The sequence below is a fragment of the Streptomyces sp. NBC_00669 genome (assembly GCF_036226785.1).
In the GTDB taxonomy this organism is placed as follows: Bacteria; Actinomycetota; Actinomycetes; order Streptomycetales; family Streptomycetaceae; genus Actinacidiphila.
In genome coordinates this window covers 2,531,661-2,647,003 of record NZ_CP109018.1, presented here as the reverse complement: position 1 = coordinate 2,647,003, position 115,343 = coordinate 2,531,661, and the positions used below count along the sequence as shown (strand labels likewise).

General features: G+C 72.1%; 96 protein-coding genes and 1 riboswitch (2 of these 97 cut by a window edge). Of the genes, 66 read left to right on the top strand and 30 right to left on the bottom strand.

Annotated features, from left to right (window positions below; genetic code table 11):
* Positions 1-186, bottom strand: the 5' portion of a protein-coding gene (locus OG896_RS10560) for a helix-turn-helix transcriptional regulator (RefSeq protein ID WP_329364441.1). The gene continues 1,536 nt to the left of window position 1, outside the view; 186 of the gene's 1,722 nt are visible here — the first part of the coding sequence; the start codon lies at positions 184-186; the stop codon falls past the left edge of the window.
* Positions 187-397: 211 nt separating this feature from the next.
* Between OG896_RS10560 and OG896_RS10555 the strand changes: the two genes are divergently transcribed.
* On the top strand, positions 398-1,321 hold the full coding sequence (locus OG896_RS10555; RefSeq protein ID WP_329364440.1) for an NADP-dependent oxidoreductase: 924 nt from the start codon (positions 398-400) through the stop codon (positions 1,319-1,321).
* Between the two features lie 148 nt (positions 1,322-1,469).
* On the opposite strand, the gene OG896_RS10550 is transcribed toward OG896_RS10555, so the two are convergent.
* Together OG896_RS10550 and OG896_RS10545 are read right to left on the bottom strand one after the other, a co-directional pair.
* On the bottom strand, positions 1,470-2,489 hold the full coding sequence (locus OG896_RS10550) for a glycoside hydrolase family 16 protein (RefSeq protein WP_329364438.1): 1,020 nt from the start codon (positions 2,487-2,489) through the stop codon (positions 1,470-1,472).
* 431 nt (positions 2,490-2,920) lie between these two features.
* Positions 2,921-3,898, bottom strand: coding sequence for a phosphotransferase family protein (locus OG896_RS10545; protein ID WP_329364436.1), 978 nt, complete (start codon positions 3,896-3,898; stop codon positions 2,921-2,923).
* Between the two features lie 168 nt (positions 3,899-4,066).
* Between OG896_RS10545 and OG896_RS10540 the strand changes: the two genes are divergently transcribed.
* Positions 4,067-4,735 carry a class I SAM-dependent DNA methyltransferase gene (locus OG896_RS10540; RefSeq protein ID WP_329364434.1) on the top strand — a complete coding sequence of 223 codons (669 nt, stop codon included), beginning with the start codon at positions 4,067-4,069 and terminating at the stop codon, positions 4,733-4,735.
* A 324-nt stretch (positions 4,736-5,059) separates the two neighbouring features.
* Here the strand turns inward: OG896_RS10540 and OG896_RS10535 are convergent, their stop codons facing one another.
* Complete coding sequence (locus OG896_RS10535) at positions 5,060-5,473, bottom strand: cytidine deaminase family protein (protein ID WP_329364432.1); 414 nt, start codon at positions 5,471-5,473, stop codon at positions 5,060-5,062.
* Positions 5,474-5,642: 169 nt separating this feature from the next.
* On the opposite strand from OG896_RS10535, the gene OG896_RS10530 reads away from it, so the two are divergent.
* The gene (locus tag OG896_RS10530) at positions 5,643-5,990 is read left to right on the top strand and encodes a VOC family protein (protein WP_329364430.1); all 348 of its coding nucleotides are present in this window, start codon (positions 5,643-5,645) and stop codon (positions 5,988-5,990) included.
* Positions 5,991-6,150: 160 nt separating this feature from the next.
* On the opposite strand, the gene OG896_RS10525 is transcribed toward OG896_RS10530, so the two are convergent.
* Positions 6,151-8,577: an endonuclease/exonuclease/phosphatase family protein gene (locus tag OG896_RS10525; protein WP_443057241.1), complete on the bottom strand. Its 2,427-nt coding sequence runs from the start codon at positions 8,575-8,577 to the stop codon at positions 6,151-6,153.
* Positions 8,578-9,421: 844 nt separating this feature from the next.
* Entirely contained in the window at positions 9,422-10,126 is a 705-nt protein-coding gene (locus tag OG896_RS10520; RefSeq protein WP_329364428.1) for a TetR/AcrR family transcriptional regulator, read from the bottom strand.
* A gap of 192 nt (positions 10,127-10,318) precedes the next feature.
* Here OG896_RS10520 and OG896_RS10515 point away from each other — a divergent pair, with 192 nt between their 5' ends.
* The gene (locus OG896_RS10515; RefSeq protein ID WP_329364426.1) at positions 10,319-11,743 is read left to right on the top strand and encodes an MFS transporter; all 1,425 of its coding nucleotides are present in this window, start codon (positions 10,319-10,321) and stop codon (positions 11,741-11,743) included.
* Positions 11,744-11,856: 113 nt separating this feature from the next.
* Here the strand turns inward: OG896_RS10515 and cutA are convergent, their stop codons facing one another.
* The 3 genes from cutA to OG896_RS10500 form a co-directional block, all read right to left on the bottom strand.
* On the bottom strand, positions 11,857-12,180 hold the full coding sequence (gene cutA, locus OG896_RS10510; RefSeq protein ID WP_329364424.1) for a divalent-cation tolerance protein CutA: 324 nt from the start codon (positions 12,178-12,180) through the stop codon (positions 11,857-11,859).
* 75 nt (positions 12,181-12,255) lie between these two features.
* Positions 12,256-14,406, bottom strand: a complete 2,151-nt coding sequence (locus OG896_RS10505) for a family 16 glycoside hydrolase (RefSeq protein WP_329364422.1) — start codon at positions 14,404-14,406, stop codon at positions 12,256-12,258.
* Positions 14,407-14,809: 403 nt separating this feature from the next.
* A complete protein-coding gene (locus OG896_RS10500; RefSeq protein WP_328469754.1) occupies positions 14,810-15,076 on the bottom strand; it encodes a helix-turn-helix domain-containing protein in 267 nt (88 codons plus the stop codon).
* A 57-nt stretch (positions 15,077-15,133) separates the two neighbouring features.
* Between OG896_RS10500 and map the strand changes: the two genes are divergently transcribed.
* The 8 genes from map to OG896_RS10460 all read left to right on the top strand — a co-directional run bounded on the left by map (position 15,134) and on the right by OG896_RS10460 (position 22,520).
* Positions 15,134-15,901, top strand: a complete 768-nt coding sequence (gene map / locus OG896_RS10495; protein ID WP_329364419.1) for a type I methionyl aminopeptidase — start codon at positions 15,134-15,136, stop codon at positions 15,899-15,901.
* Between the two features lie 203 nt (positions 15,902-16,104).
* A complete protein-coding gene (locus tag OG896_RS10490) occupies positions 16,105-16,713 on the top strand; it encodes a TlpA family protein disulfide reductase (protein WP_329364417.1) in 609 nt (202 codons plus the stop codon).
* Between the two features lie 263 nt (positions 16,714-16,976).
* Positions 16,977-18,563, top strand: a complete 1,587-nt coding sequence (locus OG896_RS10485) for a pyridoxal phosphate-dependent decarboxylase family protein (protein ID WP_329364415.1) — start codon at positions 16,977-16,979, stop codon at positions 18,561-18,563.
* Positions 18,557-20,116, top strand: a complete 1,560-nt coding sequence (locus OG896_RS10480; protein WP_329364413.1) for a hypothetical protein — start codon at positions 18,557-18,559, stop codon at positions 20,114-20,116. Before OG896_RS10485 ends, OG896_RS10480 begins: the two co-directional genes overlap by 7 nt.
* 8 nt (positions 20,117-20,124) lie before the next feature.
* On the top strand, positions 20,125-20,547 hold the full coding sequence (locus tag OG896_RS10475) for a hypothetical protein (protein ID WP_329364411.1): 423 nt from the start codon (positions 20,125-20,127) through the stop codon (positions 20,545-20,547).
* A gap of 89 nt (positions 20,548-20,636) precedes the next feature.
* The gene (locus OG896_RS10470) at positions 20,637-21,422 is read left to right on the top strand and encodes a hypothetical protein (protein WP_329364410.1); all 786 of its coding nucleotides are present in this window, start codon (positions 20,637-20,639) and stop codon (positions 21,420-21,422) included.
* Positions 21,419-21,889, top strand: coding sequence for a hypothetical protein (locus tag OG896_RS10465; RefSeq protein WP_329364408.1), 471 nt, complete (start codon positions 21,419-21,421; stop codon positions 21,887-21,889). The genes OG896_RS10470 and OG896_RS10465 overlap by 4 nt, the downstream gene beginning before the upstream one ends.
* Positions 21,890-21,899: 10 nt before the next feature.
* The gene (locus tag OG896_RS10460) at positions 21,900-22,520 is read left to right on the top strand and encodes a hypothetical protein (protein ID WP_329364406.1); all 621 of its coding nucleotides are present in this window, start codon (positions 21,900-21,902) and stop codon (positions 22,518-22,520) included.
* A gap of 46 nt (positions 22,521-22,566) precedes the next feature.
* Here OG896_RS10460 and OG896_RS10455 read toward each other — a convergent pair whose 3' ends face one another.
* The 4 genes from OG896_RS10455 to OG896_RS10440 all read right to left on the bottom strand — a co-directional run bounded on the left by OG896_RS10455 (position 22,567) and on the right by OG896_RS10440 (position 26,957).
* Positions 22,567-23,421, bottom strand: coding sequence for a GNAT family N-acetyltransferase (locus OG896_RS10455; protein WP_329364404.1), 855 nt, complete (start codon positions 23,419-23,421; stop codon positions 22,567-22,569).
* Positions 23,422-23,573: 152 nt separating this feature from the next.
* Entirely contained in the window at positions 23,574-25,025 is a 1,452-nt protein-coding gene (locus tag OG896_RS10450) for an amino acid permease (RefSeq protein ID WP_328474546.1), read from the bottom strand.
* 136 nt (positions 25,026-25,161) lie between these two features.
* A complete protein-coding gene (locus OG896_RS10445; RefSeq protein ID WP_329373875.1) occupies positions 25,162-26,088 on the bottom strand; it encodes a hypothetical protein in 927 nt (308 codons plus the stop codon).
* Positions 26,089-26,513: 425 nt separating this feature from the next.
* Entirely contained in the window at positions 26,514-26,957 is a 444-nt protein-coding gene (locus tag OG896_RS10440) for a lamin tail domain-containing protein (RefSeq protein ID WP_329364402.1), read from the bottom strand.
* 240 nt (positions 26,958-27,197) lie between these two features.
* Here OG896_RS10440 and OG896_RS10435 point away from each other — a divergent pair, with 240 nt between their 5' ends.
* The 3 genes from OG896_RS10435 (at position 27,198) to OG896_RS10425 (ending at position 30,242) form a co-directional block, all read left to right on the top strand.
* Positions 27,198-28,055 (top strand): ABC transporter ATP-binding protein, encoded by an 858-nt coding sequence (locus tag OG896_RS10435; protein ID WP_329364400.1) that lies wholly within the window; start codon positions 27,198-27,200, stop codon positions 28,053-28,055.
* Between the two features lie 242 nt (positions 28,056-28,297).
* Positions 28,298-29,056, top strand: a complete 759-nt coding sequence (locus OG896_RS10430; RefSeq protein WP_329373873.1) for an ABC transporter permease — start codon at positions 28,298-28,300, stop codon at positions 29,054-29,056.
* A 562-nt stretch (positions 29,057-29,618) separates the two neighbouring features.
* Entirely contained in the window at positions 29,619-30,242 is a 624-nt protein-coding gene (locus OG896_RS10425) for a hypothetical protein (protein ID WP_329364398.1), read from the top strand.
* A 108-nt stretch (positions 30,243-30,350) separates the two neighbouring features.
* On the opposite strand, the gene OG896_RS10420 is transcribed toward OG896_RS10425, so the two are convergent.
* Both OG896_RS10420 and OG896_RS10415 read right to left on the bottom strand, forming a co-directional pair.
* Positions 30,351-31,367, bottom strand: a complete 1,017-nt coding sequence (locus OG896_RS10420; protein WP_402446918.1) for a glycoside hydrolase family 19 protein — start codon at positions 31,365-31,367, stop codon at positions 30,351-30,353.
* Between the two features lie 233 nt (positions 31,368-31,600).
* On the bottom strand, positions 31,601-32,038 hold the full coding sequence (locus OG896_RS10415; protein WP_329364394.1) for an Lrp/AsnC family transcriptional regulator: 438 nt from the start codon (positions 32,036-32,038) through the stop codon (positions 31,601-31,603).
* A 184-nt stretch (positions 32,039-32,222) separates the two neighbouring features.
* Between OG896_RS10415 and OG896_RS10410 the strand changes: the two genes are divergently transcribed.
* From OG896_RS10410 to OG896_RS10400, 3 genes are all read left to right on the top strand, one after another.
* Positions 32,223-33,203, top strand: a complete 981-nt coding sequence (locus OG896_RS10410) for an aldo/keto reductase (protein ID WP_329364392.1) — start codon at positions 32,223-32,225, stop codon at positions 33,201-33,203.
* Entirely contained in the window at positions 33,200-33,994 is a 795-nt protein-coding gene (locus OG896_RS10405) for an EamA family transporter (RefSeq protein ID WP_329364391.1), read from the top strand. Before OG896_RS10410 ends, OG896_RS10405 begins: the two co-directional genes overlap by 4 nt.
* Positions 33,995-34,087: 93 nt before the next feature.
* Positions 34,088-34,645 carry a 2'-5' RNA ligase family protein gene (locus tag OG896_RS10400; RefSeq protein WP_329364389.1) on the top strand — a complete coding sequence of 186 codons (558 nt, stop codon included), beginning with the start codon at positions 34,088-34,090 and terminating at the stop codon, positions 34,643-34,645.
* On the opposite strand, the gene OG896_RS10395 is transcribed toward OG896_RS10400, so the two are convergent.
* Positions 34,629-36,194 carry a helix-turn-helix domain-containing protein gene (locus OG896_RS10395; protein WP_443056993.1) on the bottom strand — a complete coding sequence of 522 codons (1,566 nt, stop codon included), beginning with the start codon at positions 36,192-36,194 and terminating at the stop codon, positions 34,629-34,631. The genes OG896_RS10400 and OG896_RS10395 overlap by 17 nt on opposite strands.
* 176 nt (positions 36,195-36,370) lie before the next feature.
* Here OG896_RS10395 and OG896_RS10390 point away from each other — a divergent pair, with 176 nt between their 5' ends.
* Positions 36,371-37,132, top strand: coding sequence for a DUF4232 domain-containing protein (locus tag OG896_RS10390; RefSeq protein WP_329364385.1), 762 nt, complete (start codon positions 36,371-36,373; stop codon positions 37,130-37,132).
* A 217-nt stretch (positions 37,133-37,349) separates the two neighbouring features.
* Positions 37,350-38,912, top strand: coding sequence for an FG-GAP and VCBS repeat-containing protein (locus OG896_RS10385; protein WP_329364383.1), 1,563 nt, complete (start codon positions 37,350-37,352; stop codon positions 38,910-38,912).
* Between the two features lie 168 nt (positions 38,913-39,080).
* Here OG896_RS10385 and OG896_RS10380 read toward each other — a convergent pair whose 3' ends face one another.
* Positions 39,081-39,551, bottom strand: coding sequence for a MarR family winged helix-turn-helix transcriptional regulator (locus OG896_RS10380; RefSeq protein ID WP_329364381.1), 471 nt, complete (start codon positions 39,549-39,551; stop codon positions 39,081-39,083).
* Positions 39,552-39,659: 108 nt separating this feature from the next.
* On the opposite strand from OG896_RS10380, the gene OG896_RS10375 reads away from it, so the two are divergent.
* Positions 39,660-40,643, top strand: coding sequence for an amidohydrolase family protein (locus tag OG896_RS10375; RefSeq protein ID WP_329364379.1), 984 nt, complete (start codon positions 39,660-39,662; stop codon positions 40,641-40,643).
* A 393-nt stretch (positions 40,644-41,036) separates the two neighbouring features.
* On the opposite strand, the gene OG896_RS10370 is transcribed toward OG896_RS10375, so the two are convergent.
* Entirely contained in the window at positions 41,037-41,774 is a 738-nt protein-coding gene (locus OG896_RS10370) for a dienelactone hydrolase family protein (protein ID WP_329364377.1), read from the bottom strand.
* 269 nt (positions 41,775-42,043) lie between these two features.
* On the opposite strand from OG896_RS10370, the gene OG896_RS10365 reads away from it, so the two are divergent.
* Together OG896_RS10365 and OG896_RS10360 are read left to right on the top strand one after the other, a co-directional pair.
* The gene (locus OG896_RS10365; protein WP_329364375.1) at positions 42,044-42,493 is read left to right on the top strand and encodes a hypothetical protein; all 450 of its coding nucleotides are present in this window, start codon (positions 42,044-42,046) and stop codon (positions 42,491-42,493) included.
* A 121-nt stretch (positions 42,494-42,614) separates the two neighbouring features.
* Positions 42,615-43,442, top strand: a complete 828-nt coding sequence (locus tag OG896_RS10360; RefSeq protein ID WP_329364373.1) for a lipase family protein — start codon at positions 42,615-42,617, stop codon at positions 43,440-43,442.
* Positions 43,443-43,642: 200 nt separating this feature from the next.
* Here OG896_RS10360 and OG896_RS10355 read toward each other — a convergent pair whose 3' ends face one another.
* Complete coding sequence (locus OG896_RS10355) at positions 43,643-44,977, bottom strand: MFS transporter (protein WP_329364371.1); 1,335 nt, start codon at positions 44,975-44,977, stop codon at positions 43,643-43,645.
* A gap of 56 nt (positions 44,978-45,033) precedes the next feature.
* Here OG896_RS10355 and OG896_RS10350 point away from each other — a divergent pair, with 56 nt between their 5' ends.
* On the top strand, positions 45,034-46,032 hold the full coding sequence (locus OG896_RS10350) for an ArsR/SmtB family transcription factor (RefSeq protein ID WP_329364369.1): 999 nt from the start codon (positions 45,034-45,036) through the stop codon (positions 46,030-46,032).
* Positions 46,033-46,215: 183 nt separating this feature from the next.
* Here OG896_RS10350 and OG896_RS10345 read toward each other — a convergent pair whose 3' ends face one another.
* From OG896_RS10345 to gcvT, 4 genes are all read right to left on the bottom strand, one after another.
* Positions 46,216-47,601 (bottom strand): L-serine ammonia-lyase, encoded by a 1,386-nt coding sequence (locus tag OG896_RS10345; protein WP_329364367.1) that lies wholly within the window; start codon positions 47,599-47,601, stop codon positions 46,216-46,218.
* Between the two features lie 200 nt (positions 47,602-47,801).
* Positions 47,802-49,076 (bottom strand): serine hydroxymethyltransferase, encoded by a 1,275-nt coding sequence (glyA, locus tag OG896_RS10340; protein WP_329364365.1) that lies wholly within the window; start codon positions 49,074-49,076, stop codon positions 47,802-47,804.
* An 11-nt stretch (positions 49,077-49,087) separates the two neighbouring features.
* Positions 49,088-49,468 (bottom strand): glycine cleavage system protein GcvH, encoded by a 381-nt coding sequence (gcvH, locus tag OG896_RS10335; RefSeq protein ID WP_329364363.1) that lies wholly within the window; start codon positions 49,466-49,468, stop codon positions 49,088-49,090.
* A 163-nt stretch (positions 49,469-49,631) separates the two neighbouring features.
* Entirely contained in the window at positions 49,632-50,747 is a 1,116-nt protein-coding gene (gcvT, locus tag OG896_RS10330; RefSeq protein WP_328469806.1) for a glycine cleavage system aminomethyltransferase GcvT, read from the bottom strand.
* Between the two features lie 190 nt (positions 50,748-50,937).
* Positions 50,938-51,056, bottom strand: a riboswitch (glycine riboswitch).
* 133 nt (positions 51,057-51,189) lie between these two features.
* Between gcvT and OG896_RS10325 the strand changes: the two genes are divergently transcribed.
* Both OG896_RS10325 and OG896_RS10320 read left to right on the top strand, forming a co-directional pair.
* On the top strand, positions 51,190-51,960 hold the full coding sequence (locus tag OG896_RS10325; protein WP_329364361.1) for an enhanced serine sensitivity protein SseB: 771 nt from the start codon (positions 51,190-51,192) through the stop codon (positions 51,958-51,960).
* A 310-nt stretch (positions 51,961-52,270) separates the two neighbouring features.
* A complete protein-coding gene (locus OG896_RS10320) occupies positions 52,271-52,999 on the top strand; it encodes an enhanced serine sensitivity protein SseB C-terminal domain-containing protein (RefSeq protein ID WP_329364359.1) in 729 nt (242 codons plus the stop codon).
* Positions 53,000-53,086: 87 nt separating this feature from the next.
* Here the strand turns inward: OG896_RS10320 and OG896_RS10315 are convergent, their stop codons facing one another.
* The gene (locus OG896_RS10315; protein ID WP_329364357.1) at positions 53,087-54,616 is read right to left on the bottom strand and encodes a DUF885 family protein; all 1,530 of its coding nucleotides are present in this window, start codon (positions 54,614-54,616) and stop codon (positions 53,087-53,089) included.
* A gap of 324 nt (positions 54,617-54,940) precedes the next feature.
* On the opposite strand from OG896_RS10315, the gene OG896_RS10310 reads away from it, so the two are divergent.
* From OG896_RS10310 to OG896_RS10270, 9 genes are all read left to right on the top strand, one after another.
* Positions 54,941-55,939: an ABC transporter permease gene (locus OG896_RS10310; protein ID WP_328469812.1), complete on the top strand. Its 999-nt coding sequence runs from the start codon at positions 54,941-54,943 to the stop codon at positions 55,937-55,939.
* Between the two features lie 103 nt (positions 55,940-56,042).
* On the top strand, positions 56,043-57,785 hold the full coding sequence (locus tag OG896_RS10305) for an ABC transporter substrate-binding protein (protein WP_329364354.1): 1,743 nt from the start codon (positions 56,043-56,045) through the stop codon (positions 57,783-57,785).
* 97 nt (positions 57,786-57,882) lie between these two features.
* The gene (locus OG896_RS10300; RefSeq protein ID WP_328469816.1) at positions 57,883-58,896 is read left to right on the top strand and encodes an ABC transporter permease; all 1,014 of its coding nucleotides are present in this window, start codon (positions 57,883-57,885) and stop codon (positions 58,894-58,896) included.
* Positions 58,893-59,963, top strand: a complete 1,071-nt coding sequence (locus OG896_RS10295) for an ABC transporter ATP-binding protein (RefSeq protein WP_329364352.1) — start codon at positions 58,893-58,895, stop codon at positions 59,961-59,963. The genes OG896_RS10300 and OG896_RS10295 overlap by 4 nt, the downstream gene beginning before the upstream one ends.
* Positions 59,960-61,225: an ABC transporter ATP-binding protein gene (locus OG896_RS10290; RefSeq protein WP_443056991.1), complete on the top strand. Its 1,266-nt coding sequence runs from the start codon at positions 59,960-59,962 to the stop codon at positions 61,223-61,225. Before OG896_RS10295 ends, OG896_RS10290 begins: the two co-directional genes overlap by 4 nt.
* A gap of 48 nt (positions 61,226-61,273) precedes the next feature.
* The gene (locus OG896_RS10285) at positions 61,274-62,071 is read left to right on the top strand and encodes an amino acid ABC transporter ATP-binding protein (RefSeq protein ID WP_329364350.1); all 798 of its coding nucleotides are present in this window, start codon (positions 61,274-61,276) and stop codon (positions 62,069-62,071) included.
* A gap of 42 nt (positions 62,072-62,113) precedes the next feature.
* The gene (locus OG896_RS10280) at positions 62,114-63,178 is read left to right on the top strand and encodes a glutamate ABC transporter substrate-binding protein (protein WP_329364349.1); all 1,065 of its coding nucleotides are present in this window, start codon (positions 62,114-62,116) and stop codon (positions 63,176-63,178) included.
* A 9-nt stretch (positions 63,179-63,187) separates the two neighbouring features.
* Positions 63,188-63,832, top strand: a complete 645-nt coding sequence (locus OG896_RS10275) for an amino acid ABC transporter permease (protein WP_328469824.1) — start codon at positions 63,188-63,190, stop codon at positions 63,830-63,832.
* The gene (locus OG896_RS10270) at positions 63,829-64,719 is read left to right on the top strand and encodes an amino acid ABC transporter permease (protein ID WP_329364347.1); all 891 of its coding nucleotides are present in this window, start codon (positions 63,829-63,831) and stop codon (positions 64,717-64,719) included. The genes OG896_RS10275 and OG896_RS10270 overlap by 4 nt, the downstream gene beginning before the upstream one ends.
* A gap of 28 nt (positions 64,720-64,747) precedes the next feature.
* Here the strand turns inward: OG896_RS10270 and OG896_RS10265 are convergent, their stop codons facing one another.
* The 3 genes from OG896_RS10265 to OG896_RS10255 form a co-directional block, all read right to left on the bottom strand.
* Entirely contained in the window at positions 64,748-65,920 is a 1,173-nt protein-coding gene (locus OG896_RS10265) for a cysteine desulfurase family protein (RefSeq protein ID WP_329364345.1), read from the bottom strand.
* Positions 65,921-66,193: 273 nt separating this feature from the next.
* Positions 66,194-67,054 carry a thioesterase family protein gene (locus tag OG896_RS10260; RefSeq protein WP_329364343.1) on the bottom strand — a complete coding sequence of 287 codons (861 nt, stop codon included), beginning with the start codon at positions 67,052-67,054 and terminating at the stop codon, positions 66,194-66,196.
* A gap of 211 nt (positions 67,055-67,265) precedes the next feature.
* Positions 67,266-68,165 (bottom strand): SDR family NAD(P)-dependent oxidoreductase, encoded by a 900-nt coding sequence (locus OG896_RS10255; protein WP_329364341.1) that lies wholly within the window; start codon positions 68,163-68,165, stop codon positions 67,266-67,268.
* Positions 68,166-68,237: 72 nt separating this feature from the next.
* Here OG896_RS10255 and OG896_RS10250 point away from each other — a divergent pair, with 72 nt between their 5' ends.
* The 14 genes from OG896_RS10250 (at position 68,238) to OG896_RS10185 (ending at position 87,455) form a co-directional block, all read left to right on the top strand.
* The gene (locus OG896_RS10250; protein ID WP_329364339.1) at positions 68,238-68,723 is read left to right on the top strand and encodes a MarR family winged helix-turn-helix transcriptional regulator; all 486 of its coding nucleotides are present in this window, start codon (positions 68,238-68,240) and stop codon (positions 68,721-68,723) included.
* A gap of 88 nt (positions 68,724-68,811) precedes the next feature.
* Positions 68,812-70,008 carry a tRNA 2-thiouridine(34) synthase MnmA gene (gene mnmA / locus OG896_RS10245; protein WP_329364337.1) on the top strand — a complete coding sequence of 399 codons (1,197 nt, stop codon included), beginning with the start codon at positions 68,812-68,814 and terminating at the stop codon, positions 70,006-70,008.
* Positions 70,009-70,220: 212 nt separating this feature from the next.
* Complete coding sequence (locus OG896_RS10240; RefSeq protein ID WP_328474556.1) at positions 70,221-70,745, top strand: TIGR00730 family Rossman fold protein; 525 nt, start codon at positions 70,221-70,223, stop codon at positions 70,743-70,745.
* Positions 70,742-71,431 (top strand): SDR family oxidoreductase, encoded by a 690-nt coding sequence (locus OG896_RS10235; protein ID WP_329364335.1) that lies wholly within the window; start codon positions 70,742-70,744, stop codon positions 71,429-71,431. The genes OG896_RS10240 and OG896_RS10235 overlap by 4 nt, the downstream gene beginning before the upstream one ends.
* A 137-nt stretch (positions 71,432-71,568) precedes the next feature.
* Entirely contained in the window at positions 71,569-72,606 is a 1,038-nt protein-coding gene (locus tag OG896_RS10230; protein WP_329364333.1) for a methionine synthase, read from the top strand.
* 48 nt (positions 72,607-72,654) lie between these two features.
* Complete coding sequence (gene ligA / locus OG896_RS10225; RefSeq protein WP_329364331.1) at positions 72,655-74,979, top strand: NAD-dependent DNA ligase LigA; 2,325 nt, start codon at positions 72,655-72,657, stop codon at positions 74,977-74,979.
* A gap of 234 nt (positions 74,980-75,213) precedes the next feature.
* On the top strand, positions 75,214-77,346 hold the full coding sequence (locus OG896_RS10220; protein ID WP_329364330.1) for a putative bifunctional diguanylate cyclase/phosphodiesterase: 2,133 nt from the start codon (positions 75,214-75,216) through the stop codon (positions 77,344-77,346).
* A 288-nt stretch (positions 77,347-77,634) separates the two neighbouring features.
* Positions 77,635-77,931, top strand: a complete 297-nt coding sequence (gene gatC / locus OG896_RS10215) for an Asp-tRNA(Asn)/Glu-tRNA(Gln) amidotransferase subunit GatC (RefSeq protein WP_202236395.1) — start codon at positions 77,635-77,637, stop codon at positions 77,929-77,931.
* Between the two features lie 4 nt (positions 77,932-77,935).
* Positions 77,936-79,429 (top strand): Asp-tRNA(Asn)/Glu-tRNA(Gln) amidotransferase subunit GatA, encoded by a 1,494-nt coding sequence (gene gatA, locus OG896_RS10210; RefSeq protein WP_329364326.1) that lies wholly within the window; start codon positions 77,936-77,938, stop codon positions 79,427-79,429.
* Positions 79,426-79,713 (top strand): hypothetical protein, encoded by a 288-nt coding sequence (locus tag OG896_RS10205; protein ID WP_329364324.1) that lies wholly within the window; start codon positions 79,426-79,428, stop codon positions 79,711-79,713. Before gatA ends, OG896_RS10205 begins: the two co-directional genes overlap by 4 nt.
* A 30-nt stretch (positions 79,714-79,743) precedes the next feature.
* A complete protein-coding gene (gene gatB / locus OG896_RS10200; RefSeq protein ID WP_329364322.1) occupies positions 79,744-81,246 on the top strand; it encodes an Asp-tRNA(Asn)/Glu-tRNA(Gln) amidotransferase subunit GatB in 1,503 nt (500 codons plus the stop codon).
* Positions 81,247-81,462: 216 nt separating this feature from the next.
* The gene (locus OG896_RS10195) at positions 81,463-83,799 is read left to right on the top strand and encodes an MMPL family transporter (protein WP_329364320.1); all 2,337 of its coding nucleotides are present in this window, start codon (positions 81,463-81,465) and stop codon (positions 83,797-83,799) included.
* Between the two features lie 306 nt (positions 83,800-84,105).
* Complete coding sequence (locus tag OG896_RS10190) at positions 84,106-84,384, top strand: hypothetical protein (protein WP_329364318.1); 279 nt, start codon at positions 84,106-84,108, stop codon at positions 84,382-84,384.
* Between the two features lie 92 nt (positions 84,385-84,476).
* Positions 84,477-87,455: a helix-turn-helix transcriptional regulator gene (locus OG896_RS10185; RefSeq protein WP_443056989.1), complete on the top strand. Its 2,979-nt coding sequence runs from the start codon at positions 84,477-84,479 to the stop codon at positions 87,453-87,455.
* A gap of 129 nt (positions 87,456-87,584) precedes the next feature.
* On the opposite strand, the gene OG896_RS10180 is transcribed toward OG896_RS10185, so the two are convergent.
* Entirely contained in the window at positions 87,585-88,802 is a 1,218-nt protein-coding gene (locus OG896_RS10180; RefSeq protein WP_443056987.1) for a PQQ-dependent sugar dehydrogenase, read from the bottom strand.
* Between the two features lie 754 nt (positions 88,803-89,556).
* On the bottom strand, positions 89,557-90,594 hold the full coding sequence (locus OG896_RS10175; protein WP_329364314.1) for an aldo/keto reductase: 1,038 nt from the start codon (positions 90,592-90,594) through the stop codon (positions 89,557-89,559).
* Between the two features lie 111 nt (positions 90,595-90,705).
* Here OG896_RS10175 and OG896_RS10170 point away from each other — a divergent pair, with 111 nt between their 5' ends.
* From OG896_RS10170 to OG896_RS10140, 7 genes are all read left to right on the top strand, one after another.
* On the top strand, positions 90,706-91,626 hold the full coding sequence (locus tag OG896_RS10170; RefSeq protein ID WP_328474560.1) for a 2-hydroxyacid dehydrogenase: 921 nt from the start codon (positions 90,706-90,708) through the stop codon (positions 91,624-91,626).
* A 286-nt stretch (positions 91,627-91,912) separates the two neighbouring features.
* Positions 91,913-95,041, top strand: a complete 3,129-nt coding sequence (locus tag OG896_RS10165) for a putative bifunctional diguanylate cyclase/phosphodiesterase (protein ID WP_329364312.1) — start codon at positions 91,913-91,915, stop codon at positions 95,039-95,041.
* A 239-nt stretch (positions 95,042-95,280) separates the two neighbouring features.
* Positions 95,281-97,149, top strand: coding sequence for an acetolactate synthase large subunit (locus OG896_RS10160; RefSeq protein ID WP_329364309.1), 1,869 nt, complete (start codon positions 95,281-95,283; stop codon positions 97,147-97,149).
* Positions 97,150-97,273: 124 nt separating this feature from the next.
* Positions 97,274-97,801: an acetolactate synthase small subunit gene (gene ilvN, locus OG896_RS10155; RefSeq protein WP_328469867.1), complete on the top strand. Its 528-nt coding sequence runs from the start codon at positions 97,274-97,276 to the stop codon at positions 97,799-97,801.
* A 125-nt stretch (positions 97,802-97,926) separates the two neighbouring features.
* Positions 97,927-98,925, top strand: a complete 999-nt coding sequence (gene ilvC / locus OG896_RS10150; protein ID WP_329364307.1) for a ketol-acid reductoisomerase — start codon at positions 97,927-97,929, stop codon at positions 98,923-98,925.
* A gap of 466 nt (positions 98,926-99,391) precedes the next feature.
* Complete coding sequence (gene serA / locus OG896_RS10145; RefSeq protein WP_328469871.1) at positions 99,392-100,984, top strand: phosphoglycerate dehydrogenase; 1,593 nt, start codon at positions 99,392-99,394, stop codon at positions 100,982-100,984.
* 148 nt (positions 100,985-101,132) lie between these two features.
* Positions 101,133-101,720 (top strand): Uma2 family endonuclease, encoded by a 588-nt coding sequence (locus OG896_RS10140; protein ID WP_329373865.1) that lies wholly within the window; start codon positions 101,133-101,135, stop codon positions 101,718-101,720.
* Between the two features lie 30 nt (positions 101,721-101,750).
* Here the strand turns inward: OG896_RS10140 and OG896_RS10135 are convergent, their stop codons facing one another.
* Complete coding sequence (locus OG896_RS10135) at positions 101,751-103,082, bottom strand: PucR family transcriptional regulator (protein ID WP_329364305.1); 1,332 nt, start codon at positions 103,080-103,082, stop codon at positions 101,751-101,753.
* A gap of 189 nt (positions 103,083-103,271) precedes the next feature.
* Between OG896_RS10135 and OG896_RS10130 the strand changes: the two genes are divergently transcribed.
* The 10 genes from OG896_RS10130 to OG896_RS10085 form a co-directional block, all read left to right on the top strand.
* A complete protein-coding gene (locus OG896_RS10130) occupies positions 103,272-104,201 on the top strand; it encodes a proline dehydrogenase family protein (protein WP_329364303.1) in 930 nt (309 codons plus the stop codon).
* Between the two features lie 26 nt (positions 104,202-104,227).
* On the top strand, positions 104,228-105,877 hold the full coding sequence (gene pruA, locus OG896_RS10125) for an L-glutamate gamma-semialdehyde dehydrogenase (RefSeq protein WP_329364301.1): 1,650 nt from the start codon (positions 104,228-104,230) through the stop codon (positions 105,875-105,877).
* 596 nt (positions 105,878-106,473) lie between these two features.
* The gene (locus OG896_RS10120; RefSeq protein WP_328469879.1) at positions 106,474-107,517 is read left to right on the top strand and encodes a 3-isopropylmalate dehydrogenase; all 1,044 of its coding nucleotides are present in this window, start codon (positions 106,474-106,476) and stop codon (positions 107,515-107,517) included.
* 137 nt (positions 107,518-107,654) lie between these two features.
* Positions 107,655-108,743, top strand: a complete 1,089-nt coding sequence (locus OG896_RS10115) for a branched-chain amino acid aminotransferase (RefSeq protein WP_329364299.1) — start codon at positions 107,655-107,657, stop codon at positions 108,741-108,743.
* Between the two features lie 370 nt (positions 108,744-109,113).
* The gene (cimA, locus tag OG896_RS10110) at positions 109,114-110,724 is read left to right on the top strand and encodes a citramalate synthase (RefSeq protein WP_329364297.1); all 1,611 of its coding nucleotides are present in this window, start codon (positions 109,114-109,116) and stop codon (positions 110,722-110,724) included.
* A 125-nt stretch (positions 110,725-110,849) separates the two neighbouring features.
* Complete coding sequence (locus OG896_RS10105) at positions 110,850-111,347, top strand: GNAT family N-acetyltransferase (protein ID WP_329364295.1); 498 nt, start codon at positions 110,850-110,852, stop codon at positions 111,345-111,347.
* Between the two features lie 65 nt (positions 111,348-111,412).
* Complete coding sequence (locus OG896_RS10100; protein ID WP_329364293.1) at positions 111,413-112,489, top strand: HpcH/HpaI aldolase/citrate lyase family protein; 1,077 nt, start codon at positions 111,413-111,415, stop codon at positions 112,487-112,489.
* The gene (locus tag OG896_RS10095) at positions 112,486-113,397 is read left to right on the top strand and encodes an HpcH/HpaI aldolase/citrate lyase family protein (RefSeq protein WP_329364291.1); all 912 of its coding nucleotides are present in this window, start codon (positions 112,486-112,488) and stop codon (positions 113,395-113,397) included. The genes OG896_RS10100 and OG896_RS10095 overlap by 4 nt, the downstream gene beginning before the upstream one ends.
* 169 nt (positions 113,398-113,566) lie before the next feature.
* Complete coding sequence (locus tag OG896_RS10090; protein ID WP_329364290.1) at positions 113,567-115,150, top strand: acyl-CoA carboxylase subunit beta; 1,584 nt, start codon at positions 113,567-113,569, stop codon at positions 115,148-115,150.
* A 122-nt stretch (positions 115,151-115,272) separates the two neighbouring features.
* Positions 115,273-115,343, top strand: the start of a protein-coding gene (locus OG896_RS10085; protein WP_329373864.1) for an acyl-CoA carboxylase epsilon subunit. The gene runs 142 nt beyond the window's last position; only the first 71 of its 213 coding nucleotides appear in the window; its start codon is at positions 115,273-115,275; the stop codon falls past the right edge of the window.

Here is a 115,343-nt window from a genome sequence, read left to right as displayed (position 1 = left end):
GGCGTCCCCGGCGAACTGCGTCGGCGTGAACGTGCACACGCTGGTCAGCCGGGCCAGTGCCACATGCGGGACGACGTCCGCCAGCGCCTCCGACATCCGGTCCATGGTGTCGGGCAGCGGCGCCGACATCACCGAGTGCGCCCGGGCCAGCGCGTCCTGGACACGTTTCCCACCATGCGTCTGCATGCATTCCACGGTACGGCCTCGGCCGACCGGGCGAACTGGCCTTTCGGCCAGGCGGAACCCTCCCAAGAGACGGGTGGATCGGCGCGGTGGCGAGCGATGCTGGAGGACGGCGGTGAACGGGCGGCGCACCAGGCGCCGTTCCCCGATCACCGTGCACCGACCGATCAGCTGAACACGCAAGCCATCGAGACACCCAGGAGCGGGACACGCCATGACCAAGGCCATCGCCTTCACCGAGTTCGGCACCCCTGACGTGCTGCACACCCTTGACGTCGACCTGCCCGAGCCGGGCGCCGGGCAGGTGCGGATCGCCGTGCGCGCCGCGGGCGTCAACCCGGTCGACAGCAAGATCCGTTCCGGCGCCATGCAGCAGGTCTTCCCGACCTCCTTCCCGCACGTGCCCGGCGTCGAGGCGTCCGGTGTGGTCGAGGCGGTCGGCCCCGGCGTCACCGGGTTCGCCGTCGGCGACGAGGTCTTCGGCCAGACCGTCACCGGTTCGTACGCCGAACAGGCACTCGCGCCCGCCGACCGCCTGGCACCGAAGCCGGACAGCCTCGACTGGGCCGCCGCCGCGGCGCTCCCGGTCGCCACCGAGACCACCTACCGCGCGCTGGAGCCGCTCGCCCTGCGGCCCGGCGAGACGCTGCTCGTGCACGGCGCCGCCGGCGGGGTCGGCACCGTCGCCGTCCAGTTCGCGGTCGCGCGCGGCGTGAAGGTGATCGGCACCGCGAGCGACGCCAACCACGAGCGCCTGCGCGCGCTCGGCGCCGTACCGGTCCGCTACGGCGACGGACTCGTCGAGCGGGTACGGGCCCTCGCTCCCGACGGGGTCGACGCCGCGTTCGACCTCTCCGGTCAGCCGCAGGCGCTCGCGGACTCCGTCGAACTGACCGGCGGCAGCGAACGCGTCATCACCGTCGCCAACGCCGTGGCCGCGAAGGAGACCGGGATCGCGTTCTCCGGCGGCGGCGAATCCGACCGCAGCCGGCCCGCCTTCGAGGAGGCCCTCGCCCTGCTCGCCGCCGGAAAGCTCCACCTCGCCGTGCATCGCGCCTATCCGCTCGCCGAGGCGGCCGACGCGCAGCGGGAGAGCGAGACGGGCCACGCGACCGGGAAGATCGTCCTGACCGTGTGAGGACCTGAGCACGGCACGCCGGGCCGCCTCGCCGTACGGCGGTCCGGGGTGCATGGACGCGGCGGGTGGGCCGGACGTGGAGTCCGGCCCACCCGCCGTTCATGGGGTGCCGCGGTGCGTGGAGTGGTGCGGTGCGACGCTCGAGCGGCTACGGCGCCTTGTTGTAGACCGCGACGTAGTCGACGTTCATCTGACCGCCGGAGACCGTCGAGGAGTTGGGGCCGCCGCCGAACGCGTCGGGGAAGCCGCCGCCCATCGCCAGGTCGTAGATGATGAAGAACGGGTGGTCCACGGCGTTCGCCCACGTGGTGGCGTCCACCTGCGTGGAGTTGACGGTGAAGTAGTTCTGCCCGTCCAGGTACCAGCGGATCTGCTCGGGTGACACCGAGCGGTCGATCTGCACCGCGTACGTGTGGTAGCCGGTCTGGCAGCCGGAACAGGCCTGCTCGCCGGAGCCGATGCCGGTCGACTCGTTGCACGGGCCGCCCGGGTTGGTGCCGCAGTGCAGCGTGCCGAACACCGAGCTGCGGGCGTTGATGTCCTCCAGGATGTCCACCTCGCCCGAGGTCGGCCAGGTGGTGCCGCTGCGCAGCGTCGAGCCGAGCATCCAGAACGCGGGCCAGTAGCCCGCGCCGTTGGCCGTGGTCAGGTCCGGCTGCTGGATCGAGGACTGCATCATCACCACGCCGCCGGCGGGCGCGCCGAAGCTGTCGCTCTGCGTCTCGATCCGGCCCGACGTCCAGCCCGAGCCCGGGTCCGACCCGTCGTGCAGTGCCTTCAGCACCAGGTGGCCGTTGCCGTCCTCGTAGACGTTCGAGGTGCTGTTGGTCATCGTCTCGATCTCACCGGTGCCGAAGCTGCTGCCCGGACCGGTGTCGTACTTCCAATCCGACGACGGCACACCGGTGTTCGCGGCGCCGTTGAAGTCGTCGCTCCAGGTGGTGGTGAAGCCGGCAGGCGGCGCGGGCACGTCGTTCGGTGCGACGGTGGCCGCGGTCGGGGCGGCCGCGCTTCCGGTGCCCGTGGCCGCGGTCATCCCGGCCAGGCTCAGCGCGGCCACGGCCAGCGCGGTCAGCGCCAACCGTCCCTTCGGCCTGCGGGTGCGCCGCGCCGCGCGGCCTGGCCCGCCCTGCGCCTTTTCCTGCTCTGGTACCTGTCCGCTGGACATGCGATCTCCTGTCCCGATCGGAATCTGTGGGGGGTTGCGCCCGTGGGCGCGCAAGTGCCATGAGCGAGCGCTGAGTTCACGACGCGCATACGGCTGCCATGCATCTCTCCTGCCCGGGTGGGGTCCGTGTACAGGGTCGCTACGCCCGTGAGAGCGCTCTCTCGGTCAGACAGTGGTCTAGTGCCCCGCTTCCTGGGAGTCAACCCGCCCCACACAAACCCTGCGCAACTCCTGTCCCACAGTGATCCGTTCGGCGGGGGCGTGGGAGGGCGCGCGGAGGTGCTCGGGGTGTGCGGGGGCGTAACGCGGGCCGGTAGGTGGTCCGTTGGGGATGCCGGTCGCCGTACCCGACTGGTGCGGTGGCGCGTTGCCGGTGGTGGGTTGCCGGTGGTGGGTTGCGGGCGGCGCGTGGTGGGCGGTGGGTGGCGCGCTCAGATCCGCCCGGAGGACGGGAGCGCGCGGTAGTGCGCGAGGCGGTCGTCGGTCCACGCGGTGTGGCGCGTGCGGAGCTCTGCCGGGGTGAGGTCGGTGCGCCCGAGATCCTGGTAGTTCGGGTACCAAGTCTCCACGGAGTGAAGCGAGTTGGTGAGGGCGAACAGGTCCCACAGCACCATGGCGGGCAGGTCCTGGCCGGCTGCCTCCTCGTACGCGGCCAGGAACGTCTCGGCCGCGGCCGGGCCGTGCAGCAGGACGAGGTCGAGCCTGCACCAGCTCACGTCGAAGCCGCGCGGTGCCAGCGAGGCGCCGGACCAGTCGATGACGCCGGTGAGCCGGTCCCCCTGCCACAGGACGTTGCCCGACCAGTAGTCGTAGTGCGTCAGGACCGGTGCTTCCTCGGTGAGGCGGTGGCCGTGGGAGGCCAGGATCGCCGAGGCAGGAGCGGGAGCGGGAGCGGGAGCGGGAGCGGTGCCGGTGCCCGGGTCGGAGGAGGCGGCGGCATGGGCGGAGGCGGCGTCCTTGATGGTCGCCATTCCGTCGCGCAGTCCGGTGAGCTCGTGGAGCGGGACCTCGTGGAGCCGGGCCAGGGTGCGGCCCAGTTGGACCGCCGCCACCTCGGGGGACGCCGGTGTGATGTCCGAGCGGCCCGGGAGACGGGTGATCAAGGTCGCGGGCTCGCCGAACCGCTCTCCTTCGGGGTCGGCGCCGAGCAGCCGAGGCGCCCAGCCGCCCAGCCCGTCGAGCGCCGCCAGGACGACGGCCGCCCGAGCGGCGGCGCGGTCGCCGGGCGGGTAGCGGTGCAGGATCATCTCGTGCGCCGGGTCCACGGTCTCCAGCAGGTGCGTGGCGGCGTGGGTGCCCCCGAGCAGTCGCCGTACGGTACGCGCGGAGGCTTCGGGTCCGGCGACTTCCGCCGCCCAGGTGAGCGCGGCGGCAGGCGGCTGGGAGTCGATCACGGGGTCAGTGTGCATGGCCGCAGTCCGCGGGGCCACCGGTTTCCGCGCCGTGGCGGCCGTGGTGGCCGTGGCCGCCGTTGCCGTTGCGCCCGATGGGGTGCGGGCGCGGCGGATTCCGCGTTCCCCGTGCACCGATCGCCTGTTGTCCTGCCGTCCCCAGGGCCGTCGTCCTATGGTGGGCCGATGCGTGCACACTCCGTTGACCGCCCGGCCGACCTCGACAAGGTTCGCGAGTCCTATGACCGGGTGGCGGACAACTACGTTCACATGGTGGCGACGACGGGGCTCGGCGACATCCGCCTCCAGCCCTGGCTCAAGGCGACCATGGACGCCTTCGCCGACACCGTGAGCGACGTCGGCCCGGTACTCGACGTCGGTTGCGGACCCGGAACGGTGACCGCCTACCTCGTCGAGCGCGGCCTGGACGCGTCCGGCGTCGATCTCTCGCCCCGCATGATCGAGAACGCCCGCCGGCTGCACCCGGAGTGCCGCTTCGACGTCGCCTCCGCCACCGAACTCGACCTCGCGGAAGGGTCCCTCGGCGGCGTGCTCGGATGGTGGTCGCTGTTCAACCTCCCGCGCGACGTCCTTCCGCAGGTGCTCGCCATGTTCGCGCGCGCCCTGAAGCCCGGCGGGCACTTCATCACCGCGACCCACGTCGGCGACGAGGACGCGGTGCGCACCGAGGCATACGGCGGCGTGTCCGTTCGGTGGACCACGCACAAGTGGCGGCCGGAAGAACTCGTGGACCTGATCGAACGGGCCGGCCTGAGCCTCGTCGCCGAACTCCGGCTCCCCGCCGACGAGCAGGTCGGCCCCGGGGTGGTCGTCGTCGCCAAACGCCCCGCCTGAGCCCGGGCGGCGGGAGAGGGGCATCACCCGGTGGACGTCAGGGAGCCGGTCGTACGGGTGCGGCGGGGGTGCGGCTGAGGGTCGGCGGGCGGCTCGGGTCGGTGAGGGTCTCGTACGGGGGCCGGCCGTCGAGCTGTTCGGTGGCCGGGGTGGCCGGGGTGGACGGGTCCCAGCCGCGGGCCGTGGCCTCGTCCGGGAAGGCCCGGGCCGCGCCGGGTTCGCGCAGGGTCAGCCAGGGGCCGCCCGCGGTGGCGATGGCGCCGGAGGGGGCGCAGTGGTCGGGGCTTCTTGTCGTCGCGCGCCATCGGTGGAGGGCAACCCCCGTCAGTCGGCGTCGAGTTGGTGGTCGGCCCAGACGTAGCTCTCGGGGAGCAGCGCGGTGATCGGGACGGCGCGGAGCTGGTCGCCGGCGCCGACGATGACGGTCAGGGCGGGGAAGTAGTCGAGGAGGACCTGGCGGCAGCGGCCGCACGGGGGCACGACGCCGCGCTCGCGGTCGCCCACGGCGACGATGGTGACCAGGTCGTCGATGCCCTGGGTGGCGGCTGTGCCGAGTGCGACCAGTTCCGCGCAGGGGCCGCCGGTGAAGTGGTAGACGTTCACCGCGGTGACGACGCGGCCGTCCCGCGCGCGGGCCGCGGCCGCCATGGTGTGGTTGTCGCCCCGGCAGGCCGTGGCCGCGACATCGGCCGCCGCCCGGATCAGTTCGTGGTCGACGCGATCGGTCGGTGTGGTCATCTGGTCCGCTTTCGTACGGTGCCGGGGGACGCGCCGGGGGACGCCGGTGCGGCGACCAGTCTGCCCTGTCGACGCGTCCGAGCGCGCCGGTGAACGTGCGTCGGTCAGCGCGCCGTAGTACTCCTGGAGGCACGCAAACACGTCCGTCCGTCCGTACTTGGAGTCGTCGATGACCGTTCGCCGGGTCGTGCCCAACATCCAGTCCGAAGCCGCGGGGGAGAGCCGGGAGTTCTACGGGCTGCTGGGCTTCGAGGAGGTCATGAACCACGGCTGGATCATGACGCTCGCCTCCCCGTCCAGCCCGGCCGCGCAGATCAGCATCATGAGCGAGGACAGGACCGCGCCCGTCCCCCCTGACCTGAGCGTCGAGGTGAGCGACGTGGACGCGGCCTACGCGCTCATGCGGGAGAGCGGCGCCGAGATCGTCCACCCGCTGCAGGACGAGGAGTGGGGCGTGCGGCGCTTCTTCGTCCGCGACCCCAGCGGACGGGTGGTCAACGTGCTGGGCCACCGCTGAGGTTCGCCGCGCGGGCGGCGGGCGGCGGGTACGGCAGTCGCGCGGCGGGTGGCCAACAGACGGCGGCGGCCACTTCCGACCGCCGCCACCCGTCAACAGGCCCCGCCCCTGACGGGCGTTGCCCGCGGCGTGCTGCGTGCTAGGCGTTACGCCGTACGCGTTACGGCTTGAGGCGGATGACCTGCGGGTCGTGGTCACTCGTCTGGTCGGCGAACTCGGAGTTGATGTGGACCACGTCGTAGTCCACGTGCTTGCCGAGGTTCGGGCTGACCAGGATGTGGTCGAGCACCTGGGAGTTGCCCTCGTAGACGTAGGAGTAACGCTCCGCGACCGGGAGGGTGTTGACCAGGTCGGTCAGCGCCTTGCCGTTGCCGGTGAGGGCGTACACCGCGGGCGAGAACTGGTAGTCGTTGAGGTCGCCGAGGGCGACGACGTCGGCCTTCGGGTCGGCGGCCTCCAACTGCTCCACGAAGTCGTGCTCGAGGATCGCCTGGCGCACCCGCTGCACCTCGGAGCTGCGCACCGGCGGCTGGAAGCGGCTGTCGACGCCCTGGTCGCCGCCCTTGCTGTCGAAGTGGTTCGCGATCACGAACAGCTTCTTGCCGCGGAAGGTGAACTCGCCCGCGAGCGGCTTGCGGCTGCTGTTCCACGCGGGGTCGTTCGGCGCGATCCGGCCGGGGGAGGCGGTGAGTTCGGTCTTGTCGCCCTTGCCGGTGATGCCGACCGCGGTGGTCGAGTCGCCGCCGGCGTGGTCGACGAAGCCGACCCGGGCCGGGTTGAAGAGGAACACCTGGCGGATGTTGCCGCCGGGCTCGCCGCCGTCCTTGTCGTTGACCGGGTCGATGCCGCGCCACTGGTAGTGCGGGCCGCCGGCCGCGGCGATCGCGGCGGTGAGCTTCGTCAGCGTCTGGTCGGCGGCCACCACGCCGTCGTCCTTCGCGCCGTCGTTGTCCTGGATCTCCTCGAGCGCCACCACGTCGGGCGAACGCAGGTTGGTGACCAGGCCCTTGGCCAGCGCGTCGAACTTCGACTGCGGGTTGTCGGGCGCCAGGTTCTCCACGTTGTACGTGGCGACGGTGGCCTGGTCCGACGACGCCTTCGCGGTGACCTCGGGCTTGATGCCGCCGCTCTTGACGGTGCCGAGGGTGCGCGCCTGGAGCGCGTACGTGCCGCCGAACTGGTTGTAGTCCAGCGGGCCGGTGGTGGTGCCCTTCAGCGTGTCGCCGACGTTCGCGGTCGGGAACGCGGAGGTGGAGGTCGGGATGAGCGACTGCACCATCAGCCGGCCGGAGTTGGGGTCGTCGTAGCCCTTGTAGAGGGTGCCGCCGCGCTTGGTCGGGTTCTGCTTCGGCTTCACCGTGACCCACAGCTCGGAGTACGGGTCGGTGGCGCCGACCACCCGGCTGTCGCCGATCTGGACGTTCATCCCTTCGAGGGAAGCGTACAAATCGAGCGCGTATTCGGACGGGCGCAGGGGGAAGCTCTCGATGGAACCGCCGCCCGCGCTGGGCGCGAAGGAGTCGGGCACCTTCTTGTCGTCGAGGACCACGGGGGCGGGCACCGGGTTGCCGCTGGAGATCTTGCTCACCGTGGGCTTGGTGATCTCCGTGACGGCCTGGCCTCCGGCGGTGGTTCCGCCCGGGTAGTAGTCCGAGACCGTACCGGCGACGGAGACGCTGTCGCCGACCGAGATCGTGGGAGTGGAGCTGGTGTAGACGTAGATTCCCTCGCTGGTGCGCGGGTCGTTGTCCGGGTGCGGGTCCTGGAACCAGAAGCCCTGCGACGAACCGTAGGCGCGCACGCCGGTGACGATGCCGGTCGCGCCGCTGATCGCCTTGCCCTCGTACGGCGACACCCGGGTGTCGCCCTGGATGTCGTGGATCTTCACCGTGGCCGGCGGTGACGTCGGCGGCGTGGTGGGCGGGGTGGTGGGCGGCGAGGTCGGGCCGCTGCCGCCGGTGCCCGCGGCGTTCTGCGGGGTCGGGTCGCCCGCGGTGAAGTCGGCCGCGTTGTCGTCGGTGTCGGTCAGCGTGGCATTGCGCGCCACCGACGCGGTGTTGCTCGCGCCGGCGGCCGGGCCGCTGCCCTCGTGCACCACGGCCGTGCCGTATCCGACCAGGTCCTTGACCCGGGAGTCCGCGGCGCAGTCCGCCGCCGTCACGCAGGTCAGCGGGTCGGCGCCCTGCACCAGGGCGATGGTGCCGGACGTGCCGGACATCGCGATGTTCCCGGTCGCGTCCGGCGCCGGCAGCGCGGTGCTGCCGCCGGTGCCGGCGGCCTCGCCGACCAGGTAGCGGCCGCCCGCGGCCAGCGACCCGGTCAGCGGGGTGGCCTGCCACTTGGAGGTCGCGGTCGGCGCGCCCGACAGGTACTGGATGCTGTAGTCGCTCAGATCCAGCGTGGCGGCACCGGAGTTGGCCAGCTCGACGAAGTCGTTGGTGTACGTGGCACCGGCGTTGCCGCCACCGCCGTACACCTCGGCGATCACGGCGTCGGCGGACGGCGTGGCGAAAGCGGAGTGGACGCCGATGCCCGCCAGGACGACGGCGCCGGCTATGCCGAACGGCAGGACCCGCTTGCGCAGCAGGGCCGAGCGCGGCGGGTGCGTGGCGGACGCGGCCTGCGCGGAAGGCGCGGCCTGCCCGGGCGTACCGGGTCTCGCGGGGCGCGAGGCGCCCTCAGGGGAGTGCGACACCGGAGGGGATCTCCTTTGTGCGGTGGGCGATTTACGGTGCCGCGGGCGCTACCGCCCCCGGGGAGGGAGGAGGAGACACGCGCGAACGCGCTCAAGATACGCGCGTAGATCTGGCCGCAGAAGGTACTTGGAGTTAATTCTCCGTGCCTGTCGCCGTGGGCCCGCTCACGGTGGGCGACGGACGCGGGGTCAGGAGGGGTGGGTGTCGCCGTCCGGGGCGCGCGGGGGGTGCGCGTTCCCGTCCGGGGTCCGGGGTCCGGGGCCTGCCGGAGCCGGCGTCCTTCGCCTCGGCTTCGAGGCGTTCGGCGGCCCACCGCGCCCACTTCGCGGTGGCGGCGGACAGGCGTACCCCCGGTTCCGCCACGTACGCGCCGAACCCGGAGCTGCCGGGGGCGGTCGCCAGGTCGCGCAACCGGCCGCTCTCCTCGGTCCGTTGGCGGTGGCACCGCTCCTCCGCCCGGGTCGGGCCGGCGGCGTCCTCCGGGGCGGGGGTGGACAACAGGAAGGCGCGGAGAGCGACTTCGCCGCGTACGGTGCGGCTCGGCTCGACCCCGGTCGGCCACGCCCGCGGTTCCGCCCGGCCGGCCTCGGTGACGTGGTAGCACCTGCGGCCCCACCGGCTCCCGGATCGGACCCCGGGACCGGGAGCCCGGACCGGACCTCGCCGGCGTGGACGCCGGGCCGTAGGAGAGCCGGCGCGGTCGGGGTCGGGGTCGGGTCGCGGTCGGGGTCGGGGCTATCCCGCCACCGGCTGCGACCCGCTCCGCAGGCCGCGCAGGCCGGTGACGATCAGCTCGATCCCGCGGCGGTAGTACAACTCGGCGCTCGCGCAATCGGCGAGCGGGCCGGCCGCGGCCACCACGTGCGGATAGCGGCGCGGCGAGAGGGAGTTCAGGTGGGCCCGCTTGGCGCGGACCGCGGCCTCCTGCTCCTCCGCGTCGCCCGAGGCGTGCCCGGGCTCGCCGATCACCAGGGTGATCAGTGACGCCAGGACGTGGCAGGAGCTGTCCGCGCCCCGCTGGACGTCCATCCCGGCGGAGCCGAGCTGGGCGAGCACCCGCTCGGTGATGTCCAGGCCCGGCTCGCTCCCGGTGATCCGGGTGAGCAGCAGCACGGCGGCGTTCGGATGCGGCACCAGCGCCTTGACCACGGCGGTCAGCACGCCCTCCAGCTGCTCGTACCAGGGCCGGTCGTCCGGCTCGGGCATCTCGACCGAGGCGAGCAGGCTCTCGGCGACCGCGTCGAGCAGGCCCTCCTTGTCCGGGAAGTGCCGGTAGAGCGCCATCGGTGTCACGTCGTGCTGCTGGGCGACCCGCCGGATCGTGACGGCGCCCAGGCCCTCCGTGTCGGTCAGGGACAAGGCCGTCGCGATCAGCTCGTCGCGGTTGAGTCGCTTCTGCGCGGCCATCTCTCGCCTTCCGATCAGCTCGGTTGTGTACATCGTACGCAGGGTCCGTACCCGTCGATCCCGCGCGCGGTCCGCGCCCGGCCACGGCGCCAGAGCACGTCACTAGGTATACGTCGTACACGTCTCATGTATGGTGACTCCGTAAGCATACGTCGTACACATTCGGCGTACCTGCTCCTTCCGGCCTGCCCGGATCTGCTCCCACCAGCTACCTGCGGAGACGCCATGCGACGCAGTCCCTGGGCCACGCTCACCGTGCTGGCCCTCGCTCAGTTCATCGTGGTGCTCGATGTGACGATCGTGAACGTCGCGCTCCCCGACATCCAGTCCGACCTCGGCTTCAGCACCGACGGCCTGCAATGGGTGATCAGCGGCTACACCCTCCTGTTCGGCGGATTCCTGTTGCTCGGCGGCCGCGCGGCCGACCTGCTGGGCGCCCGCCGGATCTTCGTCGCCGGGCTCGTCCTGTTCGGCGTGACCTCGCTGGCCGGCGGCCTGGCCGGCTCGCCCGGGCTGCTCGTCGCCGCCCGCGCGGTCCAGGGGCTGGGTGGCGCGATGCTCTCGCCGGCCGCGCTGTCCATCCTCACCGTCACCTTCGAGCACGGCCGCCGCCGCAACATCGCGATGGGCATCTGGGGCGGCCTGGCCGGACTCGGCGGCACCCTCGGGGTCGTCGCGGGCGGCGTGCTGGTGGACTCGTTCAGCTGGCGCTGGGTCTTCATCGTCAACGTGCCGATCGTGGTCGGCCTGGTGATCGCCGCGCCGCTGTTCGTACGGCACTTCCCGCGGCGCGCCGGTGCGCGCTCGTTCGACCTGCCGGGCGCGCTGCTCGGCACCGGCGGGCTGCTCGCGGTCGTCTACGGCGTGGTGCGCGCCGAGCCGGTCGGCTGGTCCTCGTTCGAGGTGATCGGCTGCCTGGTCGCAGGCGTCGCCATGCTCGCGGGCTTCCTGGTGGTCGAGTCCCGCGCGGCGGCGCCGCTCGTGCCGCTGCGGCTGCTGCGCTCCCGCGCGTTGAGCACGGCCGGCGGCGCGCTCGCGCTCAACGGGGCCGGCTTCCTGTCGATGTTCTTCCTCACCGCGATCTTCCTCCAGCAGGTCAGGCACGGCAGCGCGCTGCACGCGGGGGTCGAGTTCCTGCCGATGGGCGGCACCGCGATCTTCGGCGCGGTCGCGGCCACCCCGCTGGTCACCCGGTTCGGCACCCGCCCGGTGCAGATCGGTGGCGCGATGATGAGCACGGTGGGGCTGCTGCTGCTCACCGCGGCCGGCGCCGACGGGTCGTACGCCGGCCAACTCCTGCCCGGCCTGCTGCTGTTCGGCGCGGGCATCACGTCCGTGGCGGTACCCTCGCAGATCGCCGCGGTCGCCAACGTCTCCGCGCACGAGGCCGGCGCCGCCTCCGGTGTCGTCACCGCCTTCAACCAGGTCGGCGGCGCACTCGGGCTCGCCGTCGTCACCACGCTGTCCACCTCGAAGACCACCTCCGACCTCGCGCACGGCAGTTCCCAGTCCGACGCGCTGGTGGCCGGGTTCCACCGCGGACTGCTGGTCGCGGCCGCCTTCATGGTGGTGGCGATCGCGGTCACCGCGCTGTCGCCGCGGCTGGCGCCCAGCGCCGAGCAGATCGCCGAGGAGCCGGTGGCGGCGTAACGCCCGCAGGGACGCCTGCCCGTAGGCCCATCCGCCCGCCCGCCGGCCCGCCCGTACCTCCCGATCGATCGCGGGAGCGTACGGGCGGGCCGGCGGGCGGTGGCGGTGGCCGGTCAGCCCGCGGCCGTCTCCGCGTCGAGCCAGGCCAGGTACGGCGCGCTGCCGCGCTCGATCGGCACCGCGATGATCTCCGGAGTGTCGTACGTGTGGGCGGACTCGAGCAGTGCTTCGAGCGTGTCGTACCGCTCGGCCGGGGTCTTGAGGAGCACCCGCCACTCCTGCTCGGCCCGGACCTCGCCCTCCCACCAGTAGACGGAGCGGATCGGCCCGTCGATCTGCGCGCAGGCCGCGGCGCGGGCCTCGACCGCCACCCGTGCCAGCTGCTCGGCGCGTTCGGCGCTGTCGGTCGTGGTCTGCACGGTGACGTACCCGGACACGGGGCCTCCACAGGTCGGTTGGGCCGAGCGTAACGGCCCTCTCAACCGGTCGGCCCCGGTCAGCCGGTCAGCCGGTCACGTCGTGAGCGTCGCCACCGCGACCGCGTATCCGCCCAGCGGGTAGGAGTCGGCGCTGCTCCACTCGCCGCGGATCTCGCCGCCGGCCGACTTCTGGTCCACCACCCTGACGTGGGCGCCGCGCAGCCCGTCGATCGTGACGGTGACCGGCGCGTTGGTCTTGTTGACCAGCAGCACCTTGCGGCGGCCCCTGTCGACGAGCGCGAGGGCGTACACGTCGCCGGAGGGCTGGTCGGGGAGTTCGATCAGCCGGCTGCCGGGCCGGATCTCGTCGAGGATCAACTCCAGCACGCGATAACGCGCGTTGGGCCCGCCGGTCGTCCAGTCCAGCATCGACACCGACGGGTACTGGCTCGGGTAGCCCATCAACTGGCTCTCGCCCACGATGTCGATGCCCATCAGCGCGAGCCGGGCGAAGACGTAGGCGTAGAGCCCGCCGGAGAAGTTCCAGTACGCGTCGGGGATCGGCGCCGGGTCGGACTGGGTGGCAGAGTCGGGCAGGATCGTGCCCAACTCGTCGACAGTGGTGCGGACATCGGGTGCCAGCGAGGTACGGATCTGCTCGACCTGGGCGACGGTCGCGAGGAACCCGTCCGCCTGCGCGAAGCCGTCCGGCCCGTAGTCGTCCGCGGTGTCGGCGGAGTTGGGCACGGCGTAGAAGTGGTAGCTGATCAGGTCGAGCGGGACGCCCGGCCGGTGGTTGGCCCGGTCCAGGAAGTAGCGGTAGAAGTCGAAGCCGGCGGAGTTGCCGAGCGCCAGCGCGACGAACTTGGTGCGCGGTGACACCTCGTGGATCGCGGTGACGATCGCGTCGTACAGCTCCGTGTACTCCTGCGGGGTCATCGCGTGCTCGAAGTCGACCTCGTTGAGCACTTCCCAGTACGGCAGTTGGTAGTGGTACGGCGACCGGTGGAAGGCGCCGTACTCGTCGGTGAAGCCGCCGGCGGTGTACCAGGAGACCAGCCGCCGGTAGTAGTCGGCGACGACCGAGACCGGCACGGCCAGGCGCTGCCCCTGCGAGTAGCCGAAGTCCGGCGTGTCCGGGTCGTCCGGGTAGGCGACGGGCGCCGCCCAGCGGGACAGGTCGCCGGAGAAGTCGTCGGAGAGCAGCGTCGTCCCGTCGGCCGACGTCACGACGACGTTGTCGAAGTCGGCCGACTCCGAACCGTGTTCGCGGAACCCGACCGTTCCGGCGGCGAAGGTGTCGTCCTGCACGGTCAGCACGTCCGTGCCGTCCACGCTGACGGTCAGGGTGGAGCCGGCGGCGGTGGTGCGCACCTGGTAGGTCCGGCCGTCCTCGACCGCGAACGGCAGCGCGGTGGCCCGGACGGGGCCCGACTGGCCGTCCTTGAAGGGCACGAAGACGAGGTAGCCGCTCTGCGCCGGGGCGCTGTACGGGTAGTTCGACAGCAGGAACCCGTAGCCGTTGCCGGGGTCCCGCATCCGGACCGTCCAGCCCGCCTGCGCGTAGTCGGACCCGTCCTGCACGCCGGTCGCCCGCGGGGTGACGTCGACGGCGAAGGTGTAGTCGGTCCAGTCCGTGCCGCTCGCGGCGATGCCGATGTCGCCGCCGACCACGTGCAGCGCACCGTCCTCCAGCGTCCACGGCGTGGGCTGCCACATCCACTCCGGGATGGTGCTGAAGTTGAGGATCGTCGATCTGCCGCGGGTGGCCTTCTCGAAGTCCTCGACGAGCGGGTCGATGAGCGAGAAGTCCCAGCTGGTACGGCCGTCGGCCGGCGGTTCCAGCTCGGCCACCCCGAGCTTCGGGTAGGGGAACCACGGCACGAAGCGCACGTAGTCGGTGTCGAGGTTGCGCAGCGCGCGGTAGACGCTGTCGTGGATCGGCGACTCCCGGCGGATCTTGGGGTTCACCACGACCTGGAGCGTCGGCGTGGTCTTCGACACACGGCCGGCGGCGTGCCAGTCGATCGGCAGCGGCGCGGCGGCTCCCGCGGCGCCCTCGGCGTGTGCGGCGGTCGCGGGCAGCAGCGGGGCGGCCGCGGCGGCGGCACCGGCGGCGCCCAGGGACTTGAGCACCGTGCGGCGGGCGGGCGCCGCCGGGTTGCCCGCCGGGCGGGCCGGATCGGTCGGGCGGGTCGGATCGGTCGGATGGGTCGGATGGGTCGGATCGGTCGGGCGGTCCATGTCGGCTCCTGTCGCATCAGGTCATGAACATGACAGTTCCGCCCGAAGGGCGCCGGGCGCCTCGCGTCTCGAACGGTCGCGCACGGGAGGGGTGCGCGGCTCCCACGATAGGTGTGAAACGATTCATAATGGCGGAACGACGCGAGACTATGTGCTGTGCCGCGCGAGCGTCCAGGGTCCGGCGCCCCATATCTGTGCCAACGGTGGTGGGGGAGGCGGCGGTTGGAGGCGGGCTGCGCGGACGGGTCGGGCCGGCCGGTCCAGGGGTGGCGGGCCGCGGGGTGAAACGTTTGCATGGAGGCCGGGTGCGCGGGCCGGCTCGGGTTCGCCGCGGTGGTGGCGTCGGACGGGTTCCCGGGTGCGGGGCGCCGGGTGCTGGAGACCGGGTGTCGGGCGCCGGGTGCTAGGCGGTCAGGGCTTCGGGCTCCGGTGGGCTGCACTCGGCGGCCAGGCGGTCGGCGGACAGGCCGAGGGCGTTGGCGAGGGCGGTGATCGTGAAGAAGGCCGGGGTGGGGGCGCGGCCGGTCTCGATCTTGCGCAGCGTCTCCGCGGAGATGCCGGCCGCGGCCGCGACGGCGGTCATGCTCCGGTCGCCGCGGGCTGCGCGGAGCAAGGCGCCGAGGCGTTCGCCACGGGCCCGCTCCTCGGGGGTCAGGGGATTGCGCACCATGGACGTGATACTAATACCGGGATAGTTATCCGGTATGAGAATGGGGAGGCGCGTTCCATGGTCGAGATCAAGACGGACGCGGCATTGGACGCGATGCGCGAGGCCGGGCGGGTGGTGGCCGACGCGCTCGGCGCCACGCGGTCGGCCGCGGCGGTCGGCGTATCGCTCACCGAGCTGGACGAGGTGGCCCGCGCGGTGCTGGCCGAAGCGGGCGCGGGCTCGCCGTTCCTCGGGTACCGGCCGTCGTTCGCGTCCGTGCCGTTCCCCGCGGTGATCTGCGCCTCGGTCAACGACGCCGTGGCGCACGGCATCCCGGACGGCTACCGGCTGCGCGACGGCGACCTGGTCAGCATCGACTGCGGCGCCGAACTGGACGGCTGGACCGGCGACGCCGCGATCAGCTTCATCGTCGGCACGCCCCGCCCCGAGGACGTCGCGCTGATCGACGCCACCCAGCGCGCGCTCGACGCGGGGATCGCCGCCGCGGTGGCCGGCAACCGGATCGGCGACATCTCGTACGCGGTGGGCGAGGTGGCCGACGCGGCCGGCTGCGGCATGCCCCCGGACTTCGGCGGGCACGGCATCGGGCGGCGGATGCACGAGGACCCGCACGTGCCCGGGCGCGGCCGCCCCGGCCGCGGCTTCCCGCTGCGGCACGGCCTCACGCTGGCGATCGAGCCGATGCTGATGTCCGGCGGGCGCAACGCCTACTTCACCGCCGACGACGGATGGACCCTGCGCACCACCGACGGCAGCCGTGCCGCGCACATCGAACACACCGTCGCCGTCACCCCGTCCGGCCCGCGGGTGCTGACGCTGCCGTGACCGCCCTGCCGCACGCTGCGTCGCGTGGTGGGGCCACGCGGAGCGCGTGCGTGCGGATCAGGCGCCGACCCGAACCCGGCGCAGGCGAGGGCGAGTTCGAACCCGGCGCGGGCGAGGGCGAGTTCGAACCCGGCCCGGGCGAAGGCGAGTTCGAACCCGGCCCGGATGAAGGGGAGTTCGGACCCTGTGCGAGGCTGGGCGGCGTGATCCGGATTCCCCGTCGGGAAGCGCCGCGCCGGCCGGGCCGGGTGCGGTGGAGCCGTACCCCGCGAACGCTGCTCGTCGCGTCGGCCGTTGCCCCGTTGCTCGCCGCGTGCGGGGGCGGCGGCGGTTCCACGTCGGCCGGCACCGACGACCTCGCGCCGATCGCCGCCACCCGGCGCGTGGCGGCGCCCGACCTGGCGGGCAGCACGCTGAGCGGCGGCCGCGACAGCCTCGCCGCGTACAAGGGCCACGTGGTGGTGATCAACATCTGGTCCAGCAACTGCGGTCCCTGCCGCGCGGAAGCGCCCGGGCTGGCCGCGGTCGCCGCGTCCACCCGCGCGCAGGGTGTGCGGTTCCTCGGTATCGACACCCGCGACTACTCGCGGACGAACGGCGCGGCCTTCGCGAAGCGGTTTGCCCTGCCCTACCCGAGCCTGTTCGACCCGTCCGGGCGGGAGGTGCTGAAGTTCCCCAGGAACAGCGTCAATCCGCAGAGCGTGCCGGCCACCGTCGTGATCGACGCGCAAGGCAGGATCGCGGCCCGCGCGTTGCACATCCTCGGCGAGGCGGACCTGCGGCGGATGCTCCGGCCGTTCCTCCCCGCGTAGCCGTTCCTCCCCGCGTAGGCCTCCCTCGCCACGCAGCCGTCGTCGGGCGCCGTGCCTACGGTGTCCGGACTGCCGCGGTCGCCGTGGTCCGCGTCCCCATCCACCCCCTCGCGGGCGTCCGTTTCGCACACCCGCGCGCAACTGCGCCCGGATTGGGCCGTACGGGCGAATCTCGCACCCTATGTGAGTGAAGCGCGTAGACGTCCACGGAACGGCGTTGCCATCCTCCGAGCAGCAGGACGCTGTATCGAGGGGGACCACGCATGGCAGAGCCCCATGCGGCCGCGGTAGGGGCCGCGGGTCGCATTCCGTCGCAGCAGTCGGAGCCGTACGCCGAGCCGTACACCGAGTCGCGCGACGCGGACGAGCCTGCCCAAGGCCCACCGGAGGCAGCCGCGTTCGGTCCCGCGCACTTCCGTACGGCCGCCGAGCGCACCCTCGGACAGCTGGCCCGGCACATCGGCGACCACTCCGTGCGCGGTCTCGAACTGACCGACCCGCGGGTGCTGGCCAAGACCGCGCGCTCGCTGATGACGCGGGAGCGCGAGCGGGTCGCCGGCTTCGACGGGGACCGGCTGGCCGCGATCGTCGACCTCTACCTGGAGACCGGCATCCAGGTGCACTCGCCGGGTGCGATGGGCCGGCAGTTCACCGGCTCGGTGCCGCTCGCGGCCGTCGTGGAGTTCGCCGGATCGGTGGCCAACCAGCCCTCGTCGTTCTACGAGGCCGCCCAACTGCCCAAAGTGGCCGAGCAGATCATGGCCGCCGAGCTCAACGCGTACATCGGCTGGGACCCCGGGCGGTTCTGCATGACCACCACGTCGGGCGGTTCGCTGGCCAACCTGACCGCGCTGCTGGCCGCCCGCAACCGCGCCTTCCCGGGCTTCTGGGCCGACGGCGCCGCCGCGTTCGGCGGGCGCGGGGCCCGGCCGGCGATCGCGATCGGCGCCGACGCCCACTACAGCGTGGCCCGGGCGGCCGGCGTGATCGGCGTCGGCGAGTCCCAGATCGTCCGGCTGCCGCTCAACGCCGCCAAGCAGATCGACCCCGACGCGGCCCGCACCACGCTCGACGCCGCCAAGGCCCGCGGCCTGGACGTCTTCTGCCTGGTCGCCTCGGCCGGCACCACCGCGCTCGGTGCGTTCGACCCGCTGGACGAACTCGGCGACCTGGCAACGGAGATGGGCTTGTGGCTGCACGTCGACGGTGCCCACGGCGCGAGCCTGCTCCTCTCCGGGCGGCTGCGGCACCGGCTGCGCGGCATCGAGAAGGCCGACTCGCTCACCTGGGACGCGCACAAGATGATGTTCGTGCCCGCGCCGTGCACCCTGCTCTTCCACCGGGACAAGGACGCCGGCGCCGGCGCCTTCCGGCAGCGGGCCAGCTACGTCTTCGACGACGAGCCCGACCTCTACACCGCGCTCGACAGCGGCGACCGGAACCTGGAGTGCACCAAGCGCCCCATGATCATGCCGCTGTGGGTGCTGTGGGCGGTCTACGGGCCGGCGCTGTTCGCCGAGCGGATCGAGCAGCTGTGCCGGCTCACCGAGCGGGCATACCAACTGGTCCGCGCCGCGCCGGACTTCGAGGCGCTGCACCACCCGGAGGCGAACATCCTGTGCTTCCGGCACCGCCCGCCCGGGCTGCCCGAGCACCACGTGCACCGCCACCAGATCGCGATCAGGGACCGGATCAAGGCCCGCGGCGACTTCTTCATCTCGAAGGTCGACGTCGACGGGACCGCCGCGCTGCGCGTCGTGCTGATGAACCACCGGACCACCGCCGACCACTTCCGGACCCTGCTCGCGGAGATCCGGACGGCCGGCCAGGGAGTTGAGCGAGCATGCTGACCGAGAACACCACCGCGGCCGGCCGCACCGAGCTGGTGAGGCGGCTGATCCCCGACCTCGACCACCGCCCGGCGAGCATCGAGCAGGTCTCCCGACTCCCCTCCTTCCTGAGCGTGTTGCGGGCCTGCGAGCAGACGCTCGGCACCCCGTACAGCGCGGTGGACCACGAGATGCAGGACACGCTGGTGCTCCGCCGGCTGCAGCAGATGGTGCACACCGTGCGGCTCAACCCGCTGTGGCGCGAGCGGCTGGCCGGGGCCGGAGTGCCCGACACCCCGGCGACGTACGACGAGTGGCAGCGGGTACCGCTCGCCGACAAGGACACCCAGCGCGAGTTGTTCATGGGCGAACGGCCCGGGCTGGTCGTGCCCCTGACCCGCGGCGGCTTCGAGATCGTCGCCAGCGGCGGCACCAGCGGCGGCCTGCCGGTCGAAACGGTCTACTCGCTACGGGAGTTGCAGGACACCTACCGGCTGGCCGGCGACTTCATCGGCCGGCACATGCTCGCCCCCCACCTCACCGGCGACGACCCGAAGTGGCTGTTCACCACGCTCGCCGACTACCAGATGTGGAGCAGCGGCACCATGGTCGGCGGTGTCCTGCAGAGCGTGCCGGGCGTCAACTACATCGGCGCCGGCCCGGTCGGCACCGCCGTCATCGAGCAGATGTTCTCCTACCCCGGCCCCAAGGCGCTGATGGGCATCACCGCCGGCATCGCGATCCTCACCGAACTCGGCGCCGGCATGAGCCGTCCGGCCAAGGAGAGCTTCCGGGTGGCGATGTACGGCAGCGGGGTGCTCGCCAGGCGCAAGCGCGCCGAACTCAAGGCGATGTACCCGAACCTGTCCATCCTCAGCTACTTCGCCGCCACCCAGGCCGAGACCATCGGCCTGCAACTGAGCGAGTCCTCAGCATGGTTGGCGGCCGTGCCCGGACTGCACCTGGTGGAGATCGTGGACGACAGCGGCCGCTGGGTGCCGGAGGGGGCGGAGGGCGAACTCGTCGTCACCCGCCTGCACGCCCACGAGGCCCCGCTGCTGCGGCTCAAGCTCGGCGACCGGATGATCCGCCGGCCCAGGACCGACGAACCGGGCCTGCGCACCCAGCGGTTCGAGTTCGCCGGCCGCAGCGGCGACGTCCTGCACCTGGGCGACACGCAGTACGCCGCCGCCCGCGCCTACGCCGCACTGCGCGACCGGCTGCGGGCCGGGAGGGTGCTGGACCTCGACGAGGCCGCGCACGACGTGCAGTTCGTCAACCACCGCGAGTCGAAGCTGCTCACCCTGCTCGCCGCCGTCGACGACGTGCCCGGCGCCGCCTACCGGCTGGACGAGGCGCTGGGCGCGCACGGCGTGCAGCGCGCGTTCGCCGAGAGCCTGCCGCTGGCCCTGTCCGTGTACAACCAGTGGGAGGCCGACCCGGTGTCGATCGCGAAGAGCGGATACCGCTTCGACCTGCGGTTCGTGCCCCGCGACTCGCCGGAGATCGAGCACACCGCCGTCGGCAAGGTGCCGCTGGTGCGGGACGTTAGGGCCGACTGGACCGCCCGGTGAGGCCCCGCGTGCAGCCGCAGGTGAACATCGCGGTCGCCGTGGACGTGGTCGGGGCGCTCTCCACGGGCACCCTGCGCGGCGGCCACCTCTGCCTGATGGACGACAGCGGGTGCGACAGCCAGGGGCAGGGCACCCCCGACCTGTGCACGGTGGTACGCCCCGGCCAGGTCGTCCAGTGGTCGGCCGTGCCGCTGGACGTGCAGACGCCGGTGGCGATCCGACGCATCGTGTTCCTCGGCCCGGAGCAGGGGGAGTCGGGGGACGTGGGGGAGGTCCCGGAGAGCGCCCGACCGGACCTGGCGGTCTGGTCCGGCGTGGTCCCCGCCGACATGCCGCGCGGTGTGCCGCAGCGCTACCGGCTGGAACTCCGCATGTCCGGGGGCGAGTCGAGCCTCGCGTACGTCGACACCCCGTCGCTGCTGTGCCCGTAGGAACGCTGCGCACCGCACACCGTGCACCTCGGACCACACACCGCACGCCGCGCACCGCGCCCGTACAAGGAAGATGGAAGGTGGGCCGTATGAACCAGCAAGTGGCGGTCGTCGTGCTGGTGGACGTCGCCGCCGCCCTGGAGAGCCGGACCCTGGAGGGCAGCATCCACCTCCTCGACAACGCGCGGCTCCAGGGCTCGGTCGGCCAGGGCAGCGCGGACCTGATCACCGCGATCAACGGCAGCTACTGGAGCGACGGTTCGCAGGCCGACGAGCAGGTGATCAACTGGGCGCTGTACAGCCTCGGTTCGATCCCGCCGACCGTCCCGCGCGGCTACCTCGCGGCCGAACGCGGCCGTGGCACCGCCAGGACCCCGGCCCGCGCGGGCGGCACGTCGGGCGGCAAGCCGGTGGGCAAACCGGGCGGCAAGCCGGTCGGCCGGGTCGCCGACATCACCGGCGGGCTCCACACCCCGAGGTCCGGCTGGTTCCCCGCGGGCCACGCCCACCCCGAGCCGGTGCTCGGTGCCATCGTCGGCGAGGCGGTCGACAAGGGCGTGCTCCACCCGGCGGTCTACGGCTCGCCCGACCAGGTCACCGACGGCTGGTACTGGTCCGCGTCCGTCGACACCACCCGGCCGGGCACGTACGGCTACACGATGCGGATCGAGCTGCACGAACCGGTGGAGAGCGACGGGCAGTGGAGATGGGAGCCGGTGCGGCTGGCGTACGACTCGGCGGTCAGGATCAGGACCGCCCCGAAGCGCAACGGGTTCACCAAGGCCGGACTGGGGACGCTGCCGATCCGCGCAGCCGCCGCCGGGTTCGGCACAGGCGCGGCGGACTGCCGCAAGCCGGAAGGGGATGGGCGATGACCGCGGCGAAGCACCAGACGAGCGGGGCGGGTTCGGCCGGCGGAGGCCGGGGCCGGGACGACGAACGGCGGCCGATCTCGATCGCCGCGGTGATCGACGTGGTGGGCGCGCTCGCCACGGGCGCCCTGCACCGCAACCTGTACCTCTACGACACCGGGAAGGCGGCCGGCTCGACCGGTCACGGCACCGAGCAACTGCGTACCGTGGTCCGGGCCGGCGACCAACTCCTCTGGTCCGCGATCCCGTTGGAGTGCGAGGCGTATCTGGCCATCGACGCCGTCGAGATCGACCCGTCGGTGTGCGAGCCGGTCCGGAAGATCTACCCGGGCACCGACATCTCGTACTGGACCGGCACTGTGAAGAAGGACGCCATCCCGGCCACGCCGTACCGCATCGCGTTCCTGCTGGGCAGCAGAACCGAGCCGATGGTCACCGAACTGTCGCCGCTGCTGGCCTGGGAGAGGTGACCGCACCGCCATGAGACCCGCCACGACGTCGGCCGGGCAGCGGCGCGACCCCGACGGCCCCGGCTCCGGTTCCGGTTCCGACCAGCGCGGTCGGCCCGACCCCGACCGTCCTTACCCCGGTCAACTCAACTCCGTCCAGCTCAACGTCGTCACCTTCGTGGACGTGGCCAAGGCCACCGCCGCCCGCTCCCTGGACGGCGCCGTCTTCATGATGGACAACAGCGTCGGCGGCGCGGGCCAGGGCACCGCCGACCTGCGGACGGTCTGCAAGCAGGGCCAGGTGCTCAACTGGATCGTCCGGCCGATCGCCATGTCGCCTCGCCCGGACGGCAGTTGGCCACCGCTGCCCAGGATCGGCGGGGTGGTCTTCCTCGACGGCGAGGAGGGCGACGAGGACGTCGTCGCCGAGGTGAAGGTCTGCACCGACCTGAAGAGGTACGGCGTGCCCGACCGGATGCGGGACCCGTACACCCCGGTCTACTGCTACTGGGCCGGAGCGGTGGTCGCCACTCTCGCCCCCGGCCGCTACCCCTACCGGCTCACGGTCGAGCTCGAACAGGACGGCAGGAAGGAGCGGTTGTACCTGGACTCGCCGGGGCGGCCGTCGATCGAGGTCGTGCCGGTCGGCTGATCCGTCATGCGGCCCGTCCGATCGGCCGTGCCGGTCAGCAGTGCCGTCAGCCGAGTTCGAGGGACGTGGTGCCGTAGACCGCCTCGACGCGGCTCACCGGCGCCGTGCCGCTGTACATCCGCAGGCACTCCGAACTGGCGGTCAGGCCGCGGTCGGCGGCGAGCTTCGCCGCTGCCGGGTACAGGTCGGGGATGTCGATGGACACCTCCGCCTCGGGCGGCAGGGTGGCGACGAGGGCGTCGAAGAGGACGCCGGCCTCCTCGGCGGTGTCCGCGAACAGCGGTCCGACGCGGTGGCCTTGGTGTGCCGGGCGGATGACGCCGTACCCGCGGACGCCGCCGTCGGGGCCGAGCAGCACCCGGGCGGTGTGGCCGTCGTCGGTGAGCCAGCGGGACACGAAGTCGGCGCGGGCGGCGGGGAAGCAGCCGCGGTCGTACGCCGCGATCGCCCGGTGGTGGTGCGGCTGCACCGCGAGGACGGCGGGGTCCGTCGCCGCACCGGCCGTGCGCGGACGGCCGGTGTGGCGGACGTTGCGGTAGGCCGGGGCGAACCCGGCACGCGCGTAGGTGGCTTGCTGCGCCGGAACCCCGTCGAGGCCGATCACCCGGCCCTCGGCGTGGGGCAGCGCGGCGTTCCAGGTGGCGAGGCCGAGGCCGGTGCCGCGGTGGTCGGGATGGACCAGGTAGTAGCCGAGGAAGGCGTACTCGGGGGAGTACACCACGACCGAGACGGCCGACACGACGCGGCCGTCCAGCCGGCCGACGAAGAAGCCGGCCGGATCGCTGGGGAGGAAGTGGGCCGCGTCGCCGTGGCCGGGGTTCCAGCCCTCGCCGGCGGTCCACGCCACGATCTCGTCCCACTCGGCAGCCGTCGCCTGGGTGACAGTGAGGTCGTCCCGCACGTTCCTCTCCTTCCGCCGGCATGGTGCCGGTCCGCCGGCGCGCTGCCGGTCCTCTGCCGGGCCGCTCCGCCTGGTCGTCCTGCTGGATCGTCCCGCTGGAACTCCCTGCTTGGCTACTGCCTGGTCCGGTGCGCCGGCGCGGTGACCGCCGCTCAGACCAGGTCCATCGCCGCGACCTCGTCGGGACCGCCGTAACTGACCGGTCCGTGGAAGGACTTGCGGGCCGTGGCGAACCACCACAGCGTCGCGATCACCAGGACCGCCGCGAGGGCGATCGGTGCGTAGTTGAACGTGCTCGCGGTGATCGGGGTGGCCTGCGGCAGCATGAACAGCACGTTGCTGGTGATGATCCACAGTACCGCGACGATGCCGACCGGCTTGCTCCAGCGGCCGAGGTGCCACGGGCCGGCGGCGAACTCGTCCTTCAGGCGCAGCCGCAGGAAGATCGGGATGCCGTAGGAGAGGAACAGGCCCACCACGTTGACGCTGACCACGGCGCTGAACGCGGTGTGCGACCACCAGCCCGGCAGCACCAGCACCAGCGAGGAGGCCGCGGCCAGCCAGACCGCCTTGACGGGCGTGCGGGTGCGCGGGGAGACGGAGTGCCACAGCCGCGAGCCGGGCATGGCACCGTCCCGCGAGAACGCGAAGATCATGCGGGTGTTGGAGGTCATGTTGGCCAGGCCGCAGAAGAGCATGGCGCCGATGATGATGACCAGGATCGCCTTGGACAGGCCCTGGCCGAGCGCGTCGATCAGGATCTGGACCGGCGGCGCGGACGACGTGACCTCGCTGCCGTAGTCACGGATCGAGTACACCAGCGCGACCATGAGGATCAGGCCGGTGATCGCCGAGTAGCCGATGGCGCGCACGATGCCCTTGGGGGCGTTGACGGTGGCCTGGACGGTCTCCTCGGACATGTGGAAGCTGCCGTCGAAGCCGGTGAAGGTCCAGCTCGTGACCAGCAGACCGAGCAGCCCGGCGTAGATCGCGCTGTGGAAGCCGGTGGTGTTGACGTAGTGGAAGGCGTAGCTCGCGTGCTGGTGGTGCGAGGGCACCGAGATCAGCGAGATCACGATCACCAGCAGGCCGATGATCAGCCACCACACGGAGATCCGGTTGATGAGGGCGACCAACCGCACGGTGTACGTGTTGAGCAGCGCGTGGACCAGCAGGATGGCCGCGGTGATCAGCACGGTCTTCTTGAGCGTGGGCGTGTAGTCCCACTGCATGGCTATGTACGACTGGATGAAGGTCGCGGCGGCGTAGTCGGTGGCGGCGGTGCCGGCCACCTGGCCGATGAAGTTGAGCCAGCCGGTGTACCAGGACCAGGCGCCGTTGTGCCGCTTGGCGAGCTTGCCCGCGGAGAAGTACAGCGCGCCGCTGGTCGGGTACGCCGAGGCGATCTCGCCCATGGCGGCCCCGACGAAGAGCACCATCACCGACACCCCGATCCAGCCGAAGATCAGGATGCGCGGGCCGCCGCCGGCCATTCCCATCCCGAACGCCGAGAAGATGCCGGAAATGATGTTGATGATGGTGAAAGAGATCGCGAAATTGTCGAATGCCCGGAATCGCCGGGTCAATTTCCGCGGGTAGCCCATCGCATGCAGCGTGGCGTCGTCGTCCAGGGCGATCGGTGCCGCCTGGTCCGTTCTCCTGTCGCGGCTGGTCACTGCTGGGTCAGACATGCGAACCGTCCATTCTGGTGGGATCTGGTCGACCGGTACCGGTATGGGCTCACGGACCGCCGGGCACGGTGAGGCCGCATGCCTCTCGGGCCTTCGTGAGCTGTTCCTCCGGGGCGCCGAACGCGCTCCAGGGCATGCGTGAGGCATACGGGCCCATCAACATGAAGGCCGCCCGCGCCTCGAACTCCTTGCGCGCCATGACCAGCGCGTGCGCGAGGTACGACAGATCCACCACCGGCGTGAACCGGTAACCGGCCACGTTCGGGAGCCACTTGTGGTAAATGCTCAACGCCGCGGTGCTCCACGGCGGTTGCTCCCACATCTTGTAGGCGAGTGGTGCCGACGGGTTGTAGTTCTCGACCAGGGCCACCAGAGGGAGCAGCGACAGCGGTGATCCGCTGGGGGCCCGTTGACTCAGGAAGGCGGCCACGTCCCAGACTTCGGACGCGCGACCGCCGTTGCGGGGGAAGTAGATGGACAGGAAGCGGTGGTGCGCTTCGCGGTTCCAGGGGTCGAGCCGCAGGATGTGGGACAGCAGCCGCCAGGGTCCGGGCGGCGCGGTCAGCAGGCCCTGTGGGGCCGGGTCGAACGACCGATGGAAGCGGGCCAGGGCGAGTTGGGCCACCCATGGGGTCGGGTCCTGCGGTGCGTGGCCGGCCGCCTGCTGGCAGGCGGCCAGGGCTATCCGGGACAGCGCGGTGGCGCGGTCGTCCTTGCTGTCCGCGGCGCGCAGGGCCCGCAGGACGGCGACCCGGGCCCACAGCAGCGCCGACTCGGCGCAGGGCTCCTCGGCGACCCAACGCTCCGTCAGGTCCGAGTCCCATGCCTCGGAGGCGAGCACCAGCGAGCGATGCGCGCGTAAGCCGAAGTCGTCCTGCGTCTCCCGCAGGGTTTCGGAGGCGCTCAGGTAGCGGCCCGCCTGCACATCCACGCAGGCGTCGGCCAACTGCCGGTCGTCGGCGGCGGAGTGCCAGATGTACCGTCCTTCGAAGGACGGGTGCCGCGGCTTCTTTCGTGGCTCGCGCTGGTGCCGGCTACTCACCGTGCATCCCCGTCCTCAGTCTCCATCGTCGGCGCGTGTGTCGGTCGCCAGTAGAAGCCGTCTCCCCGGTGGGGCGGGGGTGGTCACGGCTGTCAGAACGCGCCAAAACGGAAATTCCGCCCTGAGCCGCGCTTGGCCCGGGAATTACTCGGAGTTGACGGGGGCTGACTCTACGAGTGGGTTTCCCGGCGTGTCAAATACCTGCTAACGCCGTCTCACCCGCCACTCGCCTTTGTGTCTTTGATACTCCATGGATACCAAAACGTCCCTCCGAAACGGCGGAGGGACGGCGATCGTCACGACGATCCGCCGCCCCTCCTGGTGGCCCGTTCCGCCCTACCCGGCGGTTGGTCGAGGCGTCAGCACATTTTGTACGCGACCCGCGTCGAGTTGTACGAGCAGGTGTCGATCTTGGTGCCCTTGGAAGACCTGAGCGTGGCCGTGTCCTTGTCGTTGTTCCAGACGTACGCGGAACGACCCTGATACCGGTTGGCGGCCGTGTTGCTCCCCTTGCCGGTGTGTATGGTCACGGTTTTGTGAGCGCCAAGTGTGTAAGTGGTGAAGGTGTACTTGTGCTTCGACGCATCCGTTAGGGTCCAACCTTTCAGACTCGCCGACTTGCCGGTGGTGTTGGATATCTGCACGTACTCCGCGTTGAGGCTCGCGTTCGTCCGCCGGTCCACCCCCGGGCTGTTGTAGTAGATCTTGTGCAAGTGCACGGACCCGGCCGACGCGCTCGCCGGAGTCGGCACGAGCAGCGCCCCGGCGACGGCCGCACCGGCCACGGACCCGGCGGCGAGCATGCGAAAGCGATTCATGATGTCCCTGACGTCCCCTGATCGATCCCGGGTGCCCCCCTGGCGAACCCGGTAGGACAGTCAGAGTAAGGACGAACCCCCCGCACCGCCCGCCCGTTATCCAACCGGGACACAACGGCACCCACGTGCGGCCGTCAACCAGGCGCGCACCCAGCCGCGTTCATCCGTTCGTACGGTTTCGCCGTTCCCGTTCGAGCGGCGGCCCCAGCGCGGCACACTGGTCGCATGGCTGAGGGGGACGCGGTACGCGTACGGGGGCTTCGCAAGCGGTACGGCGACGTCATGGCGGTGGACGGGCTCGACCTGGACATCAGGGCGGGCGAGGTGTTCGGCATCCTCGGGCCCAACGGTGCCGGAAAGAGCACCACCGTGGAGATCCTCCAGGGCCACCGCTCCCGCGACGAGGGCGAGGTGACCGTCCTGGGCGCCGACCCCGCCACCGCCGACCGGGCCTGGAAGGCGCAGGTCGGCATCGTATGGCAGGACGAGTCGGCGGTGAGCGAACTGACCGTCGGTGAGACGGTCCGGCACTTCGCCCGCTACTACCCCTGCCCGCGCGACCCGGCGGAGGTGATCGCGCTGGTCGGGCTCGAAGCGAAGGCCGGCAGTCGTGTCAAAGCGCTCTCCGGCGGCCAGCGCCGCCGGCTCGACGTGGCCCTCGGCGTGATCAGCGACCCGAGGCTGCTGCTCCTCGACGAGCCCACCACCGGCTTCGACCCGGTGGCCCGGCGGCAGTTCTGGGAACTGATCCGCTCCCTCGCCGACGAGGGCACCACCATCATCCTCACCACGCACTACCTGGAGGAGGCCGAAGCCCTCGCCGACCGGCTCGCCGTGATCACCGCGGGCAAGGTCGTCGCCGAGGGCGCCCCCGGCACGCTGGCCGGCCGCGCCGACGCCCGCACGACCGTCCACTGGACCGGCCCCGACGGCATCTCGCACGCCGAGGAGACCGACACCCCGACCCGCGTCGTCACCGAACTCGCCCGCCGCTTCGACGGGGAGATACCCGGACTGCGGGTGACCCAGCCGACCCTTGAGGACGTCTACCTGCGACTCATCGGACAGGAGGCCCCGCGATGACCGCCGCGAATGCCCCGACTCCCGCGGGCCACCCCGATCCCGATCCCGAGCCCGCGTCCGGTGCCGGCCCCCGCGCCGGCCTCGGCACCGACCCAGGCGCAAGTCTCGGCACCGACCCCGGTCCCGCCGAGGGGCGAGGCGCGGGCGGCACCAGCCGGGGCGCCGGCCGTCGCGGCGGCCACGACGGCACCGCCACCGCACGGCTGCCCGGCGCCTGGCAACTCGGTCTGCACCGGGGCGCGATGGAGATCAAGCTCTTCTTCCGTCAGCGTGAGCAGGTCGTCTTCACCTTCGCCTTCCCGATCATCTTCCTCTTTCTCTTCGCCTCGATCTTCAGCGACAACATGAAGAACACGGGCACCAGCGCCTCCCAGTACTACGTCACCTCGATGATCGCCTCCGGCATCATGTCGACCAGCTTCCAGTCACTGGGCATCTCGATCGCGATCGAGCGGGACGAGAAGGTGTTGCGGCGGCTGCGCGGCACCCCGATGCCCCCGGCCGCGTACTTCCTCGGCAAGATCTGGCTGGTCTTGACCACTGGCATCCTCGAAACTGCGATCCTCCTCGTCTTCGGCACCACCGTGTACGGCGTGGACCTGCCCTCCACGCCCGTCAAGTGGCTGACGTTCGGCTGGGTGTTCGTCCTGGGCATCACCGGATGCGCGCTGCTCGGCATCGCGATCAGCAGCGTGCCGAAGTCCGGACGCAGCGCCACCTCCGTGGTGGTCCTGCCCTTCCTGGTGCTCCAGTTCATCTCCGGCGTCTACATCCTCATTGACACGATTCCGAACTGGATGCTCACTGTCGGCTCCTTCTTCCCGCTCAAGTGGCTCTGCCAGGGGCTGCGCGGGGTCTTCCTCCCGCAGGCGGCCGCGGCCCTCGAACCGGCGGGCGCCTGGGAGTTCGGCCGAACCGCCCTGGTCCTCGCCGCGTGGTGTGTCGGCGGCCTCCTGCTGTGCCTGTTCACCTTCCGCTGGAAGAACCGCAACGACGCGTGAGACGGCGTCTGACCCGAGGAGAACAGCGCGGCCTGTGGGTGAAGGAGCCCTCGGCGACGTCGAGCTCGGCCGGCCCGCGCGGGATCGCGGTGAGTGGGTGCCGGTGCCGGCGCTGGTGCCGGCGCCGGCGGGATGAAGAGGCCGTGGGGAGGCACATGGTCGTGTCCGTCCATGGCGCCGGCGCGTGGCCGTATTCGATCGCGCCCGCGGGAGAGATGCGGAACGCCTGCGGATCGGTGGACGCGGGCGGTTTGCAGTACTGACGGTGATTCGATTCCATAGCCATGGACATGGCATCCTCGCATTTCCTTGTTCGCGCGGTGAAAGGGGCCGACGCCGGTCCCGTCCCGAATAGGCTTGCTCCGGCCTCGTTTTCATCAACGCTACGACCTGCGGCGGGAGTCGTCATCCCCCCACGGGTGGAGTCCGGGTGGAGAAATTTCTCCACCCGGGAATCAACCCGGGGGTGGAGGACGCGGCGCCTTCATCGCCGTACATTTTCGAGCAGCGGGAAATCCCCGCCGGGTCGTCAATTCGCATATAAGCGGAAGGGACAGTCGCCGTGAGCCAGCTGCGAGGCTTTCTCCCCTGGATCGTGTTCGCCGTCGTGTCGAGTCTTGCCTGGCAGTGGGCGGCGCTTCTGGCGCTGGCCCTTGGCGTGCTCTCTCTGGTGAAGGACCGCAGGGCGGGAGTGACCGCGGACGCGCAGATATTGGAGTTCGGCACGGTTGCCTACTTCGGTGCGCTGACCGCGGTGGCCTTCGCCGACCCTCACTCGCCGCTGCGTGATGTCGCCGGCGGACTGTCCTCGGCGTGGCTGGCGCTGATAGCAGCAGTGACGCTTTTGGTGCGGCGGCCGTTCGTCCTGGGCATCGCCAAGCGGCATACCGCACCGGAGGTTTGGACCACTCCGCTCTTCCGGCGCACCTGCACGGTGCTCACCGGCGCCTGGACGATCGGTTTTACGCTCAGTGCCGTTGCCACCCTTGCCTGCGAGGCCGCCGGCTCCGGGACTCTGCCCCGGGTCATCGTCCAGGTCCTCGGCTTCGGCCTGCCCGCCGCGTTCACACGCTCCTACGTCAAGAAGGTCCGCGATCGTGCCCGCGGCTCTCACGGCTCCCACGTCCCGGCGATAGCCGTCGGCGGCGAGACGACGTTCAGTACCGTCCCGCCGGCCGGCCGGTGACGGCCCGGCGGCGGTGCGCTCGCGGTGGTCGTCGTCCCGGCACGCCGACGCGCCCCGCCGGGGGCGGGGCGCGTCAGTGCGCGGTGCGCGGGTGGAGCAGGGTCCGGGTCAGCAGGAGAGGTTGCTGCCCGCGGGGACGCCGAGGATGGAGGTGAAGTTCTCGTAGGCGTTGACGCGGTCCTGGACCTCGGCGGGGTTGCCGCCGTTGCACTCGATGCTGCCGTTGATGCTGCGGATGGTCTCGCCGAAGCCGGCGCCGTTGACCATGGCGTCGTGCGGGGTCATGGTGCCCGGTCCGGTCTGGGTGTCCCAGTACCAAAGTCCGGTCTTCCAGGAGATGGCGGGATCGGTCTCGACGAGGCTAGGGTTGTCCAGGAGGTCGACGCCGAGCGCGTCGCCCGCGGCCTTGTAGTTGAAGTTCCAGCTGAGCTGGATGGGGCCGCGCCCGTAGTACGAGTAGGTGCCGGCAGGGCAGCCGTAGGGCTCAGAGGCGCAGTAGTTGCCGGACTTGTCGATCTCGGTGACGTAGACGAGGCCGCCGGTCTCGTGGCTGACGTTGGCGAGGAAGGCCGCGGCCTCCTGCTTCTGGACGGTGTCGCTGCCGGTGGTGGCGAAGCCCGGGTAGGCGCTGAGGGCGGCGGTCAGGCCGGCGTAGGTGTAGAAGGAGTTCCGGTTCGGGAACATCTGGTTGAACTGCGCCTCGCTGACCACGAATGCGCCGTTGGTCGGGGGCGTGGTGCCGCCACCGCCGGAGCAGCTGTACGGGCTCCAGTACCAGGTGCTGATGGTCGGGTCGTAGCCCGGATTGTCGTGAGTGGCGATGTAGTCACTGCCGTTGGTGTACTGCACGATGTCGCCGGTGACGTAGTTCTGGCCCGCGACCCAGGCGGGGTAGCTGCAACTGTCGTTGCCGCCGGTCGAGCCGCCGGTGCCACCGCCCGAGTTGCCGCAGGCGCCCTGGTCGGCCCAGACGTCGGCGGAACCGGGGGTCTCGCCCTGGGTCCACCACTTCGCCGACCAGTTGTGCGCGTTGTAAGAGGCGGTCTGGCCGCCCGTGTAGACAGAGGAGGAACTCCAGGCGGCGGCGCAGTCCGTGGCTGAAGCGGAGGATGCGAAGGGGACCATGACCGCCAGGCCGACCGCGACCGCGAGCGCGGTGAGGAAGGCGATGAAGCGTTGTCTCGACACGTGCCACTCCTTGTGGGGGTGCGAAGTGGGACCGGAGTCAGCACTCAAACGGAAATGGTCTGAACCTGTCAATAGTCCAGACCAATTCTGAGGGGTCGACGGGAGGCCCAACGGGGCGGATTCGGCCCGGTGTTCACTCATGGGCGCCCGGTGCTGCCCGTGGGGGAGTCCTATTCGGCGGGTGAGGGGAGTGGAAGGGGGCGTGGTGGTACCGGGGTCGCCACGACGAGGGATGTGGTGGTCTGGCCGTAGAGGAGGAACTCGTCGAGGACGGCTTCGAGGCCGTCGATGGTCGCCGTGTGGATCTTCAGCAGCAGGCAGTCCTCGCCGGTGAGCCGGTGGCATTCGCTGACCTGTTCGTGGTCGGTCGCGAGGGCCATCAGGTTGGGCAGTTGTCCGGGGCCGGGCCGTACCCGTACCAGGGCGGTGACGGGCAGGCCGAGTGCGGACGGGTCGACGGCCATGCGGAAGCCGGTGATGATGCCGTCCTCCTCCAGCCGGCGCACCCGGTCGGTGACGGCGGGTGCCGACATGCAGACGATGCGGGCGAGGGCGGACATGGACAGGCGTGGGTTGCGGTGGAGTTCGGCGAGGAGTCTGACGTTCATCTCGTCCAGGGCCGAGTGTGGCTCGCCAAAGGAAATCCGCCTCTTCTTCTTGGATTTTCCAGGCGCATTCGCTCCTTGGGCTTCAATATCGGCTTCAACGGAAGCCCGGTGCAGAGGAGAATAGCCGGGCGGTCAAGGTCGTAAACAGCGAATACGACGCCATTTCGGCGGGACAAGGGGAAGCATGCGGTATTCGCGCGTCGGGTCGTCCGGCCTGGTCGTGTCGCGGGTCGGGCTGGGGATGATGAGTTACGGCGACACCTCGCGCCGCGCCTGGCACCTGGACGCCGACGCGGCACTGCCCCTGGTGCGGGCGGCGGCGGAGGCGGGCGTGACGTTCTTCGACACCGCGGACATGTACGACCAGGGCGCGAGTGAGGAGGTCACCGGCACTCTGCTGCGCGAGGTCTTCGGCTCCCGCGACGACTATGTGCTCGCCACGAAGGTGTACTTCCCGACGGGCGACGCGCCTACCTCGCGGGGCCTGTCCCGCAAGCACCTGCACGCCGCGGTGGACGCGTCGTTGCGCCGGCTGGGCACCGACCACATCGACCTGTACCAAATTCACCGATGGGACGACGCGACCCCGATCGAGGAGACGATGTGCACCCTCGACGAACTCGTGCGGGCGGGAAAGATCCGATATCCGGGGGCATCCAGCATGTACGCGTGGCAGTTCGCCAAGGCGCAGTACACCGCCCGCGCCCACGGCTGGAGCGGATTCGTGTCGATGCAGAACCTCTACAACCTCGCCTACCGCGAGGAGGAGCGGGAGATGATCCCGCTCTGCCGCGACCTCGGCGTCGGCGTGCTGCCGTACAGCCCGCTCGCCCGCGGGTTCCTGACCGGCAGCCGCACCCGTGGCGGCGGACGCAGCACGGTCCGGGGCCGCAGCGACCCGCTGGCCGAAGAGCACTACACGGACGACGACTTCACCGTGGTGGACACGGTGGCGGAGGTCGCGCGGGAGCGCGGGGTGCCGCCGGCGCAGGTCGCGCTGGCGTGGCTGCAGGGGCGGCCGGGGGTCGTCTCGCCGATCGTCGGGGTGACCCGGCCCGCGCATCTGGACGACGCGGTCGCCGCCGTCGAGTTGGAGCTGGACGACGCAGAGGTACGGAGGTTGGAGGCTCCGTACCGCCCGCACCCGGTGCTGGGGCACGGGTGACCGTCGGACGGTGGAGCCCTGCGCCGAGCGCCCTCCGGGTCGGCTCGCGGCTGACGGGTGTCCCCACCGGCGCGCCGCCCGCGGTGTTCATCCTGTGCAGCGCGGTCTTCCCCTACCTCGGACCGTCGCTGGCGGTCCTGCTCTTCTCGCGCGTCGGGGTCCTGGGTGTCGCGTGGCTGAGGATCGCGGGCGCGGCCGCGGTGTTCCTGCTCTGGCGGCGTCCGCTGCGGGTGCTCCGGCAGGCGGCCCCGGCCCGCCGCAGGCTGTTCGTGGCGCTCGGCGTGCTGCTCGCCGCGATGAACGCGATGTTCTATCTGGCCGTCGACCGGCTGCCGTTGTCGACGGTGGGGGCGATCGAGTTCCTCGGGGTGGTCGTCCTGGCCCTCGTCGGGACCCGCAGCGGCCGCAACCTCGCCGCGCTCGCCCTGGCCGTCGGTGGGGTGGCGGTTCTCACCGGTGTACGCCTGGCCGGTGAGCCCCTCGGGTTCGGCGATGCCGGCACCGCCTTCGTTCACCTGCTGTGGCTGCTGTGGCTGCTGTGGCTGCTGTGGCTGCTGTGGGGGATCGGGGTGGGAGTCTGCTCCTCCGTCATTCCCTACGCCAGCGATCAGTTGGCCATGGCCCGGCTGCCGCGGTCTGTCTTCGCCTTCCTGCTGGCGCTGCTGCCCGCGTCGTCCACCGTGATCGGGCTGGTCGTGCTTGGCCAGATACCCACCTGGCGCGACATCATCGGTGTGGCCGCGGTGATCGCCGGTGTTGCGATTCGCCAGGAGCGGCCGGACACGTCATGACCAGGGCCGGGGCCGGGCCGAAGCCGGTTCAGGTCTCGCCGGGGCGCGGTCTCCCGCGGTCAGGGCCCGGTAGGTCGCGCAGACAGGAGCAGCATGCAGACCACGCAGCGCGCGCAGGAGGAGGACGGGTGGCCGGACATCCCCGGCGACACCGCACTCACCATCAAGGTTCCCGAGGCGGACCCGCTGGTCCGGGTCGGGTTCCCCGCGCATGTGACCGTGCTCTACCCGTTCCTGCACGAGAGCCGCATCGACGCGCGAGTCCACCGTGAACTGGCCGAACTGTTCGCCGGGCACGACGCGTTCACCCTGACGTTCGGCGAGTTCGGCCGCTATCCCGGCGTGCTCTACCTCGACCCGTGGCCGCACGACCCGGTGGTCGCGCTGACCAAGGACCTCACGCGGCGCTGGCCCGAAGCGCTGCCGTACCGGGGGATCTTCGGTCCGGGGCCCGGCCCGCACCTGACGGTCGCGGTCAGCGACAACCCCGCGGACTCCGGCGCCGCGCACGACGCGTGCGAGGCCGAACTCGCCGCGTCCCTGCCGCTGACCAGCCACGTCCGCGGGGTCCACCTGATCGTCTGGGACGGCACACGCTGGCGGGACCGTACCGCGTACGACCTTGGGAAGCCGGTCAGCTGTCGCGCTTGATCCAGTCGCTGCCGCCGTTGGGGTAGTCGTAGCCGGGGCGGTCGACGTCTGCGCTGGTGTGGAAGGGAGTGCCCTTGTCGTTGATGCTGATCGTGCCGCTGCGGGTGCCGCTGGACCAGTCCAGGCTCAGGTCCCAGCGGACGTCGTGCGCCTTGGTGTGCGCGGTGACGTAGAAGACCTCCGGGTCGGACTCGCTGACCTTGTAGGGGAAGTTGCGCTGACCGTTCAGGACCGTGGCCGTGGGGCTGCCGTTGTCGAGGTCGATGTCGAAGGTCTTGACGTCCACGCCGCCACCGCAGCCGACCCCCATCGAGTAGTCGTTCCAGGCGAGCGGGGCGCCGCTGCTGATGGCGCGTACGTGCAGCGCTTGTAGGACGACGGTGTCCGAGCCGGTGCCCTGGATGGTGAGGGCGATCCGCTGCTCGCCCGAGGAGACCCCGCCGTACGCCGCGGCCCAGCGCGGCGCGTCCTGCTCGTTCCCGGGCGGGCCGACCTGCGCGGGTGCGCTGTCGACGAGGAAGTGCTGGCGGCACGGATCGTCGAAGGCGTAGGGGCGGACACCGACGGTGAGCGGGGTGCCCTTGCTGCTGCTCCCGGTGGGCGTCGACTTCGCGCCCTGGGTGGTCACGCCCTGCGGGGCACCGGACGTGCTGCTGCTCGCGGGGGCCGACGGCGACGCGGAGCGGGTGTGCCGCGACCCGGTCGGCGACGGGGTGGTGGACGGCGCCTTCGCGTCGGCCGTGTCGCTGCTCGCGGTGGCGCCGACGGCCTGCTGGTCACGGCCGTTGTCGCCGGCCCGGTCCCATGGGTGCGCCACGAGCGCCGTCGTCGCGAGCACAGCGGCCGCCGCGGCGGAGGCGATCAGCGCGTTGCGGCGCCGCCGCGGCGACGAGGGGCCACGCGGCAGCCGCACGACGACCTGGCCGTCCGGCTCGTCCGGTCCGCCATCCGCGTCCTGCGCGGGTCCCGCTGTCAGTCCCGGTGCGGGCGACGGTCCGGGGGAGGAGGCGGGAAGCGCCGCGGTACGGTCCGACTCGGCCGCTGATCCGGTGCCCGCCGTCTGCGGCGCGCCCGCCTCGGCCGCGGGATCGGCCCAACCGGCGCCCTGAGCTGAATCCGGGGTCGGGGTCGGGGCAGGTGCGGGGGCGGGGGCCCACGCCGAGTCCGCGGCCGGACCGGCTGCCGCGCCCGCCGCCGCGCCCGCGACCGTACCCGCGCCGGCGTCACCCGAAGCCGCCGCCTCCGCCCGCGTCGCCGCCGCCTGGTCCCCCCTGACCCTGCGCGCCTCGTCCGCCAGCACCCAGCGCCGATGCAGCTCCACGAGTTCCTGCGGGGTCGCCCGGCACGCGCGTGCGAGGCGTTCCACCGGCGCGTACTCGTTCGGGACCGCGGTCCCGTTGCAGTAGCGGTGCAGCGTCGACGTGCTCATGTGCAGTCGCTTGGCCAGCCCCCCGTAGCTCAGTCCCGAGCGGTCCTTGAGCTCGCGCAGAAGCGTCGCGAACTGGTCCGTCTCCCTGGCTCCTGCCGCACCCGACACCCGTGCCTCCATTTCGCAGTGTCCCGTTCCGGCGTTCCAGGGGCACCGTGTTCCCCCTGCTCAGAGCGGCGTTCTGCGTTCCAGTGTCCCCAACTGTCCGCCGTGCGTGGCGGTTGGGACGGATCTCCCCACAAGCTCCCCTCATCCAAGCACTCCGACCACCAGAACCGCGAAAGAGGTACGACCTCATGTCCATCATCCGAAACACCCGTAGCCGTCTCCTCGGTGCCGCCGCGACCGTCGTGCTTGGCGCGCTCTCCCTGACCGCGTGCGGTGACGACGGATCGGGCAGCAGGAATGAGGGTGCTTCGACGGCCGACGTCTCGGCGACCCTGGCGCCTTCGGCGGGTGTCACCTCGGCGGGCGCTTCCTCGGCGGCGGGTTCCACGGCCGCGGGTTCCGCTGACGGCGTGTCCGCGCCGGCCACCACGGCGCCGTCCGGGATCAAGCCGTCGGCGGGGGCCGGTGCCACCCGGCCGGCGGCGAAGGGTGTTCCCACCAAGGTCCCGGCCGCCTCGGGGAAGCCGGTCACGTGCCAGGGCTCCGACACGAAGGTGGTGGCGGCCCCGTTGAACCGTCCGGTGAACCACATGCTGCTCACGGTCACCAACACCGGCAGCAAGACCTGCTACCTCTACAACTACCCGGAGCTGCGGTTCACCGGCGCGCAGGCGGTGCCGCCGGTGATCAAGGACTCCGTGCCGCAGGCCGTGGTCACCCTGGAGCCGGGCCAGTCCGGCTATGCCTCGGTCGCCTTGTCCGCGAGTGACGGCAGCGGCACGAACGGCCGCACCGTGAAGAGCCTGGAGGTCTACTTCTCCGGTCGCTCCGGCGTCGGCAGCGTCGGCACCGCCGCCCACCCCCCGCTGCCCGCCAAGGGCGTCTACATCGACGACTCCCTCGCCACCACCTACTGGCAGCAGACGATGGACCTCGCCCTGGCCTGGTGACCCCGGCGAACGGCCGGCAGTGAAAGCCGAACGCCGAACGCCGAACGCCGAAAGCCGAGAACCGAGAGCCGACCGCCGACAACGGCCCGGGCCCGTCGCGGGCCCACGGACCGATCCCTTCCGCCCGTACAACTGTTCCCCGGGCCGGTGAGTCCTACGTCGCGGGAGTTCACCGGAACATCATCCGGTCGTCGCATCATCGTTGAACGGAGCCCGAATGTCTCAACGTATCCCCCGTCGTGCCCACCGGCTGGCGCTGGCGGCTGCCGTGGCCGTGGTCAGCGCGGTGGTCGCACCGGCGGCGGTGGCCCAAGCCGCCCCCGGCGGCACCGCGCACGCGGCCACCGCGGGGGCCAAAGCCACCCAGAAGGCGCAGGTCGTCGACTTCAACGGGGACGGCCACGCCGACATGGCGGTCGGTTCGCCGTACGGGACCGCCAGCGGCAAGTCCGAGGCCGGCTACGTGTCGGTGGTGTACGGCGCGGCCGGCGGCGTCGACCAGGCGAAGCACTACCTGTTCGCGCAGGACAGCCCCGGAATCCCCGGCGGCTCCGAGGCACTTGACCGGTTCGGGTCCACGGTGGTGCCGGTGGACCTCAACGGTGACGGCTACACCGACCTCGTGGTCGGCGCCTCCGGGGAGGACATCGGCACCGACGCGTCCGGTGTCGACGCGGGCATGCTGACCGTGTTGTGGGGCAGCGCGTCCGGTCTGGGCAACGCCACCGCCATCGACACCGGCGCCACCGCGCACGCGGGGGTCGGCGCCTTCCTCCAGGCCGGCGACTTCAACGGCGACGGAAAACAGGAACTGGTCACCTCCTACGGCAGCCAGACCCTGCGGACGCTGTCCGGGATCGGCACGGACGGCAAGGTCGCCTCGGTCTCCGACCTCAACCTGTGGGATATGGAGGGCGGCGACACGGTGACCCTGCACAGCATCGCGGCGGGCGACATCAACGGCGACGGCACCACCGACCTCGTGGCCCTGGTCACCGACACGGACGAGCCCGACTCCTACCGCGGCTACCTGCTGCTGGGCGGCGCGAACGGTTTCACCTACACCGGATACGCCAAGCAGACCAGCGGGATGCGGGTGCCCGGCCAGAGCGTGGCGATCGGCGACGTGAACGGCGACGGCTACGGGGACATCGTCTTCGGCCACAGCACCGACTACTACGACAGCGACGAGGACCTGCCGGTCAAGGGCGGCGCCGTCACGATCGTCTACGGCGGCGCCCACGGTCAGAGCACCACCCTCCCGCCGGTGTGGATCAACCAGGACACCCCGGGCGTCCCGGGCGTCGGCGAGACCGGCGACGCGATGGGCGCATCCGTGGCGGTCGGTGACGTCAACGGCGACGGGTACGCCGACGTCGTCGCGGGCGTGCCCGGTGAGGACTACGACGGGCTGACCAACGCGGGCTCGTTCCTTCTCCTGCTCGGCTCCTCGAAGGGTGTCACCGGGACCGGCTCCCAGGTCTTCACGCAGAACTCCGACGGCGTACCCGGCGCTTCCGAGAGCGGCGACAAGTTCGGCGCCGTGGTCGGCGCGCTCCCGGCGACGCCCTCCGACCCGGCGCAGGTGGTGATCGGCGACCCGGACGAGAACGCCGGCACCGGCGCGGTCTGGGTGCTGCACGGCACCACCACCGGTCTGACCGGCACCGGCACCGCCAACTTCGGCTCCTCCACCATGGGCACCAGCGGGGTCGGCGCCTACTTCGGCGAGGAACTCAGCACCACCCCGGCCGACGTGGACATCAACGAGGGCGTCTGAACCCTCGCCCCGTCAACGGCCGGCCGTTGACCGTCAACGGTCGCCTGCCAACGGCCGGCCGTCGTGCGCCCGCCCCGACTGACGGGCGGGCGCACGCACGTTCCCGGCTGCGCCAATCCGGGCCACACCAAATCCGGGCCACGCCAATCCGGGCCACACCAATCCGGGCTACGCACCCTCCGCCGTGGACGTACGGTCCACGGCGGCGGTGTCACCCCAGCCCTGTTCGAGCGCGTCACGCAGCGCCGTGACCCGCCGCTTCCCGATCCGCTGCGCCAACTCCGCCTCCAGATCGTCGAGTACCTCCAGCGCCTGCCGGCGGCGGGTGAGACCTTCCGGCGTGAGCACGACGAGTTTCGACCGTCCCGAGCGGGGGTTCGGCACCACCTGGAGCAGCCCGAGGGCAGCGAGTTGGTGGACCATCTGGTGGGCCGCCGGGGGACTCACACCCATCTGCCGGGCCAGGTCGGACATCGGCATGCCGTCCGGATCGAGCTGGCTCAGCAGCGTCGCGTGCGCCGGACTCACCCCGCCGGCGCCGTCCTCAAGGTGCGCGGTCACGGCCGTACGGAACCAGTTGTGCGCCCGCCACAGCAGCTTGGCGAGCGGTTCCTGGGTCGAATTGTCTTCGCTGGGCACCGTGTTACCGTAGCACCGAGAACCATTAAGCTGCTTAATGGTTTACGCGGTGCCCGCCGCCCTTCCGCCGACGGCACCGCCGATCCGTGACTCAAGCGGAACGGATGGATGAGAGGCGCTCCGATGAAGCTGATCGCCCTGGAGGAAGCGTTCTGGTACGACGAGCTGCAGACCAAGGGCTCGCCGGTCGGCCATATCCCCCTGAAGCCCGAAGTGCTCGCGAACGTAGGGCGGTTGCTGCCCGACTTCACCGAGTTCAGGCTCGCGGACATGGACCGGAACGGCGTCGACCTGCAGGTGCTCTCGCTGACCGCCCCCGGTGTCCAGATGCAGCCGGACCCGCGGATCGCGGTGGCCGACGCCCGCATGGCCAACGATTTCCTCGCCACCGTCGTCGCCGAGCACCCGGGCCGGTTCCAGGGCCTGGCCGCCGTCCCGTTGCAGGACCCGAAGCGGGCCGCGGCCGAACTGCGCCGCGCCATCGGGGAACTCGGCCTGTGCGGCGCCCTCGTCAACGACCACACCCTCGGCCACTACCTGGACGAGCCGCAGTACGCGCCGTTCTGGGAGACCTTGCAGGACCTCGGCGTCCCGCTCTACATCCACCCGAACCCGGTGCCGTCCGACCACTGGAACGTCGTCAAGGGGTACCCGGGGCTGGAGCACGCGACGTGGGGCTGGAACCACAGCACGGGCGGGCACGCACTGCGGCTGGTCTTCGGCGGCGTCTTCGACCGGTTCCCCGGCGCCCGGATCATCCTGGGGCACATGGGCGAGTTCCTGCCCGCGCAGCTCTACCGCGTCGACGCCCGCTACCGCGATCTCGACCCCGAAGTGCAGCGGCCGCTGAAGAAGGCGCCCTCGGAGTACTTCGGAACGAACATCGCGATCACCACCTCCGGCGTGTTCTCGCACGCGGCGCTGGTCGACGCGATCCAGACCATCGGCGTCGACAACGTGATGTTCTCGATCGACTACCCGTTCGAGCCGACCGCGACGGCGGCCGAGTTCATGCGCACCGCGCCCCTGGCCCCACCGGACAAGGCCAAGGTCGCGCACGCGAACGCCGAGCGCATCCTGCGGCTCACCTAGGTGTATTGACCCGTTTCGTTTGGATCATCGGGCGGACCAGATGAGGATGCCTGCGAGGTGGAGTCCGGCAAGGTGGATGGTCGCGGTCTTGCCGTAGGTGGTGGCGAGGCCGTGCCATTGCTTCAGCTGTGCTCGCGGATGGCGCGTGAGGCGTAGGCCTTGTCGGCCGGGACCACATCGGGCCGGGTGCGGGGCCGCCCCCGCGGCCATGAATGCGCGGCCGCACAGCCCGCGCCCTGTCCGCGCGATCCGTACGCGAACGCACCTCGTACTGCGGCGACTTGACGGCGAGCGGGGGGCATGGGTCGAACCGGTCCTCACGGCATGGACGGGCCGCCGTCACCCGGCCGGCGGGCACGGCGGCCGATCAGGCGGGGCAGGAGGGGGCCCGGGTCATACCCCCAGGTCCTCCGTCACGGGCAGGCACTCGGCGAGCAGGTCGACGACGTCGCGCCAGGCGCGCCGCGCGTGCTGCGGGTGGTAGCCGACGCCGGGGACCGCGGGGTGGTCGACCGGCGGGTGGTGGAAGGCGTGCAAGGCGCCGCCGTAGACCGCGAGGCGCCAGTCGACGCCCGCGGCCTGCATCTCGGCGGTGAACGCGTCCCGTTGCGCGGGCGCCATGATCGGGTCTTCCGATCCGACCCCGGCCCACACCGGGCAGCGAATGCGCGCTGCCTCGCCCGGTCGGCCCGTGATGGTTGCGTTGACCGTCCCGATCGCGCGCAGGTCGACGCCGTCGCGCCCGAGTTCCAGCGCGATGGCGCCCCCGGTGCCGTAGCCGACGGCGGCTATCCGGTCGGGGTCGGTCCGCGGTTCGGCGCGCAGCACGTCGAGCGCCGCGTGGCCGATGCCCCGCATCCGGTCGGGGTCGGCGAGCAGCGGCATGCAACGGGCCAGCATCTCCTCGGGGTCGCCCAGATAGCGCCCGCCGTGGAGGTCGAAGGCCAGCGCGACGTATCCCAGTTCGGCGAGCGCGTCGGCCCTGCGGCGCTCGACGTCGCTGAGCCCCATGCCCTCCGGTCCGAGCAGCACCGCGGGCCGGCGGTCGACACCGGCCGGGAGCGCGAGGTGCCCGATCATCGTCAGACCGTCGGCCGGGTACTCGACGGTGCGGGTCGTCATCGTTGTCATGAGTCCGGACTGTAGTGATCGTCGAGCCCGGTCGGGCCGGGGTTCACCGCCGGCAGAACAGCCCGGGTCTCCCTCTGACGAAAGGCGGCGAGGGCCCACCAGAACCGTTGCGAACCCGTCGATGCCTTCGTTCCGGCTCGGCCGGCGTGGTCAAGGCGGCAGGCGGCACTGCTCGTTGGGGTGAAGCAGACCCGCACCGCTGGCTACCCAAAGGAGTCATCGGCCACTGTGAGTAGCGATCCGATCGGGTTCGTCGAGGAGGCTCTCCCATGATTGCTCTCAAGAAGTCGCAGGTCATCGCGGTGACGGTGGTGGCCGTGTCCGCGCTCACCGCCGGAGCCGTCGCGGCCGCGCCGCCGGACAGGGCACCGGGCAAGGCACCGAACAAGGCGCCGGCGGCCGTGCCCGTCGCCGTCGCCCCCTACGCGCGGGCCGCGGCCGTCGTCGCCGCGGACGGCACGCTGGTGCGGGCGAAGGCCGTCTCCTCGGTCAAACGGGTGGCGCTCGGCGAATACTGCGTGAAGGTCTCCGCGTCGGGCTTCGACGTCAGGACCGCGGTGTCGGAGGTCTCGGTGAACCTCAGCGGCGGCAAGCGCGTGTTCATCGAGGTCGCCCGCTCCACTCAGCCCCTGTGCGGGAACAACGCCACCACTGTTCTGGTCCAGACGTCCTCCGCGACCGCCCGGCTCAACGCCGGCTTCACCCTGGCCGTCCTCTGACCCCTCACCGCCGGCCCGCGGCAACCGCGTGAACTCCGATCGCCGCGGGCCCCCTCCCGGTCCCCCGGCAGCCGGCCACCCCCGCCGGCCACCGGAACCTCCTTTCGCGAAGGACACCTTCATGACCATTCCCGCCCTCGACCACGCGGCCGGCGGCTACTCGCTGCCCCACGCCTACTGGATGGCCCGCGCAGCCGCGCTGGCCACCTTGGACCAGGACGGCCTCCAGGCCCAGGCGTCCGCCTGGGGCTTCGACCGGGTCCGGTACTTCGAGTCCACGCATCGGATGCCGTTCCCCATCGAGGACACCCAGGCCTACGTCATGGCCGACGATCAGATGATCATCGTGGGGTTCCGCGGCACCGAGGTCGCCAAGATCCGCGACTGGCTCACCGACGTCGACACCCCGCCGGTCCCCGGGCCCGCCGACACCGGCTTCGTCCACTACGGCTTCCACCAGGCCCTGCAGTCGGTCTACCCGCAGATCCGCGACACCGTCGTCGACTTCCGCGACCACGGCCAGAGCCTGTGGTTCACCGGCCACAGCCTCGGCGCGGCCCTGGCCATGCTGGCCGGCGCCCGCCTGTACCTGGAACAGCCCAGGCTGCTCGCACACGGCATCTACACCTTCGGCCAGCCCCGCACCTGCGAACGCCTCCTGGCCGCGGCACACAACAAGGCCTTCGCCGACCGCTGCTACCGCTTCGTCAACAACAACGACATCGTCCCCCACCTCCCACCGGAGCCCGCCTACACCCACGTCGACGCCCTGCGCTACTTCGACGCCGACGGCCGCCTGCACCACGCCATGCCACTGCTCGCCACGCTCCAAGACCGCGCCAAAGGCGTGGCCATCGACCTGCTCGCCCCCGAAACCGACGCCATCAAGGACCACCACCTGCCCAACTACATCGCCGCGCTCGAGAAGAACATCACCGCGACGCCCTGACCCCACCGCCGTCGCCCAGCCGCCCGGCCCTTCGGGCGGGAGCGACGGCCCCCGGAGCCAGGGGGCTTCGTGGCCACCGAGGTTCACGTGGACGACGTTGCCCTCGACAAGCCATGAACCGTCGCAGACCGGCGCCGCGGCCGTGGTGGCAGAACCGGGCATCTCCGCACCCCGTCACGCTACTTGCGGGGAACGGGCCGTCACGGGCCGGTGCGGGTCCCCGCGGGAGGCATGGCGGCCCAGCGCCGTTCGGCTCGCCGTGAGACGGCGGGCATGGCCAGTGCCGCGACGGCGAAGATGGCGGCCAGCGTGCACCAGCCGGCCGCGCCGTGCGGGAGGACCAGAGCGGTGACCACGAAAGGGCCCAGTGCCTGGGTGACGGAGACGCCGGTTTGGAAGACGCCTTGGTAGGCGCCTTGGGCGTGGTCGGGGGCCAGGGCGTAGCCGAGGGTCCAGCTGCCCGCCTGGGAGGTGACCTCGCCGAGGGTGAGCAGCAGGACGGCGGTCAGCAGGATCGCGGTGGCCGCGGTGGGGTTGTGGTGGGCGGCGGTGGCGGCGGTGGCGCAGGCGAGCGCGGTGAGCAGGCCGCCCGTGCGGAAGGAGCGGGCGGCCGTGGGCAGGTCGCCGGTGTGGCGGGTGGCGCGGACCTGGAGTGCGACGACCAGGGTGGTGTTGAGGACCAGCAGCGTGCCGACCAGGGGCCGAGGGGCGTGGGTGTAGTTGACCAGCCAGAGCGGCAGGGCGACTTCCAGCACGACGTAGAGCATGTTGACGATCGCGTTGAGGGCGGTGACGGCGAGGTAGGGGCCGTCGCGCAGTGCGCTTGCCGGGCGCTTGCCGCGGTGTTCGTCGTCGGCCGCCGCGGGGGCGGGGGCGAGGTGGGCCTGGGCGGGGACGGTGCGCAGGGGGATGAGTGCCAGGAGGAAGGTGGCCGCGTTGATCATGATCGCGGCCTGGTAGGCGCCGGTGTGGCCGAGGGCGACGACGGTGGTCCCGAGCGCGGCTCCGGCGCCGATGCCCACGTTGTTGACCGCGCGGAGCAGGCCCAGCGCGGGGGTCCGGGTGGTGGCGGGCAGGCTGTGCGCGTAAAGGGTGCTGCGGACCGTGCTGTTGGCCCGGCTGCCGGCGGTCACGGTGCAGGCCAGCAGGAGGAAGGCGGGGTAGCTGCGGGCGACGGCGAAGCCCGCCATCGCGACCGCCTGCGCCAGGTGCAGGGCGACGAGGGCGGGCTTGGCACCGTACCGGTCGGCCGCGCGGCCGGCGGGGAAGGAGGCGAGGATGCCGCACAGGCCGGCCACCGTCAGGGCCAGGCCCACCTTGGAGGCGGAGTAGCCCAGACCGTGGGTGAACCAGAGCGTGCTGACGGTCAGGAACAGGCCGTTGCCGAGCGCGTTGATCACGAGCAGGACGGCGAGCGCCCGCACGACGGGGTCCGTCCGGGGAGAGGAACCACCCGGCGCGGGCGGCAGTGAGGCGGGCGACGGGCGTCCGGTGGCGCCGGGGGTACGGGCGTCGGACGGCGGTGCGGTGGTCATGCGCGCCAGCCAATCCGCCGTGCGCGAGGGGCAGAAGGAGTTAAGACTGGGGCTTAATGATTCGCTTCCGACTGGAGACCGCCGATCTCGCGGCTACCTCCTTCGCCTACTCTCCGCTCCAGGAGACCGTCCTGAGCCTGCGGCTGTGGGCCGGACACGCTGCTCGCCTGCCACAACTGCGCGGCCTGCGCGAAGCGATGCGCCCGGCCTTCGGCCGGCTCGACCAGGAACTGCTGACCTCGCTGGTCGCACGCCGCCGCTACTGGGTGCCCGACCTGCTCACCCCCCGTCCCCACACCCCGGCCCCCGACATCCGCGCCGAGCTCACCGCCCTGCGCCGCACCGACCCGCTCCTGCTCGGACCCGACCTGGAACGCACCTTCCTGCCCCTGGGTGAACCCCTTCCGCCGCCACTGGCCGCCGGGCTGCTGGACCCGGCCCGTCTCCTGACCCGGATCGCCGACGAGCTGGAGGCCTACTGGAACGCCTGCCTGCTCCCCCATTGGCCACGCATCCGCTCCATCCTGGAGAGCGACCTCGCCCACCGGGCCCGCATCCTGGCCGAACACGGTGCAGCACACCTGTTCACTGACATCCACGACCGCCTGACCTGGACCGACGGCATCCTGAGCGTCCAACGCGGCGGCCGCCGGAGCGACGATCTCGCGGACATCCCCATCGACGGCCGACGCCTGCTGCTCACACCCAGCTGCTTCGTCGACGGCGTCTCGACCATGCTCAGCCTCGACGCCCCGCCCCACATCGTCTACACCGCACGCGGCCTGGCCCTCCTCGGCGAGAACCCCGCCCCCTCCGCGCCCCGGCCACTGGAGTCGCTCCTGGGCCGCCCACGCGCCCGGCTCCTCGCCCTGCTCGCCGAACCCGCCACCACCACCGAACTCGCCCACCGGCTCGGCGTCACCCCCTCCGCGGTCAGCCAGCACCTGTCCGTGCTCGCCGCTTCCCACCTGGTCGAACGCACCCGCCACGGACGCCGGGTCCTGTACCGGCAGAGCGCCCTCGGCGCAGCCCTCCACAACCCCCAGGACACGTAAGCCGACCCGACCGCCGCGGTGTACGCCCGAGGCCGGTCATCACTTCGCCGGAGCAGGAGAACGGTACGGCCGGGCGGGTCCCCTCGGGGGAGCCGCACACTTCCGAGGGACTTTCCGACGTACAGGCCCGGAAGGCTCCGACAGCACGGAAAGACGGGAAACCCCAGGTCAGGGCCTTCCGCGTCAGCACTCGATGACGTTGACGGCGAGGCCGCCGCGGGCGGTCTCCTTGTACTTGACCTTCATGTCCGCGCCGGTCTGCTTCATGGTCTTGATGACCTTGTCGAGGGAGACGTGGTGGCGGCCGTCGCCGCGCATGGCCATGCGGGCGGCGGTGACGGCCTTGACCGCGGCCATGCCGTTGCGCTCGATGCAGGGGATCTGGACGAGGCCGCCGACGGGGTCGCAGGTGAGGCCGAGGTTGTGCTCCATGCCGATCTCGGCGGCGTTCTCGACCTGTTCCGGGGTGAGCCCCAGGATCTCCGCGAGGCCGCCCGCGGCCATGGAGCAGGCCGAGCCGACCTCGCCCTGGCAGCCGACCTCGGCGCCGGAGATGGAGGCGTTCTCCTTGAAGAGCATGCCGATCGCGCCCGCGGCCAGCAGGAACCGGACCACCGCGTCGTCCCGGTCGGCGGCGGAGGTGGTGGGCGAGCAGACGAAGGCGAGGTAGTAGTGCAGGACGGCCGGGATGATCCCGGCGGCGCCGTTGGTGGGGGCGGTGACCACCCGGCCGCCCGCCGCGTTCTCCTCGTTGACGGCCATCGCGTAGAGGGTGATCCACTCCATCGCGCGGGCGGACGGATCACCCTCGGCCCGCAGCTGGCGGGCGGACTGCGCGGCGCGGCGGCGCACCTTCAGGCCGCCGGGCAGGATGCCCTCACGGGACATGCCCCGCTCCACGCAGTCCCGCATCACCTGCCAGATCTCCAGCAGCCCGGCCCGGATCTCGGCCTCGCTGCGCCAGGCCTTCTCGTTCTCCATCATCAGCGCGGAGATCGACAGCCCGGTCTCCCGGGACAGCCGCAGCAGTTCGTCGCCGGTGCGGAAGGGGTGGCGCAGCACCGTGTCGTCCAGCTTGATCCGGTCCTCGCCGACCGCGTCCTCGTCGACCACGAAGCCGCCGCCCACCGAGTAGTACGTCTTCGCCAGCAGCACCTCGCCGGCGTCGTCGTACGCCGACAGCGTCATCCCGTTGGCGTGGTACGGCAGCGAGCGGCGCCGGTGCAGCACCAGGTCGGTGTCGGCGTCGAAGGCGATCTCGTGGGTGCCCAGCAGGTCCAGCCGGTGCTCGGCGCGGATACGGGCGACCTCGTCGTCGGCCGTCTCCACGTCGACGGTGCGCGGCGCGTGTCCTGACAGGCCGAGCAGGACGGCCTTCGGGGTGCCGTGGCCGTGGCCGGTCGCCCCGAGCGAGCCGAACAGCTCGGCCCGCACGGAGGCGGTATGGGTGAGCAGCGCCTCGTTCTTGAGGCGGTGCACGAAGATGTTCGCCGCCCGCATCGGGCCGACGGTGTGCGAGCTGGACGGGCCTATTCCGATGGAGAACAGGTCGAAGACGGAGATTGCCACGGTGTTCTTAGCTCCTGGGGTTCGCGGACGCCGTTGTCCGCAGGGTGCTGCGGCCGCGCTCGGCGGGGGCGCGCTGCCGGGCCGGATACGGTGTCCCGCCGGCCGGCCGGTGGCCGGTTCGTGCCCGCCTCCCCCTTGAGCTTCGCACGGGGGAGTACCCGCGACCACGGGGCGCGGGCGGACACGAACCGGCGACCCGGCTACAGGCCCGGGTACAGCGGGTGCTTCTCCGCCAGCGCGGTGACCCTCTGCCGCAAGGGCCCGCTCTCCGACGGCGGGAAGGCCGGCGACGCGGTGAGCGTCGCCGCGATGATGTCGGCGACCTCGCGGAAGTCGTCGGCGGTGAAGCCCCGCGTCGCCAGCGCGGGCGTGCCGATCCGCAGACCCGAGGTGACCATCGGGGGCCGCGGGTCGTTCGGGATCGCGTTGCGGTTGACGGTGATGCCGACCGCGTGCAGCCGGTCCTCGGCCTGCTGGCCGTCGAGCGCGGAGTTGCGCAGGTCGACCAGGACCAGGTGGACGTCGGTGCCGCCGGAGAGTACGGAGACGCCGAGTTCCGCCACGTCGGGCCGGGTCAGCCGGTCGGCGAGGATCTTCGCGCCCTCCAGCGTACGGGACTGGCGGTCCTTGAACTCGTCCGTCGCCGCGGCCTTGAACGCGACCGCCTTCGCGGCGATCACATGCTCCAGCGGGCCGCCCTGCTGTCCCGGGAAGACCGCGGAGTTGATCTTCTTGGCGAGTTCGGCCTTGGCCAGGATCACCCCGCCGCGCGGGCCGCCGAGCGTCTTGTGGGTCGTGGTGGTGACCACGTCGGCGTACGACACGGGGGAGGGGTGCAGCCCGGCCGCGACCAGCCCGGCGAAGTGCGCCATGTCGACCATCAGGTACGCGCCGACCTCGTCGGCGATCCGGCGGAACTCCGCGAAGTCCAGCTGCCGCGGGTACGCCGACCAGCCCGCCACGATGAGCTGCGGGTGGTGCTCCTTCGCCAGCCGCTCCACCTCGGCCATGTCGACCAGGTTGGTCTCCGCGTCCACGTGGTACGCGGCGACCTTGTAGAGCTTGCCGGAGAAGTTGATCTTCATGCCGTGGGTCAGGTGCCCGCCGTGCGCCAGGTCCAGGCCGAGGATGGTGTCACCCGGCTTGAGCAGGGCGAACATCGCGGCGGCGTTCGCCTGGGCGCCCGAGTGCGGCTGCACGTTGGCCGCCTCGGCGCCGAACAGCGCCTTGACCCGGTCGATGGCGAGCTGCTCGATCACGTCGACGTGCTCGCAGCCGCCGTAGTAGCGGCGGCCGGGGTAGCCCTCCGCGTACTTGTTGGTGAGCACCGAGCCCTGCGCCTCCAGCACCGCGACCGGCGCGAAGTTCTCGGACGCGATCATCTCCAGCGTGGACTGCTGGCGGTGCAGCTCGGCGTCGACCGCGGCCGCCACATCCGGGTCGAACTCGTGCAGGGACTGGTTCAGCAGCGACATCGCGGGTTCCCTCAGTTCTCGATGAAGGCGTCGTACTCGGCGGCGGACAGCAGGTCGGACGGCTCCTCGGCGACCTTCACCTTGAACAGCCAGCCGCCCTCGAAGGGCGCGGTGTTCACCAGCGAAGGGTCGTCGACGACGTCCTGGTTCACCTCGGTGACCTCGCCGCCGACCGGCGAGTACAGGTCGCTGACCGACTTGGTGGACTCCAGCTCGCCGCAGGTCTCACCCGCGGTCACCGTCGCGCCCACCTCGGGGAGCTGGACGAAGACCACGTCGCCGAGCGCGTCGGCGGCGTGCGAGGTGATGCCCACCGTGGCCGCGCCGTCGGCGGGGGCGGAGAGCCACTCGTGCTCCTTGCTGTAACGAAGCTGCTCAGGGTTGATGCTCATGGCTGAATTCTCCCGGATCGGCAGGGGTGCTCGCGGGTGCGGCACGGCAAACGGAAAGCTGAGGGAAAGGGGGGCGAGGGGGAAGAACGGGGAAACGGCGAGGTGCGGCGCGGGCCGCGGAACCGGCGCCGGGTGCGGCGACGGGGGAGCGAGCCCGGTCCGCTCAGCGCTCGCGCCGGTAGAACGGCAGCGCCACGACGTCGTACGGCTCCCGCGAGCCGCGGATGTCCACCGCCACCCCCGGCGTGCCGGGCGCCGCGTGCGCCGCGTCCACGTACGCGATCGCGATCGGCTTGCCGAGGGTCGGCGACGGGGCGCCCGAGGTGACCTCGCCGATCACCGCGCCCGAGGCGTCAGTGACCGGGTAGCCGGCCCGCGGCACCCGGCGGCCCTGCGCGACCAGCCCGACGAGCTTGCGCGGCGGCAGGTCCTTGGCCCGCTCGGCGGCGGCGCCCAGCGCGGCGCGCCCGACGAAGTCCCCGGGCTTGTCGAACTTGACCACCCGGCCGAGCCCGGCGTCGAACGGCGTGACCGAGGCGGTCAGCTCGTGCCCGTACAGCGGCATGCCCGCCTCCAGGCGGAGCGTGTCGCGGCAGGACAGCCCGCACGGCACCAGGCCGGCCGACTCGCCGGCGTCGGTCAGCGCCCGCCACAGTCGCTCGGCGTCGGCCGGCGCGACGAACAGCTCGAAGCCGTCCTCCCCGGTGTAGCCGGTGCGGGCGATCAGCGCGTCCACCCCGGCGACGGTGCCGGGCAGCCCGGCGTAGTACTTCAGCCCGTCCAGGTCGGCGTCGGTCACCGCCTTCATGATCGCCGGGGCCTGCGGGCCCTGGACGGCCAGCAGCGCGTACGCGTCGCGGTCGTCGCGGACCTGCGCGTCGTACTCCGCCGCGCGCAGCGCCACCGCGTCGAGCACGGTCTGCGCGTTGGACGCGTTGGCGACGATCATGAACTCCTGCTCGCCGAGCCGGTACACGATCAGGTCGTCGAGGATGCCGCCGTCGGGCGCGCAGATCATCGTGTAGCGGGCCCGGCCCACCGCCAGCGCGGACAGGTGGCCGACCAGGGCGTGGTCCAGCGCCTCGCCCGCCTGCGGGCCGGTCACGGTGATCTCGCCCATGTGCGACAGGTCGAAGAGACCGGCCCGGGTGCGGACCGCCTGGTGCTCCTCGCGCTCGCTGGCGTACCGCAGCGGCATGTCCCAGCCGGCGAAGTCGGTCATGGTCGCGCCGAGGGCGCGGTGCAGGGCGTCGAGCGCGGTGTGACGGGGTTCGCTCATCGGTGACAGGCTCCCAGGCTCGGTCTCGGTGAAGAGGAAGGAGAGATGACGGATGGACACTCCCCATCTGTCATCGGAACCTGAGAGGTTCACCGTGAACCCCGCTCGCGCGGGCCGCGGTTTGCACCTTGGGTGGGCGGGACCGCACACCCGAGGGTGCGCCGACGGCTCCGCCGCTTTTCAGATCTGCCTCGCCCGCGCGGTATCTGTGCCTGAGAGATTCAAGGGAGGACTTGCTCCTTCGGCGCCCGTCCCGGCGCCCGCGAGCTGGTCGCGTGCACAGGTCCGGGGCTCTCCCGCGCGGCCTCGAACGGCCGGTATGCAAGTTGTGGCCTTCATCATTGCATGCCCAGGGTCCCCGGCCCCCGGCAGCGGTTAGGGTTTCCCGGGCATGACGCTGCACAACGCTACAGACGCGGTACACGGGCGGACAAGGGTGGACATGGAGAATCCGGCACCGTACATATGGCCGGCCAACGAGCTGGAAGAGGTGCTGGGGGCCAGCCTCGGCAATCCGTCGGCCACCCCCCGGCTGCTGGAGGTGCTCGGCCGCTCCCAGGTGTGGGTGCCGCTGCCGAACGGCGGCTCGCCGGACGCGGCCGGCCTCGACCTGCCGACCGTCGTGCTCGGCGGCGCGCCCTACGTACCGGTCTTCAGCTCCGAGCAGCAGTTCCGGCAGGCCGCGGACGGCATGTCCTGCACGGTCGCGCCGGTGCACGAGTTCGCCCGCGGGCTGCCGCCGCTGGTCGGCATCGCCGTCAACCCCGGTGGGGCGGTCGGCGTGCCGCTGCCGCCGGCCGCGGTGGCCCAGCTGTGCCGGCCGGTGCCGGGCGAGCGCGCGCCGCAGTTCTCCGGGGTACGCGGCGGGGACGCGCCCCCCGGTGCCCGGGTGCGGCTGTGGGAGCCGGGCCACGACGAGGAACCGGTGGACTTCCTGGCCGCCGCGGCCGGCGAGTTCGCGGTCACCCCGGTGCTGCTCTCCGGCCGGCGGGCGCTGGCCGCCGTGGAGGAGGAGCCGCCCGCCCTGTTCATCGGTGTGGAACTCGACCGCTGGCAGGAGGACGACCGGGCCGCCGCGATGGACGCGCTCGGCCGGGCGATGGGCGTGGCCCCGCCACCGTGGCCGGTGCACCTGATCCTGCTGGACGTGGCGCAGGACCCGGTGGGCGACTGGCTGCTGGAGACGGTGCGGCCGTTCTTCGCCCGCGACTGAGTCCGTGACTGAGTCCGTGACGGCGTCCGTGACCGCGTCTGCGGGCGAGTTCGCGGCCGGGTTCGCGGACGGGCCGCGAAACCGGCTGCGGCCCGGCGGTGATCGGGCGGTGATCGGGCCGCGGACCGGCGCTGATCTCGGCCGCGGTCGCGTGGCGAGCGGGTCCGGCCGCCTCGCGCCCGTTCAACGGTCGTATACCTGGTCTATAGCCGGTTCCGCTTGAGTCGGTCGCCATACCGCTGGGCACACTCGACCTGGTTTGATGTCGTGCGAAGAGCAGAACGAAACGAGGGGAAAGGGGCGGTCCCACGTGATCGCGGGCGCGCAAGGCGGTGCGGCGCAGGCCGGCCATGTGGAGCAGATGCTGCTCCAGGTGGCTCCCGGCCGGTTCGACGCATACGAGAACCTGCTCGCGTCACTCGCCGAGGGCCAGGTGTGGATGCTGCTGTGGCACGGCAGTTCCGGGGCGTCCGACGCGCAGTACGGCACCATGGAGGTCGGCGGGTACGGCTACGCGCCGTGCTTCACCTCGCCGCGTGAGCTGGCCGCCAGCGGCTGGAACCGCGACCACGAGGTGGTCTCCGGGCGGGACATCGCGCAGACCCTCTACCCGGACCGCTCCGGGCTGTGGCTCAACCCGCACGCGGCCGGCGGCGGGATCGGCATCCCCTGGGCGGACCTGCGCAGGATCGCGGTCGGGCTCGACCTGCTGCCCGCCGGCCCGCTCCAGATCGGGGAACCGTCCCTGCAGATGCCGCAGTTCTACGCGCTTCTCGCGCAGGCCGCGCACCGCACCTCCGCGGTGCGGGCGCTGCGGCAGGCATGGGTGCAGCCCGTACTCGGCGAGCCCTACCTCGCGATCGGCGTCGAACTCCACGAAGGTGCCGCGCAGGCGGTGGAGTCCGTCCGCCTCATGATGCAGCAGGCGGTCGCGGGCGTACCCGACGGCGTCGCCGTCTCCACGGTGGCCATGGCCGACCCCTACGACCCGGTCGCCCTGTGGATGCGCACCTTCGGCCGCCCCTTCTTCGACAGGTAGGGCGCCCCTACCCCCTGGTGGCGGCCGCGCCTACAGGGGCACGGGGAAATGCGCGACACGCCGCAGCGGGCCGTAAGGTCCGGGACATCACGTGGTGGGGCCGGGCGGGCGGACCACCGCGTCCAGCAACCCCAAAGGCGGGCTGCCCAGGTGCATGAGGGCACCGTGGAAACGGGGCAGGGAGAAATCCGCGCCCCACTCCCGCTCCGCGCGCCGGCGCACCCGGAGGATCTCCAACTTGCCCCAGGTGTACCGCCCGTAGCCCGCGTCGAAAGTGCCGCGCCGCGCCTCCGCCGAGGCCGCCGCAGGCGAAAGGTGGGCGTCGCGCACGAAGTAACTCGCGGCCTCGTCCAGCGACAGCGCCCCTGTATGCAAACCGATCGCGCAGGTGAGCCGGGTGACCCGGACCAGCGCTTCGAGGGCCACGCCGATCGCGAAGCGCGGGTCGCGTGCGCGGAACCCCTCGTCGAGGCAGACCTCCTCGACGTAGTGGGCCCAGCCCTCGGAGAACGAGAGGCTGTGCAGGAGACGGCGGACCGGGGACGGCGCCCGGCGCAGCGCGCGGCCGTGCGCGAAGTGCCCGGGGGCCACCTCGTGGAGGGTGATGGACGGCAGGCTGGTGCGGCTGAAGACCGTCAGCCACTCCTCGCGCTCGTCGGCGGGCCAGTCCGCGTCGGGCGGCGTGACGTGGTACCAGGAGGGCGCGTCGGGCTCGGCCGGCGCCGACCACGTCATCATGGCCATCGCCCAGCGCCGGGACGCGGGCGCCGGGCCGACCAGGCACTCGCCGTCCACGTAGGGCGCGAGCCCCCGCTCGCGGGTGAACTCGATGGCCTCCTCGGTGAGTCGGGCCGCCTCGGCGATGACGCCGTCGGCGCCCGGGTGGTCGGCGAGCAGCCCGGGCAGCAGTTCGTCCACGTCGCTGCGCGGGTCCAGGACGCGGCAGGAGTCGGTGAGCAGTTCGGTGAGCCGGGCGCGCTCCCGGTCGGACCGCCCGGCCAGTTCGGTGAGGTCCACCCGCAGACCCTCCTGGGCGCCCATCAGCGCGGCGAGCGCCCGTCCGCCGAGCCGGGGGTCGGGGTCGCCGTGTTCGGCGATGTGCTGGATGTGGGCGACCAGCCGCTCGTGCGCGCGCAGCGCGGCCCGTTCGACCTCGCCGGCGTCCGGGTCCAGGTCGGCGGCCAGGCCGAGCACCGAACCGAGCAGCGCCTCGGCGACCGGGGCCCGTACCTGGTCGAGCGAGGACAGCGCGGCGTCCACGGCCTCCGGCCACCGCGCGAGGTGCTCCCGGCGGGCCCGGGCGCGGTCCCCGCGCGGGGCGTACTCCCGGTCGTAGCAGGCCAGTTCGAGGTTGGACAGGTGCGGGTAGGGGTCGCGCCGGTGCAGTTCGAGCTCGCCGAACTGCACGCGCAGGGCCTCCTCGAAGACCGCAAGGTGGGCTTCGTCGTGCGGGTCCCGGAGCGGGCCGCCGCGCCGGGCGCGGGCCAGGGCCGCCAGCCCGTCGCGGACTCCCTGGGGGGACAGGTCCTGCACCCGGCCGTCGTATTCGTGCAGGCCCGACATCTCCCGGGCCTGGGGCATCATCAGGTCGCAGACCGCGCGCAGCCGTTCGTCCATCAACCGACCGTACCCCGAGGTACGCGTCGGTAACGATGAAAGAACCACCCACATCACAGTTACGCATCCCTTCGCGGCCAGGTCTGGCGGGTGATCGCCAACCAGAAGAAGAATCCAGCGGCAAGACACCTTGGTGTTGACATGTCCCAACCGCAACGCGCGTAGTGGATACGCACGTCGCACGCATGATCACGTCGAGCGGCCACTGTGGGTGACCTCAGTGCCATCTGCAACTACCGCATCAAGTGCACCAACTGACGAGGAAGCCGCTACAGCGGCGGGCGCGCGCCGGTTACCCACCGGCGAGAGGGGTCGGCAAACGCCATGACCGCACCTATCGAGACCACCTCCGGACAGGCCGAAGCGCATCCGGAGGCCGTACTCAGCGGGGCCGGGCGAGGCATGATCGAGGGGCGCTCGCTCGGGCAGATCGCCTGGGGCCGGCTCAGACGGGACAAGGTCGCGATGGCCGGCGGCGTGGTGGTGCTGCTGCTGGTGCTGCTGGCGATCCTCGCCAAGCCGATCGAGATGGTCTTCAACCTCGATCCGAACGCCTTCCACCAGAACCTGGTCGACCCCGAACTGCTGTCGCCCAAGGGCGGCTGGGGCGGCATGAGCTGGTCCCACCCGCTGGGCGTGGACCCGAAGTTCGGCCGCGACATCCTGGCCCGGATCATCGAGGGCTCCTGGATCTCCATGCTGGTGGCCACCGGTGCCACCGTGCTGTCCAACGTGATCGGCACCGTGCTCGGCGTCATCGCCGGCTACTACGGCGGCTGGGTGGACAGCCTGATCAGCCGGCTGATGGACGTCTTCCTCGCCTTCCCGCTGCTGCTGTTCGCGATCTCCATCTCCGCCTCGCTGCAGGACGGCGCCTTCGGGCTGAGCGGGCTTCCGTTGCGGATCTGCGTGCTGATCTTCGTGATCGGCTTCTTCAACTGGCCCTACATGGGCCGGATCGTCCGCGGCCAGACGCTGAGCCTGCGCGAGCGCGAGTTCGTCGACGCCGCCCGCGGCATGGGCGCGCGCGGGCCGTTCATCCTCTTCCGCGAGCTGCTGCCGAACCTCGTGGCGCCGATCCTCGTCTACTCCACGCTGCTGATCCCCACCAACATCCTGTTCGAGGCCGCCCTGAGCTTCCTCGGGGTCGGTATCGCGCCTCCGCAGGCCTCCTGGGGCGGCATGTTGACCAGCGCGGTCGACGTCTACCAGTCGGACCCGCAGTACATGTTCGTGCCCGGCCTCGCGATCTTCATCACGGTGCTGGCCTTCAACCTCTTCGGCGACGGGCTGCGGGACGCCCTCGATCCGCGCAGCAAGTGATTCCGCAGGGATGACCCACCGACCCCGGGTGGCACCTCGTGTGCCGTGCGGCACCCATGGCCGACCCGGCGACTCAAATAGGAAGTGAGGGGCGTAACCCGGTATGAACACCAGAAAGGTGACCTCCGCTCTCGCGCTCTGCTTGGCGATGGCACTCGGCGTGTCCGCCTGCGGCGGCTCGGGCGGCTCCAGCGGCTCGGGCAAGAAGGACCAGGCGCTGACCTCGATCGTCAACGCGTCGAGCAAGAAGGGCGGGACGGTCACCGCCGACCACTCCACCGGCCCTGACTCCCTCGACCCGGGCAACACCTACTACGGCTGGGTGCAGGACTTCTCCCGGCTCTACGCCCGTACGCTGCTGACCTTCAAGCCGGCGGCCGGCAAGGCGGGCCTGACGGTGGTCCCGGACCTGGCGACCGGACTCGGCACCTCCAGCCCCGACGCGAAGACCTGGACGTACCACCTGCGCACGGGTGTGAAGTTCCAGGACGGCACCCCGGTGACCTCCAAGGACGTCAAGTACGCGATCGAGCGCAGCAACTTCGCGCCCGACGTGATGTCCAACGGCCCGGTGTACTTCAAGAGCTACCTTGCCGACGACGGCAAGTACCAGGGCCCGTACAAGGACAAGAGCCCGAACGGGCTGTCGTCCATAGAGACGCCCGACAACCAGACGATCGTCTTCCACCTGTCGCAGCCGTTCGCCGACTTCGACTACCTGGCGACGTTCTCGCAGACCGCTCCGGTCGAGCAGTCCAAGGACACCGGCGCCACGTACGTGCAGCACATCCAGTCGACCGGCCCGTACAAGTTCTCCTCCTACTCCGAGGGCAAGGGCGCCACGCTGGTGCGCAACCCGGAGTGGAGCAAGGCCACCGACCCGATCCGCACCGCGCTGCCCGACAAGTACGTGCTGAAGTTCAACGTCAACCAGAAGACGATCGACAACGACCTGCTCTCCGACAACCTCACCGTCGACCTCCAGGGCACCGGTGTCGAGGCGGAGACGCAGTCGAAGATCCTGGGCAACAAGAACCGGCTGGCGCACACCGACGACTCCATCGCCGGCGCCACCTCGTACATGGCGCTCAACCTGCACGTGAAGCCGTTCGACAACATCAACTGCCGCAAGGCCGTGCAGTACGCGGTGAACAAGACCTCCGTGGTCAACGCCGAGGGCGGCGCGGTCAAGGGCGACGTGGCCAGCACCCTGCTGCCCCCGTCGGTGAACGGCTACACCAAGTTCGACGACTATCCGACCGCGGGCAACAACGGTGACGTGGCCAAGGCCAAGGCGGCGCTGGCGGCGTGCGGCAAGCCCGGCGGCTTCACCACCACGCTCACCGCGCGCAGCGACCGGCAGCCCGAGATCGACGGCGCCACCGCCATCCAGGCGGCGCTGAAGAAGGTCGGCATCACCGTCAACATCAAGACCTTCCCGTCGGACAAGTACTTCTCCAACTACGCGGGCGTCCCGGACTACGTGCACTCGCACGGCGTCGGCATGATGATGATGGCGTGGGGCGCCGACTGGCCGACCGGCTACGGGTTCCTGGACCAGATCGTCGACGGCAGCGCGATCAAGCCGTCCGGTGGCAACAACCTGATGGAGCTGAACGACCCGAAGATCAACCAGGCGCTGTCCTCGGCGATCTCCAACACCGACACCGCCGCGCGGACCAAGGCGTGGGGCGACATCGACAAGATGGTGATGGCGAACGCCTCGGTGGTGCCGCTGATCTACCGCAAGAACCTGCTCTATCGCCCGGACTCCGCCACCAACGTGACGGTCACTCAGGCGTACCTGGGCATGTACGACTTCCTGCTGATGGGTTCCTCGAAGTAGCCGCAAGGCTCCTACGCACCGAAAGGCAGGTGAAGGCTCCGGCGTCCGCCCGGTCCGGCCCCCGATCCGGGCCGGGCGGACGCCAGCCGGAACGGCCGTGACCGCTTACCTCATCCGTCGCGTGTTCGCCGCGATCGTGCTCCTTCTGGTGGTCAGCATGATCACCTTCGCGATCTTCTTCCTCGTCCCCCGCATCGGTGGCCAGACCACCACCCAGCTCGCCACGCAGTACGTGGGCAAGGACGCCAACCCGGCGGCCGTCGCGGCGATCAAGAAGAACCTCGGCTTCGACCTGCCGCTCTACGAGCAGTACTGGCACTTCCTCAAGGCGCTGGTCGCCGGCGCCGACTACCACTACGGTCCCGACCCGGTGCACTGCAACGCGCCCTGTTTCGGCTACTCCTTCAAGAGCCACGTCGAGGTCTGGCCGCAGCTGAAGTCCCGTATCCCGGTGACGTTCTCGCTGGCGATCGGGGCCGCGGTGATCTGGGTCGTCACCGGCGTGGCGGTGGGCGTGGTCTCCGCGCTGAAGCGGGGCACCATCATCGACCGGCTGTCGATGGGCGTGGCCCTGATGGGCGTGTCGCTGCCGATCTTCTTCACCGGCATCCTCGCGCTGAGCGTGTTCACCGTGCAGTGGCCGCTGTGGAGCAACGGCATGAACTACGTGTCGTTCACGCACAATCCCGCCGACTGGGCGTGGAACCTGCTGGTGCCCTGGTGCAGCCTCGCCTTCCTGTACTCCGCGCTGTACGCCCGGCTCACCCGGGCGGGCATGCTGGAGACCATGGGCGAGGACTACATCCGCACCGCGCGCGCCAAGGGCCTGCGGGAACGGGACGTCGTGGTCCGGCACGCGCTGCGCTCCACGCTCACCCCGATCGTGACCATCTTCGGCATGGACTTCGGGCTGCTGGTCGGCGGCGCGGTCATCACCGAGCAGGTCTTCTCGCTGCCGGGCATGGGCGCCTACGCCATCCAGGGTGTGACCGCCAACGACCTGCCCATCGTGATGGCCGTGACCTTGGTGGTCGCCTTCTTCGTCGTGGTCTGCAACCTGCTGGTGGACCTCGCCTACGCCGTCCTCGACCCCCGCGTGAGGTACTCGTGAGTTCCGCCGACAGGCTGCTGAAAACGCCCGCAGAACCGGCCGCCGCCCAGGACGCCTACCTGTCCGTGCGCGACCTGCGCATCCACTTCGACACCGACGACGGCGTGGTGAAGTCGGTCGACGGCCTCAGCTTCGACCTGCCGCGCGGCCGTACCCTCGGCATCGTCGGCGAGTCCGGGTCGGGCAAGTCCGTCACGTCGCTGGGGATCATGGGCCTGCACCGCACCGCGCGGGCCAGGATCTCCGGTGAGGTCTGGCTCGACGGCGAGGAACTGGTCGGCGCCCCGCCGGACGCGGTACGCCGGCTGCGCGGCCGCAAGATGGCGATGATCTTCCAGGACCCGCTGTCGGCGATGCACCCGTACTACTCGATCGGCAACCAGATCGTCGAGGCGTACCGGGTGCACCACCAGGTACCCAAGAAGATCGCGGCCCAGCGGGCCATGGAGATGCTGGACCGGGTCGGCATCCCCGAGCCGCGCAAGCGCTTCCGGGACTACCCGCACCAGTTCTCCGGCGGCATGCGCCAGCGCGCCATGATCGCGATGGCGCTGGTGAACAACCCCGAACTGCTCATCGCCGACGAGCCGACCACCGCGCTCGACGTCACCGTGCAGGCGCAGATCCTCGACCTGATCCGCGACCTGCAACAGGAGTTCGGCTCCGCGGTCATCATGATCACCCACGACCTCGGGGTGGTCGCCGAGGTCGCCGACGACCTGCTGGTGATGTACGCCGGCCGGGTGGTCGAGCGCGGCACCGCGGAGAAGCTCTTCGGCGAGCCCCAGCACCCCTACACCTGGGGCCTGCTGGGCTCGATGCCGCGGATGGACCGGGAGCGCACCGACCGGCTCAACCCGGTCAAGGGCTCGCCGCCCAGCCTGATCAACGTGCCGACCGGCTGCGCCTTCCACCCGCGCTGCCCGTACGCCGCGTTGACCGGCGGCGCCTCCGAGACCGAAGTGCCCGAGCTGCGCGAGGTGGCCGAGGGCCATCTGTCCGCCTGCCACCTCGCCGACGAGGAGCGGGCCAGGATCTGGACCGAAGAGATCGAGCCGAAGCTGTGAAGAGCCAGGACGCAGAAGCCGGGAAGGGCCGGGACGAGACCGTGGCGGAGAAGACCTCGCTGGACAAGGGCGGTCCGGCCGCCGGCGCCGAGCCGCAGCCGCGTACCCCCGCGCCGCGCAAGCCGCCGGGGGAACCGCTGCTGAAGGTCACCGGGCTGACCAAGCACTTCCCGATCACCAAGGGCCTGCTGCGCCGCCAGGTCGGCGCGGTCCAGGCGGTCGACGGCATCGACTTCCAGGTCAACGCCGGCGAGACGCTGGGCGTGGTCGGCGAGTCCGGCTGCGGCAAGTCCACCATGGGCCGGCTGATCACCCGGCTGCTGGAACCGACCGGCGGCACGGTCGAGTTCGACGGCCGCGACATCACGCACCTGAGCACCGGCGCGATGCGCCCGCTGCGCCGCGACGTGCAGATGATCTTCCAGGACCCGTACTCGTCGCTGAACCCGCGGCACACCATCGGCACCATCGTCGGCACGCCGTTCCGGCTGCAGAAGGTCGCCACCGAGCACGGGGTGAAGAAGGAGGTCCAGGGGCTGCTGGAGCTGGTGGGCCTGAGCCCCGAGCACTACAACCGCTACCCGCACGAGTTCTCCGGCGGGCAGCGGCAGCGGATCGGGATCGCCCGGGCGCTGGCGCTGCGCCCGAAGCTGGTGGTCGCCGACGAGCCGGTCTCCGCGCTGGACGTGTCCATCCAGGCGCAGGTGGTCAACCTGCTGGACGACCTGCAGTCCGAACTGGGCCTGACCTACGTGATCATCGCGCACGACCTGTCGGTGATCCGGCACGTCTCGGACCGGATCGCGGTGATGTACCTCGGCAAGGTCGTGGAGCTGGCCGACCGCGAGACGCTCTACCGCACGCCGTTCCACCCGTACACCACCGCGCTGCTGTCGGCGGTGCCGGTGCCGGACCCGAAGCGGCGCAACCGGCCGACGGTGAAGCCGGCGCTGGCCGCGGACGGCGCCGAGGGCACCGAGGACGCGGCGACGAGCGGCACCGAGGACGCGGCGGCCGAGGGGAGCACGGCGGGTACGGGGGCCGCGCCGGTCAGCAGCAACGGCCGCATCCTGCTCACCGGCGACGTGCCGTCGCCGATCTCTCCGCCGTCCGGCTGCCGCTTCCACACCCGTTGCTGGAAGGCGACCGACGTGTGCCGCGACGAGCAGCCGCCGCTGGTGGAGCTGGCCCCGGGCCACCAAGTCGCCTGCCACCACCCGGAGAACGCGGCCGACCAGCGTCCGGAGCCCGCGACCCGATGAGTATGCCGCTCTTACCCGCCGGCCGCGTCGCGCCCTATCGTCGTTGACATGGTCGAAGACGCGGACAGGTCATCAGGTGGTACGCCCGAGCACGGATTCGGCCGTACCGGAAAAGTGCTGCTGAGCATCGAGTCGGTCAGCAAGCGGTTCGGCGACCTCGTCGCCCTGCGCGATGTCGATCTCGGCGTGCACGAGGGCGAGGTCGTGGTCGTGCTCGGCGCGTCCGGGTCCGGCAAGTCGACGCTGTGCCGGTGCGTCAACCGGCTGGAGACGATCGACTCCGGCCGGATCGTCTTCGACGGCCGCGAACTGCCGCAGGAGGGCGCCGCGTTGGCCGCGCTGCGGGCCGATGTCGGGATGGTCTTCCAGTCGTTCAACCTGTTCGCGCACAAGACCGTGCTGGAGAACGTGGTGCTCGGCCCGACCCGGGTGCGCAAGGTGCCGAGGGACGAGGCGGTCGAGGAGGCCCGGGCGCTGCTGGACCGGGTCGGCGTGCGGGACAAGGAGTCCCGGCACCCCGCGGAGCTCTCCGGCGGCCAGCAGCAGCGCGTCGCGATCGCCCGCGCGCTCGCCATGCACCCCAAGCTGATGCTCTTCGACGAGCCGACCTCGGCGCTGGACCCGGAGATGATCCGGGAGGTGCTCGACGTGATGGTCGGACTCGCCCGCGACGGCATGACGATGGTCGCCGTCACCCACGAGATGGGATTCGCCCGCCGGGCCGCGGACCGGGTGGTGTTCATGGACGACGGCCAGATCGTCGAGACCGGCGAACCCGACGCGTTCTTCACCGAGCCGCGCACCGAGCGGGCCCGCGACTTCCTGTCCACGATCCTCCGGCACTGACCCGTCCGTCGCCGGCCAGCCCACCCGTACCGAAGGAGATCCATGATTCCCCAGAAGAACGGCAACCGGTCGGCCCGCGGACGCGAGCGTGGCGTCGGCGGTGGCGGCGGTGGCGGCGCCGTCGGTGTCGGCGGCCCAGGGCGCGGCAGGGGGCGCGGCGGAAGGCGCGGGGTGGCCGCCGCCGGCGCGGCGCTGGCCCTGGCCGGCGCGCTCACCGCGTGCGGCGGTGGCGGCTCCTCGTCGCTGCCGTCCTCGCCCGGCGGCAAGTCCGGCGCCGGCAAGCCGTCGGCGTACACCCAGGCGCAGGTGGTCGCCGCCGCCCCGGTCGCGCCGGCCTCCGCGATCACCGCCGGCTCCTGGATGGCCAAGGTCAAGAAGCGCGGCACCCTGCTGGTCGGCGGCACCGACTCCTCCGCGATGTTCTCCCAACGCAACCCCGTCAGCGGCCAGTTGGAGGGCTTCGACGCGGGCCTGTCGCAGATGCTGGCGAAGTACATCACCGGCAAGCCCGCCACGAAGCTCTCGCTGGTCACCGTCGACACCCGCGAGACGATGCTGCAGAACGGCACCGTGGACACCGTGTTCGCCACCTACACCATCACCCCGCAGCGCGCCCAGAAGGTCGCCTTCGCCGGGCCGTACTACGAGTCGGGCGACGCGATCCTGGTCAAGGCGAGCAACAGCACCATCACCAAGCCGGCCGACCTCAACGGCAAGACGGTCGCCACCGAGGGCAACTCCACCGCCGCGCTTGACCTGAAGAAGTTCGCCCCCAAAGCCAAGACGCTGCTCTTCCAGGAGGACGGCGAGTGCGTCGCCGCGGTCAAGCAGGGCCGCGCCGACGCCTACGTGCTGGACCAGGGCATCCTGCTCGGCGACGTGGTCAGCGACCCCCAACTCAAGGTCGTCGGGCAGCCGTTCACCCAGGAGCCGTACGGCATCGGGCTGCCGAAGGCCGACCCGGAGGCGAAGGCGTTCGTCAACGCGTGGCTCAAGACCATCTACGCGGACGGCGAGTGGGCCAAGCTGTGGAAGGCCACCGTCGGCACCAAGATCGCCGGTTCGCCGCCCGCGCCGCCCACCATCGGCTCCGCCGACGGTTCCTGACGAGCCGTCATGCATGAGGTCCTCCACCACCTCGGCTACCTCGCCGGCGGGCTCGGCACCACCCTGGAGCTGTCCCTGCTCGGCTTCGCCGGCGCTGTCGTCCTCGGCACGCTGCTGACGGTGATGCGGGTCAGCCCGATCCTCCCGCTGCGGGTGCTCGGCACCCTCTACGTCGAGGTGTTCCGCAACGTGCCGCTGCTGGCGTTCCTGGTGCTGTTCGTCTTCGGCCTGCCCGACGCCGGCATCACCTACTCACTGTTCACCTCCGAGGCGATCTGCCTGGCGCTGTACTTCGCCGGGTACGTCTGCGAGGCGGTGCGGGCCGGGATCAACGCGGTCCCGGTCGGGCAGGCCGAGGCGGCCCGCGCGATCGGTATGACCTTCGGCCAGTCGCTGGCCCTGGTGATCCTCCCGCAGGCGTTCCGCACCATGGTCCAGCCGCTCGCCAACGTGTTCATCGGCGTGGTGCTCTCCTCGTCGCTGGGCGCGGCGGTCGGCGTCAGCGAACTCATCGGCCGCACCCAGTGGTTGGACCTTCAGTACGACGAGCCGGTGCCCACGTTCCTGCTCGCCACGGTCGGCTACGTGCTGATCACCCTCGCGGTCGGGCTGCTCGCCGGGCGGCTCCAGAAGCGGATGGCGGTGCGCAGATGACCGGACCGAACCGCGTGCTCTTCGACGCGCCCGGCCCGCGGGCCCGGCGCCGGATACGCCTCGCCACCGCGCTGTCCGTACTGGTCATCGCGGGCCTGATCGCCCTGGGCGTGCACCAGCTCGCGCGGCACGGCCAGCTCGACCACGCCCGATGGCAGCCGTTCGGGCAGTGGCCCTACCAGCGGTTCCTGCTCCAGGGCCTGGTGCGGACCCTCAAGGCCGCCGGGATGGCCGCGCTGATCGCGCTGCCGGCCGGCGCGCTGCTCGCGCTCGGCCGGCTCTCGCCGCACCGGGTGCTGCGGCTGGCGGCCGGCGGCTTCGTCGAGCTCTTCCGCTCGGTGCCGCTGCTGCTGGTGCTGTACGTCTTCCTGATGGGCATCCCGCGGGCCGGCTACACCTTCCCGGTCTTCTGGGAGCTGGTCATCCCGGTGGTGCTGTGCACGTCCGCGCTGCTCGCCGAGATCTTCCGGGCCGGCGTACTCGCCCTGGACCGCGGGCAGTCCGAGGCCGGCTACGCCCTCGGGATGCGGCGCCGCCAGGTGATGTGGCTGGTGGTGCTGCCGCAGGCGGTCCGGCTCGTGGTGCCCACGCTGGTCTCCCAACTGGTCAGCCTGCTCAAGGACACCACCCTCGGCTACATCGTCAGCTACCCCGAACTCCTCAACCAGGGAAAGGTGCTGGGCTCCTACACGCACGACTTCCTGCAGAGCTACCTCAGCGTCACCGCGATCTACATCGTGGTCAACGCCGTGCTCTCCCAGCTCGCGGAGGCGCTGGAGCGCCGCGGCAAGCGCCGCCCGAAGGCGGGCGCCGCCGGGACCGGACCGGGACTGCCCGGGCCGCGGACGCCCGAGGGCGTCGGCGTGGAGGCGCTGCGCACGACGTAGCGGTCGGGTGTGCGGACCGGTGTGCGGGTCAGGCGCGGCCGGCGGCGCGGGCGCGTTCCACCGCGCCGCCGATCGCGCCGGTGAGCGCGGCCACCTCGTCGGCGGTGGAGGTGTGCCCGAGGGAGAAGCGCAGCGTGCCGCGGGCGTCGGCTGCCGAACGGCCCATGGCGAGCAGCACATGGCTCGGCTGGGCCACGCCCGCGGTGCACGCGGAACCGGTGGAGCAGGCGATGCCCTGGGCGTCGAGGAGGAGCAGCAGCGCGTCGCCCTCGCAGCCGGGGAAGGTGAAGTGGGCGTTGCCGGCGAGCCGTCCGTCGGGGGAGGGGTCGCCGTTGAGCACCGCGTCGGGTACGGCCGCGCGGACGCCGCGCACCAACTCGTCGCGCAGCGCCCCGACATGGCCGACGAACTCCGCGCGGCGCTCGGCCGCCAGCGTGCCCGCCGCGGCGAACGCGGCGATCGCGGGCACGTCGAGGGTGCCGGACCGGCTGCGCTCCTGCCCGCCGCCGTGCAGCAGCGGTACGGGCGTGTCCTCGCGCCGCAGCAGCAGCGCGCCGACGCCGTACGGGCCGCCCACCTTGTGCCCAGTGACGGTCATCGCGTCCAGGCCGCTGGCGGCGAAGTCGAGGTCGATCTGGCCGAACGCCTGCACCGCGTCGGAGTGCATCGGCACCCCGAACTCGCGGGCGACCTCGGCGAGTTCGGGCACCGGCAGGATGGTGCCGACCTCGTTGTTCGCCCACATCGCGGTGACCAGCGCCACATCGTCGGGACCGGCGCCCCGCTCCAACGCGGCCCGCAGCGCCTCCGGGCGCACCCGGCCGTGTCCGTCGACCGCCAGCCACTCCACGACGGCGCCCTCGTGGTCGGCGAGCCAGTACACCGCGTCGAGCACCGCGTGGTGCTCCACCGGGCTCGCCAGCACCCGCACCCGCCGCGCGTCCTCCGCCCGGCGGGACCAGAACAGGCCCTTCACGGCGAGGTTGTCCGATTCCGTGCCCCCGGCGGTGAACACCACCTCGCTCGGCCGCGCCCCGAGCGCCGCGGCCAGCGCTTCCCGGGACTCCTCGACGGTACGGCGGGCCTGGCGGCCGGCTGCGTGCAGTGCGGACGCGTTCCCGGTCACCGTCAGGTGCGCGGTCATCGCCCGGACCGCCTCCGGGAGCATCGGCGTCGTGGCGGCGTGATCGAGGTAGGCCATGGTCCCCCGATTCTAAGGGTGTCCCCGACCCACCCGGCGGCCCCGTCCTGTCGTCCCGGGGGCCACCTCCCGGTGGGGGCTTGCCGCGCCGTTCCCCGCGCCCCTGGACGCGCCCGGGTTCCTCCGGGGCAAGCACGTGGGAAGCCGCACTTGCTCGGGGGCGGGGCGCGTGGGGCACCTCCCAGGCGGAGCTCTGGGGGAGAGCGGCGCGACGAGCCACCCGCCGACCGCAAGGTCCCGTGCATCACCGACGGGGGCAGCCGGGCGGGTCCGTTAGCCCCGGGGGGCCCGCGCGAGTTGGCGGGACTGGGCGACGAGGCGGTCCGCGCTGTCCCAGACCTCCGCGTCCTCCTCCAGCAGTCCCCCCGCGAGGTTGCGCGTGGTGAGAGAGATCCGCACCGGCCCGGGCGCGGGCCGGCACCGTACGTGCACGGTGAGCTCCAGCGTCGGCGTCCACCCCTTGAGCCCGAGGTCGAACGCGGTCGGCGGGAGCGCGTCGACCGCGAGCAGCAGCGACAGCGGATCGTGGTCGCGCCCGTCCGCCAGCCCGAGCCACCCGCGGATGTCGCCGACCCCGGAGGGCGCCCCGACCGCCCACCCGGCGGTCGCCGGGTCGAGCCGTACGTCCAGCCGGTCCATGATCGCGGTGGACCCGACGAACGGGGCGTTCTCCGGGGCGCTCTCACTGCCCACGCACGCGTCGTACCCGGGCATCTCCGGCGGCCGCGCCGAGGTCCGCACCTCGTCCGTCAGCGCGTCGAGGTCGCCGTAGGCGGTCAGCACCCGCAGCCGCTCCACCTCGTCGCCGTGCTCGTCGTACTGGAGGACCGACGCCTGCCCGGTGGACATGGTCCGCCCGGCCCGCGCCGTCTGCGTCCGGACCACCGCGGGGCCGGGCTGCGCCGAGGTCAGGTAGTGCGCGGTGATCGTCAGCGGGTCCGGGTGGGGCAGTTCCTCGCGCAGCGCGCGGGCGGCCACCGCGAGCAGGTACCCGCCGTTGATCGCCGAGACGATCGTCCACCCCTCGGACAGCTCCGCGTCGTAGGTCCCGGGCTCGCCCGCCCGGGCCCGGACCGAGGTGTCCCGGTCGAACTCGCTGTCGCCGATGGCCGCGGGGGCCGTGCTCTGTGCCATACCGCATGTTACCCAGCGGTATGGCCGGCCCGTCCAGTCCTCCCGGGCAAAAACTGAGCGAGCGCTTAGGGCTCGGGGGTGTGGGGGAGCGGGCTCGCGACGCCGTCTCGTGTGGTGCCGTCGGTCGACGGTCCCCCCCGGCATCGCCTCCCTCCTCCGCCTTGGACGCGAAGCCGGAAGCCGCGTGGCGCCGCTCCCAGATCGCTCCCGGCTACTCCCCGGGGCGCCGGCGGCCGGCCTCGGCCCCGGCGCTGCCGCCGTCCACGCGGGTGAGCCGTTCGGTGATCTCGGCGAGCCGGGCGCGTGCTGCCGGGTCGTACGCCTCGTCGTGCGCCCGCGCGTCGGTGAACCGGTCGAAGTAGCGGCCGGTGACGCCGGCCAGGGCCGGGTCGGTGATCAGCCTGGCCGTCGGCGCGACCCCTTCCGCGGTGCCGACCACCGGCGTGAGGCCGTACGCGCGCACGCCCGGGGTGTCCATGAGGTGGGCCGGATGCACGGCGTTCACCGTGATCCCGCGGTCGGCCAGCTCCTCGGCCAGGTCGAAGGTGGACATGATCATCGCGAGTTTGCTCCGGCAGTACGCGTCGAGCCCCTCGTAGCCGCGCTCCAGCATGACGTCGTCGAAGTCGACGGGTGTCTGGCCGATCGAGGCGACGTTGACGACGCGCGCGGGCGCCGAGGCGGTGAGCAGCGGCAGCAGCGCGCGGATCAGCGCGTAGGGCGCCAGGTGGTTCACGGCGAACCGCAGTTCGTGGCCCTGGCGGCTCACGTCGCGCCGGGCCGGCTCGCTGCCGCCCCCGGCCGCGGCGTTGTTGACCAGCACGTCGAGGCGGGGTTCCGCGTCGATGACGCGGGCGGCCATCTCCCGCACCTGGTCGAGGTCCGCCAGGTCGGCGAGGTAGCCGCGCACGGCCGCGCCCGGAGCGGCGGCGCGGACGGCGTCGACCGCCTCCTGGAGCCGCCCGGGGTCGCGGCCGTGCAGCAGGAGGGTCGCGCCGTCGCCGGCGAGATGGCGGGCGAGGTCCCGGCCCATGCCCTGGGTGGCACCGGTGACGAGGACCACCTTGCCGTGCAGGGGGCGCGGGTCCGTGTGTGCGACTGGGATATTCATGTCCTGAGATATATCAAGGCATTGATACATCTTCAAGCCTTGTCATCAGTTCACATCTGTACGATGGGCGGTATGGGACTGCCAGAAGGCGAGCGGCTCGGGCTGGACATCAAGCGCGCGGAGCAGGTCCTGATGGCCGCGAAGGGCGCCGCCCTGAAGCCGCTCGACCTCACCGTCGCGCAGTACGCCGCGCTGTTCGCCCTCTCGGGCAGCCCCGGTATCTCGGGTGCCGCGCTGGCTCGGGCCTGCCTGGTCACACCGCAGGCGATGACCGCCGTCCTGAAGACCCTCGAAGAGCGGGGGCTGGTGACCAGAACGGCGCACCCTTGGCACCAGAAGGTGCTGGAGACCCGCCTCACCGACGAAGGAGCGGCGCTTCTCGACCGTGCCGACGAGCGGGCCGTACGTATCGAGCGCCGGATGTCCGAGGCGCTCACGCCCCAGGAGCGCGCCGCGCTCAAGGACCTGCTCGGCCGCTGTGTCGGCGCGTTGCACGACGACCGGGACGGCGGCGAGGCGGGCCGGGGCGGCGTGGCGGGTCCGGACGGCGGGGGCTGAGCCCGGCCGAGCGCCGGCCGAGCGCCGGCCGAGCGCGCGCCGGAAAAGCAGGGGCGGGCGGGGGAGGGCGGGCCGTTACCCTGGTCGGGTGACCGATTTCCCGACTGAGCCCCCGCGCCAGCGGCTCCGCGTGCTGGCAGCCATGAGCGGCGGTGTCGACTCCGCGGTCGCGGCCGCCCGGGCCGCCGAGGCGGGCCACGACGTGACCGGGGTGCACCTCGCCCTGTCCGCGAACCCGCAGAGCTTCCGTACCGGTGCCCGCGGCTGCTGCACGCTGGAGGACTCCCGGGACGCCCGGCGCGCCGCCGACGTGATCGGCATCCCCTTCTACGTATGGGACCTCGCCGACCGCTTCCGCGAGGACGTGGTGGACGACTTCGTCGCCGAGTACGCGGCCGGCCGCACCCCCAACCCGTGCCTGCGCTGCAACGAGAAGATCAAGTTCGCCGCGCTCCTCGACAAGGCCCTCGCCCTCGGCTTCGACGCGGTCTGCACCGGCCACTACGCCGCCGTGCGCACCGCCCCCGACGGCAGCCGCGAGCTGCACCGCTCCGGCGACGTCGCCAAGGACCAGAGCTACGTCCTCGGCGTCCTGGACCAGCGGCAGCTCGCCCACGCGATGTTCCCGCTCGGCGACACCGCGGCCACCAAGGACGAGATCCGTGCCGAAGCCGAGCGCCGCGGCCTCGCGGTGGCCCGCAAGCCCGACAGCCACGACATCTGCTTCATCGCCGACGGCGACACCCAGGGCTTCCTCGCCCAGCGGCTCGGCACCCGCGAGGGCGAGATCGTCGACGAGAGCGGCGCGGTGGTCGGCACCCACACCGGCGCGTACGGCTTCACCGTCGGCCAGCGCAAGGGCCTGCGGCTCGGCGTCCCCGCCGACGACGGCAAGCCGCGCTACGTCCTGGACATCTCGCCGGTGGACAACACCGTCACCGTCGGCCCCGCCGAGGCGCTCGACGTGACCGCGCTCACCGCGATCCGCCCGCGCTGGTGCGGCACCCCGCCCACCGGACGGGCCGCGTACACCGCGCAGTTGCGCGCCCACGGCGAGGAGGTGACCGCCACCGCCGAACTCCTCGACGGCACCCTGCACGTCGCCTTCGCCCAGTCGATGCGCGGCATCGCCCCGGGCCAGGCGGTCGTGCTCTACGACGGCACCCGCGTCGTCGGCTCGGCGACGATCGCCACCACCGACCGCGACCGTGACCGGGATCGGGATCGCGACCGGGACCGTGGACAGAACCGGCCCGCCCCGGCCGCCGCCGGACGCACCGCATGACCGACCCGACGACCGATCCCGTGGTGGACTCTGTGACCAGCTCCGCGAACGACTCCGCGACCACTCCCGTGGGTGCCCCCGCGGCCGACACGGCGACCGGCGTCGTGACCGGTGCGGCACCCGGCACCGCGGCCGGCACGGCCACCACTGCCGGCACGGCCACGGCTGCCGCCACCGGTGCCGCCGGGCCGCGGCCGACCCGCCCGCTCAACATCTGCGTGTTCCTCTCCGCCGCCGACCTGCCCGACCGCTACACCGCGCCCGCCCGGGAGTTCGCCGACCTGCTCGGCAGGGCCGGCCACACGCTGGTGTGGGGCGGCTCGGAGTCCGGCCTGATGAAGGTCGTCGCCGACGGTGTGCAGCAGGCCGGCGGGCGGCTGGTCGGCGTCTCCGTCGAGTTCCTGCGCGCCAAGGCCCGCGCCGGCGCCGACGAGATGGTGATCGCACCGGACCTCGCCACCCGCAAGGCCGAACTGCTGCGCCGCTCCGACGCGATCGTGGTGATGGTCGGCGGCACCGGCACGCTCGACGAGGCGACGGAGATCCTGGAGCTGAAGAAGCACGGACTGCACGCCAAACCGGTGGTCCTGCTCAACAGCGCGGGTTTCTACGACGGGTTGGCCGCGCAGTTCCGCAGGATGGAGGAGGAGGGCTTCCTGCCCCTGCCGCTCTCCGAGCTGGTGCACTTCTCCGACGACGGCGCCGACGCGCTGGCCTACCTCCAGGAGCACGCGTGAGCGTCCACCTCGTCACCGGTGCCGGGTCCGGGATCGGCGCGGCGGTGGCCCGCAGGCTGCTGGCCCGCGGCGACGAACTGTGGCTGCTGGCCCGCGACGCGGGCCGGGCCCGGCAACTGGCCGACGCGTTCCCCGGCGCGCGGACCCTCGTCGGCGACCTCGCGGTCCCGGCCCGGCTGTCCTGGGCGCTGGAGAAGCAGGCGCTCCCGGACCGGCTGGACTCCCTGCTGCACAGCGCCGGCACCGTCGACCTCGGACCGGTCGGCGACCTCACCCCGAAGCTGTGGGAGCACACCCTCGCGGTGAACCTCGTCGCGCCCGCCGAACTCACCCGGCTGCTGCTGCCCCAACTGCGGCTCTCCCGGGGCACCGTGGTCCTCGTCAACTCCGGCGCCGGGCTCCAGGCACACGCCGAGTGGAGCGCGTACGCCGCGAGCAAGCACGGGCTCAGGGCCCTCGCGGACTCGCTCCGCGCGGAGGAGCAGGAGCACGGCGTACGCGTCACCACCGTGTACCCCGGGCGGACCGCCACCCCCATGCAGCAGAAGGTCCACCAGCAGGAGGGCAAGTCCTACGACCCCTCGCGCTGGATCGACCCCGAGTCCGTCGCCACGACGGTTCTCTCCGTCCTCGACCTCCCGCGCGACGCCACGATCCCCGACGTGACGCTGCGCCCCGCGCGGTAGGCGGTCCCGCGCGGTAAGCGGTAGGCGGTCCCGCGCGGTGCTTCGGTCCCCCGCACGGCACGAGGCCCCGGGGCGGTGAGAGGTCCCCCGGGCGGGCACGCGAACCCCGGCGGCGGGGAGCCGTCTACGCTGCCACCGTGAGCACCGAGGCGACCACCGAGACCAGCGAACGTTTCACCCTGCCCGAGGGCGCCGCGACAGGCGTGGGCTCGATGCCGGGGGGAGACGCGCGAGAATCCGCCCGGGTGGCCACGGAGGCCGTCGGCGCGCTGCCGTACCTGCCCGAGCTGCCGGCCCGCGGCCCGGGCGCGGACATGATCGGCCGCACCCTCGGCCTGCTGGTGGAGCTGTACGCGCGGGTGGAGCCCAGCGGCTGGAGGTTCGGGGACCGCCCGGGGCGCGACACCAAGCGGGCCAGGTCATGGCTGGGCGAGGACCTGGACGCGCTGGAGGAGTTCACGCAAGGACACCAGGGCCCGTTGAAGATCCAGGCGGTCGGCCCGTGGACGCTCGCCTCGGCCGTCGAACTGCACAACGGCGAGGCGGCGCTGCGCGACCCCGGCGCGGTCCGCGACCTGACCGCGTCCCTCGCGGAGGGCCTGACCGCGCACCTCGCGGACGTCCGCCGCCGCGTGCCGGGCGCCGCCCTCCTGCTGCAACTGGACGAGCCGGGCATCACCGCGGTGCTGCGCGGCGAGGTCAGGACCGCCAGCGGCTACCGCACCCACCGCGCGGTGGACCGCGCGGTCGTCGAGGGCGCGCTGCGCGACCTGGTCGACGCGGCGGGAGCGGCCGGCGCCGCCGTCAGCGTCCACTCCTGCGCCCCCGACGTGCCGTTCGCGCTGCTGCGCCGGGCCGGGGTCGCCGGGGTCTCCTTCGACTTCGACCTGCTCACCGAGCGTGACTGGGACGCGTTCGGCGAGGCCGTGGAGGCCGGCACCGCGCTCTTCGCGGGTGTCGTGCCGGGCACGGATGCCCCGTTGTCAGACCCAGCGGGTAGCGTCAGTGGTGTTCGGGCGCTGTGGCGCAGGTTGGGACTGGCACCGGGGGCGTTGGGGTCCTCCGTCGCCATCACCCCGTCCTGCGGTCTGGCGGGGGCCTCACCGGCCTATGCCCGTGCCGCGCTCGTGCACTGCGCGAGGGCGGCACGCTCGCTCGTCGACAACCCAGAGTGACGCCGGAGTGCGGCCGCTTGCGGCCCGATTGGTAGGAGGGACACGGACGTGGCAGCCGAGCAGGAGGCCGGCCGGGCGGACATCCCCGCCGAGGCCCGTGAGGAGCACGCGCGCCTGGCCGAGCAGGTCGAGGAGCACCGCTTCCGTTACTACGTGAACGACGCACCGGTCGTCAGCGACGCCGAGTTCGACCGGCTGCTGCGCCGGCTGGAGGCGATCGAGGAGCAGCACCCGGCGCTGCGCACCCCCGACTCGCCCACCCAGAAGGTCGCGGGCGCCTACGCGACCGAGTTCACCTCGGTCCAGCACCGCGAGCGCCTGCTCTCGCTGGACAACGCCTTCAGCGACGAGGAGTTGACCACCTGGGCCGACCGGGTCGCGGCCGAGCTGGGCCCGCCGGACAACACCCGCAGCCCGTACCACTTCCTGTGCGAGCTGAAGGTCGACGGCCTCGCGGTCAACCTGACGTACGAACACGGCCGGCTCACCCGCGCCGCCACCCGCGGCGACGGCCGCACCGGCGAGGACATCACGCCCAACGTCCGGACCATCGCCGACATCCCCGACCGGCTGGCCGGCGACCGGGTGCCCGCCCTGGTCGAGATCCGCGGCGAGGTCTACTTCCCCGGCGAGAAGTTCGAGGAGCTCAACGCCCGGCTGGTCGAAGGCGGCGACAAGCCGTTCGCCAACCCGCGGAACGCCGCGGCCGGCTCGCTGCGCCAGAAGGACCCCCGGATCACCGCCACCCGCCCGCTGCGGATGGTGGTGCACGGCATCGGCGCCCGCGAGGGCTTCGACATCGACTGCCAGTCGCACGCCTACGCCCTCCTCCACGAGTGGGGCCTGCCCACCGCCCGCTACAACAAGGTGGTCGACTCGCTGGCCGCCGTCCGCGAGTTCATCGCGTACTACGGCGAGCACCGCCACGACGTCGAGCACGAGATCGACGGCGTCGTCGTCAAGGTGGACGAGATCCCGCTCCAGGGCCGGCTCGGCTCCACCTCGCGCGCCCCGCGCTGGGCCATCGCCTGGAAGTACGCCCCGGAGGAGGTCAACACCAAGCTCGTGGACATCCGGGTCGGCGTCGGCCGCACCGGCCGGGTGACGCCGTACGCAGTGGTGGAACCTGTCACCGTGGCCGGCTCCGAGGTCGAGTTCGCCACCCTGCACAACCAGGAGGTGGTGAAGAAGAAGGGCGTCCTGATCGGCGACACCGTGGTGCTGCGCAAGGCCGGCGACGTCATCCCGGAGATCCTGGGCCCGGTGGCGGACCTGCGGGACGGCAGCGAGCGGGAGTTCGCGATGCCCGCCGAGTGCCCCGAGTGCGGCACCGCCCTCCAGCCCATGAAGGAAGGCGACATCGACCTGCGCTGCCCCAACGCGCGGCGCTGCCCGGCCCAGTTGCGCGAGCGGATCTTCTACCTCGCCGGCCGCCGCTGCCTGGACATCGAAGCGCTCGGATACGTCGCGGCGACCGCGCTCACCCAGCCGCTCGCCCCCGACCAGCCGCCGATGGCCGACGAGGGCGACCTCTTCGACCTCGACATCGAGCGCCTGCTGCCGATCCGCTCCTACGTCCTGGACCAGGACAGCGGGCTGCCCAAGCGCGACCCGGAGACCGGCGAGGAGAAGGTCGTCACCTTCTTCGCCAACCAGAAGGGCGAGCCGAAGAAGAACGCGCTGTCCATGCTGGAGAACATCGCGGCCGCCAAGGAGCGCCCGCTGGCCCGGGTGATCACCGGCCTGTCCATCCGCCACGTCGGCCCGGTGGCCGCCGAGGCGCTGGCCCGCGAGTTCCGCGACCTGGACCGGATCAAGGACGCCGAGGAGGCCGAGCTGGCCGCGGTCGACGGGGTCGGGCCGACCATCGCCGCCTCGCTCAAGCAGTGGTTCGCGGTGGACTGGCACCTGGAGATCATCGAGAAGTGGCGCGCGGCCGGCGTGAAGTTCACCGAGGAGGGTTCCGACGAGGGCCCCAGGCCCCTGGAGGGGCTGACCGTGGTGGTGACCGGCACGCTCACCGGGCACACCCGCGACGGCGCGAAGGACGAACTGGGCGGCCGCGGCGCGAAGGTCACCAGCGCGGTCTCCAAGAAGACGCACTTCGTGGTGGTCGGCGACAACCCCGGGTCGAAGTACGACAAGGCGGTCCAGCTGAAGGTCCCGATCCTCGACGAGGCCGGCTTCGGCGTACTCCTCGAACAGGGTGCCGACGCGGCCCGCGCGGTGGCGGTGAACCCGCCGGAGCCGGAGCAGGCGTCCGACCCGGAGCAGGCGTCCGACCCGGACCCGGCAGCCGATGATCCGGCGCCGCCCGCCGACACGCCGTCTGACCCCGCCCCAGGCACGGCATCCGACGGCGAATCAGACTGACCTAGGACCACATGTCACCCGATCGGCCTATATCAGACAGGGGAGTTCGGGCGCGAACCCACCGGGGCGCACTGAAGCATTGACGGCCGATCGGTGCCCGCGGCGCGCCGTCGCGGCCTACTGTTGAGGAGCGCTCCTGTCGGGGCGGCAGGATCGCGGCGGCCCGTCGGCCGAACCGCGTCCCCCGGCACCCGCGCACCTGCTTGCTTCATGGGCTGTGAGAGGGACACGGGTATGGAACCCACGGAGAGTGCCGGAGCGGCACGGCTGCCCCGAAGCAGCGTGGCCGCGCCCGTTCTCCCCGCGAGCCCGGCGCCCTTGGTGCGGTGGGCCGTACTGGTCGCCGCGGCCGCCGCGCTGGCCGCCGGTGTGGGCCGCTTGCTGGACAACGGCGACGCACTGTTCCCCGGCGGCCGGATCGGCTGGGCGCTCGCCGTCCTCAGCGGGATCATCGTCGGTCATCTCGTCGCGATGGGGCGCGACCGCTGGTGGGGCGGCACCGGTTCCGGTGCCGCCCTCGTGCTCGCGGTGCTGCTGCTGTTCGGCTGGGTGCCCGCGGTGCTGGTCAGCCTCGCGGTGGTGGTGCTGGTCGGCGCCGCCCGCCGGCACCGCTGGCGGCAGGCCGGGCTGCACGGCGCGATCGACATCCTCGGCATCGGCGCCGGCGCGCTCAGCCTCGACCTGTTCGGCATCCACCCGTCCGTGGCGCACCCCTGGACGACCGCCGACTGGGGCTGGTCGGCGCTGCCCTGCGTCGTGGTCACCGCACTGGCCTATCTCGCGGCGACCCGGGTGCTGCTGTGGGCCGCGTTCGCGCCGCGCGGCGGGCTGCCCACGGTGGCGCGCACCGCGCTGGTCCGACAGGGGCTGGTCGGCGCGGCCCTGCTCGGCATCTCCCCGCTGATCCTCGTCGTCGCCTGTGACCAGCCGGCGCTGCTGCCGCTCTTCGCGGTCCCGCTGATCGCGCTCGACTCCACGCTGTGGATCGTGCACGCCCGCGCCGAGGAGCAGTTGCGCGACCCGCTGACCGGCCTGCCCAACCGCCAGTGGCTGCTGGAGCGCACCTGGTCCGCGATCGACGCCGCGCGGACCGTCGGCCGCGCCGAGCCGGGCGAGCCCGCGCCCGCGGGCTGGGGCCGGGTCGGGCTGATCCTCATCGACCTCGACAAGTTCCGGTCGGTCAACGACACCCTCGGGCACCTGGCCGGCGACCGGCTGCTGCTCCAGGTCGCCGACCGGCTGCGGCTGGCCCTGCCGCGCGGCGCCGAGGCGGCCCGGCTCGGCGGCGACGAGTTCGCGGTGCTGCTGCCCGCCTGCGACTCCGCCACCCGCGCGCAGCGGATCGCCCGCACCCTGGTCGCCGCGCTCGGCTCACCCCTCAGCCTCGACGGGCTGACGCTGGTGCTGGAGGCCAGCGCCGGCGTCAGCGTCTTCCCCGAGCACGCGTCCGACGCGGAAGGGCTGCTGCGCCGTGCCGACGTGGCGATGTACCAGGCGAAGCGGGACCGCAGCGGCGCGGAGGTCTACGAGGCCACCCGCGACGCCAACACCCCCGACCGGCTGGGCCTGCTGGGCGACCTGCGCAGGGCGCTGGACGCGGGCGACGTCGAACTCCACTACCAGCCGAAGGTGCGGTTCGACGGGCAGGTGGCCGGGCTCGAGGCGCTCGTCCGCTGGGAGCACCCCGAGCGGGGCCGGGTCAACCCGGAGGAGTTCATCGCGATGGCGGAGACCTCCGGGCTGATGCCGCGGCTCACCGAGTACGTCCTGGACACCGCGCTCGCCCAGATCGCCCGGTGGCGGGCGATGGGCCTGGACGTCCCGGTCGCCGTCAACGTCTCGCCGCGCGACGTGCACAGTCCGGGGTTCGCCGGGGCGGTGGCCGCGCGGCTGGCCCGCCACCAGGTGCCGCCCGGCTCCCTCCAGCTGGAGATCACCGAGCACGTCCTGCTGGAGGACCCGCAGCGTGCCGCCGACACGCTCAACGGGCTCACCGGACACGGCGTGAAGATGTCCCTGGACGACTTCGGCACGGGCTACTCCTCGCTGGTGCACCTGCGGCGGCTGCCGGTCAGCGAGCTGAAGATCGACCGCTCGTTCGTGGCCCGGCTGATCGCGGACGCCGAGGACGCGGAGATCGTGCGCTGCACCATCGACCTCGCGCACTCCCTCGGGCTCATGGTCGTGGCCGAGGGTGTCGAGGACGACGAGACGTGGGAGCGGCTGCGGGACCTGCGGTGCGACGCGGTGCAGGGGTGGCTGGTCGCCGCCGCGATGCCCGAGCAGGAGGCGACGCACTGGCTTCAGGCGCGGGGGGACCGCGGCTGGCAGCGGCCCGCGGCGGCGCTTCCCGCGAAGCGGGCGTAGCGGGCTTCGCCCGCGGAAGCGGACCGACGGCGCCCCCTGCCCGGGGCTGGGGCGCTGTCGCGGAGGACGTTCACCCGTCAGGGGTGCGGGGTGGGCGGCATCGCCGCGGGGCTGAGCTCGCGGGCCCGGCGCGCCACGAATCCGGCTGGTCGCGCGGTTCCCCGCGCCCCTGACGGGCACCGCCTTCCGCGAGGGCGCCCCTCCGGGGGGAAACGGGGTGCGGGGACTTCCACGGGGCACCGTAGGATTGGGCACCCATTGACATCTCACCCCGCAGAGGACCGCTGCATGCCTGGCATCACGCCCGAGGAGGTCGCCCACCTCGGCCGGCTGGCGCGGATGGAGCTGTCACGCGAAGAGTTGGACCACTTCGCCGGACAGCTCGACGACATCATCGGCGCCGTAGCCCGCGTATCCGAGGTGGCCGGCGAGGACGTCCCGCCGACCTCTCACCCGCTGCCCCTGACCAACGTGATGCGCTCGGACACCGTCCGGCCGTCGCTGACCCCGCAGCAGGCGCTGTCGGGTGCGCCCGCGCAGGAGCAGCAGCGCTTCAAGGTCCCGCAGATCCTGGGGGAGGACTGACGCCGTGACGGACATCATCAGGCTCACCGCCGCCGAGACGGCGCAGAAGATCGCGTCCGGCGAGCTGACCGCGGTCGAGGTGACCGAGGCGCATCTGGCCCGGATCGAGGCCGTGGACGAGAAGGTGCACGCGTATCTGCACGTGGACCGGGAGGGCGCGCTCGCCCAGGCCCGCGCGGTGGACGCCAAGCGCGCCGCCGGGCAGGAGCTGGGCCCGCTCGCCGGGGTGCCGCTGGCGCTGAAGGACATCTTCACCACCGAGGGCGTACCGACCACCGTCGGCTCCAAGATCCTGGAGGGCTGGCTGCCGCCGTACGACGCGACGGTCACCAGGAAGCTGAAGGCCGCCGACGTGGTGATCCTCGGCAAGACCAACATGGACGAGTTCGCGATGGGCTCCTCCACCGAGAACAGCGCGTACGGCCCGACCGGCAACCCGTGGGACCTCACCCGTATCCCGGGCGGCTCGGGCGGCGGCTCGGCCGCGGCGCTCGCCTCGTACCAGGCGCCGCTGGCGATCGGCACCGACACCGGCGGCTCGATCCGGCAGCCCGCCGCGGTCACCGCCACCGTCGGGGTGAAGCCGACCTACGGCGGGGTCTCCCGCTACGGCATGGTCGCCTTCTCCTCCTCGCTCGACCAGGGCGGCCCGTGCGCGCGCACCGTGCTGGACGCGGCGCTGCTGCACGAGGTGATCGCCGGCCACGACCCGATGGACTCCACCTCGGTCGACGTCCCCGTCCCGCCGGTGGTCGAGGCCGCCCGCAACGGCGACGTCAAGGGCCTGCGGATCGGCGTCATCCAGGAGTTCGGCGGCGAGGGCTACCAGGCCGGCGTGGTCCAGCGGTTCGACGAGTCGGTGGAACTGCTGCGCGAGCTGGGCGCCGAGATCGTCGAGCTGTCCTGCCCGTCGTTCACGTACGCGCTGGCGGCGTACTACCTGATCGCGCCGTCGGAGTGCTCCAGCAACCTGGCCCGCTTCGACGCGATGCGCTACGGCCTGCGGGTCGGCGACGACGGCACCAGGTCCGCGGAGGAGGTCACCGCGCTGACCCGCGAGGCCGGCTTCGGCCCCGAGGTCAAGCGCCGCGTCATCCTCGGCACCTACGCGCTCAGCTCCGGCTACTACGACGCCTACTACGGCTCCGCGCAGAAGGTCCGCACCCTGATCACCCGCGACTTCGAGCGCGCCTTCGAGCAGGTGGACGTCATCGTCTCGCCCACCACGCCCACCACCGCGTTCCCGATCGGCGAGCGCGCGGACGACCCGCTGGCGATGTACCTCGCCGACCTGTGCACCATCCCGGTCAACCTGGCCGGCAACGCGGCGATGTCGCTGCCGTGCGGCCTCGCCCCGGAGGATGGTCTCCCGGTGGGCCTGCAGATCATCGCGCCCGCGCTCAAGGACGACCGGCTCTACCGGGTCGGCGCCGCAGTAGAGGCCGCCTTCGTGTCGAAGTGGGGCCACCCGCTACTTGAGGAGGCACCGCAGCTATGAGCACCCAGACGAAGTCCGCGGCGAAGAGCACCAGCGGCAAGAACAACGGTTCGGCGGACCTGTCGGCCAAGGGCGGCAAGAGCAAGAGGGGCACCTACCTGTCCATCGGCACCTCGCTGTTCAGCGCCTTCACCGCGGTGAAGAAGGTGCGTTCCGCCCGCAGCGAGGAGGACAACCTCCAGCTGATCGACGCCGTGCTGCGCGCCGCCGCGGTGACCACCGGCATCGTGCTGCTCGTACGCGAGCTGCGCCGGCTGAGCGATGACGACGTCCTCGCGGACTGACGGACCGACGGAGAAGAGGTACAGGGAACAGTGACCGTCACGGACCTGCTGTCCTACGAGGACGCGCTCGCGTCGTACGACCCGGTGATGGGCCTGGAAGTCCACGTGGAGCTCGGCACGCGGACGAAGATGTTCTGCGGCTGCTCCACCGAGCTCGGCGCCGAGCCCAACTCGCAGGTCTGCCCGACCTGCCTGGGCCTGCCGGGCGCGCTGCCGGTGGTCAACGAGATCGGCGTCGAGTCCGCCATCAAGATCGGCCTGGCGCTCAACTGCGAGATCGCCGCATGGTGCCGGTTCGCCCGGAAGAACTACTTCTACCCGGACATGCCGAAGAACTTCCAGACCTCGCAGTACGACGAGCCGATCGCGTTCAACGGCTACCTGGACGTCCAGTTGGAGGACGGCGAGATCTTCCGGGTGCTCATCGAGCGCGCCCACATGGAGGAGGACACCGGCAAGTCCACCCACATCGGTGGCGCGACCGGCCGTATCCACGGTGCCTCGCACTCCCTGCTGGACTACAACCGGGCCGGCATCCCGCTGATCGAGATCGTCACCAAGCCGATCGAGGGCGCCGGCGCCCGCGCGCCCGAGGTGGCCCGCGCCTACGTCGCCGAACTGCGCGAGCTGATCAAGGCGTTGGGGGTGTCCGAGGCCCGGATGGAAATGGGCCAGATGCGCTGCGACGTCAACCTGAGCCTGCGCCCGCACGGCCGGGAGAAGTTCGGCACCCGCAGCGAGACGAAGAACGTCAACTCGCTGCGCAGCGTGGAGCGGGCGGCCCGCTTCGAGATCCAGCGGCACGCCGCGGTGCTCTCCTCGGGCGGCACCATCGTGCAGGAGACCCGGCACTTCCACGAGGAGGACGGCTCCACCGCCTCCGGCCGGATCAAGGAGGAGGCGGAGGACTACCGCTACTTCCCCGAGCCGGACCTGGTGCCGGTCGCCCCGGCCCGCGAGTGGGTCGAGGAACTGCGGGCCGGGCTGCCCGAACTGCCGCTGGCCCGCCGGGGGCGGCTCAAGCAGGAGTGGGGCATCTCCGACTTCGAGATGCAGTCCGCGCTCAACGCCGGTGCGATCGACCTGATCACGGCCACCATCGACGAAGGCGCGGACGCGGCCTCGGCCCGCAAGTGGTGGATGGGCGAACTGGCCCGGCACGCCAACGAGACCGGCGCGGAGCTGTCCGCGCTGGCGATCACCCCGGCGCAGGTGGCCAGGGTCGCCGCGCTGGTGGCGGCCGGCGACCTCAACGACAAGCTGGCCCGGCAGGTCATCGAGGGCGTGCTGGCCGGCGAGGGCGACCCGGACCAGGTGGTCGACAAGCGCGGGCTGAAGGTCGTCTCCGACGACGGCGCGCTCGGTGCGGCCGTCGACCAGGCCATCGCGGACAACGCGGCGGTCGCCGAGAAGATCCGCGGCGGCAACCTCGCGGCGGCCGGCGCGCTGATCGGCGCGGTCATGAAGCTGACCCGCGGCCAGGCGGACGCCAAGCGGGTGCGCGAACTGGTGCTGGAGAAGCTCCAGGGCTGACCCGGAGGACGTCTCCAGGGCGACCTGGACGACACGCCCGAGGAGGCGGCACCCCCGATCCGGGGGTGCCGCCTTTATCCTTTTCGGACAGTTGTGAGGAGCAGCACGAAAGCCGCAAAGGATCTCTTTCTCCTGGCACAGTAGGCGGCACGTATCGCCACGGGACACGCGGGGCGTACCGACCACGCAACCGCACCCGCAAGGGGACAGCAGCCCATGGCCGTACTCGCCCGGTGGTGCCTCAGCCGCCGACTCACCGTCGTCCTGCTGTGGCTCACCGCACTCGTCGGGCTCACCGCCGCCGCCACGGTCGCCGGCTCCGCGTACTCCCAGAAGTACGAAGCGCCGAACACCGAGTCCAGCCACGCCGCGGAGCTGCTGCGAACCGCGTTCCCCGGACAGGCCGGCGACTCCGACTCGATCGTGTGGCACACCGAGCACGGCACGGTACGCGCCGGCGCCGTCGAGCAGACCATGACGAAGGTGCTCGACCAGGCCCGCACCCTGCCCGGCGTCACCTCCGTGATCAGCCCCTACGGCTCCTCGGGCGCCGCCCAGATCAGCTCCGACGGCCACACCGCCTACGCCACCGTCGGCTACGGCAAGGACGCCGACGGCGTCAGCCGCGGCCAGGCCCAGGCGCTGGTGGACACCGCCAAGGCGGGCCAGGGACCCGGCCTGGAGGTCGAACTCGGCGGGGAGGCGGTCGGCAACACCGAGGCGGCCAGCGCCCACCTGAGCGAGGTGGTGGGGGTCGCGGTGGCCGCGGTGGTGCTGCTGGTCGCCTTCGGGTCGTTCGCGGCGATGCTGCTGCCGATCGCCACCGCGCTGATCGGCTGCGGCACCGCCTACATGGGCACCGTGCTGCTCGGCCACGCGATGACCGTCGCCGACTTCGCCCCCATGCTCGGCATGCTGATCGGGCTGGGCGTCGGCATCGACTACGCGCTGTTCATCGTGACCCGGCACCGCAAGGGCCTCAAACGCGGGCTGTCCGTCGCCCGGGCCGCCGAGGAGGCGGTGGCCACCACCGGCAAGGCCGTGGTCTTCGCCGGCGGCACGGTGTGCGTGGCGGTGCTCGGCATGCTGCTGCTCCGGCTCAGCTTCCTCAACGGCGTCGCGGTCGCCGCCTCGCTGACGGTCCTGCTCACGGTGGCCGCGTCGGTGACGCTGCTGCCCGCGCTGCTCGGCTTCATAGGGCACCGGGCGCTCAGCAGCAGGGAGCGGCGGGCGCTGGCACACGGGGGCGGCTGCCAGGCCGCGCAGCACCGCCGATCCGAGGAGCACGCCGGCTGCCGCGGCGCCGACACCCCCGCGCAGCCGGCCACCGGCGTCGCCGCGCGCTGGTCCGGGTTCGTCTCCCGGCACCCACGGCTGCTCGGCGCGCTCGCCGCCGTCGTCATGGTGGTGCTCGCGCTGCCCACCTTCTCGCTGCACATGGGCACCTCCGACCAGGGCAACGACCCCTCCACCGCGACCACCCGCAAGGCGTACGACCTGCTCGCCGACGGCTTCGGGCCCGGCACCAACGGCCCGCTCACCCTGGTGGCCACCACCGACAGCGCGGGCGCGCTGGTCGCCCTCCAACACCTGCCGCAGACCCTCCGGGACACCCCGGGCGTCGCCTCCGTCAGCGGCCCCGACATCGACGCCTCCGGCAGCACCGGCGTCATCACGGTGGTGCCCGACAGCTCCCCGCAGTCCACCGCCACCTCCCATCTGGTCGACGAACTGCGCCACGACGTGCTGCCGACCGCGGAGAAGGGCACCGACCTCCAGGTCTACGTCGGCGGCTCCACGGCCAGCTACGACGACTTCGCCGCGGTGGTGATCGGGAAGCTCCCGCTCTTCGTGGGCTGCGTGGTGGGGCTGGGCTGCCTGCTCCTGCTGCTCGCCTTCCGCTCGATCGGCGTTCCGGTCAAGGCCGCGGTGATGAACGTCGCCGCCGTCGCCTCCTCCTTCGGCGTGGTCACCGCGATCTTCCAGTGGGGCTGGGGCAGCGAATGGCTGGGGCTGGGCCGGGCCGGGCCGATCGAACCGTTCCTGCCGGTGATCCTCGTCCCGGTGCTGTTCGGGCTCTCCATGGACTACCAGGTCTTCCTGGTCAGCCGGATGTACGAGGAGTGGCGGGAGACCCGGGACAACCGCCGGGCGGTACGCGTGGGGCTCGCCGAGACCAGCCGCGTGATCAACTCCGCGGCGGTCATCATGGTCGCGGTCTTCCTGGCGTTCGTGCTCAGCGGGGACCGGGTGATCGCGATGTTCGGCATCGGCCTGGCCGCGGCGGTCGCCCTCGACGCCTTCGTGCTGCGCACCTTGCTGGTCCCGGCGCTGATGCACCTGCTCGGCCCGGCCAACTGGTGGCTGCCGGGGTGGCTGGACCGACGGCTGCCGCAGCTCAACATCGAGACGGTGCCGACCGCGCGGCCGCCCGCCGCCGCACCCGTCCCGTCACCGGCCGGCGCCGTGCCACCGGGCGCCGTGCCACCGGGCTCGGTACCCGCAGGCGCCCTGACCGCGGTCGAGTCACCCGCGGGGCGCGTCACCGTATGACCGCGGCGGATCGCCGGGGCGCGTGACCCCGGTGCGCGCCCGTACCCGGGCGCGCTCCGACTCAGTCCGTTCGACGCCGACTAAGGCGCCCTCAGGTGCCCTGTAAGGCGTCTAAGGCCCCGCGCGCTCGGATAAGGCACCGTCTAAGGCGCATCTGAGTACCGCCTAGGCCGATCGTGCGGCCGCCTAGGCACATGAAGGCCCCGGCAGGCACCGGAACTTCGGGAAGCTGCCCGATGTGGCCGACCCCCCTTGGAGACGAAGCTAGGAGGCACAAAGAGAGCAGCACTTCCAAGGAGCAGCCAGATGTTTGCTTACGAACTCCACCAGGCCCGCAGCGCCGAACTCCGCCGTCGCGCCGAGGAGCGTCGCCTCGTCGAGGAGGCGAAGGCCGGTCGCGCCGCGCAGCGCCGGGCCCGCGCCCAGGCACGCCGCGCCCAGCCGCACACCGCGGCGCGCACGGACGCCGAGGGGGCGTCTCCCTCCGATCGCGCCGGCACCTCCCGGGTCGGTTCCACCGATCGCTCCGGCGCGGGCTCCCTCGGCCGCGTCCACCGGGCCCCGAGCCCGCGTGGCGCGGCGTGACCACCCAGCCGGCGACCCGGGGTGCGGCGAGGAACGGACCCGCCACCGCACCCCGGGCCGTAATCGGTGTCGCTACAGGCACCGGGCGTGCGATGCTCGGAAACGTGCAGACGCAGTCCCTCAGCCCCGAGTTCATCGGCCGCGACACCGAACTGGCCCGGCTCACCGCCGCGCTGTCCGCCGCCGACGGCTGCGAGCCGCAGGCGGTGCTCATCGGCGGCGAGGCGGGCGTCGGCAAGACCCGGCTCACCGAGGAGTTCATGGCGGCGGCGCGTGCGGCGGGGGCCGTCACCGCCATCGGTGGCTGTGTGGAGATCGGCGCGGAGGGCCTGCCCTTCGCGCCGGTCTCGACCGCGTTGCGCCACCTCTACCGCACCCTCGGCACCGAGCTGACCAGCGCCGTGGCCGGCCAGGAGGCCGAACTCGCCCGGCTGCTGCCCGAACTGGGCGACAGCGGCGCCGGCCACCGCGACCAGCACGACGAGGAGGGCCGGGTCCGGCTCTTCGAACTCACCGCCCGCCTGCTGGAGCGGCTGGGCGCCGACCGCACCCTCGTCGTGGTCGTCGAGGACCTGCACTGGGCCGACCGCTCCACCCGCGAACTGCTCGCCTACCTGTTCCGCTCGGTGCAGCGCGCCCGGTTGCTGATCGCCGCCACCTACCGCAGCGACGACATCCACCGCCGGCACCCGCTGCGGCCGTTCCTCGCCGAGACCGACCGGCTGCGCACGGTCGAGCGCATCGAGCTGAGCCGCTTCAGCCGCGACGAGGTGGGGCGCCAGCTCACCGCGATCCTCGCCGAGACCCCCGGCGAGGCGGTCGTCGACGACGTGTTCGCCCGCTCCGACGGCAACCCCTTCTTCGTCGAGGAGCTGGCCTGCAGCATCCGCGGCGACTGCCTCAGCGGCATCAGCGACTCCCTGCGCGACCTGCTGCTGGTCCGGGTCGAGCAGCTGACCGAATCGGCCCAGCGGGTCGCGAAGTTCGTCGCCGAAGGCGGCAACGCCGTCGAGTACCGCCTGCTGGACGCCATCACCGGCCTCAGCGAGGACGACCTGCTCGACGCGCTGCGCACCGCCGTCGGCGCCAACATCCTGCTGCCCTCCGACGACGGAGACGGCTACCGCTTCCGCCACTCCCTGGTCCGCGAGGCGGTCGGCGACGACCTGCTGCCCGGCGAGCGCAGCCGGATCAACCGCCGCTACGCGGAGGCGATCGAGGCCGACCCGTCCCTGGTCCGGGCCGGCGAGCGCGCCGCCCGGCTGGCCAGCTTCTGGTACGCCGCACACGACCCGGCCAAGGCGCTGCCGGCCGTGCTGCGCGCCGCCGTCGAGGCCCGCGACCGGCGCGCCTACGCCGAGCAGTACCGCCTGCTGGAACGCGCGCTCGAACTGTGGGACACCGCGCCCGCCGAGGTCCGTGAAGCGCTGCGGCTGGCCGACTTCGTCGAGGCGTACGCCTCGCTGGTCCACGCCGAGTACACCTCGGCGGCCCGTACCGGCGACCCGGAGCGGCCGATCCACTTCCTGGACCTGCTCGCCGAGATCACCGTCGCCGCCCGGCTCGGCGGCGAGCGCGAACGCGCCTACACGATGGCCAAGCGGGCGCTGCGGCTGATCGAGCTGGACGGCGCGCAGGACCCGCTGCGGGCCGCCTGGTTCTGGTCCCAGCGCTCCCGGCTGATCGAGGACCTGGGCCGCGGCGACGGCTGGGAGGAGCTGGGCAGGGCCCAGGAGCTGGTCCGCGGGCTGCCGTCGTCGGCCGCGCACGCCGAGGTGCTGGCGCAGACCGCGGGCTGGATCATGATCCACAACCCCAGTGCCGCGGGCATCACCGCCGCCGAGCAGGCCGTCGAGTTCGCCCGGCGGGCCGGGACCCGCGACACCGAGTTCCAGGCACGGATCACCCTCGGCGTCCTCCAGGCCGACTGCGGCGACGTCGAAGGCGGCATCGCCGAGATGGAGGACGTGCTGGCGCAGGTCGTGAAGTTGTCGCTGCCGAGCCTCATCGCCCGCGCGCACGGCAACCTCGCCTCCGTGCTCGAAGGCGCCGGCCGATCCGTGGACGCGCTGCGGGTGGCCCGCGCCGGGCAGACCCTCGCGGACTCCCAGATCTCCGGGCTGACCCGGTCCTGGTTGCTCCTCGACGAGGGCGAGTCGCTGCTCTCGCTCGGCCGCCTGGACGAGGCGGCGGCCTGCCTCACCGAGGCCAACCGGCTGGTCCCCAGCGCCTATCTGAAGGCCGGCGGCGAGCTGCTGTTCGGCTTCCTCGCCCTCATCACCGGCGACATCGACGCCGCCGCCGGGCACCTTGCCGCCGCCGCGGACGGGCTGCGCAGTGACAGCCAGCCGCAGCACCAACTGCCGCTGATGCTGCTCGGCATGCGGGTCGCGCTTGCCCAGGGCCGGACCGCCGACGCCGGCGCGGAACTGGCGCGCGCGATCACGCACGGCTTCCCGCTCGGCTCGTCCCGGTTCGCCTGGCCGATCATGGTCACCGGCGCGCGCATCGACCCCGAGGCCGTACGCTCCGCCGCGGCGCAGCTGGCCCGGCCCACCTCGCTGAGCCGGGCCTACGCGGCACTGCTCGACGCCGAACTCGGAGGCGACGACACCGCGTTGTGGGCCGCGGCCGAGGACGCCTTCGCCGCCGAGGAGCGGCCGCTGGAACTGGCCCGGGTCCGGCTGTGCCGCGCCGAGGCCCTGCTCGCCGAGGGCGGAGCCGGTGCGCGCGACGAGGCCGGCCGCCTGCTCGGCCTCGCCGACGCCACCGCCACCGGGATCGGCGCGGTGCCGCTGGCCGGGCGGGTCGCCGAGCTCGCCCAGCGCGCGCGGCTGCGCACCGCCCCCGAGGACCCGGTCCGCACCCTCGGGCTCACCGCTCGCGAGCGCGATGTGCTGCGCCTGGTGGCCGACGGCCGTACCAACCGGCAGATCGCCGAGGAGCTGTTCATCTCCCCGAAGACGGCGAGCGTCCACGTCTCCAACATCCTCGCCAAGATGTCCGTGTCCACCCGCACGGAGGCCGCGGCGCTCACCCATCGCCTCCAGCTCTTCCCGAAGGCGCGATAGCGCGAGGGCCGAGCGCCGCCGGGAGCAGCGGCCCCTTGCGGCGGCCGCCCGGCCGCTGCTTGCCTGCGGCCCGGTCGCGCGCCGCCTGGTTGGCCGTCGGCGGCGCCAGGAGACGGTTCAGGGGACGCTTCAGGAGACGCTGAGTTGGAGGACGCGGTCGTCGCCGGAGTGCGCGGTGCCTCGGTCATCGGTGTTGCTCGTGGTGAGCAGCAGCGTGTGGTCGTCGAGCGCGACGACGGTACGCAGCCGACCGTACTTGCCGTCGAGGAACGCCTGGGGTGCGGCGGACGCCTTGGCCCCGGCCAGCGGGACACGCCACAGCCGGCCGCCCTTGAGGGAGGCCATCCAGATGCAGCCCACCGCGTAGGCGACACCGCTGGGCGAGGCGTCGGCGGGGTGCCACTGCTCGACCGGGTCGACGAAGCCCGGGTGGTGGGCGATGCCCTCGACGGTGGGCCAGCCGTAGTTCTTGCCCGGCTCGATCCGGTTCAGCTCGTCCCAGGTGTCCTGCCCGAACTCCGAGGCCCACAGCCGCCCTTGGTCGTCCCAGGCCAGGCCCTGGACGTTGCGGTGGCCGGGGGAGTAGACGAGCGAGCCGGGCGTCGGGTTGTCGGTGGGCACCTCGCCGTCCGGCGTCATCCGCAGGATCTTGCCGCCGAGCGAGGACATGTTCTGCGCGAGCGACCGCTGCCCGGTCTCGCCGGTGCCCGCGTAGAGGTCGCCGTCGGGCCCGAAGGCGATCCGGCCGCCGTTGTGCAGGGAGCCGGTGGGGATGCCGCGCAGGATCGTGTCGGGGGCGCCCAGTTGCTCGCCCTTGGGCCGCGACGGGTCGTACAGGAAGCTGGCGATGCGGTTGTCGGACTCGGTCGAGAAGTAGGCGTAGACGAGGTGGTCGGAGCCGTAGTCCGGTGAGACCGCCAGCCCCAGCAGGCCGTTCTCGCCGCCCTTGGTGTGGGTTACGCCGGGCACCAGGCCGATCTGGGTGACGGTGTGCGTCTTGGGGTCGATCCGGGAGATCCGGCCGGTGTCGCGGGCGGCCACCAGCAGGCTGTCGTCGGGGAGTTGGACCAGGCCCCAGGGGGCGCTCAGCCCGGTCGCGACGGTGGCGGTGACCTTCACGGTGCCCTTCGCGGGCGGCGTGGACGCCGGGGCGGACGGGGTCGCGCCCCCGGAGGGCGCGGCACTGCCGCCCGCGGGCGGCAAGGCGGGTGCGCTGCGCCTCGTCGGATGCGCCAGGTTGGGCGAGGCCGACGAGGAGCACCCGCCGACCAGTACCGCCGCCAGCACCCCCGCGACCCACGCCCCACCGCGCGCCGACGCCCGTACGGACCTGCCGCTAGCCTTCACCGTCAGCTCCCGCAACCGTCGATCCACCAGTTCTGCCGGACCCGGTTCCGCCGGGCCCCCACCAGCCAAGCACACCACATCTCGCCCTGGTGAAGGGCCTGTTCACGATCAGCGGGACAGCGGCACGCGGCCGGACGGGTAGCGGGGGCATCGGTTAACCGGCGTCCGGTGCCGGGGACCCGGGTTCGCCGGGACCCCCGGCCCCGCCGGGCCTGCCGGGGCCCCTTCGCCGCGGATTCCGGTGGGCCCTGGCCGTGTTGGGGTGCCTCCCCTCGCCGGACGGCTGGGGGCGCCCGCATCGCCTTGCGATCTGGGGGCCCACGAGCCCTGGGTCGTGGGGGAGTGCCGGGCACTGCGGGCTCCGCCTACCGGGCGGTTGGCGCGACCTTCCTCATACGGCCGAGCCGTATGGGAGTCGCGGGGTCAGTTCCATGAGCCCTGGGTCGTGGGGGAGCGTCGGGCACCGCGGGCTCTGCCTACCGGGCGGACGGCGCCGCCTTCCTCACACGGCCGAGGCGTAGGGAGTCGCGGGGTCAGTTCCATGAGCCTTGGGTCGCGGGGGAGTGCCGGGCACCGCGGGCTCTGCCTACCGGGCGGACGGCGCCGCCTTCCTCACACGGCCGAGGCGTAGGGAGTCGCGGGGTCAGTTCCATGAGCCCTGGGTCGCGGGGGAGTGCCGGGCACCGCGGGCTCCGCCTACCGGGCGGTTGGCGCGACCTCCCTCACACGGCCCAGCCGTATGGGAACCGCCGGGTCAGTCCCACGAGCCCTGGGCCGCCGGCAGCGCGGCGATCTCGGCGAGGTCGGCCGCGGTCAGGACGAGGTCCGCGGCCGCCGCGTTCTCCGCCGCGCGGTCGGCCGACCTGGTGCCGGGAACCGGCACCACCGAGGGGCTCTGCGCGAGCACCCAGGCGAGCGCGACCTGCGCGGCCGTCGCGTCGTGCCGGGCGGCGACCCGGCGCAACCCGGCCACGATCGGCTGGTTCGCGGCCATCATCTCCGCGGTGAAGCGCGGGTGCCGGGCCCGCATGTCGTCCCGCTCGAAGCCCTCACCGGGGGTGAGCGTGCCGGTCAGGAAGCCGTTGCCCAGCGGCATCGCGGCGAGGAAGCCGATCCCGCGCGCCACGCACCACGGCAGCAGCTCCGCCAGCGCCTCGGGCGCCCACACCGACAACTCCGCCTGCACGCAGCCGACCGGGAAGACCTGCTGGGCCCGGCCCAGCTGGCGGATCGTCTCGTCGTGCAGCCGGCCGCGGCCCGCCCGGCCGCCCCTGCTCCGCCCGCCGCGCGCGCCGACCGCGCACAGGCCCAGCGTGCGCACCTTGCCCGCCGCGACCAGCTCGGCCATCGCCCCCCACGTCTCCTCGACCGGCACCTCGGGATCGACCCGGTGCAGCTGGTAGAGGTCGATCGTGTCGGTCTGCAGCCGGCGCAGCGACGCGTCGCAGGCCCTGCGGACGTACGACGGGCGGCCGTTGGCCACGATGTGCTGCTCGCCGACGAGCAGCCCGCACTTGGTGGAGACGAACGCGTCCGCCCGCCGCTCCTTGAGCACCCGTCCGAGCAGCAGCTCGTTGGTGAACGGGCCGTACATGTCGGCGGTGTCCAGCAGGGTGACCCCCGCGTCGAGGGCGGCGTGCACCACCCGCAGCGAGTGCCCGCCGGACCGGCGGCCGCCGGGCGCCTGCGCGCCGTCCTGCCGCGAGGCGCTGTAGCCCCAACTCATCGGCATGCAGCCGAGGCCGACCGCGCCCACGTCGAGCGCCGTGGCCCCGACCCTTCTGCGCTCCACCCGTCACAACCTCCTTGCGCCGCCCCACTGTGCCATAGCCTCCTGACCATGAACGACACCACCCGAACCGACCGCACCCCAGGCCAGAGCGCGTCCACCGACCGCCCCACGGTGTGGCTGTCCCTGCCGCCGGCCGAGATCGACGGACTTCCGGACGCCTTCGACTACGTCTTCTGGGACGGCGCCGAGGAGTTCCCTGCCGATCCGGCCGACGCCGCCTTCTACGTCGTCCCGTACATGAAGGGCCCGGTCGCCGGCGGGCGCCCGCTCGCGCGGATGCGCAACGTCCGCGTGGTGCAGACGCTCAGCGCCGGCGTCGACCACATCGCGCCCCACCTCGGGCAGTTGCCGCCCGGCGTCCAGCTCTGCAACGCCCGCGGCGTGCACGAGGCGAGCACCGCCGAACTCACCGTCGCCCTCATCCTCGCCTCGCTGCGCGGCATCCCCCGCTTCGTGCGCGGGCAGGACAACGAGAAGTGGTACTCCGGCTTCTACCCGGCGCTCGCCGACCGCCGGGTGGTGATCGTCGGATACGGCTCGATCGGCGCCGCCGTCGAGGACCGGCTGGCCCCCTTCGAATGCACGGTGGAGCGGGTCGCCCGCACCGCGCGCTCCTCGCCGCGCGGCCCGGTGCGCGCCATGGACGAGCTGACCGGGCTGCTGCCGGGCGCGGACGTCGTGGTGCTCACCACCCCGCTCACCGAGCAGACCCGCGGTCTGGTCGACGCCCCGTTCCTGGCCGCGATGAAGGACGGCGCGCTGCTGGTGAACGTCGCGCGCGGGCCGGTGGTGGACACCAAGGCGCTGCTCGCCGAGACGGAGTCGGGGCGCCTGATCGCCGCGCTCGACGTCACCGACCCCGAGCCGCTGCCGGCCGGCCACCCGCTGTGGCACGCGCCGGGCGTGCTGATCAGCCCGCACGTCGGCGGCAGCACCTCCGCGTTCCTGCCGCGCGCCCAGCGGCTGGTGCGCGCGCAGTTGGAGCGGTTCGCCGCGGGCCTGCCGCTGGAGAACGTGGTCGCCGAGAGCTGATCGCCCGCCGGCGGCCGAGCGCGCCGCGAGGGGGCCGAACGCGCCGCGAGGCGGCGGGACATGGCCTGATACGGCCGGCAACCCCCTGACGGTTACACACAGTAGGAAGTACCTATCCCAGAGTGACCAATCTGGTGTATCGTCGGCATTCGGGGGCACGTCGTGACCGAACGACCACGGGCGCGGCGCTGTGAACGACGACAGAGTGAGGGGGGCGGGCGATGCAGGACCGACAGCGAGAACCGATCACGCGGCGCCGGCGTACCGCGGCACACCGGACCGCACCATGAGCACCGGAGGAGCCGTGCTCGCGGCACCGCAGACCACCGCAGAGGACCAGGGGCACGCCACCGTCGGCCTGTTGCCCCAACTCCTGCTGGCCCTGGTCTGCGGCGGCTACACCACCGGCGCCTCGCTCGGCTGGGGGAGCCACGAAGCCGCCCTGGTCATGGGCGACTTCGGGCTTGCCGCCGCCGCGGCCGCCGCGTCCGTCTCCGCGCTGCTGTACGCGCGCCGCGCCGCCGGCCCGCACCGCCTGGCCTGGCTGCTGTTCTCCTGCTCCTCGGCGATGACCGCCTTCGGCAACGGCATCTGGGGCTGGTACGAAGTGGTGCTGCGCCGCCCCGTGCCGCAGACCTCCGCCGCCGACTTCTGCTTCCTGATGTTCGCCCCGCCCGCGATCATCGGGCTCCTGGTGCTCGCCAAACGCCCGGTGACCAGAGCCGGTTGGGTGTGCCTCGCACTGGACACCTGGCTGATCGGCGGCTCGCTGCTCACCCTGTCATGGAGCCTGGCGCTGGCCCGCACCGCCGCGATCGACGGGCCCAGTACCGCCCGAATGGCCCTTTCCCTGGCGTACCCGCTGCTGGACATCGTGCTGGTGAGCATGGTGCTCGCGCTGCACTTCCGGCGTGCCGGGGTCAACCGCGCCGCGGTCAACACCGCGATCGCCGCCCTCGCGCTCACCGTGCTGTGCGACGCGCTGTTCACCTCCCCGCTGCTGCGGGCGCACTACCGCTCCGGGCAGGTGCTCGACGCGGGCTGGTTCGCCGGCAGCCTCCTGCTGGCGTACGCCCCCTGGGTCGGCGCCCGGCTCTACGCACACGCGCACTCCTCCCGCAGGACCGGCGCCACCACCCGCCGGGTCGCCACCTCGCTGACCGCCCTGACCCCGTACCTGGCCGCCGCGGTCTGCACCCTCGGCATCCTCTACAACGTGATCACCGGCCAGAAGTGCGACCGCGTCGTGCTGCTCACCGGCTGCACCGTGGTCATGGCCCTGGTGGTCCGGCAGGGCATCATGCTGCTCGACAACATCGCGCTCACCCAGGAACTGGCCCACAAGGAGAACCACTTCCGCTCCCTGGTGCAGGGCTCCAGCGACGTCATCATGATCGCCGCGCCCACCGGCGTGCTGCGGTACGTCAGCCCCGCCGCCCAGGGGGTGTACGGCCGGGACCCGGAGGAGATGGTCGGCACCGAACTGGCCGCCCACATCCACCCCGACGACCTGGGCCGGGTCCTGCACGAGGTGCGCCGCTTCCTGGCCGCCCCGCCCGGCGAGGAACCGTCGACGCGCATCGAGTGCCGTATCCGCGCTGACCGACCCGACCGACCCGACCGCGGCGACCGTTCCGAGCGGGCGGACCGGGCGGACCGGGCGGACCGGCAGGACCGTTCCGAGCGGTCCCGCGGCGGCCCCGGCGAACGCTCCCGCGGCGGCCGGCACGGCTGGCTGGACATCGAGTCCAGCGTCACCCGCTACCAAGGCGGCCTCATCTTCAACAGTCGCGACATCACCGAACGCGTCAGGTTGCAGGCCCAGTTGCAGCACAACGCCTCGCACGACCCGCTCACCGACCTGCCCAACCGCGCCCTGTTCCTCGAACGGCTCGGCCGGGCGGTCGGCGGCCGCCGGTCCGGTGACGCCAGGGCCGCCGTGCTCTACGTCGACCTCGACGGGTTCAAGGCGGTCAACGACACCGTCGGCCACCAGGCGGGCGACGACCTGCTCATCCAGGCCGCCCGCCGGCTGCGGGACACCCTCCGCTCCGGCGACATCGCCGCCCGGCTCGGCGGCGACGAGTTCGCCGCGCTCATCTCCGGCCCGGACACCGGCCAGGCCGCGCACCCGGCCCCGTATCCGGCGCACGCCGCGTACTCCGGGCACACCGCCGACCACCCCGGGTACCCGCTGGGCCACCCGACCTGCCCGGGCCACCCCGGCGGCCATTCCGGCCATTCCGGCCACTCCGCGTACCTGGGGCACGGCCCGATCCCCGGTCCCCGGGCGGCCCCCACCGAGCCGCCGTCCGGCTCGGGCCTGGGTTCCGGCTCCGGCCCGGCGGCCCGCGCCGTCGAGGACCGCGTCCGCGACATCGCCGACCGGCTGCGCACCGTGCTCTCCGAGCCCTACCGGGTGGACGGCGTCGAGGTCCGGGTCGGCGCGAGCGTCGGTATCGCCTTCGCCGAGCCCGGCGCCGCCCCCGGCGACGTGATGCGCCACGCCGACCTGGCGATGTACCGGGCCAAGCAGTCCGGCAAGGGCCGCGTCGAGCTGTACGCCCCCCGGCTCCAGGCCGACGCCGTACGCCGCACCGAACTCGCCGGCCGGGTCAGGAAGGCGCTCGACGACGGCGAGTTCACCCTGCTGCACCAGCCCGTCGTGGAGCTGGTCGGCGGCCGGATCACCGGCGTGGAGGCCCGCCCCCGCTGGCGCACCCCGCAGGGCCTGCTCTCCACCCCCGCCGAGTTCCTGCACGCCGCCGGCGAGGACGGCGAGCGCGGGTTAGAGACCGCGCGGCTGCTCGACCGCCTGCTGGACCAGGCCGTCGAGCAGGCCGCGCTCCGCTACGGCGCCGGCCACCGCGTCCCGGTCACCGTACGGCTGTCCGCGCGCCGCCTGCTGCACCGCGACCCACCGGTCACCGGCATCGAGAGGCTGCTGGCCCGCCACGAGCTGCCGCCCAGCGGCCTGATGGTCGAACTGACCGGCGGCGACCCGCGGATCGCGCCGGAGGAGCTGGAGCGCCGGCTGGCCGGCCTGCGGCGGCTCGGGGTGAGGATCGCGCTCGCTGGTTTCGCCGCCGGATACGGTTCGCTGGGCGCCCTGCGCACCCTGCCGGTCGACGTGATCAAACTCGACCGCGCCTTCACGGAGGGCGTCGTCGAATCCAGCCGGCTGCACAAGATCACCCGCGGCCTGCTGGGCATCGCCGCCGACCTCGGCATCCGCGCCGTCGCCGACGGTATCGACCGGCCCGAGCAGGTCCAGGCGATGCGCGAGATGGGCTGCGCGCAGGGCCTGGGGATGGCCTTCTCCGGCCCGCTCGACGAGCACCACCTGCGCGGTTCGCTGGCCCGCGGTGGCTACCCGGTGTGCTCGAATGCTGAGACGCCCGTCCCACCGGCTTGACACCCGAGCGGGGGCGGGAGGAGGGTCTGTGCCATGCGCACCCGAATTCTCGTACTTGGAAAGCGCGTCGGCTGACCGAGGCATCATCCGCCTCGCACCGCACCGGCGCGCTCCCCTCGCTTGCCTCACGGCACGAGGGGTTTTTTGTTGTCCGGCACCAGAACGCCGGCGCAGCCACCGCAGTACCAGAGCACCGACGCACCACCGCAAACCCTCATCTTCGAGAGAAGAGAACGCAGATGACCGAGCAGGCCACCGGGTCCCACCACCCGCAGCGGAGCCGCAGCGCGGCACCCGCCGCCCCCGCGGAGCGCATGACTGGTGCACAGGCCCTCATCCGCTCCCTCGAGGCCGTCGGCGCCGACACCGTATTCGGTATCCCGGGCGGCGCGATCCTGCCGGCGTACGACCCGCTGATGGACTCCTCCAAGGTCCGCCACGTGCTGGTCCGCCACGAGCAGGGGGCCGGCCACGCCGCCACCGGCTACGCGCAGGCCACCGGCAAGGTCGGCGTGTGCATGGCCACCTCAGGCCCGGGCGCGACCAACCTGGTCACCCCGATCGCCGACGCGCACATGGACTCGGTGCCGATCGTGGCCATCACCGGCCAGGTCGCCTCGAAGTCCATCGGCACCGACGCCTTCCAGGAAGCGGACATCTGCGGCATCACCCTGCCGATCACCAAGCACAACTTCCTGGTCACCGACCCGGCGGAGATCCCGCGCACCATCGCCGAGGCGTTCCACATCGCCGGCACCGGCCGCCCCGGCCCGGTGCTGGTCGACATCGCCAAGGACGCGCTGCAGAACCAGACCACCTTCAGCTGGCCGCCGCAGACGGACCTGCCCGGCTACCGCCCGGTGACCAAGCCGCACGCCAAGCAGATCCGCGAGGCCGCCCGGCTGATCAACGAGGCCCGCCGCCCGGTGCTGTACGTCGGCGGCGGCGTGCTCAAGGCCCGCGCCACCGCGGAGCTGCGCATCCTCGCCGAGCTGACCGGCGCGCCCGTCACCACCACCCTGATGGGGCTCGGCGCGTTTCCCGACAGCCACCCACAGCACGTCGGCATGCCGGGCATGCACGGCGACGTCTCCGCGGTCACCGCGCTGCAGAAGTCCGACCTGATCATCGCGCTCGGCGCCCGCTTCGACGACCGCGTCACCGGCCGGCTGGACACCTTCGCGCCGTTCGCGAAGGTCGTGCACGCCGACATCGACCCGGCCGAGATCTCCAAGAACCGGGTCGCCGACGTGCCGATCGTCGGCGACGCCCGCGAAGTGCTCGCCGACCTGATCGTCGCCGTCCAGGCCGACCACGAGGCCGGCCACCGCGGCGACTACACCGACTGGTGGCGGCAGCTGTCCTTCTGGCGCAACACCTACCCGCTCGGCTACGAGGTGCCCGAGGACGGCAGCCTCTCCCCGCAGCAGGTCATCGAGCGGATCGGTCAACTCGCCCCCGAGGGAACGCTGTTCGCGGCCGGAGTCGGCCAGCACCAGATGTGGGCCGCCCAGTTCATCAAGTACGAGCAGCCCGGCACCTGGTTCAACTCCGGCGGCGCCGGCACCATGGGCTACGCGGTGCCAGCCGCGATGGGCGCCAAGGCGGGCCGGCCGGACGCCACCGTGTGGGCGATCGACGGCGACGGCTGCTTCCAGATGACCAACCAGGAACTGACCACCTGCGCCCTGAACAACATCCCGATCAAGGTCGCCATCATCAACAACGGCGCCCTGGGCATGGTCCGCCAGTGGCAGAACCTCTTCTACGGCGAGCGATTCTCCAACACGGTGCTGCACTCCGGCGCCGAGAGCGTGCCCGGCTCCACCCAGGGCGTCGGCTCCATCCAGAACCGCGGCACCCGGGTGCCGGACTTCGTCAAGCTCTCCGAGGCGATGGGCTGCGTCGGTCTGCGCTGCGAGTCCCCCGACGAACTGGACGCGGTCATCGCCAAGGCGAACGAGATCAACGACCGCCCGGTGGTCGTCGACTTCATCGTGCACGAGGACGCCATGGTCTGGCCGATGGTCGCGGCCGGCACCTCCAACGACGAGATCATGGCGGCGAGGGACGTGCGGCCTGACTTCGGCGACGGCGCGGAGGACTGACGCCCGAGCTCCCGCAGCGGGCGGCCGAGGAGCGAGGCCGCCCGCTGCGGGAGAGAGCAGGACCTCCGACCAGAAGAGCGGCCGACTGACGTCCGACTGACGTCCGACGAAGGAAACCACAGACATGTCCAAGCACACCCTCTCCGTCCTGGTGGAGAACAAGCCCGGCGTCCTGGCGCGGATCACCGCGCTGTTCTCGCGCCGCGGCTTCAACATCGACTCCCTCGCGGTCGGCACCACCGAGCACCCCGAGATCTCGCGGATCACCATCGTCGTCAACGTGGTGGACCAACTGCCGCTCGAACAGGTCACCAAGCAGCTCAACAAGCTGGTCAACGTGCTGAAGATCGTCGAACTCGACCCGTCGGCGGCGGTCGCCCGTGAACTCGTGCTGGTGAAGGTGCGGGCCGACAACGAGACCCGGTCGCAGATCGTGGAGATCGTGCAGCTCTTCCGCGCCAAGACCGTCGACGTCTCCCCGGAGGCCGTCACCATCGAAGCCACCGGCGGCGCCGACAAGTTGGAGGCCATGCTCAAGATGCTGGAACCGTTCGGCATCAAGGAGCTGGTCCAGTCCGGCACCATCGCCATCGGCCGCGGCGCCCGCTCCATCACCGACCGGAGCCTGCGCGCGCTCGACCGTTCCGCGTGAAGCAGCGGATCGGCCGGCGCGGGTGATCCGCGCGCCGGCCGATCCGTATGGCGAGACCCCGAAACCCCTTCTCGCCCACCCGTCGTACGGTGGGCCGTACCAACCGATCCAAGGAGAGACCCGAAGTGGCCGAGCTGTTCTACGACGACGACGCCGACCTGTCCATCATCCAGGGCCGCAAGGTCGCGGTCATCGGCTACGGCAGCCAGGGCCACGCCCACGCGCTGTCGCTGCGTGACTCCGGCGTCGATGTGCGCGTCGGTCTGCACGAGGGCTCCAAGTCCAAGGCGCAGGCCGAGGAGCAGGGCCTGCGCGTGGTGACGGTCGCCGAGGCCGCCGCCGAAGCCGACGTCATCATGATCCTGGTGCCCGACCCGATCCAGGCCCGCGTCTACGAGGACTCCATCAAGGACAACCTCAAGGACGGCGACGCCATCTTCTTCGGCCACGGCCTCAACATCCGCTACGACTTCATCAAGCCGCCGGCCGGTGTGGACGTCTGCATGGTGGCCCCGAAGGGCCCGGGCCACCTGGTCCGCCGCCAGTACGAGGAAGGCCGCGGCGTGCCGTGCATCGTGGCCGTCGAGCAGGACGCCACCGGCAAGGCGTTCGCGCTCGCGCTCTCGTACGCCAAGGGCATCGGCGGCACCCGCGCCGGCGTCATCAAGACCACCTTCACCGAGGAGACCGAGACCGACCTCTTCGGCGAGCAGGCGGTGCTGTGCGGCGGCACCTCCGCGCTGGTCAAGGCGGGCTTCGAGACCCTGGTCGAGGCCGGCTACCAGCCGGAGATCGCGTACTTCGAGTGCCTGCACGAGCTGAAGCTCATCGTGGACCTGATGTACGAGGGCGGCCTGGAGAAGATGCGCTGGTCGGTCTCCGAGACCGCCGAGTGGGGCGACTACGTCTCCGGCCCGCGGATCATCAACGAGAACACCAAGGCCGAGATGAAGAAGATCCTCGGCGAGATCCAGGACGGCACCTTCGCCAACAACTGGATCGCCGAGTACAACGCGGGCCTGCCGAAGTACAACGAGTACAAGAAGGCCGACGAGGGCCACCTGCTGGAGACCACCGGTCGCAAGCTGCGCAAGCTGATGAGCTGGGTGGACGAGGAGGCGTAAGGCCGCGCCGGGGCAACCCCCCGGACGAATGCCGGACGAGCGTCGCTTCGTACACCGGCCGGTCCCCTGAACAGGGGAGAACCGGCGGGGTTTGTACGAAGCGACGCAACCCTTGTGGGTGATCCTTCCATTTCGGCGATGGCGCTGGTCCACCCCGCCGATACACTCCCTTAACAAGCGCGTCAGGCTCACAGCGTCGTGCGTCTTCCACGCGGCATGCCATCCCCTGATGGGTGGGCTTCCTGTTCACTCGCTCCGCGGACGGCCTCGTACCTCGGCCGGCCACTGCGCGAGCTCAGGCGTCAGCCCACTACCTCGGATGGGTGGGCTTCCTGTTCACTCGCTCCGCGGACGGCCTCGTACCTCGGCCGGCCACTGCGCGAGCTCAGGCGTCAGCCCACTACCCCGCCCTCCCCGGAGCGGCCCCACGGGACCGGCCGCCCCCGCAGGAACAAGTGAGGACCACGTGAGCCAGAAGCCTGTCGTACTCATCGCAGAAGAGCTGTCGCCGGCCACGGTCGACGCGCTCGGCCCGGATTTCGAGATCCGGCACTGCAATGGCGCGGACCGAGCCGAACTGCTGTCCGCGATCACCGATGTCGACGCCATCCTGATCCGCAGCGCCACCAAGGTCGACGCCGAAGCGGTCGCCGCCGCGAACAAACTGCGGGTCGTCGCCCGCGCGGGCGTCGGCCTGGACAACGTCGACGTGGCCGCCGCCACCAAGGCCGGCGTGATGGTCGTGAACGCCCCGACCTCCAACATCGTCACCGCCGCCGAACTCGCCTGCGGCCTGATCATCGCCACCGCCCGCAACATCGCGCCCGCCAACTCGGCGCTGAAGGCCGGTGAGTGGAAGCGCAACAAGTACACCGGCGTCGAGCTGAGCGAGAAGACCCTCGGCGTGGTGGGCCTGGGCCGGATCGGCGTCCTGGTCACCCAGCGGATGTCCGCCTTCGGGATGAACGTCGTCGCGTACGACCCCTACGTGCAGCCGGCCCGCGCCGCCCAGATGGGGGTCAAGCTGCTCACCCTGGACGAGCTGCTGGAGGTCTCCGACTTCATCACCGTCCACCTGCCGAAGACCCCCGAGACGCTCGGCCTGATCGGCGACGAGGCGCTGCACAAGGTCAAGCCGTCGGTGCGGATCGTCAACGCCGCGCGCGGCGGGATCGTCGACGAGGAGGCGCTGGCCGCCGCGCTCAAGGAGGGCCGGGTGGCCGGCGCGGGCCTGGACGTGTACGCGAAGGAGCCGTGCACCGACTCCCCGCTCTTCCAGTTCGACAACGTGGTGGCGACCCCGCACCTGGGCGCCTCCACCGACGAGGCGCAGGAGAAGGCGGGCATCGCGGTCGCCAAGTCGGTGCGGCTCGCGCTCGCCGGTGAACTGGTCCCGGACGCGGTCAACGTGCAGGGCGGCGTCATCGCCGAGGACGTCAAGCCCGGGCTGCCGCTCGCCGAGAAGCTGGGCCGGATCTTCACCGCGCTGGCCGGCGAGGTCGCCGCCCGCCTCGACGTCGAGGTCTGCGGCGAGATCACCCAGCACGACGTCAAGGTGCTCGAACTCAGCGCGCTCAAGGGCGTGTTCGAGGACGTCGTGGCCGAGACGGTGTCGTACGTCAACGCGCCGCTGTTCGCTCAGGAGCGCGGGGTGGAGGTCCGCCTCACCACCAGCTCCGAGTCGCCCAACCACCGCAACCTCGTCACCGTGCGCGGCACCCTCGCCGACGGCACCGAGGTGTCGGTCTCCGGCACGCTGGCCGGCCCGAAGAACCTGCAGAAGGTCGTCGCGGTCGGCGACGAGGACGTCGACCTCGCGCTCGCCGACCACATGGCCTTCCTGCGCTACACCGACCGCCCGGGCATCGTGGGCACCATCGGCCGCATCCTCGGTGAGGTCGGCGTCAACATCGCCGGCATGCAGGTCGCCCGCGCGGCCGCCGGCGGTGACGCCCTGGTGGCCCTGACCGTCGACTCCACCATCCCGGCCGGCGTCCTCACCGACATCGCCGACGAGATCGGTGCGACGTCGGCCCGCGCCGTCAATCTCACGGACTGAATTCCGGACGACGATTGCGCGTACGCTTGATCTGAGCGCTCTGACCAGGGAACACCGGTACTACAAATAACCCTTTTGGGTGGTAGCGCCGGTGTTTTCTGGCGTTCATCTGATCAATACCGACAAGATCCCGTCCATGGGAGGACAGATGACTGCAGAAAAACTCCCGGACTGGGTTTTCCCCCCTCCGGGTGGCTTCACCGCGGACGACCTCGACCGCATCCCCGATCTCCCGCCGCACACCGAGCTGATCGACGGGAGCCTCGTTTTCGTGAGTCCGCAGAAGAGTTTTCACGCTCTGGTCTTGGATCTACTTGTCTACACACTTCGTGGCTTGGCGCCGAAGGACCTCAGGGTGCGCCGGGAAATGACCATCGTGCTGGACAGGGAGAATCGGCCGGAACCGGACCTGACGGTGCTGCACGAACGGGCGGTACCGGCTGGCGGACACGCCGAGACGAGCTACCGGGCCGAGGACGTGGTCCTCGCCGTGGAGGTGGTCTCGCCGGAGTCCGCCGGCCGTGACCGGGGGCGCAAGCCGCAGCTCTATGCAGACGCGGGCATCCCGCACTTCTGGTTGGTCGAGCGGATGGACAGCGGTCGTCCAGTCGTCCACACCTACGAGTTGGACCGGCTCGGCCACGCGTACGCGCTCACCGGCATCCACCACGACCGCCTCAAGCTCTCCGCTCCGTTCACCATCGACATCGACCTGACCGAGATCGACAGCATGTAGCCGTATACGACCGCGGTGCGGTCCGCCCCTCTACAGGCGGGCCGCCTTCAGGGCCATGTGGAGCAGGAGACGGGACTCGCCGTCGGAGAGGTCGAGGCCGGTGAGCTGCTCGATGCGGGACAGCCGGTAGTAGAGGGTCTGGCGGTGGATCGCCAGGGCGGTGGCGGTGCGGCCGGCCTGGCCCGCGTGGTCGAGGAACACCTCGGCGGTGTGGGCGAGTTCGCGGTGTGCCGCGGTGAGCAGGGGAGCGATCGCCGGGTCCGGCGGTGCGTCGGCCGGCAGTGCGGTGAGCAGCCGGTACGGGCCGATCCCCGACCACTTGGCGATCGGGCCGAGCAGCGGCTGGGCCCGGGCGGCCCGGGCGGACGCGGTCGCCTCCTGCCAGGCTCCGGGCAGCGCGGCCAGCGCGGTGCGCGCGTCGCTCACCCCCGCGACCAGCCCGTCCGTCTCGGCGGCGCCGGCACCGGCACCGGTGCCTGGCTCGGCCGCGGCCCTGCCCGCCCCCGCAGCCCCACCCGTACCGGCCCCCGTACCGGCCCCCGCGCTCGCCGCCGCGCTCGCCGCGAGCGCGGCCAGCACCCGGGTCGCGGCCGTCCGCGCGGGCGCGAGCACCTGCGGCGAGCGCAGCCGTACCAGCACCGCGACCGTCTCCCAGCGGCCCCACCCCGGCACCCGCACGATCGCCGCGGCGCCCGGCACCGTACGCGCGCCCGGCAGGTCGTCCGAGTGCTCGGCCCAGCGGTCCGGCGGGGACGCGGCGAGCCGCTTGCCGCCCCGGTCCGGCGGCCACACGCACACCAGCGCGTGCGGCTCGTCCGCGTCCGGGCCCAGCGCCTTGCGCAGCGAGTCCTCCGCGGTGTCCCGCGCGGCCCGGGTCGCCCCGGTGAGCAGCGCCCGCAGCGCCTGGGCCGCCTCGGTCCCGGCCACCGACATCGCGGCGAGCCGGTCGCCGATCCGTGCCGCGACCGACATCGCCGCGCTGAGCTGCGCGGGGGAGTGGTCGGCCTCGTCGAGCAGCCAGACGTAGCCGTAGACCACCCCGCCGTGCCGGACCGGGAGGCAGAGCCGGCCGGTGAAGACGCCCGCCGAGGGGGCCGCGGGGATACGGATCGGGGCAGTGGCGCGGGCGATGCCGAACCGCTCGAACCAGGCGCGGACCTCCGCGGTCGAGCGCCGGGTCAGGATCGATCGGGTCCGCACCGGGTCGACCGCCGCTTCGTCGTCGCCGTCGTGCACGCCGAACGCGATCAGCCGGAAGTCCCGGTCCTCCAGCGTCGCGGGCGCCCCGAGCAGCGCCGAGACCTCGTCCACCAGATCCTGGAAATCACCGTAGTCAGCGGCCACGCGTCCATTCTCCCTCATCGCCCTCATACATATGTATGAGGGGTCGCACCCGGATGCGTGACAGGTGTCGATGGCCCGCGCGGCGGCCGGTACCTAGATTCACGGTGACGGCACGTGATCCGTGCTGCCGCTCCGGTGCGGCGGTACCCCCGCCGCACCCACAACCCTTTCCCCTCCGCTGTCCCGCCACCCGCCAGGAGGCTCCCAGTGCTCGGTCCCGTGCTGCTCGCCGCGTCGCGCAGCGACCGGCTGCGCCGCGTCGTCGCCGCCGCGCCCGTCACCCGTCCGGTGGTCGAGCGCTTCGTCGCGGGTGACGCGCTGCACCCCGCGATGGACACCGTCCACGCGCTGACCGCGAGCGGTCTCGACGTCACCCTCGACCACCTCGGCGAGGACGTCACCGACCGCGCCACCGCCCGGCACACCCGCGACGCCTACCTGCGGCTGCTGGAGACGCTGGCCGCCGCGGACCTCGGCGACCGCGCCGAGGTCTCGGTGAAGCTCTCCGCCTTCGGCCAGGCGCTGCCCGACGGCGGCCACGACGTCGCGCTGGAGAACGTCCGCGCGGTCGCCGAACTCGCCACCGCGACCGGCACCACCGTCACGCTCGACATGGAGGACCACACCACCGTCGACTCGACGCTGGCCGTCCTGCGCGAGCTGCGCCGCGAGCACCCGCGCACCGGCGCCGTGCTCCAGTCGTACCTCTTCCGCACCGAGGCCGACGCCCGCGACCTGGCCACCGCCGGCTCGCGGGTCCGGCTGGTCAAGGGCGCCTACAAGGAGCCCGCGCACGTCGCCTTCCAGGACCGCAAGTCCGTCGACCGCGCCTACGTCCGCGCGCTGCGGACCCTCTTCGAGGGCGACGGCTACCCGATGGTCGGCTCGCACGACCCGCGCATGATCGCCATCGCCCAGGACCTCGCCGCCCGCGCCGGCCGCGCGCCCGGCTCCTACGAGTTCCAGATGCTCTACGGCATCCGCACCGCCGAGCAGCGGCGACTCGCGGCGTCCGGAGAGCGGATGCGCATCTACGTCCCCTACGGCGCAGACTGGTACGGCTACTTCATGCGCCGCCTCGCCGAGCGCCCGGCGAACCTCGCCTTCTTCCTGCGCTCCTTCGCCCCCAGCCGCTGAACCGATCCCACAAGGAGACACGCTCCATGGACGCTGTGACCCAGGTCCCCGTGCCGGTCAACGAGCCGGTGCACACCTACGCGCCCGGCAGCCCGGAACGCGCTCGGCTCGAAGCGAAGCTCAAGGAACTGGCCGGCAACCCGATCGAGCTGCCGCTGGTGATCGGCGGCCGGGAACGGCCGGGCGGCGGTGACCGGTTCGAGGTGGTGCAGCCGCACAACCACGCCGCCAAGCTGGGCAGCGGCACCGCCGCCGACAGCCAGGACGCGCGGGACGCCGTGGACGCGGCGCTGGCCGCCGCCCCGGCCTGGCGCGCCACCTCCTTCGACGACCGCGCCGCCATCATCCTGCGCGCCGCCGAACTGCTGGCCGGCCCCTGGCGGGAGACGCTGGTCGCCTCCACCATGCTCGGCCAGTCCAAGACGGTGCAGCAGGCCGAGATCGACAGCCCCTGCGAGCTCGTCGACTTCTGGCGGTTCAACGTCCACTTCGCCCGGCAGATCCTCGCCGAGCAGCCGGTCGCCAACGCGCCCGGCGTGTGGAACCGGCTCGACCACCGCCCGCTGGAGGGCTTCGTCTACGCGATCACGCCGTTCAACTTCACCGCGATCGCGGGCAACCTGCCCACCGCCCCCGCGCTGATGGGCAACGTGGTGGTGTGGAAGCCGGCGCCCACCCAGACGCACTCCGCGCTGCTGCTGATGCGGCTGCTGAAGGAGGCCGGGCTGCCCGACGGTGTCATCAACCTGGTCACCGGGCGCGGCGAGGCCGTCTCCGAGGTGGCGCTCACCCACCCCGACCTGGCCGGCATCCACTTCACCGGCTCCACCAAGACCTTCCAGTACCTGTGGCGCACGGTCGGCGAGAACATCGAGGGCTACCGCTCCTACCCGCGGATCGTCGGTGAGACCGGCGGCAAGGACTTCGTGGTCGCCCACCCGTCGGCCGACCCGGCGGTGCTGAAGACCGCGCTCACCCGTGGCTCCTTTGAGTACCAGGGCCAGAAGTGCTCGGCCTCCTCGCGCGCCTACATCCCCCGCTCGATCTGGGAGGGCGGCTTCAAGGAGGAGTTCGCCGCCGAGGTCGACGGCATCACCATGGGCGACGTCACCGACCTCACCAACTTCGTCGGCGCCCTCATCGACGAGGCCGCGTTCGCCAAGAACAAGGCCGCGATCGAGCGCGCCAAGGCCGACCCGGCCGTCGAGGTGGTGGCCGGCGGCACGTACGACGACTCGGTCGGCTGGTTCGTCCGCCCGACGGTGCTGCTCTGCACCGACCCGGGCAACGAGATCTTCCGCGAGGAGTACTTCGGCCCGCTGCTCGCCGTGCACGTCTACGACGACAGCGACGACACCGACGGCACGGCCTTCGACGCGATGCTCGACCAGATGGAGTCCGTGGCGCCGTACGCCCTCACCGGCTCGGTCGTCGCCCGCGACCGCGCGGCCGTGGCGCACGTGATGGAGCGGCTGCGCTTCGCGGCCGGCAACTTCTACATCAACGACAAGTCGACTGGTGCCGTGGTCGGCCAGCAGCCCTTCGGCGGCGCCCGTGCCTCGGGCACCAACGACAAGGCCGGCTCCGCGCAGAACCTCCTCCGGTGGACCTCGACCCGTGCCATCAAGGAGGCGCTGGTCCCGCCGACCGACTACCGCTACCCGCACCAGGGCTGAGCACCTCGGCCCCTCGTTCCGCCGCCCCCGTCTCCTGACCCCCGTGGAGACGGGGGCGGCTTCCATGACGGGCCCCTGCGGGCTGCCGCGCCGGGCTGCCGTTTCGAGCTGCCGTTTCGGGCTGCCTTGTACCGGTTTTCGCGGCGCGTGGGGCCGAACGGACGACCGGCCGTCTCAGATAGTAGGAAGTCCGAGTAATCCTGGCGACAGGACGTCCGCTGTGTCCTAGCTTTGGAAGAAGCCGAACGTTTCCCGCTCGATCGAGCGGACGGCGGACAGGAGTCCGGCGCACTCCAGGCGGGGTCACCCCCCGCGGCGCGACTCTCCGCCCGCGTTCCATGGCACGTCTCACCTCCACCCGTCTCCACCGCTTTCCAATGGAGTTGATCACCATGGACGAGACCGCCCGCCAGAACGCCCTGCGCGCCCTGCAGCGCTCCATGGACCGCCGCGACAACGGCGGCTCCACCGGCCACGAGCACTGAGCCGTAGCCGCAGCCGGCGCCGTACCCACCCCCCACCCCGTACCCACACACCTGCGTCCGACATGCGGACATGCCGTGTCATAGGTCAAGACGCGGAGTAGGGTGCCCCGCATGTCTCGCAGCATCAACCTCGCAGTGATCCCCGGCGACGGAATCGGTCAAGAAGTCGTCACCGAGGGTCTCAAAGTCCTCGCCGCGGCGCTCCCGCAGGAAACCAAGCTGGAGACGAAGGAGTACGACTTCGGCGCCAAGCGCTATCACGCCACCGGTCAGACCCTCACCGACGCGGACCTCGCGGAGCTGAAGGCCCACGACGCGATCCTGCTCGGGGCGATCGGCGACCCGTCGGTGCCGTCCGGCGTGCTGGAGCGCGGTTTCCTGCTGAAGCTGCGGTTCGCCTTCGACCACTTCGTCAACCTCCGGCCCAGCAAGCTGTTCCCCGGCGTGGGCACCCCGCTCGCGGGCAGCCCGGACATCGACTTCGTGGTGGTCCGCGAAGGCACCGAGGGCCCCTACACCGGCAACGGCGGCGCGATCAGGACCGGTACCCCCGCCGAGGTCGCCACCGAGGTGAGCCTCAACACCGCGTACGGCATCGAGCGCGTGGTGCGCGACGCGTACGCCCGCGCCCAGGCCCGCCCGCGCAAGAAGCTCACCCTGGTGCACAAGAACAACGTGCTGGTGCACGCCGGCGGCCTGTGGACCCGGGTCTTCGAGGCGGTCGGCAAGGAGTTCCCCGACGTCAGCACCGACTACCTGCACGTCGACGCCACCATGATCTTCCTCGTCACGCAGCCCGAGCGGTTCGACGTGATCGTCACCGACAACCTGTTCGGCGACATCGTCACCGACCTCGCCGCGGCCGTCTCCGGCGGCATCGGCGTGGCGGCGAGCGGCAACATCAACCCCAGCCGCGAGTTCCCCTCGATGTTCGAGCCCGTGCACGGCTCGGCCCCGGACATCGCCGGCCAGTCCAAGGCCGACCCGACCGCGACCGTGCTCTCCGTCGCGCTGCTGCTGCGCCACCTCGGCTACGACGCGGAGGCCGACCGGATCGACGCCGCCGTCCAGGCCGACCTGGCCGAACGCACCGGCGGCCCGGCCCGCTCCACGGTGCAGATCGGCGACGCGCTGGCCGCTCGCGTGGCCGGCTGACCCGGCAGAGCCGGCTCCACAGGTACGACCCGGCCCCGTCGCTGCGATAATCAGTGGCGGGGCCGCTGCACGGCGGGAAAGTAGGACGTCCTAGCAGTACGTTCGAGGGCGTCAGCGACATGGTGAAGGAACTGAAGATGACGACGCCCACGATCGAGTTGAAGCCCTCCTCGCACCCGCTGCCCGCGGCCGAGCGCGAGGCGATCCTGTCCGACCCCGGTTTCGGACGGTACTTCACCGACCACATGGTCACCATCAAGTGGACTGCCGGCCGCGGCTGGCACGACGCCCAGCTCGTCCCGTACGCCCCGCTGTCGGTCGACCCGGCGAACATGACGCTGCACTACGCGCAGACGATCTTCGAGGGCCTCAAGGCGTACCGCCAGCCCGACGGCGGCGTGGCCACCTTCCGCCCCGAGGCCAACGCGCTGCGCTTCCAGGCGTCCTCGCGGCGGCTGGCGATGCCCGAACTGCCGGTGGAGACCTTCATCGAGGCGTGCGACGTGCTGGTCCGCCAGGACAAGGACTGGGTGCCCACCGAGGGCGAAGCCTCGCTCTACCTGCGGCCGTTCATGATCGCCACCGAGGTCGGGCTCGGCGTCCGCCCGGCCGACGAGTACCTCTTCCTGGTCATCGCCTCCCCGGCCGGCGCCTACTTCTCCGGCGGCGTCAAGCCGGTCTCGGTCTGGCTCTCCGAGGAGTACGTCCGCGCGGCCCCCGGCGGCACCGGCGCGGCCAAGACCGGCGGCAACTACGCGGCCTCCCTCGTCGCCCAGGCGCAGGCCATCGAGCACGGCTGCGACCAGGTGGTCTGGCTCGACGCGATCGAGCGGCGCTGGATCGAGGAGATGGGGGGCATGAACCTGTACTTCGTGTACGGCAACCGGATCGTCACGCCCTCGCTCACCGGTTCGCTGCTGCCCGGGATCACCCGCGACTCGCTGCTCGCCATCGCCGCGGACCTCGGGTACGAAGTCGGCGAGGGCCGGATCAGCGTCGAGGACTGGAAGCGCGGCAACGAGGACGGCACCCTCACCGAGGTGTTCGCCTGCGGCACCGCCGCCGTGATCACCCCGGTCGGCTCGGTCAAGTCCACCCGGGCGAACTGGATGGTGGGCGACGGCGGTCCGGGCGAGGTCACCATGCGACTGCGCTCCGCGCTGCTCGACATCCAGACGGGCCAGGCCGCCGACCCGCACGGCTGGATGCACCCGCTCGGCGTGTAGCCCCGAGGACGCTGGGCCCGCGAGGGCGCTGGGCCCCCGCCTCCGCGGCGGGGGCCCAGAACGTGAGACGGCAACCCGAATGGCGGAAAGGTGTGCCACACTGCAGCTGTGTCCTCGTACGCCACGCTGATTATTGGCCGCAGGCACGCCGGTCCGCAGTGACGCTTCCGCTGAACCCAAGTGGAACGCCACCGTGCCCCAGACCCGCGTGCAGACCTCTCGCATCCGCGAGAGGTTTTTTCGTTTCCCGGCCCACCCGCGCCGGAGGCGGGAGCGCACGAGGAGACTGGGGGCAAGTGGAGTCGGAACCTCCGGATGGTGAACGCCGTTCGGGGGTAACCCCACCCACCCGACAGGAGTTGCAACTGCCATGACCGCCGAACCCGACGACAGCTTCCACGTCTTCGACACCACGCTGCGCGACGGCGCGCAGCGCGAGGGCATCAACCTCACCGTCGCCGACAAGCTGAGCATCGCGCGGCACCTGGACGACTTCGGTGTGGGCTTCATCGAGGGCGGCTGGCCCGGTGCCAACCCCCGCGACACCGAGTTCTTCGCCCGGGCCGCCGCCGAGTTGGAGCTGAAGCACGCCACGCTGGTGGCGTTCGGCGCCACCCGCCGCCCGGGCGCCAAGGCCGCCGACGACCCGCAGGTCAACGCGCTGCTGGAGTCCGGCGCGCCGGTCATCACGCTGGTCGCCAAGTCCCATGACCGGCACGTGGAACTGGCACTGCGCACCACGCTGGAGGAGAACCTGGAGATGGTCCGCGACAGCGTCGCGTACCTCGTCGCCCAGGGCCGCCGGGTCTTCGTGGACTGCGAGCACTTCTTCGACGGCTACCGGGCCAACCCGGCGTACGCCACCGCCGTGGTCAGCGCCGCGCACGAGGCCGGCGCGTCCGTGGTGGTGCTCTGCGACACCAACGGCGGGATGCTGCCCAAGCAGGTGCAGGCGGTCACCGCGCAGGTGCTCGCCGACACCGGCGCGCGGCTCGGCATGCACGCCCAGGACGACACCGGCTGCGCGGTCGCCAACACCCTTGCCGCGGTGGACGCCGGCGCCACGCACGTGCAGTGCACCGCCAACGGCTACGGCGAGCGGGTCGGCAACGCCAACCTCTTCCCGGTCGCCGCCGCGCTGGAACTCAAGCACGACCGGCGGGTGCTGCCCGAGGGCGCGCTCGGCGAGATGACCCGGATCTCGCACGCCATCGCCGAGATCGTCAACCTGCCCTCCTCCACGCACCAGCCGTACGTGGGCGTGTCCGCGTTCGCGCACAAGGCCGGGCTGCACGCCTCCGCGATCAAGGTCGACCCGGACCTCTACCAGCACATCGACCCCGAGCGGGTCGGCAACACCATGCGGATGCTGGTCTCCGACATGGCCGGCCGCGCCTCGATCGAGCTGAAGGGCAAGGAACTCGGCATCGACCTCGGCGGCGACCGCGAGCTGGTCGGCCGGGTGGTGGCCCGGGTCAAGGAGCGTGAGCTGAAGGGCTACACGTACGAGGCCGCCGACGCCTCCTTCGCGCTGCTGCTGCGCGACGAACTCCAGGCCGGCCGGCCGGACGGGCCGCGGCGCTTCTTCCGTACCGAGTCCTGGCGCGCCATCACCGAGGACCGCCCCGACGGCTCGCACGCCAACGAGGCCACCGTGAAGCTGTGGGCGAAGGGCGAGCGGATCGTCGCCACCGCCGAGGGCAACGGCCCGGTCAACGCGCTCGACCGCGCACTGCGGGTGGCGCTGGAGCAGATCTACCCGCAGCTCGGCACGTTCGCGCTGGTCGACTACCGGGTCCGTATCCTCGAAGGCCGTTCCGGCACCGACTCCACCACCCGGGTCCTCATCACCACGTCCGACGGCGCGGCCGAGTGGTCCACGGTCGGCGTCGCCGACAACGTCATCGCCGCGTCCTGGCAGGCACTCGAGGACGCCTGCGCCTACGGCCTGATCCGGGCCGGCCTGGAGCCGCAGGACTAGGAGCCCGGGTAGAGCCGCGGGTCAGGGCCCCGCGGCTGCCCCGCCGTACCCCCTCCGTACCCCCGCCACCTCCGCCGCGGGAAAACCGGTCGATCCGGCGGCCGCGGGGCCCTACCCTGCGGGGCGTGACGGAGACCGTGGAAGAGAAGATCGTCGTACGCCCGGCCGAGGCCGCCGACGCTGCCGCCATCGCGCGGGCGCACATCATCTCGCGCGAGGTCGCGATGCCGTGGCTGCCGCCGCGCAAGCGCACCGACGCGGAGGTGGAGCGCTGGGTGCGCGAAGTGGTGCTCGTCGAGGCGGACGTGTGGGTCGCGGTGGACGCCGGCGGCGCGGTGCTGGGCTACGCGGCGGTGGAGGGGGAGTGGCTGGAGCACCTGTACCTGCTGCCGGAGGTGCGGCGGCGCGGCATCGGCTCGCTGCTGCTGGCCCGGGCGAAGGAGCACCGGCCGGACCGGCTGGACCTGCACGTCTTCCAGCGCAACACCGACGCGCGGGCGTTCTACGCGCGCCACGGCTTCACGGTGGTGGATCTGAACGACGGTTCGCGGAACATGGAGCGTGAACCGGATATGACGCTGCGCTGGACCCCGGTGACCAACAGCACATCTACCGACGGGTAACCGTCGGGTGCCCGCGGTCGTAGGGTGAGCGCCACACCCTCGACCCGACACCACCGGGAGATCGCATGCGCTCGGCGAAGGACTTCTTCCGCCCGCTGGCCGTGGGGGCGCCGGCCCCCGTCAGGGACGTGCCGTTCCGCCCCTCGCGAATGATCCACTTCTTCGACCCGGGCAACGAGAAGATGGCGGCCAAGGTGCCGTCGATCGCGCCGAAGGTCGACGTGCTGCTGGGCAACCTGGAGGACGCGGTCCCGGCCGACCGCAAGGAGGCGGCCCGGGCCGGTCTGGTGAAGGTCGCCCGGGCCACCGACTTCGGCGACACCCAGCTGTGGACCCGGATCAACAGCCTCGACTCGCCCTGGGCGCTGGACGACCTGCTCACCCTCGGCGCCGAGATCGGCGACCGGCTCGACGTCGTGATGGTGCCGAAGGTCGAGGGCGCCCACGACATCCACTACGTCGACCGGCTGCTCGCCCAGTTGGAGGCGAAGGCCGGGCTGACCCGGCCGATCCTGGTGCACGCGATCCTGGAGACCGCGGCCGGCGTGGGCAACGTCGAGGAGATCGCCGCCGCCAGCCCCCGGATGCAGGGCATGTCGCTCGGCCCGGCCGACCTGGCCGCCAGCCGCCGGATGAAGACCACCCGGGTCGGCGGCGGCCACCCCGGCTACCTGGTGCGCGAGGACCCCGCCGCAGGCGCCCCGGTCGACGCCCCCCGGCCCACCTACCAGCAGGACCTGTGGCACTACACGATCGCCCGGATGGTCGACGCGTGCGCCGCGAACGGCATCCTGCCGTACTACGGGCCGTTCGGGGACATCAAGGACGTCACCGGGTGCGAGGACCAGTTCCGCAACGCCTTCCTGCTCGGCTGCGTCGGCGCCTGGTCCCTGCACCCGGTGCAGATCGACATCGCCAAGCGGGTCTTCTCGCCCGCCCCCGAGGACGTCGCCTGGGCCCGCCGGGTGATCGAGGCGATGGGCGACGGCACCGGCGCGGTGATGATCGACGGCAAGATGCAGGACGACGCCACCTACAAGCAGTGCCGGGTGGTCGCCGAACTCGCGGACGCGCTCGCCGCCCGCGACCCCGAACTCGCCCGCGCCTACGCCGATGCCACCGCCGAGGAGGCCGCCCGATGAGCACCCCCGCCGACCTCTCCGCGAGCGCCTCCGCCGCGAGCGCTCCCGCCCCCCGCCCGCGCCGCTCGGTGCTCTACATGCCCGGCGCCAACGAGCGCGCCCTGGAGAAGGCCAGGACCCTCCCCACCGACGCGCTCATCCTGGACCTGGAGGACTCCGTCGCGCCCGACGCGAAGGCCGAGGCCCGTGAGCGGGTGGCGGCCGCCGCGGCGAGCGGCGCGTACGGCCACCGCGAGGTCACCATCCGGGTCAACGCCCCCGGCACCCCCTGGCACGCCGACGACCTCAAGGCCGCCGCCGCGGCCGGCCCGGACGCCGTCGTCGTGCCCAAGGTGGACTCCGCGCGGACCGTACGGGAGGTCGAGGCGGCACTGGAGGCGGCCGGCGCTCCGGAGCGGACCGCCGTCTGGGCGATGCTGGAGACGCCGGCGGCGCTCTTCGACGCGCGGGCCATCGCCGAGGCGTCACCGCGGCTGACCGTCCTGGTGATGGGCACCAACGACCTCGCCAAGGAACTGCACGCCGAGCACGTCCCCGGCCGGGCCCCGCTGCTCGCCGGGCTGTCGCTCGCCCTGCTCGCCGCCCGCGCCGCGGGCAAGGTCATCTTGGACGGTGTCTACAACGACGTCCACGATCTGAGCGGCTTCGAGGCGGAGACCCTCCAAGCCCGGCAGTTCGGCTTCGACGGCAAGACCCTGATCCACCCGAAGCAGCTCGAACCCTGCAACCGGGTCTTCGCGCCCACCCAGGCGGAGATCGAGCGCTCCGGACGGATCATCGCCGCCTTCGAAGAGGCCACGTCACAGGGGCGCGGCGTGGTCACCGTGGACGGCCGGATGATCGAGAACCTGCACGTCGAGGAGGCCCGGCGGGTACTCGCGCTGGGCGAGGCCGTCGCCGGACGCTGACGGCGATCACCGCCTTGGCGGCATGAACCCGCCAAACGGGGCGGGCTCCGGCCCGGGCCTCCGGACCCCGCCCCACCTCGCCGTCTGTCGAGACCCACCAGGCAGAGCCGGTGGACACTGTACGAAGTAGATGGCCCGTTCCGACCCCGCACGCTCGTACTGTCGGTACATGACCACATCGCAAGAGCTGCCCGTCCCGGCGAACGACGCCCGGGGGCGCGTCGTGGAGCTTCGTGCGATCCGCGAGGAGGTGCGTCGGGGGCCCAGCGAGAAGGCCACGGAGGCGCAGCGGGCGAAGGGGAAGCTGACCGCGCGCGAGCGGATCGAACTTCTGCTGGACGAGGGCTCGTTCCGTGAGGTGGAGCCGCTGCGCCGGCACCGGGCCACGGGCTTCGGGCTGGAGGCGAAGCGGCCGTACACCGACGGTGTGATCACCGGGTGGGGCACCGTGCACGACCGGACCGTGTTCGTGTACGCGCACGACTTCCGGATCTTCGGCGGCGCGCTGGGCGAGGCGCACGCGCAGAAGATCCACAAGATCATGGACATGGCGATCTCGGCCGGTGCGCCGCTGGTGTCGCTGAACGACGGCGCGGGCGCCCGTATCCAGGAGGGCGTCTCGGCGCTCGCCGGGTACGGCGGGATCTTCCAGCGCAACACCCGCGCCTCCGGCGTCATCCCGCAGATCTCGGTGATGCTCGGCCCGTGCGCGGGCGGCGCGGCCTACTCCCCGGCGCTCACGGACTTCGTGTTCATGGTGCGGGAGACCTCGCAGATGTTCATCACCGGCCCCGACGTGGTGCAGGCGGTGACCGGCGAGGAGATCAGCCAGAACGGCCTGGGCGGCGCCGACGTGCACTCGGCGGTCTCCGGCGTGTCGCACTTCGCCTACGACGACGAGCAGACCTGCCTGGAGGAGGTCCGCTACCTGCTCTCGCTGCTGCCGCAGAACAACCGGGAGAACCCGCCGGCGGCGGAGAACGAGGACCCGGTGGACCGCCGCAGCGACGTGCTGCTCGACCTGGTGCCGGCCGACGGCAACCGGTCGTACGACATGCACAAGGTGATCGAGGAGATCGTCGACGACGGCGAGTACCTGGAGATCCACGAGCGCTGGGCCACCAACATCATCGTGGCGCTCACCCGGATCGACGGCCAGGTGGTCGGCATCGTCGCCAACCAGCCCGCCTCGCTCGCCGGTGTGCTCGACATCGAGGCGTCCGAGAAGGCGGCCCGTTTCGTACAGATGTGCGATGCGTTCAACATCCCGATCATCACTCTTCTGGACGTACCCGGCTTCCTGCCCGGCGTCGCCCAGGAGCACGGTGGAATCATCCGGCACGGCGCCAAGCTGCTCTACGCCTACTGCAACGCCACCGTCCCCCGGATCTCGCTGATCCTCCGGAAGGCGTACGGCGGTGCCTACATCGTGATGGACTCGCAGTCGATCGGCGCGGACCTGACGTTCGCGTGGCCGACGAACGAGATCGCGGTGATGGGCGCGGAGGGCGCGGCGAACGTGATCTTCCGTCGGCAGATCGCCGACGCCGACGATCCGGAGGCGATGCGGACCCGGATGGTCAAGGAGTACAAGGCCGAGCTGATGCACCCGTACTACGCCGCCGAGCGCGGCCTGGTGCACGACGTGATCGACCCGGCCGAGACGCGTGAGGTGCTGGCCGGCTCGCTGGCCATGCTCCGCACGAAGCACGCCGACCTGCCGTCCCGCAAGCACGGCAACCCGCCGCAGTGATCCCTCGACCGCAGCCGGTGAGCGCCACGTTCCTGAACGCGGCGCACACTCCCGCCGACCCCGATCATCCGAACGACCCGGACCACCCCGGCAACCTGCCCGGCGGTTCACCCTTGGAGACCATCGTGAGCACTCCCACGGATTCGCTGGTGCGCGTCGAGAAGGGTCACGCGGACCCCGAGGAGCTCGCCGC

Excerpts from the sequence above, each read along its gene's own strand:
- OG896_RS10555 (WP_329364440.1), top strand. The coding sequence starts at position 398 with ATGACCAAGGCCATCGCCTTCACCGAGTTCGGCACCCCTGACGTGCTG.
- OG896_RS10550 (WP_329364438.1), bottom strand. The coding sequence starts at position 2,489 with ATGTCCAGCGGACAGGTACCAGAGCAGGAAAAGGCGCAGGGCGGGCCA.
- OG896_RS10545 (WP_329364436.1), bottom strand. The coding sequence starts at position 3,898 with ATGCACACTGACCCCGTGATCGACTCCCAGCCGCCTGCCGCCGCGCTC.
- OG896_RS10540 (WP_329364434.1), top strand. The coding sequence starts at position 4,067 with ATGCGTGCACACTCCGTTGACCGCCCGGCCGACCTCGACAAGGTTCGC.
- OG896_RS10535 (WP_329364432.1), bottom strand. The coding sequence starts at position 5,473 with ATGACCACACCGACCGATCGCGTCGACCACGAACTGATCCGGGCGGCG.
- OG896_RS10530 (WP_329364430.1), top strand. The coding sequence starts at position 5,643 with ATGACCGTTCGCCGGGTCGTGCCCAACATCCAGTCCGAAGCCGCGGGG.
- OG896_RS10520 (WP_329364428.1), bottom strand. The coding sequence starts at position 10,126 with ATGTACACAACCGAGCTGATCGGAAGGCGAGAGATGGCCGCGCAGAAG.
- OG896_RS10515 (WP_329364426.1), top strand. The coding sequence starts at position 10,319 with ATGCGACGCAGTCCCTGGGCCACGCTCACCGTGCTGGCCCTCGCTCAG.
- OG896_RS10505 (WP_329364422.1), bottom strand. The coding sequence starts at position 14,406 with ATGGACCGCCCGACCGATCCGACCCATCCGACCCATCCGACCGATCCG.
- OG896_RS10500 (WP_328469754.1), bottom strand. The coding sequence starts at position 15,076 with ATGGTGCGCAATCCCCTGACCCCCGAGGAGCGGGCCCGTGGCGAACGC.
- map (WP_329364419.1), top strand. The coding sequence starts at position 15,134 with ATGGTCGAGATCAAGACGGACGCGGCATTGGACGCGATGCGCGAGGCC.
- OG896_RS10485 (WP_329364415.1), top strand. The coding sequence starts at position 16,977 with ATGGCAGAGCCCCATGCGGCCGCGGTAGGGGCCGCGGGTCGCATTCCG.
- OG896_RS10480 (WP_329364413.1), top strand. The coding sequence starts at position 18,557 with ATGCTGACCGAGAACACCACCGCGGCCGGCCGCACCGAGCTGGTGAGG.
- OG896_RS10470 (WP_329364410.1), top strand. The coding sequence starts at position 20,637 with ATGAACCAGCAAGTGGCGGTCGTCGTGCTGGTGGACGTCGCCGCCGCC.
- OG896_RS10465 (WP_329364408.1), top strand. The coding sequence starts at position 21,419 with ATGACCGCGGCGAAGCACCAGACGAGCGGGGCGGGTTCGGCCGGCGGA.
- OG896_RS10460 (WP_329364406.1), top strand. The coding sequence starts at position 21,900 with ATGAGACCCGCCACGACGTCGGCCGGGCAGCGGCGCGACCCCGACGGC.
- OG896_RS10450 (WP_328474546.1), bottom strand. The coding sequence starts at position 25,025 with ATGGGCTACCCGCGGAAATTGACCCGGCGATTCCGGGCATTCGACAAT.
- OG896_RS10440 (WP_329364402.1), bottom strand. The coding sequence starts at position 26,957 with ATGCTCGCCGCCGGGTCCGTGGCCGGTGCGGCCGTCGCCGGGGCGCTG.
- OG896_RS10435 (WP_329364400.1), top strand. The coding sequence starts at position 27,198 with ATGGCTGAGGGGGACGCGGTACGCGTACGGGGGCTTCGCAAGCGGTAC.
- OG896_RS10430 (WP_329373873.1), top strand. The coding sequence starts at position 28,298 with ATGGAGATCAAGCTCTTCTTCCGTCAGCGTGAGCAGGTCGTCTTCACC.
- OG896_RS10420 (WP_402446918.1), bottom strand. The coding sequence starts at position 31,367 with ATGGTCCCCTTCGCATCCTCCGCTTCAGCCACGGACTGCGCCGCCGCC.
- OG896_RS10415 (WP_329364394.1), bottom strand. The coding sequence starts at position 32,038 with ATGAACGTCAGACTCCTCGCCGAACTCCACCGCAACCCACGCCTGTCC.
- OG896_RS10410 (WP_329364392.1), top strand. The coding sequence starts at position 32,223 with ATGCGGTATTCGCGCGTCGGGTCGTCCGGCCTGGTCGTGTCGCGGGTC.
- OG896_RS10400 (WP_329364389.1), top strand. The coding sequence starts at position 34,088 with ATGCAGACCACGCAGCGCGCGCAGGAGGAGGACGGGTGGCCGGACATC.
- OG896_RS10395 (WP_443056993.1), bottom strand. The coding sequence starts at position 36,194 with ATGGAGGCACGGGTGTCGGGTGCGGCAGGAGCCAGGGAGACGGACCAG.
- OG896_RS10390 (WP_329364385.1), top strand. The coding sequence starts at position 36,371 with ATGTCCATCATCCGAAACACCCGTAGCCGTCTCCTCGGTGCCGCCGCG.
- OG896_RS10385 (WP_329364383.1), top strand. The coding sequence starts at position 37,350 with ATGTCTCAACGTATCCCCCGTCGTGCCCACCGGCTGGCGCTGGCGGCT.
- OG896_RS10375 (WP_329364379.1), top strand. The coding sequence starts at position 39,660 with ATGAGAGGCGCTCCGATGAAGCTGATCGCCCTGGAGGAAGCGTTCTGG.
- OG896_RS10370 (WP_329364377.1), bottom strand. The coding sequence starts at position 41,774 with ATGACAACGATGACGACCCGCACCGTCGAGTACCCGGCCGACGGTCTG.
- OG896_RS10365 (WP_329364375.1), top strand. The coding sequence starts at position 42,044 with ATGATTGCTCTCAAGAAGTCGCAGGTCATCGCGGTGACGGTGGTGGCC.
- OG896_RS10360 (WP_329364373.1), top strand. The coding sequence starts at position 42,615 with ATGACCATTCCCGCCCTCGACCACGCGGCCGGCGGCTACTCGCTGCCC.
- OG896_RS10355 (WP_329364371.1), bottom strand. The coding sequence starts at position 44,977 with ATGACCACCGCACCGCCGTCCGACGCCCGTACCCCCGGCGCCACCGGA.
- OG896_RS10350 (WP_329364369.1), top strand. The coding sequence starts at position 45,034 with ATGATTCGCTTCCGACTGGAGACCGCCGATCTCGCGGCTACCTCCTTC.
- glyA (WP_329364365.1), bottom strand. The coding sequence starts at position 49,076 with ATGTCGCTGCTGAACCAGTCCCTGCACGAGTTCGACCCGGATGTGGCG.
- gcvH (WP_329364363.1), bottom strand. The coding sequence starts at position 49,468 with ATGAGCATCAACCCTGAGCAGCTTCGTTACAGCAAGGAGCACGAGTGG.
- gcvT (WP_328469806.1), bottom strand. The coding sequence starts at position 50,747 with ATGAGCGAACCCCGTCACACCGCGCTCGACGCCCTGCACCGCGCCCTC.
- OG896_RS10325 (WP_329364361.1), top strand. The coding sequence starts at position 51,190 with ATGGAGAATCCGGCACCGTACATATGGCCGGCCAACGAGCTGGAAGAG.
- OG896_RS10315 (WP_329364357.1), bottom strand. The coding sequence starts at position 54,616 with ATGGACGAACGGCTGCGCGCGGTCTGCGACCTGATGATGCCCCAGGCC.
- OG896_RS10310 (WP_328469812.1), top strand. The coding sequence starts at position 54,941 with ATGACCGCACCTATCGAGACCACCTCCGGACAGGCCGAAGCGCATCCG.
- OG896_RS10305 (WP_329364354.1), top strand. The coding sequence starts at position 56,043 with ATGAACACCAGAAAGGTGACCTCCGCTCTCGCGCTCTGCTTGGCGATG.
- OG896_RS10285 (WP_329364350.1), top strand. The coding sequence starts at position 61,274 with ATGGTCGAAGACGCGGACAGGTCATCAGGTGGTACGCCCGAGCACGGA.
- OG896_RS10280 (WP_329364349.1), top strand. The coding sequence starts at position 62,114 with ATGATTCCCCAGAAGAACGGCAACCGGTCGGCCCGCGGACGCGAGCGT.
- OG896_RS10275 (WP_328469824.1), top strand. The coding sequence starts at position 63,188 with ATGCATGAGGTCCTCCACCACCTCGGCTACCTCGCCGGCGGGCTCGGC.
- OG896_RS10270 (WP_329364347.1), top strand. The coding sequence starts at position 63,829 with ATGACCGGACCGAACCGCGTGCTCTTCGACGCGCCCGGCCCGCGGGCC.
- OG896_RS10265 (WP_329364345.1), bottom strand. The coding sequence starts at position 65,920 with ATGGCCTACCTCGATCACGCCGCCACGACGCCGATGCTCCCGGAGGCG.
- OG896_RS10260 (WP_329364343.1), bottom strand. The coding sequence starts at position 67,054 with ATGGCACAGAGCACGGCCCCCGCGGCCATCGGCGACAGCGAGTTCGAC.
- OG896_RS10255 (WP_329364341.1), bottom strand. The coding sequence starts at position 68,165 with ATGAATATCCCAGTCGCACACACGGACCCGCGCCCCCTGCACGGCAAG.
- OG896_RS10250 (WP_329364339.1), top strand. The coding sequence starts at position 68,238 with ATGGGACTGCCAGAAGGCGAGCGGCTCGGGCTGGACATCAAGCGCGCG.
- OG896_RS10220 (WP_329364330.1), top strand. The coding sequence starts at position 75,214 with ATGGAACCCACGGAGAGTGCCGGAGCGGCACGGCTGCCCCGAAGCAGC.
- gatC (WP_202236395.1), top strand. The coding sequence starts at position 77,635 with ATGCCTGGCATCACGCCCGAGGAGGTCGCCCACCTCGGCCGGCTGGCG.
- OG896_RS10205 (WP_329364324.1), top strand. The coding sequence starts at position 79,426 with ATGAGCACCCAGACGAAGTCCGCGGCGAAGAGCACCAGCGGCAAGAAC.
- OG896_RS10195 (WP_329364320.1), top strand. The coding sequence starts at position 81,463 with ATGGCCGTACTCGCCCGGTGGTGCCTCAGCCGCCGACTCACCGTCGTC.
- OG896_RS10190 (WP_329364318.1), top strand. The coding sequence starts at position 84,106 with ATGTTTGCTTACGAACTCCACCAGGCCCGCAGCGCCGAACTCCGCCGT.
- OG896_RS10185 (WP_443056989.1), top strand. The coding sequence starts at position 84,477 with ATGCTCGGAAACGTGCAGACGCAGTCCCTCAGCCCCGAGTTCATCGGC.
- OG896_RS10165 (WP_329364312.1), top strand. The coding sequence starts at position 91,913 with ATGAGCACCGGAGGAGCCGTGCTCGCGGCACCGCAGACCACCGCAGAG.
- OG896_RS10160 (WP_329364309.1), top strand. The coding sequence starts at position 95,281 with ATGACCGAGCAGGCCACCGGGTCCCACCACCCGCAGCGGAGCCGCAGC.
- ilvN (WP_328469867.1), top strand. The coding sequence starts at position 97,274 with ATGTCCAAGCACACCCTCTCCGTCCTGGTGGAGAACAAGCCCGGCGTC.
- OG896_RS10140 (WP_329373865.1), top strand. The coding sequence starts at position 101,133 with ATGACTGCAGAAAAACTCCCGGACTGGGTTTTCCCCCCTCCGGGTGGC.
- OG896_RS10135 (WP_329364305.1), bottom strand. The coding sequence starts at position 103,082 with ATGAGGGAGAATGGACGCGTGGCCGCTGACTACGGTGATTTCCAGGAT.
- pruA (WP_329364301.1), top strand. The coding sequence starts at position 104,228 with ATGGACGCTGTGACCCAGGTCCCCGTGCCGGTCAACGAGCCGGTGCAC.
- OG896_RS10120 (WP_328469879.1), top strand. The coding sequence starts at position 106,474 with ATGTCTCGCAGCATCAACCTCGCAGTGATCCCCGGCGACGGAATCGGT.
- OG896_RS10115 (WP_329364299.1), top strand. The coding sequence starts at position 107,655 with ATGACGACGCCCACGATCGAGTTGAAGCCCTCCTCGCACCCGCTGCCC.
- cimA (WP_329364297.1), top strand. The coding sequence starts at position 109,114 with ATGACCGCCGAACCCGACGACAGCTTCCACGTCTTCGACACCACGCTG.
- OG896_RS10100 (WP_329364293.1), top strand. The coding sequence starts at position 111,413 with ATGCGCTCGGCGAAGGACTTCTTCCGCCCGCTGGCCGTGGGGGCGCCG.
- OG896_RS10095 (WP_329364291.1), top strand. The coding sequence starts at position 112,486 with ATGAGCACCCCCGCCGACCTCTCCGCGAGCGCCTCCGCCGCGAGCGCT.
- OG896_RS10090 (WP_329364290.1), top strand. The coding sequence starts at position 113,567 with ATGACCACATCGCAAGAGCTGCCCGTCCCGGCGAACGACGCCCGGGGG.